Consider the following 115343-nt stretch of genomic DNA (forward strand, 5'->3'; position numbering starts at 1 on the left):
TAGCCCCCGAACGAATGCCCGTTTTCACAGCGATTTTGACGGGCGCGTTGCTGAGGATGATCTTCCTGGGCATGGCGAAAATTGTCGTGGCAGCATTTGCATTCGCCATCCATGAGAAGTGTATAGAGATTGCTGGCGAGTTGCGTCTGGCGATCTTTACCATCAGGGTAGGACCAAACCCGATCCATGATGACTCCGTATCCATACTGCGTATTGAATCGTAACTCCCGTATCACCACTCCTTCCGCAAGTCGCGCGAGGTGTGGGCATTGCTTCGCCAGATGGGTATCCCAGGACAGTGCGATCATCGCAAACGCATAAACGCGCGTGCGAAAATGGCTGCGAATCTTCATTTCCGTTTCGAGGTACGCAGAAACGATCTCGGCTTCTGCTTGCAGAACGTCTTGGCTGCAGCCACGCTTCAAATCTTGCGGTGCGAGATAAATGAGCATCATAAAGAGCGTCGTGGTAATGTCTGAAGTGGAGGATTGGTCATACAGCTCCGGGGAAAGCTCCGTGTCAAGCGACAATGCTGTCTCCAGCCAGGCCGGCCTTGGCACGAAATATTGATAGGGGCCGTCGTTGCGCAGTGGCCTCGGCTGCTGGTCTCGCTGTTGCAATGTCTTTACCCAGGCTTCTAAAAATGTTGTGACAAATTCGCTGCTCATCGATAGTTCGCCAAGATTCCTTCGGTGGGGAAACCACCCTTAAAAGAAGTGCCAACCATCGCAGTATCCAGAACCTCATTCCACCTGTCCAGGGTGAGCGAACCACAGAAGTTATGGATGCCATGCAGATTCGCGCAGCGCTTCATGCGGTCCTTATAATCATCCTGGTGCCGAAACAGTTTCGCGCATCCGCACGAATTCGTGCAGAAGTCGGAGGCGGGGTTTTTGCCATCCCGGCCGTAGCAATTCACGATGGCGCGATAACGGTCGTGGAATAGGGGGCGAACGTGATAGCTGACAAGTGATTCTGCTTGCCCGCGCAAGCGTTCTTCCCACAACGGGTTCTGCAGTTTGCCATTCAATGCGCCGCGCGCCAAAGTCGCGACGACCAGAAACCCCAAGTTCTCGTGATTGCTGCGCCAATTTGGCGTGAAATACGAATCAGCGGAAACTACGATCTCTGCGACGCACTCAGAAACTAGTCCGCGCCATAGTTCTTTGAGCTGAGGTCTACGCTGCAGTTGGAGCAACGAGGACAGGCCAAATGCAATGACGCGAGTGTGCTCGTCGAGTCCAAAGGGCAGTTGTTTTGACACTGCCTGATAGCATTCATAAAATGCAGGTGGATCGAAGAAGTCCATCACGGGCAGCTCCGAGTAACGAATAACGTCCCAAATCCGGGTCATTTCTGTGCTGCGCGCGCAACTGCCAGGCTGTCTGGGCACTTGCCGAGCTTTGTTTTTCTTCGGTGCCATCTTTCCCCCTTGCTCCGCTTGTTTTCCAAACGACAAGCGACTCGCAGGATTTGTAGGGGCGCCAAGCTCAGGATTGGCCCAGTAGGTGCGCGAACGATATTTCCTCGTCGTGACCGGCCACGACGGCTGCTGGTCTAAGCCAGACCACGTAACTTGTGCGTCATGGGCCGGGAGCTTGCGCGGGAAGGTCACTAAAAACGACCTCCCTGGTCGGAACTCTCCTACTAACCGCGCTCTCTTCTTGGCCGGTTTTTTGGCACGCGACTTCTTGTGTTAACCGCCGGGCCATCCCCTTGCGCGAAGGGATTTTTGATAACTAGCTAGAGAAGCCAGGAAAGATCGAATCGGGATTCGAAGTCGAGCTATGTTTCAGATGGCCAGCGCTCACCTGCGCTGTGCAAAAAAGATGAGAATTCTTGTCTAACCAGCGGTTCTCCTAGTGCGTCTGGTCAAGTTCGCCCAGAAGCTCGGCGGCAAGGTTCTATCCCAGCTCGCAACGATCGTTCACCCATCCACGATCATGCGCTGGATCGCTGCGGAGAAGAAGAACAAGCCCAAGCCGAAGAAGCGGGGCCGGCCACGAACACCGGAGCAAATTCGGCAGCTGATTCTGAAGATGGCCAAGGAGAACGAGTGGGGCTACACCCGAATCATGGGTGAGTTGAAGAAGCTCGGAATCAAACCACCCAGCCGAAACACTGTCCGGGCAATCCTGAAGGGGCACGGCTACGACCCCGGTCCCAAACGTGGTGAAGGCACCTGGGATGACTTCCTCAAGCAGCACGCGGCGTCACTCTGGCAGTGCGACTTCTTTTCCAAGCGGATCCTGACGCTTCGTGGCATCCGGGAGGTGTTCGTCCTGGCGTTTCTGCACGTTGAAACCAGGCGAGTAGTGCTTTCGCCCGCGACCTTCCACCCGAACGAAGCGTGGGTGGTCGATCAGATGGAGCGATTCGTGAAGGAAGCTCGGGGCAAGAAGCTGCGTGTTGCGACATTACAACGTGAGCGGGACTCGAAGTTCACCGCATCCGTCGATCAAGCCCTCCGCTCGAAACGAGTGAAAGTGAAGAAGAACGAGTTCTGCGCCCCGAACACGAATGCGTTCGTCGAGCGGTTTGTGCAGTCGATCCAGCAGGAGTGCTTAGGTAGGTTTGTCGTGTTCGGCAGCGAGCACATGGACCAGATCTGTTCTGAGTATCTGGAGCATTACCACACTGAACGGCCGCATCAGGGCGAGGGGATTGATAACCAGTTGTTGAATCGGCAGAAGAAACGTGGGCGGCCGAAAAAGGATGCGTCGTTCGATCAGAGCCTGCCGCTGAACGAGATTCTGTGTTCGGAGCGGCTGGGTGGATTGCTGAAGAGCTACAGTACGAAGGCCGCGTAGAATTAAGGGAGGGGTCGATCGCTTGAATCAATTTCTGTCGATCAAATAGCGAACTCCGTTATGTGGATTAATTGGCCGTCGCCGCCCGAAACAATTCCACCGGAACTTTAAACCGGCGCTTCTATCCTGCTGCCAAACAGAATCGAGTCGTGACGAGACCATGTCGATTTCGCTGGCTTTCTTAGGGATTTTGGCGGTTGCATGGTTTTTTGCTTGAGTTCATAATCCCCAAAACCCTTATTCAGGAGCAAAGAATTGTCCATCCGCCGAATTTCGCTCCCGCCGCGGCGGCCCTTGAAGATATTCGCCCTGGATCCGATGCTTGGGCGGGTTGCGGGCAACAGCATAAGCATTGATGTCGCTACAGAACCCCTTCGGCCTGGCCCTGTCGGCTCGCGGATTTCCGTTGTTGATTACGATGGCGAGCGGAGAACGTATTATGAGCCGATCAATCTTAATTCGGCAGATATTCTGATGCAGGGAGGGCTTGACCCTAGCGAGGCCGATCCTCGATTTCATCAGCAAATGGTCTACGCGGTAGCTATGAAGGTCATCGAGAACTTCGAGCGTGCCTTAGGCCGTAAGATTACCTTCCGCCCATACCGCAAGCGTCCACAGTTAATGTTGCTGCCGCATGCGTTCAGGGGTGCAAATGCCTATTACGACCGTCAACATCAAAGAATTCTGTTTGGGTACTTTCAAGCGGACCAGTCAGATCCTGGCCCCAATCTTCCAGGGCAGAACGTGTTTACGTGCTTGTCTCACGATATTATCGCACATGAAATGACACACGCGATCGTAGATTCCCTGCGTGAGCATTTCATCGAACCAAGCAACCGAGATGTCTGGGCATTTCATGAGGGTTTTTCCGATATCGTCGCTATCTTCCAGCATTTTTCCTTTGCCGACATCTTGCTAGACCAAATTCAAAGCCGCGGCCCCGATCTGAGATCTCCGACACCACTTGTCAGTCTTGCGCAGCAGTTTGGATACGCAACAGGCAAGGGTGATGCGCTACGTTCGGCAATTGACTTACCAGACCCACGTTTATACCAGCAGGTTACCGAGCCTCACGACCGAGGATCAATACTAGTAGCCGCTGTCTTCGATGCCTTCTTCAACACTTATCAACGACGCATTCGAGATGTTATTCGTATTGGTACCGGTGGCACCGGGCGACTGCCCGAAGGCGATTTGCATCCTGATCTCGTCAAAGTTGTGTCTGACGAGGCTTCCAAAACTGCTCAGGGCATGCTCTCGATGTGCATTCGGGCATTCGAGTACTTGCCTCCGGTGGACATAACCTACGGTGATTATCTCCGGGCACTAGTCACCGCAGATTATGAGTTGTCGCCCCAAGATCCCCGGGGGCTGCGTGGTGCCTTGATAGAGGCCTTTCGGGTTCGTGGCATCTTTCCGCGTGGAGTCTCATCGTTGGCTGAAGAGTCGCTACTGTGGCCGCGAGTCGAGAGGGAATTACCACCATTTCCTACGGATTTGCTTGGCAAGCTCTTTGTGCGAGACGTCACTGTCGCTCAGAAGTTCAGGGATTTCGATGGCATTGGCCAAATCGACGCAATCAACAAAGCGAAGAAGGTAGATCAGAGAATATTTGTCAGACAGTTACGTGAATATGCTAAGGCCAATGCTGCTGCCCTTGCGCTCGATCCGGATCGTGAACTTCGCGTCCTCGGTTTTCATTTTGTCTTTCGTGTGGCCTCGGACGGGCAGCTGCTGATCGAATTGGTTGTTCAATTCGACCAGTTCGATGACTCAGAACAAGAAGAATTAGGAGGGCTACTATTTCGGGGAGGCACTACGGTAATTGCATCGGCTGAAGGGACGGTGCGCTACGTAATCGCAAAGCCGCTCCGCTCGGCGCACGGAGCGGGTGCGGCTCAAAGAGATGCCGAAACGCGTTTCCAACAGCAGCGTGAATTTGCCATACACTGTTCGCTAGAGGATCCACACTTCGCCTGGTGCAAGGACATGTATGCCAAAAACCATATGGCGGAAGCTGCCAAGGCGGGTTTTGCAGCCATCCATCGGAGCATTCGCTAAATGAACTCATCAGTGAACGTCCGCATGTATAATGTCGGATTCGGAGATTGTTTCCTCTTGACTTTCCCGGCTGCGGATCGGCCTCGCAACCTGGCGTGCTCCGCGACGAAGATATTCTGACGCTGCGTTTCGACGCCCAATCCGGCACACGCACAGCAGCCCTCCGCGCGAGCCTCGATCATCCTGCCGCCACGGGATTCCAAACCTGGCTCTACTTCAGCACCATGTTCATCTATTTCGGCACGGTGCTGCCGATCAGTTTGGCGTCGTTCCTGTTTGCCCAACTGCGGGTCTTACCGCGCCTTGAGAAAATTTTTGGCGAATTTGGAATGCGCAAACCGGCGCTGTTTGCATGGTCGGTCAATTCCCTGGAACCGTATTCAAACCAACTGCTGATCGCCGCGCTCCTCCTGCTAGTTGCGATCATTTGGCTGTTCGGAACGCGGACCGGACGCCGCCTTCGCTGGTCAATCGCCGCACGTCTGTTTCGCTCGCTCCGCGAAGTGCACGCAGCCGACGTGCTGCAGAAGTTACGAGTGGCTGCGACGGCCGGGCGGCCGATTCCGGGCGCTCTGTCGACGCTCGCCCGTTACCACTTTGATCCGACAATTCGCCATGAACTGCTCGTGGTCCGCAATGACCTGGAGCAGGGATTGCCGGTGTGGCAGAGCATGTCCGCGGCCGGATTGCTCTCGTCGCCAGAGGCGAGCTTGCTCGTGGTGGCCGAACGGCAGGGGTCGCTAACCTGGGCGCTCGAACAGCTGGTCGAGGTCAAACGGCAGCGCGTCGCCGCGCGCTTGGAACGGGCTGGAGAGTTTCTGCTTCCCGCGTTTGTGTTGCTGATGGCGGTACTCGTGATTATTCAAGTCAGCCTGTTCTTTGTTCCCCTGATTACTCTGCTGGAAGGACTGCTGTGAGTCGCTTGCATCGATTTCCATCCCGACTCCGCGGCGTTAGCTCGCTCGAAGTGGTCGTAGCTTTCACGCTGCTCAGTTCTGCGCTCATCGCGGCTGTTCCCTTGATCGTCGCGCACAACCGGCTTTTGATCGCGCAGCGGCACCACCGGGTGTCGCTCGCGGAAATCTCCAATCAGTTGGAGCGCTTGAGCCTCCTATCTGCTGCGGAGTTGCCTGCCGCCGTCGAGAAATTGACGCCGTCCGATTTTGCGGTGGAGCGGTTGCCGGGGGCCTCGCTTCGCGGCGAACTTCGTGAGACCACCTTCGGTCAACGTGTCTCTCTCGAAATGTCCTGGGACGAGATCAATCGCGAGGCAGCGCCCGTGCGTTTGACGACCTGGCTCTTTCCTGCGGAGGACACCCCATGAAGCGCCGTAGCGGGATTAGTTTGGTGGAGCTGGTGGTTGTCATGTCGGGGTGCGCCGTGTTGCTCAGTCTAAGTGCAGCCTTGTTGCAGCGCGTGATGCAAGCGCAGGTACGATCGCGAGCGGATGCCGATTTGCAGCGCACACTGTTGCGTCTCGATCAGAGCGTACGCAACGACGTCCACACTGCTTCAGCGGCGGAAACCGATCCAGCAAAACTCATGGCTGGCGCGGTGTTGCGCCTCGAGTTGCCAGACTCGACGGCCATTGAGTATCGCCGGCAGGAAGCTGGGCTGCAGCGAGTGCAGCTCAGCGGACAAGAGATCAAATCCCGCGAGACATTTTCGTTTCCGCGCGAGATCGAACCCGCAGTTACCCGTCCGCATCAGCGGCTGATTGTGCTCTCGATCGAAGCCGATGATGAACTCTTCGTGGATATTCCGCCCGTTTATGTACGGATCGAAGCTGCTCTGCCGTACGAGCGTCCACGCGCAGTCCGAAATAGCCAGGAGCAGCACGATGATTAAATCGCCACGCAATCAATCCCTGCCCAGAAAACGCCGAGGCGCAATTCTCATTGTGGCCTTGCTGTGCCTGCTAGTAGTCATGTCGCTGCTGGGGACGATGCTGCTCGCCGCGCTGCAAAGCACTCGGCAGTTGCATGCCGAGCGCGACCTGCGAGCCATGATCGATCCGAGCACCGGCCGCTGGATTGTGCAAACTCGGCAACACGAAACGCACTTCAGTGCGTTGGACCCGAACCGCAACGTGATCGACCGCGGCAGCCAACGGACGAGCAGCTCGATCTCGACCGACGCCAACGGCAACCAGATCGAATCGGTGACGACCAGCTGGACCAGCTACGGCGTGCCCCACTCGAACACGGTAACCCGCCGCATCACTAGCGGCCCCAACGGCACGGTGATCAACGACACGGTGATCCTGAAGGGAACGAACTCCTCGACCGGTGGCTCCTCAACCAACAACCAAGTCACCCCCCTGCCCGCCGGCTTCGAAGAATAACACCAACCGCCAACCGGCGCGTCCAACATCACTTCATCCTCATCCACGCAAACCCCGGACAACCTCCGGGGTTTTATGCGTTGCTAGGCAAGAGATTCACTTCGCCGTTTCTAACCCGGAACATCGCGAGAATTGTTTTTTGAAAATTGTTGGCGGGTTGTTGGCTTCGATTACGGGCTAAGGATGTCTCAACAACGGTTGCTGAGAAAAACGCCTACTGTAAGGAACCTATTCGTGAAGATCTCGATCCCCTCCGCCCTGAAGTCCGCCGCACTTGTCATTGTCGGTGGCTTGTTTGCCACGCAGGCATCGGCCCAATCCATTCAATTCAATGTCGATGCCGAGACGGCGGCTCGAATCGCTCAACTCATTGGTGGCGGCTGTTTACCACCGGGTGATTTTGCGCCAAACAACGGTGGGCCAATAATTGTGGGGCCCGACTTTGACGATGTGGCGCCCGCTCCAGTTCCGACCACTCCCATCCCGGAGCGGCTTTGCGGCGTTTGGATCGAAAATCACGACTCCGGCAAGCTCTATCACAAGATCGGAGCCGATGGCGCGCACAAGTTTGGCTATACCGACGGGGGTGGCAAAGTGAAAACGCTCGAGCAACGGGCTAGTTGGCTCAATGGCAAGTTGCTGCTTCAAGACGGAACTTACAGCGTGGTGATCGCTCGCGATGGCTCGGCCACACTCACCAACAGCGAGGGAGGGGGAATTCGAGTCTGGAATCGTGCTAATTCCGCTCCTGTTCCCGCGCCCGTTCCTTCACTCCCGGCACCCGCTTCATTGGAAATTCCCTCGGTTGCCAATAGCACCTATCACGAAGAAACGAGCGAAGACGGCAAACCCATTCTCTACCGCTATGTCTTCGGTGCCAAAGGTAACTACGACATGTACAAGTATGGCATGTCGGCCAATGGCGAATGGGACATGGACAAACCGCTGGCCCACTTGGGCGAAAAAGTTAAAGCAGGCAATCGCCGATACCGCCAGACCAACGACAACAAGACACTTTCACTTGCTCAGCAGCAAACTTGGGGCGAAGGCCCGATGACCGTGCAAGCTGCTGGCAACAAGTTAATTCTGAATCACGATGGCAAGGTCCGCGTGTGGAAGAAGCAATCCTAGCTTCAAGCAGCCGGGGAAGCGTAATTCACATTTCAAGCCGCCGAGGATTCTCGGCGGCTTCACGTTTTTTCGCAAAAAGAAATCGGTACGACAACTGATGTCGATGAGACCGAAGCGGCTGATTGTCTTCTCGCGAGCTACGGTCGGCTCCCCGCGATGTACACCAAGACTCCGTACCAATGGCAGAGACTTCCGCCGATTACGGCGACGTGCCAGATGCCGTGACTGTGGTATTCACGATTATCCCAGCGATGAAAAATGGTTCCCGCGCTATAACAAATTCCACCGGCGAAAACCGTTCCCGCAGCGGCCAAGGGAAGAGAAGGAAGGAGGGCTACCATCGGTATCAGAGCTAACCAGCCAAGCAGCAAGTACGACCAGATGGTGGCTGAATCGATACGGTGGGCGAGCACCAACTTCGACACAGCGCCCACAATCGCCAGCGACCACATGACTGCCAAGAATCCCCACCAGAAAGGCGTACGCAGGTATGCCAACGACCACGGGGTGTAGCTCGCCACAATTAGCAGGTAGATCAAGCCCTGATCGAGAATTCTAAAGAGCCGCCGACGTTGGGGCTGAGCAATGGCGTGCGAAAGAGTGGAGACGGCGTAAACAGCCACCAGGGCTGCCGAAAAGATGGCGCACCCTGCAATTCGCCAGGTTCGTGTGTCTCAACGGCGCGAGCCATGAGCACGCCGGAGCCCACAATGCTCAGAATGCATCCGGCGGCGTGAGTGACAGTATTCACACGTTCTCCGGCGGGTAGTGTTTGGAGCATTCCAGTTAACATCGGACAAAGTGCTACCCATCTTTATAAGTGGATCACCTGACCATACCCGCCAATCGTCGCCGTGTGAACCGTGGCAGGCCATCTACGCGGCTAACCAGTTGCTCAATCGTCTGAAGAAACGTGGGCGGCTGAAAAAGACCTCGTTCCATGAGGCGTTCGCCGCTCACCGGTTTATGCTTGGCGGACTTGTTATTGACTCGCGGCTTCGAGTGCTAGGGCGTCTGCCAGCATGCACCTCGCTTGGAATTAACCTCGACGAAAAAGAGACGAGCACCTCGCGAACAGCGTTGCCGACACTGAGGTCGAATATCTCTGTCCGGTATTGCTCGAAGGACCTCGCGCGTCACTCATGCCGAGTCACAGGCCCGAGGCTTTTTTCATAAGCCGTTAACGACTCGATTGCTACTTTTATCCAAGAGCCATCAACGAAAATAGATGGCGGCAGCGAGCATGTCGCCGAAATCTTTGAGGCACGAACCAGGTACGCGGGGGTGACGCTTGAACGCATTATCTCGGTAGGAATTCCCCAAAAGTGAATCATCGCGTCATTCATAACTACCCCAAAATTAAAGGAACCGGCGAGCATACGTGATCTCCAGGCTACTTGATTCGAGTGGCGAGGTGGGATTTGTCGCAAGCGATTAAAAACGATTGCAGGTTCAAGTCGCCGCTCCCGTATTGGGATTGTGCTGCCATCTCATTGCTGCGACCAAGGGATTCCCGCTGCACCTTGGCCGGATCTGTCTTGCTTGGTTGCCTCGGCTGTTGGTCGGTCTAACACGGCCGGATAACGCATTCGGCAGCAGCAAAAAGGATCCTCGCATAGGCACTTTACAAATTGGTCGGATCTTAAGCTTCGTCGTGATGAGCTTGTCGTGGGGTGCATCGGCTGCCTCAGCGACACTGCCGGATGACCTCGGCAGCGAACCGTCTGGCGCCCTAATTATCATCGGCGGCAACTCGACGCCGGCCGAGGTGTATACCGCTTTCTTTGAATTGGCAGGGGGCTCACAAGCCCATCTGATTCACATTCCGACGGCTACGCAACGCTTCGAAGCAATCGCCGACAAAGACGATTATTATTCAGCCTGGACTCAATGTCCTCAGCAGTCGTTTTCGTTCTTGCATACACGAAGCCGCGAAGAGGCGGCAACCGAAGAATTTTCGCGGCCATTGCAGCGGGCGACCGGTGTGTGGATTGGCGGAGGCGATCAGAACCATTTGGCCGACATCTACGGCGGTACGCCAGTAACCACCGAGCTCCGCGGCGTTATCCGGCGCGGAGGCGTTGTCGCCGGTACCTCATCAGGTGCGTCCATTCTCTCGCGCGTCATGGTCAGCGACGAAAATGAACATTCCCTCCGGGTCGCACTTGGCTTCTCGCTTTGCGAAAACTCGATTGTTGATTGCCACTTTACCGAACGCGAACGCATGCCGCGAATGTTGCGAATGCTCGAGCGCTATCCACAGCACCAAGGTATCGGCGTCGACGAGCAGACTGCGCTCGTGCTGCGCGGCGATCACGCCACTGTACTGGGAAAGGGGACTGCAACTTTCTTTTGCAGTCACCAGACAATCTCGCTCAGCAGGCAGCGCGTGCTACGAGCAGGTGAATCATTGACGTTGAGCGAATTGTGGACGAGTCCCGGTGAGTTTGTCCGCAGCGCCGAGTTGCAAAAATAACTCGCTGCGATTCGCAGGTCTGGCGGTTGATGGCCACATGAAGGTCCACCCGATGCCCCACGTTCGCATGTGCGGGCATTTTGTCGTTGGTACGCAATTTTGTTTCCTGCTTGTGCCTGATCTGAAAACCGAAATTGGTCCGTGTGGCAGCACAAATTCACGTGATCTGTCTCGGCGGATGCAGCGGTGACTTGGAAGCAGGCATGTCTCGCTGAAACCATTGCGTTAGTCTGTGGTGGTAACTGCCGATCAATTCACCCTGCGACTGATGACATTCACCAAACAACTTCACACGGCGCTGCAGTAGCTCCGCTCCTGCGGGTGTGAGTTTTAACTCCTCGATCAATGCCTGCAGGTGAAGCAGTCGATCTTCGGTCAGTTCCTCTATCATCAGATATTCAGCCGCAGTCTGATACTGCAGAGTGATTTCGTTCCCTGCGCGTGACGCTTTACGACTACGATCCATTTGAGTGTCCACCTGAGTTTGTGTTCGCAATTTCCTCACGCAACAACGCCAATAACTTTTGGATCTGCGCTAACAGCTCTTGAGAATGAGCCGAAATGCCAGTCTGGCGCGACTTCTGCCAGACTGCTGCGAGGTTGTTCGCAGCGCCTTCCATGGCGACTGCGAAATCGAGGGCACGCTGAGTATCTAAGGGCTCGATCTTTGCCTGCTTGGGTTCGTTTGGATAAACACCGAATACGCTCCGATAGTTTTCGCGCGCATCACTCGACATCGTTTGCCCTTTCGGATTTCGCTCAAAATAGCCAACCAAGAAACGCAAAGCACGCTACTTAGCCGGACAAGGCCTGGTCACACGGTGTTTGAAAGGTTGTGGCCTACCACACTGACCTGCTGTTCCGGGAAGGTTAGTCAGTTAATCGCAGTGCATAAGCTCGATAAAACAGTAAAAAGGCTAGGCTTCCCAGCAATGCAAACAAGATGGAGCACGGTTCGACCTGAGACCAGCTAGCGGCTGCGAAGGCGACACCAAAGGCACCTCCAACCAACGCGCCAAGGACGCCGATGGCGATGGCCACTGGGAATCCTCCGGCGGTAGGCCCCGGCATCACCGCGCGGGCGAACGAGCCATTTAACATTCCAATTAGCAGCCAGAGAAATATGCTCATTCTTGACCTTTGTCGTGCATTCACATTGTGAACTGAAGTTGAACAAAACGCTGACGAGGAATCGAATTCAGCTCATTCCAAAAAGTCACCTTTGTCGAATGCAGGCAAAGTAATGACGAAACAGCTTCCCATGCCCTCGCCTGAATCCACGGTCACTTCGCCACCGCTCTGCTCGACGAGGTGTTTGACAATCGCGAGCCCCACGCCCAGTTTTGGGCTATGTTTGGCGGAAGCGCGGTACATCGGTTCGAGCAACTGTGTCCACTGAGAGTCGGGCATGCCAAGACCGTTGTCGCTAATCCGCAGTTGATGGCCGCCGGGTATAGATTTGAATTCCACGTTGACCCGGCTTTCACCTTTTTCAGGATCGCCGTACCGCAGAGCATTCGCGATCAGATTTTGCAGAATGTGCCGCAACCTCACCGGGAACCAATTCACGTTTTCGCAGCTCAGCGTCAATGAGAGGCTGGCTTGAGGGCGATTCTCCAGCCGCTGCTGCCAGCGAAACACGCTTTCAATTAACTTTCGTAGCATGATCGGTGCGGTTCGATCGAGAGCTAAAGGAGATTGAACTTCTTCCCGGATATCTTCGATCAAAGTCCTCAATCTCTCACGGCTATTGTCTGCTGCCCCAGCGGTAGTCTCGCCGCTACAAATTTCCGCTCCTTCCAAACAGATTTGTTGCAACTGTTTGCGAAGCCGATCGACCTCTAACTCCAAGTCAGTCATGTATACCGAGAGAAGGTTAAGCCGATTTTGACTGGTTAGCTGGGTCATTGGACAGTTTCTCGTTTCGTGTTTGCTGAGATTGCGGCATTCGAATAGGCCAGTGCAGCCGGCGATTAAAGCACGACAGTTACTCCCAAGTCAGGTAAAAAGTGTTGTCGCGTGAACCGTACCCGACAATGCTTGCCTTGCGTCTGAGGCCTTCGGCGAGTTGCAGAGTGATTGGCGGCTTGCCGGCCCGGAACCGGCGGAGTTGATCGCGTTTAGCCGACGTTAATTTGTCCTCCACAAATTTCAGCACCACAGAATCGCTGCCACCAAAATCCCACGTCGCTTCCGACTCGAAATCGTCCATCCGCGCCAATCCGAAATTTTGCCTGGCATGCGAGAGAGTTTGAAACACATCGGTACCCATTTGAGAAACCAAAGCCGGTTGCGTGGGAGTGTTTGTTCGGAAAATTCGAGATCAGGATTCACCACCTAGTTCCATCAGCGGTTCCGACAAGTTCGACTCCGCAGAAGAGCCAATGGAAACAAGGTAGATCGCGAGATTCACGGAGCGCCCGGCGCGCGGATGGTTACCATTCACGAGAACTGAACAGGCCAGGAGTTCAACGATGCGTACTCTGCGGCCGGCTACTAAGTCAGGACTTCGTTGAGTCAGCAACATGCCTCGGATCGGTGGCGTCTTCGTGTGGAGACTGCGACGCGATATTTTCCGAATTAGCTGAGTCTGCACTTCACCGTATGCTTCCGCAGGTGGCAACGTTACACATTTTTGCTCTCCAGGATGCATCCCAAGTACACACTGGCTGAGGCCTGGCAGCAGATGCACGCTGCCAACGATGAACTCCAAAACTTTTGGCTTCGTCGATCGGGGATCGTTTTCCCGAGCATCGTGCATGTGCGTGTATCGAACACGGACTCTGTCACCAATTTGCGCGCTCATGCTTTCCACTCCCTTAGACCTGCAACTACTTCGATTCAACGCCTCCGAAGGGCATGATGGCCCGCGATGCACCGCCGACGACGGACGGGTAAAAACTAAGAGCCCTCGATCAGAAATAATTTCCGAGGGCAGTTAAGAAAGGCCATTCGGCCTGTTCGCACCTGCATTGTATACAGATGCGGTGAAAGGTGTGTTTTAAATCCGCGAGTTGGTGCGAAATGATCTTACTTTGTTAAAGTAGTAGCCGTTAAATCGAGTTGAAAATTTATTTCGCCACATTTTGTGGCTCCAAGGTTTGCACGATGCAGCCGAGCGAGCAGTTGCCCTCGGAACAGAGATCGCCTAGTCGATGTGTCCACACATACGTGGCATTCTCGTTAGCAGAGGCCTTGGTTGCGATTGTCGCGGAGTGTCTAGCAGTTTCAACCGCGGATGCGACGACAACGTGTGGATTGGACTATGGCTCGGATTTCGATTGCCTGGCCACTACAGACCGGGCATCTTCAGACTGCTATCGAAATGCTGCGTAGCACCAAGAGCTGTGATCTGCGAAAATCTCGCCTAGCTCATCGCATTCGAGTTCGAGGACTTTGGCGTCAGCGGGAAGCTCAACGCAAACCGTGTCTAACGGCTTACGCTCGCTCGTGAAGAGCACGCGATTATCGGCCTTCACGATAAATTTTACCTGGGCGTTGCAGGCACCGTAGGCGATTGCCGTGAAATATTTGGCTTTCGCCGGAATCGCATAGGTCAGTTTGGACGGAGCGTGAGCAAATAGAAAATCGGTGCAGTCCGATCCGCCAATTGTTGGGATGTGCCCCCGGAAACCTTTCGGAAAGCTCGAGACGCCTAGCAAATTGTTATGCGCGTTCGCAGAGAGTGGTCTTAGGCCAGTAAGCCGAGTCGGTTTAAGCGCAAGCACGCTTGCGGGGATGGGCTTGACCAGCGGCGCATCGCGGCCGATGGAGGCTTTCCCTTCGACGCTGCGAACCTGGCATTTGGAAAATAAGGCCTGGTCAAGAAAAGTGGCCAGTCCCGGTTGCGAGGTTGTCCCGATGAGTGACTCCCGGCGTTCAATGTTCGCCACGGGTCCCTTGTATTCAATGATTTTTTCACCATTCAACAAGAAGTTGATCTGTGCCTGATCGAGTTGGATACGAACGTTGACTTCGTATCGGTAGCTATGATTGGAGTGCAGCAAGTTTCGCCTAACCTGCGGACCGCTAGAAATACCCTCGAACACGCAGGACTCATTGTTGTCAAAACAATCGACGCGCAGCTGAACCCAGCGGTCAGCAACGGGGAGGATTAGATAAATGTCTTTATTTGCTTCCGCGAGCTTGAACTCGACGATCAAGTCGTAACTGCAATTGGCAAGCAGTACTGGCAGACGGAGCTTCGGTAGTTCGGTTTTGTCGGCGATTACGATCGTATTTTGCGGGCCCTTTTTCCAAAAACCGCGTGCTACGTCCTTATCAAAGTCCACGAGCGGAATCAGGTCGACCCATTCGTTCAGCGGCAACGCCTTTTTGGTTGGATCATCAATGCTTAGTCTTGGCAGCGGTGCGGGACCGAGACTTTTCAACTTTTCTTCTACCGCCGCGCGAGGAATGCCGACGAATGCCTCGTCTGCAAGGGCTTCTTCGAACAGCAGTCGGGCGAGTTGCTTGCCCGAGGCAGCATCGGTCACGAGCCAACGATCAGCAAGCGTGACTTTTTCGCCGGCCGTTTTGACTTCGATACTCTGCGCGGCGAGCTTCTTCTTCTCGGGATCACTACCGAGGGCGAGGTAGGTCAAACTCTCGCGTACCCTTCCGCAAGTCAGGAGGTAGTTGCCGTAGGCTTGGTTGGCAATGGGATCGAGCGGTTTAGTAGCCAAGGTTTGTTGCGCTTGGTGAGCGCTCTCGGCGATCGTCAATCGCTCACGAGCAGTGACGAGTGCATCGGCAAAGTCCTTGCGACTCTTTCCAGCAGCCGTTTTGAGAATAAGTCCGTCCAGGTGATCAAACACGAGCTTGGCGAGATTTGTCTGGTTGGAATTAGCTGCTTGTTCAGCGAGTGGGAGTAACAACTGGATGGAGTTGACGCTTTCGGCCGCTGACCAGGAGAGCTTATTATCGGCCGCCAATAGCAGCGGCAGCGCGTCATCGTCGTTGGCCACTATCAATTCTTTGAGCAGGCTGCGGACGAGTTCTGCCAATACCTCACGTTCTCCGGGCGTGGGCTTGGCAGCGTTTGCTTCAGCTACGGCAGCCAGGATTTTTGCTTTCGCCTTTCTCGCCGGTGCGGCCCCCAGCATACCGCTCGAATGTTTCTGCAAAGATTCGAGCGCCGGCAGAGCAGTTTTGTAATCATTGCCTGCTGCGGCTAGGCGGACTGTTTCCTGCCACGTAGCCAGTAGCGAAGGAGTGTGATCTTTGATCGCCGCGCTCGTTTTGGCTTCTGCTGCCAAGAGCGATGCCAATTTCGGCCCATTTACTGGCAATGTGTCAGGATTCGCCGTGAGATGCTCGTAGAACTTTTGAAACTTGGGATGCATTCTCAGAGCATCCCTCGCAGAATTCACCTCAGCGGTCAGCTTCGGATCTTGCGCAATAGACTGAGCAGACCACCATGCGACAAGGCAGAGGACGAGCAGGAGGGTGGACTTTAGCGAGGTACACATTTCGGCCGCCAGGAACAGTCAGATTTAAGTGGCAACCCGGGATTATCCGCTGGCACTTACGGGGTGTCAAACAATCCGAGTTTCGAATACACCGCCCGTCCGACAACAGTGTAAAGCGGGTACTTTCGCATCGTCAGCCGAAACGACGCTGACGGTGCCCACGGTCCGATTTGATCTGTTAATTGCTGCAACGCGGGTTCTTTGGAGTCAGGTGCAGCTCCGCGGGGCCAAGCTGTACCGAATGCATTTCTTCGCTGGCAAGCTGCAGTACCCCGGAAAACGGCAATTGAGTCTGTTCGATCCGCCACAGGTGCGCGACGACAAGTTGCGACAACTTAAAGCGGAGGTGAATCAACGCCATGGGCGGTTCGCGCTGCGTAGCGCCGCCACGTTGCCACTTACCGAGATATACGCGGACGTATCTAACGGTTACGGAATTTGCGATGTGCAAGGCAAGACGTGCTTTTAATGGACGGCTTAGCTATTCCCTGGTCGCTGTTGCCGGCAGAGCTGATTGAACAGCATCGGCTATCGCACCGCATGCACGAGCGAGGCGGTGAACGCGAAATACGCTTCCTGCGCCGCAGCAAGTTGCCGCTGTTGCCGGTGTGGTGTGACGGTCAGTACCGAGTTGTCCCCTGGGGCTGCCGCAGCGGGCTTCTGCCGAAGTCTGGCCTGACTTGGCTTACGACAGTCGAGTCCGGAGAGTGGGTGAACTACTGCGCTGACGCGGTCACAGTCCCTGCCGTGCTGGGCCTGCAAAATGGAATCTGGTACCGCATTCGAGAAGGCGTCCAGGGGCTCATCGTCGAACGTCGGGAGCTCACGGCGGCTACGTGATTGTCGAGCCAGCGAGCCATTATTTCCGCGTGATGACCAGAGCCGACAAGATGCCAGTGTTAATTCAAGAGCGGATTTAGTGCCCAGACGCGCCGGCATTCGGCTACGGAATGCCGGGTGAGATGACGATCTCAGTGGTTTATTGGAGCGCTTCGTTCAGAAGCTTGGCCAACCGAACTCCTGCTTTCTGGATCTGGCTCTCGATTACCGGCTTCGCCGCAGTGACGTAGGCTTCATTAATCACGAATGGTGTCGGCGAGTGGTCCGGAATGTCTTTGTAAGCGACATCGTGAGCCAGATTGTGTCCCTCGTTGGCCCAAGCGGCGGGATCTGTGATCTGTTCCCAATCCGTCTTCTGCTGAGCGGTGATCCGAGTTTGAATTTCGGCAGCGTATTCTTCAGGATCCAACTCCTGCATGTTTTCGTCGAGGATCGCGCCGTCCCACACCGAGTGCAAGTTCGTAATTCCCTGGCGATCCAAAAAGCGGACATGAACCTCGTTGCCGCCGACATCGTTGTTTCGCTCGGCGCAATGCAGGGGTTGGTGAATGTCGCCCACGAAGTGGACCAGGAGCTTTAGTGCCATCACCTTCTTGGCCTGCGGCGCATTTGAGCTCTTGAGTATGGCCAACTGCTCTGAAATCTGTGCGACGACGCAGTCCTTGTTGATGCAATCACGACTGGCCTTGTAGTCGGCGGCATCGTCAGGGATGTCGACATAGTGCCACGAACGAGTGTGCTTGCCGGCCGTCGTGTGCTTGTAGCTATCAGCGAACATGCAAATGCTGCGATCGTAGATATGCTTCTGATCGATGAGTTGCTGAAGCTTCTGGCGCGCTGTGTCCGTCAAATATTTGTCGGCAACTTTAGCGACTGCGATATGACCGTTGTCGTCAAAGGCCCACGCCGATTGAGCGGCGAACGGCGTGGCGTACAAGAGCGAGGTGAAAACAAACTGGAACATCAGACGCGACATGTTTTTCTCCCGAGGGCAAGTTCTAGAGAGCGAAAGGCGAACGCAGTTGAAGGGCTACAGCGGTGGGCAACATATCGAAAGCCGTCCTGCCATTCAATTATTTGTAATCCTTGGGGCGCAACTTCATCAAATCTTCCCGACGCACGCGAAACCGGTGACATGGATGGTCACACGAAATTCCTGGCTCAAACGTCGATCGTGCTTTAATAGTTGGGAACATCTCAACAATTCTTTCCCTGATTCCCAAAACAGCGCTTGATGTTCTTCCGAAGTCATGGCTCATGTGTGTCTGTCCGCAGGACGGATTACCAAACACGGAGCACGAACCATGAGCAGCGAACGAAAGAGCGGGGCGGTCAATCAGAAGGCGTTCGAGAAGGTCATTCGCGACAACCTTTCGCCGGAGGGCGTAGCCGCAGTGGTGATGGCGCTGCAACCAGCGGGCTCGATCCCGACTACGACGCCCGAGGGTGAGCAGGCGATCGAGCAAGTCCTTTGGTTCCGAGACACGCTGCTCGACATAATCGGCGTGGAGACCTTCAACCGAACCATGGATGAACTCGGGTTCTAAGCCGAAACGCCCACGTGGGCGTCGCTCGGCGGTGGTTCGCCGGGCCTGATGATGGCAGCCGATCCATCCCGAACCAAGGAACGAACGATGTCCAAGAAAACCAGCTCGAAGACCGCTACCAAGAAGAGCACGAAGAAGGCCGCGCCGAAGAAGACCGCGCCGCCTGTGGCAACGCCCAAGCCCGGCGAATGCCCCAAGGGTGGCTCGCACGAATGGACTGAGGAAGGCACCGAGACTTACTGCTCGAAGTGCAAGGAACCAAAGGTGGCGAAGTCCAAGCGAGCCGCCAAGGAAAGGTCCGCGAAGCCGGCGAAGAAGGTAAAGCTATCCGCCCTCGACGCCGCGGCCCAGGTTCTCGAATCCAGCGAGCAGCCCATGAACGCGAAGGCGATGATCGAAGCGATGACAACGAAGGGACTCTGGTCGAGTCCCGGCGGCAAGACGCCCCACGCCACGCTCTACAGCGCGATCATCCGCGAGATCTCGGTGAAGGGGAAGGAATCGCGGTTCAAGAAGACGGATCGGGGGGATTTTGCGTTCAACGGGTAGGCCTGTCGACGAAACCCCTCTGAAACACGGAAATGAATAGGGTTTCGTCGACGCGGTAGGTTTGCCTCTGACGCCGCAGGTTTGCCGCGTGCGGGTGTTTTCTCGTGGGTCGGCCAACTTCTCGCACCACCAATACTTTGCAAACGCGGGCCACTGGTGCAAAGTCCCGTGCGATCCTGGTGTTTGCTCCGATTCTTGGGCAGATTTCGGGAACTACACTGGGGCGGAAGGAAATCAGGGATTTTCTGGACTGGGTCCACTCTCGCGCCGTCGCCGAAGATGGTTCAAATCCTGGCCGGATTGTCAACAAGGCGCGGGTGCACTTGCGAGCCATCATGGCGTGGGGGCATGGGACCAGGACCTGCTCGACTCGCTGACGCGTTTCCCCAAGCCGAAGGAACAGCGAGACGTTGCGGGCCGACACTATCTCACTAAGGCCGAATTAATCGCACTCTACTTTACGACTTATCAGATGAAGCGGCCGCGCGGGTGGTCGGAGCCGCATCCAGTCGGACGGTATTGGCGGTGCGCCCTCGTGTTTTTCTACAACTACGGTCTCGACACCGGAACCATTTGGAAATCCACTTCTTCCCATGAGCCGATTCTCTGGCGCCACGTCTGTTGGGAGAAGCAGTCTCCTGACCGAGACGTCAAACAGCAATCGCCGTGGGGTTGGCTGTTCTACAAGCGTGTGAAGACGGGGAAGACCTTTCATCGCCCGATGAATCGCGCGGTTCATTCCAACATTAGAACTCTCTTGCCACTGCAGGTCCGTCCGGAAGATCCGGTTTTCCTTGGCGGAGGAGCGCGGCCGAACGCCCGCTTCGAGGAGCTTTGTCAACTAGCTGGAATCAAGGCGAAGCTCGATATCGAGTCGGGTACCGAAGAGCCTTGGTTGGCGGCATTACTTAACGTCACTATGCCCATCGAGCACCATTGGCGTTCAAGGCCATCATGACCATTCCGCAGCCTTCCGCCTTTCACTCCCGGATGAAGGGCCAAGAAGGTCAGTGTCCTTGCTGTCGAAGCCCGTTCTCCGAGTCAAAGTGACGGATGACGATGTGACTGAAGCACGTGATACAGTGCGACTGGATTGGGTGGCCTTTCTCGTGAACGCAGTCAGCAACATCAACCGGTATGACGCACGCCCCCTGACCGTCGGCCAGCAGGGCTTTGTCCTTGCTGCCGACTATCATTCGCCGAGTCAGAGTGACGGAGGACGATGTGACCGAACCGGTTGGCGCTTCCATCAAGCATTCCGACCTTAGACGTTAGTGATTGCGATTTCCGCGCCTGGTTTGTTGATATCCGGGAGCTTGTCCTTAACCGTAGCGGCGCCCGAGAGGCTGGCGAAGAAGAAATCGAGAGCCCCAGCACCGCCGTTCAGTGTGTCCGACACGCCATCGGGATTGAGTGCGCCGTCGAGATCCATGGCCAGTTGCGATGTCCGGGCCGCATACGTTCCGGCTCCCGTCCAGTGAGCCAACAGGTTGGCCAGGTCGGCGGCGATCGAGTCGAAGTCGGTCGAGCTGTCGATGAGCAGATCCTGCCCCGCGCCGCCAGTGAGATTGTCGACGCCAGCGCCACCAATCAAGATCGCGTGGCCAGCGTTAGCGCCGCCTGGTGGCGTGCCGCCAACCTTCAGCGTGTCGTTGCCATTGCCACCGACGAGAACGGCAGGACCGCTGCCGGCGATCAGCGTGTCGTTCCCTTCGCCGCCGAAGAGAATCGCAGTGCCGGAGCCGCTGGTCAGCGTGTCGTTGCCACCCTTGCCGTCGATTTGCAGTTTGCCGGCGTAGGCCGAGGCGTTGATCACGTTGGCGCCGGCTCCGCCTGTTAGGTCCGCGGCTTCAAAACCGTTGAACGAGATCGCGCCACGGCCAGCTCGCGTTAGAGTCGTGTTGTTCAGGGTCATCGTGGTGGCGTTGTCCGTCACTGCCAAGGTGTCGGTCCCCGCGCCAGCCGTGAGGGTCGCAGTTCCGGCCCAGTTATCGATCGTGAATTTGCTGTCGACCGCTCCCGCGACGGAAGTCAGAATCGCATTTTCAATCGCATTGAGCTGCACCGTCGGCTTGGCAGGGCGCTGCAACTGTGTCGGGGTGAGCGTGTAGTTGTCGCTGCCGACATCTTCGATCGTGTCGGTGCCAGCGCCGCCGTTCACTGCCAGGGCCCGCGTCCAGCCGCTCACCGTGAACTTGTTGTTCGCGGCACCGCCTGTCAGGGTCGCGCTGGCAATGCCGGTCATCGTTACCGTGGAGGTCACCGAGCCCGACGTGCGTGTGAGGAGCGAGTCCGTCAGCACAAAGTTGCCGTCGCCGGTGTACGCCACTGCATCGCTGCCACCCGCACCATCGATCAGCACGTTGACTGCCAGGTTGTTGAATACGAAGTAGTCGAACCCCGAAGTGCCCGTGAGCTCGATCCGTTCGATCTGCGTGTAGGCATCGGCGGACGTACCGACTCGCACGGTAGTGCTCGAAATATTCGCGCCGCCCGGCTGTTCGACGATTCTGTCGAAGCCTGCTCCGCCGGAGATGGTATCGTTCCCCGCGCCGCCGATGAAAATATCGTCGCCGGCGTTACCCGCCATGACGTCGGTACCATCGCCACCGATGATCGTGTCTGGGCCGCTGCCGCCAGAGATCGTATCGTTGCCGGCATCACCATAGATGGTCGTCGGAGTATTGATCGGCTTTGCCGTGGTCGATTCCACGACGATCGAGTCGTTACCCGACCGCCCCGCGATCACCATGCGGCTGATCGACGCCAGCGAGAAGGTGCCGATTGCGCCAATACCCGGATTCATGTAGACGGTGATCATGCCCGGCGACGTAACACGGACCACGATCGCATCGTTGACGTTATCGCGTCCCGTGATCACGAGCACATCGGGATTGGTCGGGCCGGGATTGTCGGCATCGTCGATCAGCACCGCCGTCCCTTGGGCGAAATTCTGGATCGTGAGTTGATAATCTTCCACTTCACCGTCGTCGGCGAGACCGGTTGGCAGCGTAGAACCCGTGGTGCTGATGCGGAAGCGAGCGTAGGTCGTACCCGTGACTGCATCATCGGGGATGGCTACTGTGAGCGTGTTCAGCCCTGGCGTGACCATCAAACCATTGGCGATCTTCTCGGCAACGTCGAACACGCCGTTGCGATTGAAGTCGATCCAGGCATCGACAATGCCCGCCGCCGTCGCATTGAGGGTGATATTGGTCTTCACTCGCGGCTGCAGAGTGGTCGAGCTAAACGTCACGCCGTCTTCGTCATCAGTGCCGTTGGCGTCATCACCGGTCGCGGTGGCATTCGGCTGGCTCGCGGTTTCGAAATCGCGAGTTCCGAGCAGCGGTCCGCTACCGTTGTCACCTTCATAGTGCTGCGCCACGCCATAAGTGGCGGGAGCATCGCCGAAGTCGTAGTCTGCAACGTTCGTGAGGTTAATCGTGACCGATCCGGTATCGGTATTGAAGCCATCGCTGACTTGCACCGTCAACGTGAACGTCGGATTGGTAGTGAACACGAGTCCGCTCGCATCCGCAACCGTGATCTGGCCGGCATTGTTGATCGCAAAAGCACCGCCGGTGTTACCTGCCGTGATCGACCAGGTGAAGGTGGTGTTCGCATCGGGATCGGTCGCGGTCACGGTACCAATGAGCGTCGCAACCGCGGTGTATTCCGGAATCGTGAACGGGCCTGCCGGATCAACGACTGGGGGCTCGCCAATCGCCGATAGAGTCACGTCGGTGGTGGAGTAGTTGATCCGCAACTTTTCGGCGTTCAGCGTGAGTTCATCGTTGTTGTCCAGATCAACGAAGGTGCCATTGCGACTCGTCGACGTGACGATCGTAAAGGTGTCGCCGACGGTCGGTACGTAGGCTCCCGTAATCGTCAGGTCCGACTCCGTCAGATCGACCGAGTTGGCGATCACATCCACTGCGCTGTAGTCGTTAGCTGCGGTGAGCGTCAGTTCGAGCTCTCCACGCAAGATGACCGCGCCGTCGGCGGTGAGGGTTGCATCTCCGACGCCGACACTTAGCTTGCCATCGAGCCCAATGTTGACACCCGCTGTCAATGCGACAGTCGTGCCGCTAATCAACGTGCCGGAATCTTGCCCGACGTCGCCAGTTGTCGCCGTTAACGATACCGACGCCAACGCTCCGCCACTGGCTGTCTGGATCGACTTACTCACCGTGAGGTAACCGGCAGTCGTCACCGATACGGTCGTGGCAGCGACATCGGAGGTGATGCCGCTCAGCGTGCCGACTTCGCCAATGACGAGCGTCGCGCCAGAGTCATTCTTGAACTTGATGTCCCCGGCAGCATCGTTATCCATCGCAACGGTCAAGACATTGTTGGAGCTCGTGTCGAGCGTGATGTTCGCTTGCGCTTGCACGCTCAGCGCGTCAGCTTCGATTTTGCCTGGAATGGTTGGTGAGAAGTAGAGTTGTGACACGTCGCCATTGGCCGATGTCAGGGCAACCGAGTCCAGTCGCCCGCCGCCAGTCTGTTGAATGAAATAGCTGACAACAAGGTTGCCAGTATTCGTAAGTTCGACAGTCGTGTCCGCGCTATCCGAAGTGATGCCGCTGACACTGCCAACATTGCGCAGCGAGGCCGAAGAGACCTGGAGCGATGACGAACTGTTATTGAATTCAATCGCGCCTTCCGCATCGGTGTGAGCTTGGAATAGGCTCACGCTATTTGCCTGGTCCAGCTGAATATCGGATTCAGCAATCACCGTGAGCGCTGTGGCCTGGATCGTGCCAGTCGCGGCCTGCGACACACTGCCATCGGTCGAGGCCAGGCCAACGTGAAACAGCGAGCCGTTCGTTGACGCGATCGACTGATTCACTACGAGATCATCGGCTGTGTTGATGCCGACGAGCGTCGTGGTCGAAGTCGAGGTGATTCCAGAGATCCCGTTGACCGTGCCAATCGTCAATGTGCCGCCCGAGTCGTTCTTCAGATACACACCAAAGTTGGTCTGCGTCGTAGCGGCGAACGTCGAGACGTTGTTCGTCGCGCTATCGAGTTCGATTCTTCCCGTTGCGGAAACACCGAGAGCGGCGGCCGCGATCGTGCCGCTCGCGGTTTGCGTCAAATCGTTAGGCGTGGTGAGGAGCACGGTGTTGAGTCGCCCGCCGGCAGTCGTTTGAATCGCCTGCTCGATGCTCAGTGCACCCCCAGTTTCGAGCGTGAGATTCGCAGTTCCCGCGGTTGCGGTGATGCCGATGATTCCGCCTACCGTTCCCACCTTGAGCGAGTTCGTCGAGTCATTCAGGAACGAGATGCTCGCGCCACCGCTGGTCATGGCCACGGTGCCGACGCTGTTTACGCCCGTCGTCAAATTGATGCTGCCGGCGGCATCCACTGCCAGGCCCGGCGCGGTAATGCCGCCGGTCGCAGTTTGCGTCACCGTGCCGTTCGCGGTGAGCTCGACCGCGGCAGTCAGCCCACTGGCAGTAATCCCTGCGGCGCCAATGCCCCGAGTTCCCACGTCGACCGTACCGATCGTCAGCGCGGTGCTGCTGACCACCTCGAAGTCGCCCGTCGAAGTTCGGCCAGCGAGCGTGCCAATGACGTTACTTGTGCTATTGAGAGCGACCGAACCGCCCGCGGCGGACAGGTTCGCAGCGCGAACGGCTCCGCCCGAACTGGTCGAGATCGTGCCTCCAGCCTGCAGGGCAACGCTCCCACCCGCGAGCTTTATGAAACCGTTCTCAAAGTTCGTCGTTGCGCCGGTGAACGAGATGTCGCCGGTCGTGATGAACCGCAGCGTGTTTACCGTGGTTTCGTCGATTGCAGCCAGTTCATTCGACGTGAAATCCAGCCCACCAAAATTGAACGTGTTATCGAAGGCGATATTGCTCGTCGCCGCGATTTCGACAGCCGGCGCTGAAACCGATTGAGTAAGCGCGCCGTTGAGCGCCAGCGAATTGGTTTCGAAACGCAGCGTTCCCGTCGTGCTGTTGCCGGAAATGGTGTTGGCGACATTCACAGCTGCGGCGCGCAGCGCGATCAGCTGAGACGCATCGTCACCGAGCGTCGTCGCGCCCGAAACGGTGATCGTGCCGCTGGCGGCGACGGTCAGATTGGTCGCGGCGATCGCGTTGAGTTCAGTGTTTGTCAGCCCAGGGGCTCCCAGCGTCAGATTCACTCCAGCGCCGAGAGTCTGCAGCAGAACGCTTTCACCAGTGAGGGCCTTCGAGGCATCGAGATCGAAGACATCGGCATACAGTGACAGCAGTTTCTCCGTTCCGCCGGCGGTCACTGCTTCGTTGACGGTGATGGTCCCTCCCGCTGCCGACGATAGGGTGACGTTGCCATTGGTGGTCGTGACACCCGCAACATTTGCTGCCGCAGGTCTACCTGTGGCCAACGTCGAAACCGTCAAATCATTGACCGACTTGAAACTGAAATCGCCGACGACGTCGGTCGGCGAAGAGACGAGAAATCCGTACGCATTCACTTTGCCGGCGATCTCTGAAACCTGGTTGTCAGCATTCAGCGAAACGCCCGCTCCCGCTTCCGCATAAACCGAGTCGGCAGTGATCACAGCTGTAGAGGTTTGCGAAACGGTGAATAGATTCGTTTGCAGATAGCCGGCCATCAACGACACCGTTTGGCCGGGGGCATTGATGGGTGCTCGCAGAACGACATCGCCCGAGTAGGGGTGAAGATACACCGGGCCGGTGGAGGTGATCGGCTGATCGATGTCGATCGGCGCGCCTAGTTGTTGGCTGCTAAGCCTTAATCCATTGACGCTGAGAGGTCCGCCCGTTACATCGACATTAGCCCCACCAGCGTAAATGTCTTCGTTGGCAAAGGCGGCGCTGCCCACGATGGTGACCGAGTTGAAGATATTAGCGTCGACTGCACCCGGGAGGACAGTCACTCTGTCGAAGTCGGCCAAGTTGAACGTGGCCGTCGAAATGCCGCTAGAAAAGGGGTTGCCATTGATTTGGTGAGTCGTGCTGGTCAGCGTCAACGTGCCGCTCGACGCGGACACCGTCAGCTCGCTGCCGGAAAGGTCGGTAGTGATGAGCAACTCCGTGCCCGTGTCGGCCGCCGTGATCGCCATCATCGATCGTTCTTCGAGCGATTCCAATCGCAACTGCGTGCGGAGCGAATGGCGCGTCGGTTTCGCTAGCAGCTGACGTCGTTCTTTTTTCTGCTTTCGGCTCGGGCCTTGGAGGTTGGTTGTCGCCGACTGAAGCCAAGAACTTAAGAAATTAAACATGGGCGACACCATCTGCTGCAGCTCTATGGGTAAGTTGATACCAGAAGCACAGGATTTGGCAGCATCCCGGATTCGTTGAATCAACATCGGCGTTGATTGGTATGTAGCGTGTGTGAAATTAAGCGCCTCGAAGAAGTCGCCTTGGCGATCGAGCAGAAGCGACTGGCTAGTCTGCAGCGACTCGGCAGTCAGCGTTTGAGAAGCAGTACTGTTTGGGCAACGTTGGTTTGACGATTTGGCTCATCGCTTCTGACAGTCGGAGGAAATTCCCCACCCGTTACCGGGCCCTCGACTTCAAGTGCCTGCGTTTTCAACCGACAACTACCCGCTTCGGTCCGACACGCCGAAGTCGCGAACGGTCCCATGCCCGGTGCAAAACTCCGTGAAATAAGTTAGGTTCGTGTCGGGTGCATCAGTTTGTGTGTACCTGGCTCGAGCGAAGAGCGGAGTACACCTTAATTCCGACGGAAATCGCGGCATATCACTGTGAAGATCGACTTATCGGTGGGAGCCCTGAGACTGCTGACTAATCCTCGCATTCTTCCTAAAAAAAGGGGGGCGTATCGTGCAGCTGAAACAGCTTGTAGCTCGACTTGAATGGGCAAATCTGAGCCAGCCGAAGAAGCTCGAAATAGCTAGAAAGATTGTCGCTGAACTGAATACGAACTTGGGCAAGGTCATAGAACTTGCATCGACGGTTTCGCTTCACACCTTGGAACACGACATTAGACTTGACAGTCAAAGTTGCGCTGAAGGTAATCGAGCGCCGAAGCTGGCTTTTAGGGTTCCGGGTGGAATCAGTGTATCGCTGCGAAGTCCAGCTGCTGAAGAAACACTGGATGTTTGCGACGACGAAGAACCTGATTTTGTGTCCTTTGGAGATGCGTCTTATTCAGTTCAGGAACTGATGCTTCCGTATGTCACAAAGTTGGCGAATTTGCTTGTGGACTGCAGCTAATCAAGCGACCGCGTTCGGTTCCTTCAAGGATGTCCTTCTATGCCGAATCAATACGTGAACGCGCATCGCGTCGAAGCTCGGCAGTCCTAGTTTTTCCCGGCCTTCTTCGTTCGCCGACGGACTTCAATGCTGGCGATCAGTGTTGAAGCCGAGATGCCCAGAGCGTCGCAAATTCTGAAGAAGACGTCGATGGTCGGCGACTTCTTGTCATTTTCTAACTGGCTCACGTAGGTGCGGTCGATTTCGGCGTCAAACGCAAGTTGTTCTTGCGTGACCCCCGCGGCCTTTCGAGCTTTTCTCAGTTCATCCCCCAGCATGCTGCGAGCCTAGTAGCACTCGCTGGGAATGTCTGTGTACTATAGTCTACAATTGAAAACTGGAGGTCAGCTTGAACTCGAACATGGTGCATTCCACGGCGTCCACGGTCTGCAAAGAGTGCGGAAAACCAATTGGCAACGAAGCTTCACTATGCCAGTCTTGTGCCACTCCCGGCCTCGCTCGGCAGTGGTTCGCAACCCTTTGCCGAAACTTTGCAACAGTAAGCGCGCTTCTTTTTGCCCTCGTGCTTGTCACAACGGCGGATCGAAACTGGATCGCGAACTTGCCCGTGGTCGTCGGTTTCTGCACAGTCAGCCTACTGATGAGAGGGCTGGCGGGGTTAGTTTGCGGAGATTCGGCGCAACCGTCGCGATGGACGCACGTTATTGTCGGATTGGCAGTAGTCGGACTAGTCGATTGGCTAGTGCGAAGTCAGCTACTGTGGGGTGCAATTGGTGTCGCGATGGTCGGTACTGCTGGGATTGCGATTCTATTTTCGATTTACGCTTGGTGGGTTCAACCCGCCACTTCGGCTACAAAATCCGCGGAGCCAGAAACAGTATCAACTGCGACGACCGCCGCTCCGCAACCCACCGCAACTGGTGGAAACGGCGGAAGGAATTGGATCGGAATCATCATTGCTGGCATTGTGATTGCGGCCTTGAAAGGGGAGTTTCAAAAGCCAGCGAATCGACCTGGCAATGCGAGACCGCAGCAAGTCAATGTGCAACTCACCGGAAATACCGAACGGTTCTGGAACGAGCAAATCGTAAAGCTCGCAATTCTGGAGCAGTCATTTCCAGAGCCTTCAGTCGAGCAGACGTTTGGTGAGTACATCCTTAGCGCTGAGAAGTATCTGACGAATGGCGTGAACGAGATTCGGGCAACTGATGGAGGCGGTGTCGCGGTCGATGCCGTCAGTCTTTTCAATCGGCAACGTAACGACGTCATCCAATTGCGCGATGCGATTATAGCAGCGCGATCAAAAGCAACGGATGCTGATCTCAATCGACCAGCGCACGAAGTCATAGCGGTCTCAGACGCCGCTTTGGCTGCCAATGCGTTACCCGCTAATGATCCAGCGGTATCGGCGTTCCTAGCTCTGCTTGGGCGGTTGGACAAACACGATGTTGAGCGAGCAGCGTTGCAAGGCAAGTTATCGGAGAGATTTCCAAATCGCCAGTTCAAGCTTCCTGAATGAGCTTCGAAAGCATCCTTTGCCTCGAACTCGCCAACCTTAATTCCGAGGCGTTTCGCGTCATATCTACTTGGGACGCCTTACTATTTCGAGAGCATCATTTAGGAGCAAACTTTGAAATCAAGTGATTCACCGCACTCTCAGCTTTCAAAGCTGCAGGGGCACGGCCTGAGACTTCGACAGAGCCTCGATCAATCTCAGGCAGTCGTCAGCGACCTCAACTCGCAAATTCGATCGTTGTCGGAAGCAGGTCTCGTCCACGAAGTCTTTCTCGTCGGAGATGCCTTTTACGCCGAACCGTATGAAGGCATCGACGACGCCGATATAGGCAAAGCGTTTGTTTCCACGCTTTCAACACCTAGCGGCTTCGGTGCCGCAGTCTGGGATACCGAGGAGTATTTCCAGGCATGCAGACAGTTCGATCCTGTCGAGTCTGTTTCGCGCGAGCGGAATGTTCTATTTGCAGAGTTGAGTCCTCGCGCACAGGCTCAATTTCTCATCGAAGTTCAGGCATTGATGGATCGCTTTCTCATCGCCATCGGCGCAAAACCTGTACGGCCGAAGTCGCAGGCTTCGTAGCAGAAATGATCACTCTGATCCGGCAATTCGCCAACGCCGAACTTCGGCGAGCAACGAGCATTTCTGAATGCCGCTGCTGATCACCTATCGGGGCAAACCGGTCAAGCGTCGCTTTCGACTCGGCTCCCATCTCAAACTCATCTTCTTTGCCCCTGCTCGCGGGCAATCTGGCGATCAGTTGATCGTTACTCAACAGGAATGGGACCGAGATGGTCGCATTCAGTTCGTTACACGACAGCAGATGCCCGACCTACGTCGGCTTGCTGACTACGGCACTTAACTTCGACGCTCAAGTCGCGTGCCTCCCTGTACGTGCGATGTTTATCACTCCGTGTGGGAGCGAGGCAGTTGCTTTCAGGTGTTATGCGGCCTCGTCATCGCCGCCGCGCTGGCCTGTGCGGCGCAAGCCTTCGCCGCTTGGGATGTGCCACTTACGCGCGTCGGACTTCAGCCACTATTTCTGTCCGTTCTTTCACAAGAAAAGGAAAACGCTTCATGCTCAACTCGAATCCGCTTGGTCATGCCAAAGTCAACACACGCAAATTGGTTTCGCAGTATTTCGCTCAACGACTTCCCGCGGATCGGTGGGAAGCAATGAGAGGTTGCATCGGAATCACGTTCCGCCCCGGGGGCTTCAAAGATGATTTTGCTCAGAAGAGTATCCTTCCCGCCGGAACCGCGACTATGTTTCAGCTGCATTACGAGGTACAGGCAAATCACGCGGGCGAGCCTCGATTGCGCATTCCTATCGTTGCGATCAGAGGATGTGATTTGCCAACCGGAGGGGTCTGTTATGACGAGCAATCCGCTCGCTTGCGGGTTGATTTGTCGTACCGACCACACGTGGGCGCACGAGGGTGCGTGATCGACCCTGAACGCAATCCGAGCTTGCTCGATACTGCCCTTCGGATCGACAAGGCTTGTCAACGAGCGGTTGCAATGAGAAGGCGACTGCAGCGTAACTTCCTTTATCCACGCGTACTGCTGAGTTTCACCAAGGAACTGTTGCCGACGTACCGTGACACACCAGCTTTGCGACAACTCGCCGCGCGTCGTCTGCAAGTTCCGGTGCGGAGGCTAGGATCAAACGGCGAACTGCTGCTTGACCGATTACTTCGTGAAACTTGGGACCAGGCGGTGTTACCACCAACTCATCCCAGAAATTGGACTGAAACGTATTTGGTACCGGCAGACCTTTGTCCGAACAGTTACGGATTCTTTCGCATCTACGAGGACTTCACCGATTTGCTTGGTGTTCCGACATGGAATCCCGCCCGGGATTCTATGGTTGATCGCTTTCACAACCCGGCAAAGGAGATCTTCGGAATACTCGGGCTAGGCGACCAACCAGACTTCAACGAGAAAATCCCGGACGACCTAATCGTACGGATGCTCTCCGAAATGCGATCACGGACAGAGGGATTCCGAGTGAATTTCTCTGACGAAGACTTGCTGGACGGTATCACGAGCCCTGAGCAATCACTGATTGCCTGGAGCCGTGTTCTTCCGAAACTTCGTGACGGTTTGACAGTCTTTGCAAATCAGTGTTCTACAGATCACGATCTGAAGGCCGCGGTCCTTCAGCCGTCGGAGCCGCTCTGGTTGCGGTTCGCATGTCGTGTGCAGGTTTCCCAATGCCTGGACACGACTTCGGTTTCTCCGATCTTTCCTGATAGAGACGCCGAACGGATCCCAGAGCAGCCGGGCTGCACGAGCACAGAAGGAAATTTGCTCGCCTGCTAGTGCGTCGAAGCTGAATGGCCGCGGTTCGCCGCGGCCATTCGATTTCTAACCTTGTTAGACCCAATCAACGAGGAATTCATTATCCGTGACGAGGACAATCTCGAGAACGTGCCAGACGATCGGGCACGTGTCATCGCTTCGCAGCTTCGCCTTTTGGAAATCTTGGCGCAACACTCGGCCGAGAAGCTGCGGCTGGGCAACGAAAGTAACGAAGGCCCACAAAAATCAACGCAATCGGTAATCCTGCCAAACGACCAAGGTAGAACCAGACGCTGCTAGAAATCCTGGACTTGCTCCGATTTTGCGCAACCCCTTTTCTAGCAAGGACCTGTGTCCAAATTGACCACTTTACTTCCTTGACACGCTTTTCAGATTGACTACAAGTGACTCTGCCCAGGGATTTTCGGCACCGCACTATGCGATGAGCGGTCATGCGCTCAGTCAAAATGCGCAGAAAGAAAATCCCCAATGTCTATCCAAAGTCGGAAGGGCTACTACTCGGTACGCGAAGTCGCAGAGTTGAGCGGATTGTCCGAGTGCACGATCCGTCGCTACGCTCGCGCAGGAAAAATTCCATCGTATCAACCTGCAGGCCCCGGCGGAAAGCTTCGCTTTCCGCTGGACTGCATCGAGCGCTCCGCGACTAGCGTTAATCACACGCCAGCGGCCCCTAGCCGCCTCTCTGGTCGCAAGCCGAAATGGCTTACCGACCACAACTAACTTTGCAGCGCAGGCGTCCTAGAGATGATCTGCACTTAGGAGGTTATGCGCATGGCTCGACCTTTCAAGAAACCACCCATTGCTTGTGAATTTTACTTTTGGCACCTGCGGAAACGCGAGGGCGTTTACTATGCCGACGTACGCTACAACGAAGTCGATCTTGGCAAACACAGCCTTAGCACTCGTGACCATGGCGAAGCCCTGGAGAATCTGAAGAAACTTGACCGGACTAAGGCGATTGAACGCGGAAAGCATGTTCCTAGCAAGTCCACCGCAACCGCCGATCTAATGATCGAAGAAGGTTGGAAATTGTACATGGCCGACCGGCAAAAGCCACAAATGTTTGGAGGAGTTAGTGAGGGATCAGCCAAACGCTACCGGACTGTGCAGCAGAAGCACATTGAGTTCTGTAGCAAACACGGCATTCATTTCTGGAACGATGTTGATGCCGCGAACACCGAAGCCTACGGCTTGTGGCTTGGCAAGAAAGATTATGCTGAGCGAACGATTTACCTCGAAGTGAACGAAGTGAAAACGGTGGTTAACTGGCTGATCGATACAAAGCGATTAGCGCCCGAGCACCGCATCGTACTTCCGCTGGTGAAGCCAGACGGTTGCGACGCTTATTGCTACACCTTCGAGCAAGTGACTGACATGATTCTATATTGCCAATCCACCGATCTTGGCTGGCTTGCCGATGTGCTAATCGGTTTGGCGTGTACCGGCCTGCGGATCAACGAACTTGCGTCACTCCGGTGGAGCGACGTTGATCTGAAGGCGGGGGTTCTACGACTTACCGATGAGCGCTGGAGTCATCGCCGGATCAAACTTGGGTCGGCACGCCATACAAAGGGGAAGCGGACACGTTGCCTGCCAATCCACCCTGAATTGACCAGGGTATTAGCTCGTCTTTCGAAGACAGTTGACGGTCTAATTTTTCATGGCCCGCTTGGATTGAAACTCCAAGACTCCACCGTGCTTCGGAATCTTGTGGACAACGTCATCGAGAAACTGAAATCGAAGTATCCGACGCCGGCGGGCGAGATAGGCTTCGAGCACGGCCGAGTTCACTCGATGCGCCATTACTTTTGCAGTGAAAGCTTTCGCAACGGTGCCACCGAGGCTCAGTTGCTGGAATGGCTCGGTCATCGAGATTCCAAGATGGTGGCCCACTATCGCCACTTGCGCCCCGATGACTCAAAACGACTGATGAGTTCGATGCGACTGCTTGACCTGAGTTCGGGACAGGACAAGACGGCTTAACTACACGTTCCCGAAAAACCAGGAGGTGCCGGCCAACTTCGGCCCAGAGGACGAGTGACGAAGACCTATGGAAGAGTGAAATCCGTTGAATTAGTCCCACTATTAGTCTCACTCGCTGGGACTAACGAAAAACGCCTGTCGCAAGTTGCTGCTCTGCAACAGCTTGCGACAGGCGCTGGGTAAATCAACGGAGAGGACAGGATTCCGCCGACCCAAAATTACAAGTCATGAGCCGGTAACGGCTTATGACTTTAACTCCTGGGCCGGCAAGGACTTGTTCATTCTCGCTTGTGCTCGTTTCTCGTCAGGGATTCTCACCTGTTGTCAACTCTCTTGTCCCACTGGGACAAGCGTAGAAGGTTGTTTCCGACGCCTCGAAATAAAGGCGTCCAGAGATGCTGCGGAAATCTGAGAATGGTCTTACCCCTCGCAACGGCGAGTCATTGATCGTCGCAATTGTCTGCCGGATTTCCGGCTGTGCAAAGCAAAAGGAGTTGAGCCTCGAAGATCAAGAAGATAACGGAAAGCAATTGATCGGAGAGCTTTACTCGGGCCCGGCGGAATATCGCGTGATCGCCACCAAAGGCAAAGGTGAGAACCTGGAGCGGCCGGAACTCGAACAGATTGCGGCCGCGTACAAATCGCGAAAGTACGATGTTTTCATCTTTGACGACCTGAGTCGCCTTATTCGCGGTGGAGAGGCGGCTCGCCTGCTCGGCGTCGGCGTCGATAACGGCACACGATCGATTTGCATCAACGATGGCATCGATACTGTAGAGGAAACTTGGGAGCAGGATGCGTTGAACGCTTGCGGGGAAAACGTGGCACACAATCAGCGAACGTCGATGCGGATCAAGCAGAAAACGATGAATCGCTTCAAGAAGTTTGGGGCGACGGCCAACCGCGCAATCATGGGTTATCTTGTGCCGGATGGTGCAAAGACGTACGCAGATTGGCAGAAGGATCCCCAACGAGAGGCAGTGATTCGCGAAGGATCGCGTCTCCTGCGTCAAACTCTAAACGGCGAGACGGTGGCAGCTTACTTTCGCGACAAAGGCGTACCGGTGGGTCCCTTTTCTCGGAACGAAAATTGGAACGGAACCATGGTGCTCCGTTACTTTCGCAATACATTGCTAAAGGGCTACCCGCAGCGCGGAAGAACGGCGACTGTAAAGCACCATGCCACTGGCAAACGCCACTCGCGAACGAACCCCAAGGGGCCAAGCTACTTTCATGCCCCCCATCTGGCGCACCTTGACCCCATCGAGTTCGATGAGCTCGTTACTCTGCTTGCCGAAAACAACAAGCATTTTAGGCGGAAAACCGAAAAGGGAGGTGATCCACGACTTGCGGTTCCGCGAAAGCGAACACGTTCATTCGGGCAGCATGCCCGTTGCTGGTATTGTGGGCGCCATTACGTATGGGGCGGCAATGGCATCACTGACAATCTGATGTGTTCAGGTGCCCGAGAACGGAAGTGTTGGAATTCGATCGGTTTCCCTGGAATTCTGACAGCCGAAAAGCTAGTCCAAGTCATCACCGAGAAATTGTTCGCCCTTGATGGGATTGACGACCAGTTTCGAGAACTTGTGCAACAGGCCAATTCCGGAGGGACTGACGGTCTAACTGCACGCTGGAAGAATTTGGAACGCGATGCGGCGACTCTTGCACGCAAGAAGGAAAGAGTTACGGAAGCAGTTCTTGAATATGGAAAGTCGTCCACAATTGGGGAGATGCTTGCGGAAATCGAGAAACTTGAAAAACTGCAAGCCGCTGAACGGCACTTTTTAGAATCCGCAAGGGAACGAACAATCGATGTTCCACCGTCTAGTGGCGAATTGCGTCGTTTGCTCACCGAAGAACTTCGGCGGCTCACAGTGAATTCGCTGGAGTTCGGCGAGTTTATTCGACAACTTATACCGTCGATGCATATATATCTCGTGCGAGTTTGCGATGGCGGACATCTCTTGCCTCGGGCCAAGTGTCGCCTGGATCTCGTTGGAAACTTCCCTGACGCAGATCTAATGCCAGAATTGAAAACGTTGCTGACTACTGATATCACGCTTGACTTGTTCGAACCGCCTCAGCGAGTTCGCATTCGAAGTGATGCGGTTGGGCTGGCGGCGGAGGGAGTCGAACAACGGGAAATTGCTGCTCGAATCGCCGAGAAGCCCACTCAAACGGCTGTCTGGAAGTCTCTCGAGTTACAGCGTCGAATGGACTTGCTGCAACTGAAAACCCCTTACGAACTCGTTTTTGCGCCTCCCGCCAATTACTCAAAGCTGCGGCGCCATCTGCATCCACAGTATGTGTTCGAGCCACTGAACCGTTACGTACCTCCAGAAATCTAGGAAGGAACGAGAACGCTGTGGCATCAACGACCCTGGCATACCGCCGGGGTCTTTTTATTTCTTGTTACCGGAGAGTGTTGTGCCAATTCAAAGCCGCCCGCACAAGAAACCGGAGAATCTAATCGAAACTCCCATCCCCTCGAATACCGTGCTGCACCGCTTACTCACACTGGTCGCAGTCGCAGTTGCTGCGCGACTTCGTGACGACAGTTGGAAGAATAAGAAGTCCGCGACAACAAATGATCAAAGTGGCGATTTGTTACGTCGTGAGACTTCGAACTGACTACACGCACTTATCGAATCTTTAGGCTGAATAAGCGTTCTCGTAATCGGCACGGGGATTCAAAGGCGCGGATCATGTAACAGTGATCAGCATTCACGATGTCTTACGACTATTCCCTATTCAAGTCAATTTCAACGGAAGGAGGTTAGGCAAATCAATACGCTGATTGGCTGCTTTGCAGTCACAGTTGCTGTTTTAGCAGTAGCTCTCGTGTGGCAGACGCGAATGCTTCGCGCAACTCGCCGGCTGCTGCGCAGAATTCTTACCACAAGGAGAACGAATTCCAATGAAACTACGACACATCTTGATCGTGAGCATCCCGATCGCGAGCGTGCTCGTCCAGACGGTCGGGTGTAGCAGTGACTCCCGACTCGGAGACCTGGCACAACAGGTCACGCACGAACAGGCAGCGCAGAACCAACGGATGGCGGAGTCTACGCAGAAAATCGCGCAGGGTAGTCAGCAATTGGTTGAGGCTGACGCCAAGGCCCGCCGTGACCTTATTCAAATGCAAAATGCGCTGAGACAAGACCAAGCCGAGCTTGCGAAGCAGCGCGACGCTCTCGAAATTGCGAGAGTCGAAGTCGCCGAGGACCGGCTTACCGATTCGCAGGTGGCTAATTGCATCATAGCCATCGGAGTACTAATAGCCGCCGTCGCGCCACTTGTACTGGCAGGGATCTCACTGGTGGGGCTGTGGCGAGAACCGACCCGAGAAGAAGAAGGGCACGTGCTCATTGAAGAATTGGCCCGGGAACTTATCCCCGACCAGGTTCCTCCACTTCCTCGCTTGGCGCAAAACAACATCGGCGAATTGCGTATCCAGGGACGGGATGCCGACGGCCACCGCGCTTGAAGCAACACACAGTCTGTTGATGTTGTCTTCAGCGCATTCAGTCGACTGAAAACTAATTTCAATATTTCGACTGAAAACTAATTTCAATATTTCGACTGAAAACTAATTTCAATATTTTCGAAAGGATCTGATCATTTCCCATATCGTTTTGATAAAGACTGAGGTCCGTGATACTGCAGCGATCATCGCAGCCTGCAAGCGTCTCGGTCTATCCCCGCCAGTCAATGGCCAACACAAGTTGTTCACCTCCATGGCGTCTGGTCTCGGCATCAAGCTGCCCGGCTGGAATTACCCGGTTGTCTGCGATCTCAGTACCGGCCAAGTGCAGTTTGATAACTTTAACGGCCGTTGGGGGGCGCAGCAGGAACTCGACCGCTTCCTCCAAGCGTACGCTTGCGAACGAGCTCTTATCGAAGCCCGAAAGAAAGGCTATTCCGTCACGGAGCAATTGCTCCAGAACGGTTCGATCAAACTGACAATTCACGTTTCCGGAGGTGCGGCATGACAAAAATCATCGAAGTGACCGTCCTACCCAGTGGTGAAACCAAGCTGGAAACCCAGGGTTTTGCGGGAACTGAATGTCGCGATGCCAGCCGCTGCTTTGAGCAGGCTCTGGGCGTATCTGGCCAGCAAAAGTTCACCGCCGAATACCATCAACAGTTGCGATCCACGCAACAATTGCGAGAAGGCCAACATTGAGCCCTGACGCTTCGCCATCGCAGCGCCAGTGTAAGAAATGTTCGCAAAAAGTACGGGCTAAATCAACAAACCGGGTTGTAGCTATCGATTCATATGCGCGCTTGCTTCGGAATCGCAGGCGGCAAGCAGCTGCCTTTCCAATCTTTACTCGCCAACGTAAGGGCCGGTGCGCGACCACCACGTCGCGCACCGGCTCTCGAATCTAAGGAAGATTTCTATGTCGCTTACAGAGCGCATGACCGAATTGGTGCGGGCCTGCTTCACAGGCTTGTGGATTGAATCGCATGAGCATGAGGAGGCGCTGGCCGAAATCGGTCAGCTTTGTCGGGAAGAGCAATGGCGTCTCGCAACTTGGGATATCGAAGATGGACTTCAGTTGCCGGGCCAAGCCGCAACCGCGGAGAATGGAAGCAGTGATCCGTTAGCGGCGATCCGGGCGCTGGCATCCTTTCCCGCTTCCGACTCCCCCACGCTATTGGTGCTCGTGAATTTTCACCGCTTTTTGCAAAGTGTCGAGATCGTGCAGGCTCTGTCGAAACAGATCGCCCACGGCAAGCAGAATCGGAGCTTCATCGTCATTTTGTCACCACTGGTTCAGGTGCCCGCTGAGCTGGAAAAGCAATTTGTGGTGCTGGAGCACGATTTACCGGGTCGTGAACAATTGACGGAGATCGCCAGGGGAATTGCCACAGAGCCCGGCGAACTCCCAGCGGCCGGTGACTTTGAACGCTTGATCGACGCCGCAAGCGGACTGACCCGCTATGAGGCAGAGGGGGCGTATAGCTTGTCGCTGGTGCGGCATGGCCGACTAAGGGCAGAGGTGCTCTGGGAACAGAAAGCACAGATGCTCAGGAAGAGCGGCCTCATTTCACTCCATCGCGGCAACGAGACCTTCGCAGAAATTGGTGGCCTCGACGCACTCAAAGCGTTTTGCCTGCGCGCGATGCGCAAGCAAGGCGAAGCAACTGCTTTGTTGCGACCGCGCGGAGTGTTGCTCTTGTCACCACCTGGCTGCGGCAAGAGCGCCTTTGCAAAGAGCCTCGGAAATGAAACTGGCCGGCCGACATTGACCCTCGAAATCGGCAATCTGTTGGGAAGCCTGGTTGGAGAAAGCGAACGGAACATGCGTCAAGCGCTGCGAATCGTCGACGCGATGGCACCGTGCGTGCTGTTCGCAGATGAATTGGAGAAAGGACTGGCGGGAGTCAGTGGCAACGCAGGAGATTCCGGAGTCGCGTCGCGAATATTTGGTCAATTGCTCACTTGGTTGAACGACCGTTCAAGCGACGTCTTCTTCGTTGGGACCTGCAATGACATTTCGCGATTGCCACCGGAATTTGCGCGGGCTGAACGTTTTGATGCCGTGACGTTCATTGACCTACCGGATCAATCGCAACGGCGGAGGATTTGGGAAATGTACCTCGCTAAATTCCATTTGAATCCTGCCCAGCAAATCCCCAACGACGACGAGTGGACCGGCGCTGAAATCCGCGCCTGTTGCCGGCTCGCTGCCCTTCTGGACCTGCCACTGAATGCCGCCGCCCAGCATGTGGTGCCGATCGCACGCACTGCCGGCGAAGCAATTGAAAAACTGAGGAACTGGGCCAGTGGTCGCTGCTTGAGTGCGAATCGAACAGGCATTTTCCAACGGGGAACTCCGCCGCGGCGCAAAGTAGACCGTGAGGCTTCGCAGAATTGAAACCGAGGCGTTAAGCGAATGTATCGGTCGCGTTCCGGCTGATGCAGTATGTTCGCTAGGATTATCAGAGCGTTCACACTCACAGGCCCTTCATCAACTCGGCAATTGAAATCCCTAGGGCGTTGGCAATGCGCTCGATATTCCTCAGGGCGACATTTCGCTCGCCGCGTTCAATTCCGCCCATATAGGTTCGGTCGAGCTGGCACTCATGGGCGAAGTCCTCTTGTGACCAGCCCTTAGCAGTGCGCAGGGACCGCACCCGCTGGCCGAAGTTCTCCAAGATGTCGGCCGTCTTTGCCATCTCCGGATCATGGTTACAGAGATGCCTATCGGTCGACGGACTATGAGTATCTTTTCAGTCCCGAGCTGGCTACACTGCCGAAACACAGCGCCATGTAGTCCTACGCGGAAAGCTTGCTCCCACGTCACGAGAATTCCCCAATCACGAAATGGAGATACTTCAATGACCCAACGAACCTGCCAGGTCTGCGGCCGTTCGGTTCCACTTGGCGACGGAAATTGTCCTTTCTGCGGAGGCGAAAGGTCGGGACCGTTCACAGCCTCGCGAGCGCGTTTTAGCACACCGCCGGCCATCTGGTGGCTGCTTAACGGCACTGTCATTTTTTTGTTGCTGCTAAATGTGATTGTTCTGGCGCTCCCCGCACAATCCGGGGGACGGCCGGCGCCTCGCGTTCAGCCAAATTCCGCACCGATCCCCAAGACCTTTGCCGATGTACACGGGCGCGTGCAAATAATCGCGACTTCGGATTTGTTCTTCCCCTGCATCAGTTTGGGCGTAATGTACGTCTTCACAAATCGCGCCACATCAGCCTTGCAGAAGGCAGGCATCCAGGTCGGTCTCTTGGGGGCCAATCTCAGCACCGTGCCCTAGCGCAGGACCCCCGATATACCGCCTTCTGTCGGGCGAGCAACGCGTCCGCCTCGCCGCCCACAATAAACGCTGCGACTAAGCCAATCGTCACACTTCGGAGCGGATCGAACCGAACTGAGTGGCGCGCCAGAGATCTGGTAGCTGAAGTTTTCTTGCTGCCGACGAGGGCTTCTCTGGCCCAAGCTGATCAGGCACCCGCTGCTCGCCACGTTTCATGCTGCCTGCCGCCGTATGGCTAACTTCTGGCGCGCTTCTGCTTGCCATCGCGTTTACTTACCTCTTCGCTTCTTTTTGGAGACATCAATGACCGCCTTGTTAGACCTACCGGCTGCGCAAAATCAAAGCGCGCCCGCCGATCGACTGCGAACCACCATGGCCGCAGTGCGCGTGATGTTTACTTGGCTCGGTAGCCGGAAGACGTTAACGCAGGAACAAAAATCCCAGGCGGCCGACACGTTCGGCGCCGAGCGGGCCTATCTGTCTGCTGGCAAGAAACTGTTGGATACATCGCATCCCGCTTTCAAAGCAGTGACCGCTGTGCGGCATCGCGTGACTGCCTACTGGAAGGGGGTTTCCCTCCCGTATCCAGAAAGCGGTATTCGCTTGATCCGCCAGGATGACATCGGCGCGTTCACGGTACAGGTGACCTCCCTAAAAGCGGAACTCGACGAAGCTGTTATCCAGCTCGACGAACGGTACGAAGAATTGCGAACGGCCGCCCGTCGCCGGCTCGGCTCTCTGTATAGCGCTGGGGATTATCCGGCGACACTCCGCGGGTGGTTTGATGTGACCTATGATTTTCCCAGCGTTGAACCGCCGGATTATTTGCGCCAGTTGTCGCCGCAGCTTTACCAGCAAGAAGCGGCCCGGGTGGCCGCCCGGTTTGACGAGGCAGTTGAACTCGCTGAACAGGCCTTCACCGAAGAGCTTGCAAAGCTCGTTTCTCACCTGACCGAGCGTTTGGGTGGTGCCGAGGATGGCAAACCCAAAGTCTTCCGCGATTCTGTCGTCGAGAATCTTCGCGAGTTCTTTGAGCGGTTTCGGCACCTCAACATTCGCTCGAATGAGCAGCTCGATGATTTAGTAGGGCAAGCGCAACGCGTGGTGCGCGGCGTCGAGCCGCAACAATTGCGCGACAACCAAGCGCTTCGGCAGCAAGTTGCTTCGCAGCTGTCGGGAGTGCAATCGGTGCTTGATGGCCTGCTCGTCGACCGCCCACGCCGTAACATCCTCCGCCGCAGCAAGTGAGGCACCTCCATTATGGAACTGCTGATTGAACTTGGAGGGCGGGCCCGTTGTATTTACGGCGAGACCATCAATCTGGCACAACTGGGCACATTGACTATCTGCCGCGGTTCGCATGTCGAACCCGATGAACGTGGTCAATGGGTTTGCGATCTCTCACCGGTTTCGGGACCGACGCTCGGTCCCTTTGCTTCTCGTAGCGAAGCGCTCATCGCCGAAGTGGCTTGGCTATCCCAGCACTGGTTGCTGCCGACGGCCTGACCGTCGGCGTTTTCTTCGCTCATTTCAAAATCGTCGGTCTGCGGTGCGCGCATGCGCACACCGCAGGCCTATCTCGTTGTTCTTATTTTCAAGGAGTTTGTCTGTGACCCAAACTGAACTGAATGAAGCCGTAGCTGACGCCACGGGAGAATCGTTACGCACCATCCGTCGCCGCGGCTTCAGCGCGCTTACGCCGCTCCAAGCATTCAATCCAGACCAAGATGACGATGCGCTTCCAAGCGTTGTCGATTGGGATGCGTTGGAACGCGACCAAAGGCGCAGCGCTGCTTAAGCGCTAACGCTTGATACAACGAATTGTTTCGGGTGGTAGTCAGTTTGGCTACCACCCTTTTTGTCTTCACCTTTTCTCTAGGGAGACTTTGCGTTGATTCAGATTACCCGCTTACTAGCCAAGCACATTCTCTCGGTTGTGAAGAGGACTTTCCCTCGGCAAGCCGCGCAGACTGTGCTGACATTTCGCTCCGGCGATGCTGGTCTGTATGTCAAAGTACAGGGAACCAACCAGGCCCTTCAATTCTGCGACCCTCGGCCGCAAGACTCTGAGCTCTTGTATGTTCCGCTCAGCGTTCTCGACGATGTAAAGGGCTCAAAAGCAGAACCGGTGTTTTTGAATTGCCGTCGAGCGGGCGTGCTCGGCGCGAGTTGGCAAGAAAAAGGCGTCTTTCAGGACCTGGAATACGATGCCCCGGAACCGGCCGCGGATGCACAGCCTTTTCCTACCCTACCAGCGCAGTTTATCGAAAATTCGGCCGATTTGCTTACCGCATTGCGTGACGCCTACGAAACGACGGACGTCGAAAGCAAGCGATATGCGCTCGCCAGTATCCAACTTCGTGGCAGCGATGGAATTATCGCCGCTACCGACGGTCGCCAGCTGTTGAAACAAGCAGGATTCACGTTTGGCTTCGCCGAAGAGTTGCTGCTGGAGCACACGAAGTTCTTTGCGAGCAAAGAACTGCCTTACGATAAGCCAGTACGCGTCGGCAAGCCCGATGACAAGGTCGTATTTCAGGTCGGCCCCTGGACCTACTGGCTGGGCATGTTAGTGGAAGGCCGTTTCCCCGACATTGACCGCTCGATACCGTCCACCTACTCAAGCAAGGCGACGCTCAAGCTCGCATCCGCCGATGCCAAGTTTCTGGTTGACAACCTGCACCGACTGCCAAATGGTGAAACGCACCGCGAACTGACCGTCGACTTGAATGGAAAGGTTATTCTGCGAGCAGCTTCTCCCAGCACGCCGCGGCCGGCGGAAATGTTCTTGCGAAATTCCAGCAAGCAGGGCGAAGACGTCCGCATTTGCACAGATCGCAAGTTCCTGGCGCGAGCCGCGGCGATGGGTTTTTCGGATATACATTTTCCGGATACAGCTTCACCTGCGATCGCCAGCGACGCGAGCCGCACGTTCGTGTGGATGTTGCTTGATCCCAAAGAGGCTCTAAAGTCGAGCGAGGACTGCATCCGAATTGAGTCGCCATTCAGCACTCGCAATGACGCACCCTCTGCTGTGCGGCGCAAAGAATCGCCTCAAACGACCGTCGCGGATAAACTCTCGCCGGCAAAGCCTACACTCGGAGCAAAGTTGCCACCGTCGACGACGGAGCGTGGTGTCCGTTCGAGTCCAGAGGCAGAGATGCACCAAACGTCCTCCGCCGCGGACTGCGCAATCTCAATTCGCAGCCAACTGCGATCCACGCTCGCAGCCGTGAACGAACTGATCCGCACGATCAAAACCGAAAAACGAAGCCGCAGGACATTGAAGTGCGCCATGGAATCAATCAAGCAGTTGCAAGACGTGGCGTAAGAAAGTTGTCCATCCGTGCGAGCGAGTCTCACATCGAGTCCCCCGCTGGCCGCTCCGCGCTGGCGTTGGTCCACGAATCATGGCGCGAGTCATTTACTGTTCTCACCTGAATGGACGCAGATTTTGTGCACCGCAATCAATTGACCGGCAAACTTTATAGTCAGCTTGACGCCTGCCTCGCTGTGCAAAACGATTCGGGCGGGGGCGAAAGCCTCCGCCCGCATTCTTTTTTTCTTAGCTATTCCAATTATGTCACACCTATCAAATAGTCCGCGAATTGGCCCGACTGGATTGAAATCGTGACTCATATCAGCGTAAGCCCTTCGATTGCCCCTGCAGCAACCAATTGCCCGGCGTCATGCCACATGACGACATTTCGTCGCACAAAAATCTACTTCGACTCGTTCCCGAACCTCGCTTCAATTCACGCCATAATGCTGGCTAGGTGCGGCTCGGCGACGGAGTAGTACACGAACCGACCTTCCTTTTCCGCCTTCAACAGCCCACAGCGTTGCATCAATCGCAAGTGTTCGGAGGCCATTGGGCTGGCAATCTCACACGCCTCAGCCTACTCGCCAACCGTGTGGTGTCCCAACAACATCATCTGCACCATCCGCAAGCACTCCGCCGCTTGGCCAAGCGATTCCAAGCTGATCAGCTTTTTCTTCGTTTTGCTATTCATGTCTCTGACCTTTCCAGTCAAATATCGTAGAGTTACGACATGACAACCGCGCTCCATTAACTTTGGTACAACGAAGATTCGCCTCCGTCCACCACGATCCCGCTGTGCATCTACTTCCTCGTCATGTTCTTCGTCGACTTCTGGATGGGCAACGCGATCGGTGCCGACTATTCAAAGAAATTCACGATTGTGTTCAATGCTTCGATAAGGAAGTGCCCACATGTCGGAGAAAATGAAATGCTTCGCGATGCACGGTATTGGCAAGGTCGGCATGCTGGAAAAGCCCATCCCGCGTGCTGGACCGAACGATGCCATCATCCGCACGACAGTTGCGCTGATTTGCACTTCCGACGTCCACACTGTGGCAGGTGCAATTGGCGACCGCCACGGCTTGACGCTCGGACATGAAGCGGTGGGCGTGATTCACGAGTTGGGCGAACTCGCGGCCGCCAGCGGTCTGTTTAAAATCGGCCAGCGCGTCGCGGTCAACGCCATCACACCGTGCTATGCCTGCGACAATTGTCAGCGCGGCTATTCGAGCCAATGCGGCGAAATGCTCGGCGGTTGGAAATTCGCCAACCTCAAAGATGGTAGCTTCGCCGAGTTTTTCCACGTCAACAACGCGATGACCAACCTCGCACCGATTCCCGCCGGCCTCTCCGATGAGCAGGCAGCGTACTGCTGCGACATGCTCTCGACCGGATTCGTCGGGGCGGAGCATGCAAACATTCCGATCGGCGGCAGCGTCGCGATCTTTTCGCAAGGACCGGTTGGATTGATGGCGACTGTCGGCGCTCGTCTCCGCGGCGCGGGACTGATCATCGGTGTTGAGTCCATGCCTAACCGCGTCGCGTTGGCAAGGAAATATGGTTGTGACGTCGTTGTAGACTTCACTCAGGATGACCCCGTCGAAGCAATTCTGAAACTCACAGGCGGCAAGGGCGTCGATTCATCGATTGAGGCGTTAGGTGCTGCACAAACTTTCTCGGCATGCGTGCGTGTCACGCGCCCTGGAGGAACGATCTCCAACATTGGCTACCACGGCGACGGGGACAATGTGCCGATCCCGCGCGTAGACTGGGGAGTGGGCATGAGCGACAAGACTATCCGAACGGGATTGTGTCCGGGTGGCGCGGAACGGATGGGCCGCCTCCTACGGCTCATCGAGAATGGTCGCGTCGACCCTCTTCCGCTGACAACGCATCGATTCCCATTCCACGACATTGAGAAGGCGTTCCGAATGATGCAAACCAAAGAGGACGGAATGATCAAGCCATTGATCTCGTTTCCGTAGTGCCTCGCGATAAAGAAGCGTCAACTATGAAATTGCTTATTGTTAGGCTGGTAGCAAGACTGAAGATGCGGCCGCGGTCACTCGTAACCGGCAGAAAACTCCCAGTTCATTCTCGTTGAGCGAGGCCGAGGTATCGTTCGCCAGCTGCGGACTATCCTATGTCATCGGCGGCGTGAGTGCCGAGCGGGAGAAACTGATCTCCATCAGGCGAAAGCGGATGAGTGTCCACTTTCAGCTTGATGTACGCACCCGGTCATCGACTCTCTGGTCGATCAAAACTGCGATCGCAGTCCCGAGCGTCCTGTCCGGCACTTCGGTTACCTGGCGGCTCATCAGATTTATTGCATATGTTCAGCAACAAACCAGACTTGAAGTTCATTAGTGCGAATGACATCGGAGACGATAATGTCATTGGTTCCAAAATCGCCCTTATCGGCAGAGTTTCGGGCCATCGTCCGAGCTTCCAAGAGGATGATCTCATGGGCCTGAAGCAAACGTAAAATCTGCGACTCAGTACCTTCGCGGTCTTTCGGAGCGCGTGGCACGAGCGTGACTTCAGCGATATCGTGAGCCATCGCGAGTGATACGCCCCCTAATGTTTGAACGCGCTCGGCGAGCAGATCAACAAGTCCGGCTTGCTCCGTAAAGTGCTTGTCAAACAGCAAATGAAGGCTGTAGAAGTTCGGCCCAGACGCCTGCCAGTGATGTTTCTTGTACAGATCTCTGAGTGTGCATGTGTCGGCGAGAAGTTGGTTCAGATTGTCGATGCTACCGGCAGCTACCGAAGCATCCAACGCCAGCGGATTTCGTCTTGAGACATTGAACGATTGAGTCTCGCCTCGCTTGGATGGCGTCACTGGCTCCTTGAGATTCGAGTCGACCGGCCGTGTGATAGTTGAGTTGGGCATTTGAATGGTCCTAAGATTGATTTCCACGAATGTGGCTCGGTGAAAATGTTACTCCGAGCCGCCAAAACCTACATTGATGCGGTTGGAGCGAATGTCGTTCTTTGCGTTAAGCGATTACATCTGTCCGCGGGCCAGCTAGAAGCTGGCCCAAAGTTCATTAACGCGTAGGCGACTAGGCTTTCCCCGCCGCCGGAACGTGTTTGCCCGAATCGATGGCAGTCGCTACGGTTTTGTCGTCTTTGTGTGTTGTCACGCGGACGGGGGTTCCAACCTTGAGGTCAGAAGCCTTGCACACAGAACCATCGCAGGTGACTTTGGCGTCCTTGGCGACTGTGTGCTGGTGCTCTTTGCCTTCGCTGCAAGTTGTCGTGAGCTTGTCGCCCGCAACCTTGACAACTTTGCCTTCATGGGCCTTGGTGGAAGTGTCTTTCATAATGTTCTCTTTTCAATGCTAAATGTGAAAACCAAACTCACGCAGACGCTACACGCGACTGCCACTAACTTGTTGCCCACAGGGAGCAGCCAACTTTGGCCGCCTCAGAGTGATCAATCCCTCGGCGTCGATGTCTACACCGAAACGGTGAGATTGTTGACCACGTCAGTCACGCCAGGAGCGCTACATGCAGCCGAACCGGCCTCTTCGCGTTCATTCCAAGAATGAACGGAGCCCGCGAGAGTAACTTTGCTGCCATCGGCGGACACTTCAATTTGACCAGCATCGATCTCGGCATCCCGTTTGAGTGCCTTCTCGATCGCATCCTTTACTGCAGTCGGCTCGACAATGGGTTTCAATGTGATGTTGTTGGATACACCCTTTACCCCCGACAGGTACTTCACAGCTTCCACAGCGGCTAACCGCTCAAAGCCCCAGGTGACGGTGCCTGTGAGGGTCACCCAACCGCTTTCGATAGTAGCCTGGACCTGGCTCGGCACCCAAATATGCCACTTCAGTCCGCTCACCACCGCTTGGGCGAGTTCAGCGTCGGTACGCTTGTGAATTCCGGAGAGGTTGATCTCCATCTCTTCAACAATGGCTTTGACCCCTTCAACGCGCTGAACTGCCCGTTCGGCAGCGGCTTTTTCCGCATAGTGCGGAACACTACCGTTAAGCGTCACGATCCCATCCTTGGCAACGACGCTAATGTCCGTCGCAGTCACGGCAGGTTCCCAACGCAACGCCTCCATCACGTTTGCCTTCAGTTGTGCATCGGTCTTCATTTCAAACCTTCCATCGCAAGGGCGAAAAAAATACCGACATGATCGAACACCACCAGGCGTTAGATCATGTCGGCTTACTCGTTAACGAGCCTCCCAGCATGCCTGGGATGCTCTTTATCTAGTCTTCCAACTACTCTGTTGTGCTCGCGAGAAGCGGTGGCTTACACGCGACGGAGCATTTGTAGCGTAGTCATCCGAGCGAACTGCAATTCATGCGTCGGCGGTAACTGGTTCAGCATGAATTGTCGCGTTCGCGTGTGCCATTTCGAGTATGTCTTTGGCAAGAGCGACTTCGTCCGGCGTCCCATGAGCAACCAGAAGGAGTTTGCCGGTCTTCACTTCGGACTCGTATTGCACAACGCTGTCGTTAGGAATTCCGATGCTGTAGAGCGCCGCGCCAAGGGCGCTGAGTCCACCCAGGACCACCGCTTCTTCCAGGGCACCAACAATCCACATCACGAGTGGTCCCCCGACCAAAAGTGGCCCGATGCCTGGAACCCAGAAAAATCCCGAGCCGAGTAGCAATCCCCAAAAACCACCCCAGAATGCGCCCAGTTTGCCCCAATAAAGCATCCGGTCGCCAGTGTTGTAATAGCCGACGACATGCTCATTCGTGTGGTAGTCCTTGCCCACAACAGAAAGGTGCTTCATTTCAAAGTTGCCTTTCTCAAGCTTGCGGATCGCACTCTCCACTTGATCGTGTGTGTCAAAAGTCGCAACTACGGAATTCGTGTTGCGCTGCCTGGTGTTGCGACTCTGCGATGAGTTTCTCCGCAAAGGCATCTTACCTTCGCGTTCAGTTCGCGTTTCGGCATCGTACTTTTCCTCTGTCCAATCAGTCGTCATAAGTCACGGTCCTCCCGATCATTTTGCGTTTCTAAACAGCCTTGGAAGCGAAGAACTCACGGGCCTGCGCCAGCAAATGGTCGTCAGTCACGTGATGGGCATCGATTACGACAGAGCCCACTACATGCGCGGCGATATCGCGATGATTGCCTTTCAGTTCGGCAAGCAGCTCTGACATCGCACTGCTCTCGCCGGTGCCACTTCCGAAAATCAAGATCTGCTCAGCTCCCCGTAGTGTCGCGGCAACCGCTTCGTAAAAACTCTTGAGTTCAGGGCGGCGCTTTCCATCGCCCGCCTCCGAATTGTGCCTTAAGCGGCGACCGAACCCGTGCGGGTCGTAAGGCACTAACTGTTGCGGAATTGCCCCGTGTAATTCCGTGCGATAGACCTTTGCCTCTCGGTGTTCGATTACCACAAGCAAGTGAGTGCCGGGCGCGTTCGGCGGGAGAGCCTTTGCCTCGTCCGACAGTTCCAGGAAGCGGCGAATCACCAGCAGGTCTTCAACGGTGGCCACGTCTTTATGCCTGGGAGCATGAACGACTATCGAATGTCCGTTGCGCGTAAGATGGAGGGAACCGTTGTGCCCCTCGGACACTTCCGCCACGGCTTCTAGAAGTGACTTTACATCGCGCCATTCTAAGTTATGAGCCGCTGGGTGACGGAAAATCGCTTCGTAGGTGTGTCGATGGTGCTTTACCAGATCATCTAGAGCCTTAGTGTGATCTTGAGTCGTCATACGATTGTCCTTTAAAGTGCTTTCGGTACTTGCAGTATCGAGAGGGTCTGGCCGCTAGTCAGCCGGGTCGATGCTACGCCCGAGACTCATTCCGACCGGTCGCAGTCCGCCGTGATAATGTTCCGGGGTCCCGCGTCGTCTGCGTTTGCAGCGGCTAAACTCTACTTAGTTTTCGATCTTGGCTGGCTTAGTGATGTACGCCAATTTGACATTGACGTGGTACTCGATGATTTTTCCATCGCTGATCGTGGCTGTGCTGTGCAGGATATCCAGCCCTGTAACGTGACGGTGACTTGCGCAAGCGCGTTCGACCGCCTCGCGAGCGGCGTCGCTCCAGCTTTCCTTCGACACCCCTACCATTTCGACTATCTCAATGGTGGCGGGCGATTTGGCGTGATCGATAGTTTTGGACATATTTCATGTTCCTGAAAAAGATGGGACAGACTGACAATGAGCGGAGCCGCTCACTTAACCGACGTCGGCCACTGAAGAAATGAAAGGGACAGTCGTCATGACGACAGGTATTGCGACCTGCCGTCATGACCTGTTCGAGTTGTTGCTAATACGCGATCGCGAGGTTGTTCTCGACTTCGGTTACTCCGGGAGCACTCCAAGCGGCCGCACCGGCTTCGTTTCGCTCATTCCAGGAATGTACTGAGCCGGCGAGCGTCACTTTGCTGCCGTCTGCCGATACCTTAATGTTCTTGGCATCGATTTCGGCATCACGCTTCAGCGCCTTTTCAATCGCATCCTTGACCGTCGTTGGTACGACAGTCGAAGTGAGGGTGATGTTGTTAGTGATTCCCTTAACACCACTTTGAAAACGCACGGAATCTTCAGCGGAGACACGCTGAAATCCCCAAGTAACGGTACCCGTGAGTGTCACCCAGCCGTTTTCAACGGTCGCCTGGACGTGGTCTGGCACCCAAACGTGCCACGCGAGGCTGTCCACGACGGATTGGGCTATCTCCGAATCCTTGCGTTTGTGGACACCGCTGGGGTTCACTTCCATCGCTTCAGCAATGGCTTTGACCCCTTCGACACGCTGAGTCGCCCGCTCGGCGGCACATTTTTCCGCATAGTGCGGAACGCTACCGTTGAGCGTCACGATCCCATCCTTGGCAACGACGCTAATGTCTGTCGCAGTCACGGTTGGTTCCCAGCGCAATGCCTCTAACACGTCTGCCTTCAGTTGTGTATCAGTCTTCATTTCAAACCTTTCATCGCATGGCGAAAAAAAAGCCGACATGATCCAACACCACTAGGTGTTCAATCATGTCGGCTTACTCGTTAATGAGCCTCCCCGCATGGCCGGGCTGCTCTTTATCTAGTCTTCCAACTACTCTTGCATCGCTAACTTCAATTCAGAGAACGTCTTCAAGCAAACGGCATACCTCATCGCAAGTCTTGAGGCCGCTTAAACAGCCGACAATCACATCGTGTGGGATAAGTCGAACCAAATGCACTTCTTCGGAAATGTCATCATGATTCACCTCCCGCTCAACGGAAGCGCCGCGGTTCACCGCGTACCGGTTGATCGATCGCGTCGCGGTCACTGCGAGCGCAATCGATACAATGTGCTGCATAGGGAATGGCCTGCAAACGCGCCTCGTCAATAAGTTTTCCACACTGCTCGCAAACGCCGTAGTTACCCGCCTCGATCCTCTGAATCGCAGCTTGAACTTGCTCCCAAAGCAACTCCTCATTTTGCGCAATCGCAATTTCGGCATCCAATCCTTCGACGTCTTGGTCGGCGGGATGCGTGGGCAGGCTTGTGTTTTCTCCTGGCTTTACCACATCTTCGCGCAGCGATTCTGCTGCTAGTGCCGCTTCACGCTTCAGCCGCTTTCCTAGTTCGAGCAATTTCGATTTGATGTCGGCCTGCTCCGTCTTCGTCATCAAGTGAGTCCTTTAAAACATGGTTCAGCTGTGGTTTCTTCAGCCGCTGTACTCGACACCGATCTCGGCGCGATAGCGTCATTTCGGACCGTTCAGGTTACCCTCGCCAATGAGTCTGGCAGTCTTCGACGCAAGCAATCGCTGCGCCCTTACCATCTCCAGCAACAGCAAGGTTTCCACGAGAAACAGTTCGATGGGCTTGATCAGCAACAGGTCAATGCCTGCCTGGATAGATTGACTTCGTCGTTCTGCATCGGTTCGCCACGTGACGCCGATGATGAAGCATTCCTCTTTAGGAAAGTCGAGTCGCAGTTGTCGGGTGACTTGGCACCCATCCATATGCGGCATTTCAAGATTCAGCAGCACAAGCTGAGGGTGAAGCTTTGCAGCCATACGAAGTGCGGTTTGGCCGTCATAAGCGATGCGAGGATTGTGTCCGCCGCAACGTAGCCACCTGCCGAGTTCGTCAGCCTGTTCTTGATCGTTGTCGACAACCAGGACGTGAAGAGTTCGTAGCCGAAGTGGCAACGTGCGTCGTGTTCGACTTAATTCCCATCGAGTCGAAGGCTGCCGGCACTGAACGTGATTTGCTACCGGGGCGGGAGTCGATAGTGCCGCATCCGCTGATAACCAAGCTTTGATTTGCTGGGTGTCCAATCTGTCTTCCTTAACGATGAGCGTTCCTGGTATGTGCATTTGTTTAAGCACCGGCGTCGGGCACGGGGCGAAGTCCGTCGTCATCGGCTTGCCCAATCTGAAGGTCGTCGGCATTGCCTGGTGACTGACTCGCGGGTGTGTTCGGCGTGAGCAAGAACACCTGGACCATCGCTCCGGTTGTGAATGCGTGAACGACGGTTCCAGTTGCTGTTTCGACTTCTGTGGCCGCTTCACGCACTTGTCGACCAGTGATCCGCTTGATCTCTTGTCGCATTTCCTCAACGGAACTCGCAAAAAGTTGTCGGTGAAAGTCTTGCACTTGGGCCGCTCCTTGCGGCGACTGGGAAAGTGCTTTCTCCGCCGGAGTAAGGGCCTCAAGTAACGTAATGACCAAAGTGTCCTCGCTAAGCACCACCGTTACGGATTGCGGGGCGTGCCCGGTTTGCCGCCGCTGAAAATCGCTAGCGATGAGCGCGACTTGTTTCGCCATTTCTGTTGCGGATTGTTTCATACGTTCGCTCCGGTGTTGAACACCGTTCAAACAGCGTTTAATTCGCAGGCGGACGCTGCTTGCTCGAACGCTTCATTTACCCTGGCCTTTAGCAGCGCTAGCCCACATGGCTTCGTGAGACACGCGAATGCCCCCGCAGCTTTAGCTTCGGACGCGGGAACGTCGTGGCCGGATAAGAGGATGACTTGAAGGACTTCCTGGGTCCGCTTTAGTTGACGCATCAGTTGAATGCCGTCAATTTCCGGTAGGCTGAGGTCGAGCAGCGCGACTTGGAACTGTTGGAAACTCGCTGCTTCCAGTGCCTGCCGCGGATGGATAACGCCAACCACGTGCCATCCGTCGAGGATGAACCAGCGAGCCAAAGAATCAACTTGATCAGGGTTGTCGTCAACGATCAAAATGGAACGGTTCATATTTTGCATCCTGAAATCTTCATGATCGAGCGAACTCAGTCCAAGAAAAAAACCGACCCGACAAGACACTCGATAGTGACTTGCCGGGTCGGTTTACTTGTTAACAAGCCCCCTGGCATGTGCCAAGGTGCTCTTTATCTAGTCATCCGAATTACGTTTGCGTTGCCGAGCGGAGTTTGAACAGGACGCGCCACCCGACACCGTGTAGAATACGCCTTCGCTTCGCAGAGACAAGGGGGCGGCCACGCCATGACCACGTTTTAATGCCCGAAGGAGACGGTTTGAAGACCCTGGGAGAGATTGAAGCCGCTGTCTGTGAAGGCATCTCGCGTTTCGAGCAAGAGTACATGGGGCGTGGCCCGAAGCACATCTCTGCGCACTTGCTGGGCGATCTGCTAGTGATTCGCCTGCAAGGGGTTTTGACCTCCGCCGAACAACACCTCGTGACCACCTTGCCGCCTGAAAAGGGGCGAGATTTGCTCAAACAAGTTCGCACACAACTCATCGAGATCGCCAGGCCAAAGCTGGATACGATGATTCAAGGCATAGTCGGAGTCAGATCTCTGAGCTTGCACCACGATATAAGTACGATTACGGGCGAAGAAGTGGTGATCTTCACGCTGAGTGAGGTGCCGCAATGTCGCGAAGCAAAGAAAAAGTGAGTCGGGATAGTCAGGTGTAACGCGAAATGCACCAAGTCTAAATTGCGAACATGATCCAGTGCCTCGACAGTCATTGTCGTTCGGCAATGGAAATTCCTGACGGAGTGACGCGCATGCGTTCGACGAGCCACTCCCAAGTGTTGCCGAAAAAATTGCCCTCGACCATTCCACATCACAAACCACAGATCGAGGTCTCTCGGGCGCTTGTGGAAGCGGCCGCGCTGGACGTGGCGACTGTGTATCTCCGTGCAGCGACCCGACCGGCAGGACTCACAACAGAGGAAGCAGCCACGCGATTGGCGGACCATGGCCCCAACGTCTTGGCCAAGGACCGACGAGCTAGTCCTGGCAAGTTGCTCTATAACGCGGTGATCAATCCCTTGGTGATTTTGCTGCTGGTATTGGCAGGGGTCTCGTTTGCAACTGGAGATGTGCGTGCAGGGGTCGTCATGTCGATGATGATTGCCCTGGGCGCTGGATTGAAACTCGTACAGGAAGCCCGCGCCGATAGCGCGGCAGCGAAGCTCAAGGCCATGATCTCGGTGACGGCGACCGTCGTACGCGATGGCCAACCGCGTGAACTCGCAATTGCGCAGATCGTACCCGGCGATGTGGTGAAGCTTGCCGCCGGAGATATGATTCCCGGTGACGTGCGACTAACCGAGGCAAAAGATTTATTCGTGACTCAGGGGACGCTAACAGGCGAGAGCTTCCCAGTGGAGAAGTTTGCTGTCGAGAAGCACGCGGCGGCGGCGCCTCTGGAACTAACCAGCATCGCGTTCCTAGGAACCAGTGTCGAGAGTGGATCGGCAACCGCAGTGGTCGTCGGTACTGGGATGAAAACCTACCTGGGCGGCATGGCTCAACTATTGACCGAGCAGACGCCGCAGACTGCGTTTGACCATGGAATTACTCGCTTCACTTGGTTGATGCTGAGTTTCATCTTGGTCATGGTGCCGCTTGTTTTTGTTATCAACGGGCTGACCAAAGGGACGTGGGGTAGCGCGTTTTTCTTCGCAGTGGCGGTGGCCGTCGGCCTAACGCCCGAGATGCTTCCGATGATTGTGGCGGTCTGCTTGTCGAAGGGCGCGCTAACAATGAGCCGCAAGAAGGTGATCATGAAGCGGCTCAACGCCATCCAGAATCTTGGGGCGATGGACGTGCTGTGTACGGACAAGACCGGCACCCTGACCATGGATCATGTCATTTTAGAAAAGCACTGCGACGTAACGCTGAAGGAAGACGATGGCGTGCTGGCGCTGGCTTACATGAACAGTCATTTTCAGACCGGATTGAAGAACATCCTCGACCGCTCGATTCTTGCCCACACGGAGACGCACGCGCACGCCGCCATCCCCGAGTATGAGAAGGTGGACGAGATTCCGTTCGACTTCCAACGCCGCATCATGACCGTGGTGGTTCGCACGCCCAAAGATATGGATCTTGTTATTAGTAAAGGAGCACCCGAGGAGATTTTCGCACGCTGTAACGAGTTCGAACTCGACGGGAAGCGGCTCTCGATGGACCACCTCTTCATCGAAGAACTCAAGGAGGAATACGAGCAGCTTAGTGCCGATGGCTTTCGGGTGCTCGCCATTGCCAGCAAATACGTGACGCCGCGAGGAGTTGTTGTGGGACACCCTACGCCTTACTCGAAGGCGGACGAGTGCGATCTCACGCTGAATGGCTATGTGGCGTTCTTCGATCCGCCCAAGGAAACAGCAAAGTCGGCCATCAAAGCCTTAGAGGGCCACGGCATCAGCGTGAAAGTCGTGACTGGCGACAATGAGCGGGTAGCCTGTAAGGTCTGCAAGGACGTGGGGTTAGCGACCGAATTTGTTTTGCTTGGCAGTGAGGTCGAGAAGCTGACTGACGATCAACTCGCCGCTGCCGTGGATAAGACCACACTTTTCGCACGTGTCTCGCCTGCCCACAAGCAGCGCATCATCGCAGCGCTGCAATCCCGGCAGCACATCGTCGGCTTCATGGGTGATGGCATTAACGACGCGCCTGCCTTAAGGACAGCCGATATTGGCATCAGCGTCGATACAGCTGTAGACATTGCCAAGGAATCGGCAGACATGATCCTGCTGGAGAAGTCGCTAATGGTCCTTGAAGAGGGCGTGGTTGAAGGGCGCAAGGTCTTCGTCAACATCGTCAAGTATGTTCGCATGGGGGCCAGCAGCAACTTCGGGAATATGTTCAGTGTGCTGGGTGCCAGCGTCTTTGTCCCATTCCTGCCGCTTGCGCCGATTCAGATTCTGGCGAATAACATGCTTTACGATATTAGTCAAACCGCCATCCCCACGGACAACGTGGATCCCGAGCAGATCGAAAAGCCGCGTCCCTGGGACATTCGGCAGTTAACTCGCTTTATTATCTTCATTGGCCCATGTTCCTCAATTTTCGACTATACCACCTTCTTCATGATGCTGTATCTGTTTGATTGCTGGGACGTTTCGACGCCTGAGGCCGCCGCGTACAGCGCGAGCCTCTTTCAAACGGGCTGGTTTGTGGAAAGCCTGCTGACGCAAACCGTCATCATCCATGTCATCCGCACCAATCGAATCCCGTTCCTACAAAGCATCGCATCGTGGCAGCTCCTTTTGGTGTCCGCGATTATCATCACCGTCGGCGTCGCTTTGCCGAATACGCCCATTGGCAAGTATCTGGGATTTACCAGTCTGCCCGCCTTGTACTGGCCTCTATTGGGAATCACTCTGCTGTGCTACTTGTTCGTGACACAAATCGTAAAGATGTGGCTGCTGCGGCGAAAGTGGATCTGATATAGCGATGTCCGAGAGCATTCGTCGTGTCGGATTTATGAATGGATCGGGGGTTAGCCACGCTGTTGCGGCGGTAGCGGGTTGCTGGTCTTTAACTATTGCTGCGTTTCGCAGCCACAAACAGAACGCGATGCTCGGTGTTCGCTATCCACGGCGTGCGGTGATTCGCCCCACTCCGCAGTCCGGCCGTTCGCTCCGAGTTCGTCGCCGATCTTTTGAGCACGTCTCGGCACGGCGAACAACACTGGCCCGCGAAATGCGAATCATGAACGAATCGTTCTGGGTGATGCAACTGCACTTTCGGTGGCGGCGGCCGAGCTAGTCATTGTGCCACCAAGTCGGTACTTCGCCTGCATTTACCACGGATGGTTAACTCAGCGGCAATCTGTAGAATGGTGGTTCACTCGGAAGATTAAATGAAGGGCAGTTCGGCAAATGCCGGTGGCCCGTCAGTGTATAAGCCGATGTAGTCGATTGCCCAACGGGTGCGACCACATCGGCTTTTTTCGTTTGATCAAGTGGGGTCACGAACGGCCGCAGATGGGTCGACGGCGGCGGCGAACAGGAGTCGTAGCGGCCCGTGGATTCACGCTGATCAACAGGAGAAAAATAAATGTTTGATGCTTCACCGCGTTCGGCGCTGGTTGTCATTGCCGACGAAGGGAGGCGGCACGCACTCAACCAACCGCTCCAAAAAGTAGGCTTCAAAATCCGAAACGCAACCAATGGAGCTGAAGGACTTCGCTTTGCGATGGAAATGCCGGACATCATCATCCTTGATCTCCAACTTCCCGACATGAGCGGCTTCGAGGTCTGCTGCCGCCTGAAAGCACACGCTTCGACCGCAGATATTCCGGTTGTGCACCTGTCGGATTCCCCCGTCGTCGTCGATGAGTTCAAGGCACATCTGGAACGAGGTGACGAAGCCTATTTGACCCATCCGGTAGACGCCGTTGAACTGCTGGCGACGGTCGAGGCGTTGATTCAGGCCAGGCAATCCGAGCGACGGTTCGGGAGCTTTCTGGAAGCAGCCCCAGATGCGGTTGTCATTATTGATCAAAACGGCAAGATCGTGCGGGTAAATGGACAGGCCGAAAGAATGTTCGGTCAAGGACGGGATGATTTGTTGGGGCAGGTAGTTGAAACCCTTTTGCCGGAAAGCTATCGCGACAAGCACCGAGAGCAGCGTGTCGGATATCTAGCGAATCCTGCCACTCGGCCAATGGGATCAGGTTTGAGGCTCCGAGGACTACGTAAAGATGGCACCGAGTTCCCTGTCGAAATCAGCCTCAGCCCCATTTTTGAGCGTGAGGGCATTCTGGTCGCCAGCATTATCCGGGATGTTTCCGAACGCAGCCGAATTGAAGCTCTGTTACAGGAATCAGAATTGCGATATCGCCGGCTGTTCGAGACGGCTAAGGATGGCATTCTGATCCTCGACACAGAGAGTGGGAGAATTACTGACGCCAATCAGTTCATGAGCGAAATGTTAGGGCATTCCCATGAGCATTTCTTGGGCAAGGAACTGTGGGAGATCGGAGTGTTTAGCGACAGAGCGGCCCTTGAAGCCGCTGTGCGAACACTTCAAGACAAGGGATACATTCGCTTCGAACACTTGCCATTAGAAACCGACCGTGGATCGCTAGTTGAAGTTGAGATCGTCGCCAATGCCTATCGAGAAGGCACGCACAAGGTTATCCAATGCAACATTCGAGATATCACAGAACGCAGCAAGTTGGAAAACTCGCTGGTCGACTTACACCGTCGCAAGGACGAGTTCTTGGCAATGCTCAGTCATGAACTGCGCAATCCGCTGGCCCCGATTATCAACGCTGTGCAACTGCTGAGTCTTCAGAAGCAGGAAGACAAACTCCAGCATCAGGCGCGCCAAATCATTGAGCGCCAAGTGGGACAATTGACTCGGCTCATTGATGATCTGCTCGAAGTCTCTCGAATCACCAGCGGAAGAATTCATCTTCAACGCGAACGAGTCGGGTTGAATGGTGTGGTGGAACGTGGTGTCGAGACGACCCGCCCACTGCTAGATCAGCACCATCATGAACTCACGGTTTCCCTTTCATCGCAGCCAATTTGGGTCAACGCCGACCCGGCCCGACTCGAACAAATCGTTGTCAATTTGCTGACAAATGCGGCGAAATACACTGCTGACGGTGGAGCAATTGTGATTACGGTTCACCGAGAGGGAGATAAAGCGGTGCTGCGAGTGCGGGATTCCGGCGTCGGCATCGCCCCAGAACTGCTCCCCCATATTTTCGAACTTTTTACTCAGGCCGAGCGATCCCTAGATCGTTCACAAGGCGGGCTGGGCATCGGCCTCTGCCTGGTGCAGCGACTGGTGGAAATGCACGATGGCAAAGTGGAGGCTAGTAGCACATTGGGACAAGGAAGCGAATTTGTTGTGCATCTGCCGATCATCACGACTCCTGCAGTTCCACCGACGTCAATAAATCACATCGCAGCCGAATCGGACGGAATAGCATTGCGAGTGCTGGTGGTGGACGACAATATGGACTCGGCCCAATCACTGGGCATGCTGCTGGAAGTTACGGGTCATGACGTGCAATTGGCTTACGACGGTCCAACCGGATTACAGGCCAGCATTGATTACCAACCAAACGTCGTGCTGTTGGATATCGGGTTGCCAGGCCTTGATGGGTTTGAAGTTGCCAAACGCATCCGTGAACTACCCGCACTCAAGAACATTGTCTTGGTCGCCATGACTGGCTATGGAAATGTGGCAGACGTGCGGCGCTCGGATGATGCCGGGTTCAATCACCATTTGGTCAAACCCGCGAACTTCTTGAAGATCAAAGAGATTCTGGCGACTGTCTCAGAGAAAGTGATCTGATGACACTGACCGAGTCAACATTACGGGTACTAATTGTTGACGACAACCGAGATGGCGCAGATGCGTTGGGCTTGGTGGTGGAAACCTTCGGCAACCAAGTTCATGTGACCTACGGCGGGAGCCAGGCGCTCGACGTTGCAACTGCATTTCGGCCCGATCTGATGCTCATTGATCTCGCCATGCCCGACATGGATGGTTGCGTTCTTGCTAATCGCTTTCGGCAGGCTTCTGAATTTGCTCGCACCAGGATCGTTGCGATCACAGGTCATGCGGACGAAGGACATCGAACATTGGCGATGAAGGCAGGCTTCGATGCTGTGCTTGCCAAGCCAGTTGCTCTCAAAGATATTGAAGGAGTCTTGGACGGAGTAAAGGGTGTCTTTACAGGCCAGTCGCGAAAGCCCCGAAGCGAAAGTGGAAACCTCGGAACACGCTCCCGATTGCCCATCGGCGAAGCCCGACGAATCCGAAGCGAACGCCCGTCGAAAGCTCTAACGCAGACAGAAAGTCAAGCAGCAATCTGTGAAGGGATCATCAACTTTCAAGAGGAATACATGGGATTGCGGTCGGAGCAGATTCACTCCCACTTCATCAAAGACCTCTTGGTTGTACGCATTCACGGGACGTTGACATTAGCCGAGCGACAACTGGGCAAAGCATTGTCTCCAGAGAAAGGCCGTGATCTTATCAAACAGACACGGAAGCAACTTGTGGAATTGGCTCGCCCGATGTTGGAATCGCTGGTCCACGAGGTCACGGGCGTAAAAGTGCGGAGTATGCACCATGACATCAGTACCGTGACTGGCGAAGAGGTGATCCTCTTTACGTTGGTTGACCCGCCACGTTTTGGATAGAAGAAACTGCTGCGAAGAGATTTCGTTCAATTCTGGAGGGGATTTGTATTCAGCCGTGTGTCGGCTGAGAAGGCAATTAGCAATTCCGGACTTACGACGTTCTCAACGCTCGAATGGGAGTAACGGTTATCGCTAGCGGGCATCGTTCGGGCTTTAGGATTTCCGACACGGTTGTAATGGTTCGCCAGTTGGAGCCTATCCGCCGAATTTGCAGTTCGCAATTAATCTGTCGCATCGGACCTGGATCGACAAAGTCGGCAATTGTTGGCCGATGCATGATACGCATGTTCACAATTCGCTTCCGTCTTGGATTGCGTTGGAAATCAGCGCGTGAAGAGACAAAATGCTGTGTAAGCCAACTGGGCGGCAGATCACCCGCGAACGCGCGATCGCACTGTCGCCTAATCTCGATTGCTATCGACCTAAATTACCAATTCTGAAACAATCTGGAAGTCGAACTGAATCCAGGCCTGTTAGACCGTTGGCATGATTGCTTCGTCAGATGCAAACTCGCGGAATCAAATCACTGGTGATCTCCGCCATCGCATTTTTCTTGGCTCTGGCCGCCGGTTGTCATGGCCGGCCTGTCGTCATGACTGGTTCCGGGAATGTGGGCGTTGACCTGGCGCCGACGCCGCGCAAATTGCCTGTCATCCCGATGGCGACATCGCAGCGCGCCTTGGCAAACAACGAGTGCCTGGTCGCGGTCATCGATGTCGATGGCATTTTGACCAATGCTGAAGCCACCGGCGTGGGATCGTGGGGCGAAAATCCGGTCGCTCTCTTTCGCGAGCGCCTCGACGCCGTGGCGAAAGACGGCCGCATTCAGGCAATCGTCGTGCGGATCAACACTCCCGGCGGCAGCGTGACGGCCAGCGACATCATGCGGCGGGATCTCAATCGATTTAAAGAAAAGACCAAGCTGCCGGTCGTCGCCTGCCTGATGGATGTCGGCGCGGGAGGCGGATATTACTTGGCGACGGCTGCGGATCAGATCGTGGCTCATCCCACTTCGGTCACGGGCGCCATCGGCTGTTCGCTGAACTTATACAACCTGCAAGACTTGCTGGCCCAGTTCAACATCGCGAGCGTTCCCATCCTCGCGGGCAAGAACGTTGACTTGGGCTCACCCCTAAAGCCGCTGGATGATGAACGCCGTCACATGCTGCAAGCGATGGCGGACGAATTTCATCAGCGATTTCGCAATCTGGTGGTGCAATCGCGGCCGGAAGTCGAGAATCTCGACACCACCTTCGATGGCCGGGTGTTCACCGCGAAGCAGGCGTTGGAACTGAAGCTGGTCGACGATCTTGGTTATCTCGACGATGCGGTCGCCATCGCGCGTGAAATGGCGAATGTGCCGCGGGCCGATGTGGTGTTCTTCCACCGCCCGGGCGATCCCGCCCTTTCTCCGTATGCGATCACTCCGAACAAGCCGCTGCAAAACACGCTCGTGCCGGTTAGCATTCCGGGCATGGACCGGAGCCGACTGCCGGCGTTTCTCTACATGTGGCAAATTGACCCAGCGGCCGAAACCATCGGCGGAAAATAAGATCATGCAGATCCGACTGTCGGCCGTTCTTGTTCTGCTCTGCCTGGCGAGTTCCCACCTCACCGCGCAGGAAACATTGCCCGCCCGTTTGTTGCGCGAGGGTGTGCTCATCAGTCCGCGCGAAGTGGCTAAACTTCCGCAACCCACACTGACCGATGAAATGACGCCAGCGCAGCAGCGAAAGGCGATCGAAACGTTGCTGGAGGGCAAATACGCCTGGGAAGTCTTCACGCGGAACTCCGTCGTGGCTCCCTTCCTGATCAAGATTGCCGACAACGATGCTCCCGGCGGCAAGAACATCGGCCGCCGCGTGGATGTGTCGTTTGTGGCGTATGGCAGTTTGCAAAAAATCCAGAGCGACGAATTCCTCAATTCCCGCTTTCAAGGATCCGATCTGCAGGATGCTGAAACGGGCAGCCGCGCGCTCGTGCTGAAGGATGAGGAACTCACCGCGCGAAAACTACCGGCTCCGCAGCGCGACACCGATCCGCGCTGGGTGGCTGTCGATATGACTCTCTTCGAAAAGGTCCGCATCAGTTCGACAACTCGCAATGAAAAGGTCTCGAACGAAAAGTCAGTCTTCGTGGCTTCGCTGCTCGATCCTAAGTTCGATGCGGATGTGGCCTATCCCAACTCCTGGCGTGCGATCAGCCGCGACGACAAGGGGCAGAAGCAACTCAGCCGACCGCAGGCTTATGCAGGACTGGGATCTTATGTGAAGGTGACCAAACTGGCGGAACCGGCAGGCAGCCTGTTTGTGGAGTATCACGTTGCGTTTGCTGAACCGGAGGGGTGGTTTCAAGGGGCGAATCTGTTGCGCTCGAAATTACCGATCGCCGCGCAAGACAGCGTGCGCCGCTTTCGCCGCAGTCTCGGTGAAAAGTAAATCGCCGCTGCAGGCAGGCTGCTCACAAACCGCGCATCGCAGTCGCCGGCGCTACATTTGCGGCTTGATAAGCAGGCACGATCGCGCCGACAACGGCCATCAGCAGCGCCATGAATGCTCCTGTGAGCCAGGCAGAGAGTGAGAGATCACCCTGCACCAGGTTCGATGTCATTTGCCAGTGAGCCAATCCCCAAATCACGCTCGTCCCCACCGCAATTCCCAACACGCTGGCTATGCTGGCGAGCATGATTGCTTCGGTCACAATGAGCATCATGACGCGTCGCCGCGGCCAACCCATCGCGCGGAGCGCGCCCAGTTCGCCGCGCCGCTCCAGCACGCTGATCACCATCGTGTTCAACACGCCGCTGGCGCCGATCACGAGCGCAATCGCCGAAACAATCTGCGACATCAAATGGGCGACCCGCATTTGACTCAGGCCCGCGACAAATTCCGCGCACGGCACCGCGGCCACTTCGGCATCGAGCGCTTCAATCTTCTGCCGCAGTTCCTGTATCGCCCGCGGATTACCATGCTGCCGAGCTTGCACCACAAAGCCCGTCACTTGCCCGGGCCGATCCATTTGCCGCTGCAGTTCATCCAGCAGCATGAACACCGCGCCGTTTTCAAACACACTGAAGCTCTCGAAGATACCGACGACCTCGAACGGCTGCGCATAGATCTCGATCGTGTCTCCCACCGATTTCTGCAAGTTCTCCGCGAGAATCCGCCCCAGCATGACCTGCCGTCGATCACCGACTTGCAAGCGGCGGCCCTTGGTTAAAGTCACACGATCGAGCACCGGACAATCAGGCTCCCAGCCATTCACAATCACCATGAACAGGCCGGCGTCTTCAAAGGCCACCATGTCCATCAAGCCCGCAATCACTTCTTTGGTTTGCTCCAGCCCGCGGATTTGCTCGCCGAGCGCGAGAGGAATCCCCTTCGACAACTGCACCGCGCCATTCCGCCGCTGCACCACCAGATCTGCTCCCCGCCGGTCATAGAGCGACAGAAAAGAAGACTCAAGCGACTCGGCCACACCCACCAGCGCGACGATCGCAGCGACGGCGATCGCAATGCCCGCGATCGTGAGCGTCGAGCGCGAACGGCGGCGTTGCAGATTGCGATAAGCGACGACAAGCAGGTTCATAAGCGTCTCGCGGGCGTTAGCGCGGGGACAAGCGGCCGTCGCGGATGGTCAAAATTCGTTCGGCTCGCGCGGCAACCTCGGCCCCGTGCGTGATCACAACCAGCGTCAAGCCTTGCTCCGCATGCAACCGCGCGAAGAGATCGAGCACGGCCGCTCCCGATTCCGAATCGAGGTTGCCCGTTGGCTCATCGGCCAGCAGCAGTTGCGGACCATTGGCCAGCGCGCGGGCAATCGCCACGCGCTGCCGTTCGCCCACCGAAAGTTTCGCCGGCAGATGCTTCGCGCGGTGTGCCAGTCCCACGGAAGCGAGCAACGCTTCCGCCCGGCCGCGCCATTCCCGTCGCGGAAAAGGCCCTTCGAACATCGGAATTTGCACGTTCTCGACGGCTGTCAGCGTAGGGAGCAAGTGAAACGACTGAAAGACAAATCCCAGCGTGCGAGCGCGAAAGCGATCCAGGTTCGCGATCTTCCGCAACGGAGTTCCTGCAAACAGGATTTCGCCGGTCGACGGATGATCAAGCGCGCCGAGCAAATTTAGCAGCGTCGATTTTCCGCTACCGCTGGGTCCCATGATGGCGATGTACTCGCCTCGTTGAATGTCGAAGGAAACACCCTGCAGCGCGCGCACCTGGCCGTCGTCGTACGTGCGCGTGACATCGACGAGCTGATAGAGCGGGCCTTCCTGTGCCGGATCACTCATAGCGAAGTGCCTCCGTGGCTGGAATCGACGCCGCATGCCAGGCAGGATAAAAACCGCCGAGCAGAATCGCAACCGCGGCCGGCACTGCGCCGCAGAGCAATGCTTGCCAGGTGATCAATGGCCCAGTGATTTCGCGAATTGCCGGAAAGCGCGAGATGATCACCGCAGTAAACACTGCCAAAACCGCGCCACTCACAATCGCCAGCAGTCCCAGCGCGAACGACTCCAACAGAATCATCCGCAGCACTCTGGTTCGCGGCCAACCGAGGGCCCGCAGCACGCCGATTTCGCGCGTCCGCTCCTGAACCGAAACCAGCAGCGTGTTCAAAATCCCCAAACTCGCCAGCACCATCGCGATCGAAGTAGTTCCCCAAGCCATCGCGGTTGCCAGCCGATTACGTGTGCCGCTGCCGACGAATTCGCGCACCGGCAGCGCTTGCAGTCCCAGCGATTGATCGGCGTCATCACGCAAAGCTTCGATCTGCTGACACAGCGCGCGAATCACATCGGCATTTGCGTGTGACTTATCAACTTGCACTTCGAACTGAGTCACCTGCCCTAGGCGATCCATCAGTTCCTGCAAATCGGCTAGCGGCGCAATGAGCAAATTGGTCTCGACCGGATTCTCGCTGAGAAAAATTCCGGCTATGCGAAATTTTCGCCCCTCGATTTCAATCGACTCGTTCAACTTCTCGGCGAGCGATTCAGCGAGTCCCACGCCAATCAGCACGCAGCCGCGGTCCTCGGCCGCCAGTGTTTGCCCCGCTTGAATCTGCAAAGACTGCAGAGTGAAGCCGCGCGGATCTTGCCCCAGTAGCAGATGCGGGTGATCGGCAATACCTTTGGTCTTCAGCGATACCGTTTCCTGTAACGTGCCATCGACGGCGGCGACGCCAGGGAGCTTGCTCAAAATGTGTGCCTGATCGGCTCGTAAACTGCTGTTTGCCCGCTCTACAACGCCGGAACGCGTTACCACGATATCGACTCCGCGTCCCTCCAACGACGCCGTCGAAGCGTCGGCAAAACCCCAGGCGGCACCGAACAGCAGAATGGTCGCCGCGACCGCGATGGCGAGGGTCAAAATGGTCAGCGCTGCGTGCACTTGTCGCCCGGCCAGATTTCGAATCACAAGTTGCACGAACAGCATCGCAGGCGATCACTCCGGGAATCATATAACTGCCGCGATTGTCCCCGAAGGTTCCGGGTTAGCCTATGCCAATGAGCGCCGAACCTAACGGTCAGATTACCGGTTCGTTAGAAACTACGGCTGCGGTTTGAAGCAAAGCGATCTGTAGAGGCGTGTGCTGGCGTGAACTCGAATTGTTCCGCCTTCCGCGATGCGATAAGCTGCGGCCGCGAATGAAATTCGGAATCGGAAGGAAGGAGTCCTCCATGTCTCGCAATCGCTGGACGGTCGGCGTTGTTCTCGCTCTGCTCGGCTGTGGTCTCGTGCTGCACGCCGTGAGCGCTCAGCAGTTTGCTCAACCTGCCCGGCAGGTGCGCGTCGGCGATGTTGATCTCGTGAACAGTCGCGTCTACATGCTGGTCGGCAAAACCGGCCTCGGCCACGAGCATGGCGTGGTCGGACAATTGCAGAGTGGGCACATCCTGCTCGGCCAGCCGCAGAACGCCGGCGAACTCGTGTTCGATATGAAATCGTTCGCCGCCGATGACGACGCCGCGCGGAAGTATGTAGGCCTGAAGGGAAGCACAGACAACAACACCCGCCAGCAAGTGAATGACAACATGCTCGGTGCCGCGGTGCTGAATGTCGCTCGCTTTGCGACGGCGATTTACACCATCGACTCGGCGCTGCCGCTGCAGGCGCAACCCGGCGACAAGGTTGCCTACTATCAGTTCAAAGGAACGTTGACTTTGGCGGGCGTTGCTCGGCCGGTACAGTTGAAGTGCGAAGTCATTCCGGTTGGCGATGCCGTGCGCGTCCGCACCGGCTTTCTGCTCAAACAGACCGACTACGGCATCAAGCCCTTTTCCAAAGCCTTTGGTGCTGTGGGTGTGGCGGACGAAATGAAAGTTTACGGCGAACTCGTGATTGCCAACAAATAAGGTTGCTGGAGCAAAATGATTTCCATCGAGACGGTCAACAAACAGTCCATTCAGTGGCATTACGATTTGTCCACGGTCTTCTACCGCGTGTTGTGGGGGCCGCACATTCATCATGGCCTGTGGTCCGGCGATGAGTCGTCCGAGTCGGCTCAGTTGAAACTGACGCAGACGTTGGCGCGACTGGCGCAGATTCCCGCTGCGGGTTGCGATGTGGTCGATGTCGGTTGCGGCATGGGTGGCTCTTCGATTCACCTGGCGAAACACTTTGGCTGTCGCGTGACCGGCGTCACGCTCAGCCCCGTGCAGCGGTGGTGGGCGACGGCTGGCGCGCTGTGGCATGGCATGCGTTCGCGGACGAAGTTCATCGCCGCTGACGCAGAGAAGTTGACGTTTGCCGCCGAATCATTCGACTTGCTCTGGAGTGTGGAATGCACTGAGCACTTATTCGATAAGGCTGCTTTCTTTGCGAAGGCCGCGACCTGGTTGCGGCCCGGTGGCAAAGTGGCGATCTGTGCGTGGCTGTCGAAGGAAGATCCTTGCGACGCGCAGGATCAACACTTGCTGGAAGATGTTTGTCGCGGCATGCTCTGCCCATCGCTCGGCAGCCGCCGCGACTATGCCGATTGGTTCGCCGCTGCGGGATTGCGCTTGAGTCATTACGAAGATTGGTCCGATCGCGTTGCCCGCACTTGGAAGATTTGTCAGGAACGCGTGCAACGCTGGCGGTTGCAGCATGTGGCCCGGATTGTCGATCGGAGCTCGGTCGACTTTCTCGAGAAGTTTCAGACCATGATCGATGCCTATGCCCGCGGCTCGCTGCGGTATGGTTGCTTGATCGCTGAAAAAGTTGCGAGCTGAAACGGATGAGCGCTCTGCCACAGGCCACGGCGATCACTGCACGCTGGGGAGGAATTCTCTTCGGCCTGGGAACGCATGCTCTGTTCGGCCTCACCGTCTGGCGGTTGTTTCTCTTTCTGCAATCGCCGGCCGACGGCCTCTGGGCCGGCAACCAGGCGACTAACTTGCTCCTATCGCTACTGTTTGTCGTTCCCCACAGCCTGCTGCTGCACCCATCGATCCGCGACCGCCTGACTTGGATTGCCGGTCCGTTCTATGGCTGCTTCTACACGCTGGTGACCATCGCTTGCTTGTGGTGCTGCTTCTTGGGCTGGCGAAAAGATCCGCTCGTCCTCTGGCAAGTGCCAGGAGTCGCGGCATACATGATTCAAGCTTGCTTCTTAGGATCGTGGGTCGCCCTCTTCTACAGCATTCGATTGACCGGCTTTGGTTGGCAGACCGGCTGGACTCCGTGGCTGGCCTGGTTCCGAGGGGAGCCACCGCCGCGCCGCGGTTTCAATCCGACAGGCGCGTATCGCTACTTCCGCCATCCCGTTTATCTCAGCTTCCTCGGCCTACTCTGGTTCTCGCCCGTAATGACGCTCGACCGGGCCATCCTGGTCGGTACATGGACGGTGTATATCTTCGCGGGAAGCCTGCTCAAAGATCAGCGGCTGCACTTCTACCTGGGTGACCGCTACCGTGATTATCAGCAGCAAGTCCCCGGCTATCCCTTGCTTGGCTTTGGCCCGTGGGGAAGACTGGCGAAAGATGAAGAGAAACCAAGCACAGCTGACGCGGCCGTGCACACGAAGCCTGCAGCAGAAGTTCACCGTCGCGCTGCATGATACAGCCGGGCGACGCTACTAGTCGATCACCATGGCTTCGACACTCATGCCAGGGCCGAAACCGAGGGCCACGATGGGTCGCGGGGCCGGTTGCTTGCGAAGGCGATCGAGGACAAAGAAGATCGTCGCTGAGGACATGTTGCCATGCTCGGCGAGGACCTCGCGGCAGGTGGATAGTTTCTCTTCGGCCAGCCCGAGCGATTTGCGACAGGCGTCGAGGATGCGCGGGCCACCGGGATGAATGGCCCAACTGCCGACGCTGTCCAGCGTCAGTCCTTCCTGGGCGAGGAAGTTTGTCAGCCAGTCGCCAGCGTGGCGTTCGATGATCGCGGGGACTTCTTGCGATAGGGTCATCTCGAAACCGTAATCGCCGATGTTCCAGGTCATGGCTTCTGCCGTGTTGTCGATCAGCACCGAACCTTGCCGCACGATGCGGAGTTGCTCGTCAGGCGAACCGACTTGGCAGATCGCGGCCCCCGCGCCATCGGCAAACAGGGCGTTGGCGACGACCTTTTCGACATCCCAGCCGTAGAAATGATGCAGGCTGCAAAGTTCGACTGCACACACCAGCACAACCGCCGTGTTGTCGGCATTCAGAATCGACGAGGCCACATCCAAGGCATTGAAGCCGCCGTGACATCCCATGAAGCCGATGAGGGTTCGCTTGGTTGTCGGCCGTAGTTTCATCTGTTGCACCAGGCCGATGTCGATGCCCGGGGCACTAAAACCGCTGCAGGACGCCACGACCACATGCGTGACGTCGCGGGCAGCACAATCGGCTTCGCTGAGGGCGTGCCGCGCGGCGTGCAGGGCCAGGGGAAGTGCTTCACGCTGATAGATCTGCATGCGGGCCGCAGTGCCCGGGCCGCGATCGAGCGGATGTTGTCGCGGCTGAAAAAAGATTTCCCGCTCAGCGAGCGAGCCGGCCGCAGCGTGCAGCAAGACGCTCCCGCGAGTTTGCACTCCCGAATGGCGATAGATGAGTGACATCAAATCGCGCTGCTCGGCAGAATCGCACGAGAAGTCGCTGGTAAGTTCTGCCGCATCGCGCTGAGAAATCTGATATCGCGGCGTAGCCAGGCCGAGGCCTGTAATCCCCAGAGTCATATCGAAACCTGATCAGCCGACGGGCAACCGTTCATCAGCCAAGCTAACAAGACCGCGGCCCGAGGCATGGCATTCAAAGCTCGAATGCTCCAACGGGTCAGTCTTGGCATCCGCAAAAGCGTGGTGACCAGGCGAGCCGTTTTGGTTTTGGTGCGCAGAAACTTTCGGTGTCGCTCTTGCCACTCTAGCTCTGCTTGGCCGTTTGACCAAGTACCGGCAGTCGCTAGCAAAGATGACAAATTCGCAGCCGATTGGAGCGCCCAGTAGATTCCCTCGCCGGTGAAAGGCTCGACATAGCCGGCCGAATCGCCGACCACAAACACGCCATCGGCCGCCACACAGTGCATTCGGTGCGACAACCGCGGCGTGCCGCTCCAGTTGGCAGCGCACCAGGTCACGCGCGAACGCTCGGCCCAAGTCAACTGTCCTGACTCGGTCAGAATGTTGGCAACAACAGCATTGAGTGCCGATTCCTGAGCAAGCAGCGCCGGAGCAACCGCAGCCGCCACATGCAGTTGGCCCGCAGTGGACCGCGCGAGTCCGACGTAGCCTTGTCGACCAACGGCCATCTGCACGATTCCCGGTGCAAGGCCTGCTTCGTTCAGCCAGGCTTCGTCCTCGTGGATGATGGCTCCGATGCCAATGTGCGACACATCGGCAACCTTGTCGGGCAGGTTGTGCAGTCGACTCAAACTGCTGTGCGAAAGTCCGTCGGCAGCGACCACCAGCTTAGACGCGATTTCGAAGGATCCATGTTGAGGTTCACGACACTCGATCGTGCGCGAGGCAGCCTGGCGTTCACCGATCACCGCACTTGTTTGACAGAGGAAAGCGGCGCCAGCAGTGACGGCTGCGTTGACGAGATATTCGTCGAACGTTGCTCGCGAGACAATGCTCACTGGGGCCATGGGAATGCAAGTTGACTGGCCACCAGCGATGAGTCGCAAGCGATCGGCGGTTCCGTGTTTCAACTGTTCAGACCAAGGCTCGAGGCCCTGTTGCTGCAATAACCGAGTTGCCTTCCAACTGACGCAGCCGCCACAAACTTTTTCGCGCGGAAAAGAACTCTTCTCCAGGAGCAAGACGCGTTTCCCTGCAAGCGCCAGTTGCCGCGCGGAGAACGTACCGGCTGGGCCCGCGCCGATCACAACCACGTCCCAGCTTGACCCGGCAGCAGCGGCGGGAGTGATGGTAGAAGCGTTCTTCAAGCGCGCCTCCAATCTAACAGCCAACGCTGAGGCCAGCGTGACTCGACTTTCGCCTGGCGCAAGTCTGCCTGCTCGGCGAGGGCCTGAACTTCGGCAATCGTGAAGGCACCTGCCACAGAAACCGGGCCGTCGTAATGCACGACGCTCGACCGCGAGAGAAGCCGGCAAGCTGCTTGCGCTAGAACATATCCGATGCGACTCCGTTTCAAATCGTTGATCAGAACTTGCTGTCTGGCTTCACTCCCCATGCGAGTCAACAAAGCGAGGGCCTGAGTTTCATCGAGATGATGGAGAAACAGCGAGCACATAACCACATCGCAATTTCTCGGCCAATCACCATGCAGCACGTCGGCCTGAATGAATTCAACTGGCAAGTCGAGTCGCCTCACTTGTTCGCGGGCATGAGCTACCGCCACTTCGCTGATGTCGAGTCCGGTCCATTCAATCTTCCGGCCCAGTCGTTGCATCTGCCGCGCCAGCGACAACAACACGTCGCCGCCGCCACAAGCGAGATCAAGAACCCGCAGCGGCCGACTCCCCGTGTGCATTGCTGCCGTTTGTCGAATCGGCCCGGCCAGAATCTGGCCGCTACGGCTGAACCAATTCAAGCGTGCCAGCGAAGCGAGTGCAGCGCGGTGATCAGCGGCCGGCAGATCAACCTGATCCATCTGTTCTGGCAGTCGATGACGCTCCTGCAAATTGAAAACACGCCACAAAGCATTATTCGCCGCCGGATAGAAGGACTGGAAGGGAAGAGTGAATTGATCTTATCGTGCCGGTCTCATTCCACCAACCGACCGACGATCAGGTTTTGTCTTTGGAGCAGGGAATTTGGCGATCGTTGAATACTTCCTCAATGCGCAGGCGGCTCGCTGGGTGACGCCACTCACGCGACCACTTCGGGACTAACCGTGGGACGAGAGCGGGCGTCGGGATTCAAGAATGCCCCAGTGACCAGCACCGGGGCCTCGATTTTCGACATCCGACCAACTTAGCGGCTTGTCTTCGCAATCGCGGCGAAGGTCGCATTCGTGATTGGCGTCACCGTGACCGATCCATCCGTTGCGGTTGAAACCGTCGACAAGGTAATGACTGAAGTTGCAGTGACTGCCGGCGCAGTCTTATTCAACTTGAGCTTCCCCGTACCATCGGCGCCGATGGTGATTTTGCCAATCGACGTGGCGGGGCTTGTTCCGTCAAGCGAAATCGACACATCAATCACTGCACCTGGAGTTCCCCCCTTGAGTTGCACGCTCAACTCACTGACCACCAACCCACGTTCGGTTTCGCTCTCGAAGCAGGCCGAACCAGTGAGTTTGCTAGACGGATCGACCAGACTTGCGGCGAGTTTTGTTTCGGTGTGATCACCGCTCGAATCGTGCCCTGAACCCGAGCCATTGGTGGGAACGGCAAAGATGCCGCTGGCGAGCGTGGTGACAGCGCCGGCTGCATCCGTGGCATTTAGTGAGATGCTCGAACCCGCCAGAATGTCTGGCGACTTGGCAGTCAACTTCAGCTTTCCCGAGCCGTCGGCTTTGACGGTAATCGAGCCCAGCACACTCACAGTGCCTTTGGCATCGGTCGCCGTTACTTGGATCACCGATCCAGCTGTCGCGCCCTTCACTTCGACACTTAGTTCACGAACCGCAACTCCCTTTTCCAATTCTGATTCGAATTTTGCGGTGCCGGTCACCTTACTCGCGCCCGTCGCGTCAGCCAAGTTCGCGACCAAATGCGTTTCACTGGAACTACTCGCAGATTTCGCCGTTACCGCTGTCGATTTGGCCGCAACAGTGCTCACGATCGCCGGTGAATGGTCGGCGACGTGCGTCGTCGCAGCGCCGTGGATTCCGGAGAGCAGGCTTCGAGATTCCAGTGACTCCAGCGTGAGCCGTGATTGTTCGATCCAGGCCTTACGTTTTCCAAACGTCATTGCAATTCTCCTTCGACGGCAGCGCCGTCAAATGTCTCGGTCGCAGAGAGGTTCCGTAGAAAAGAAGTGATCCGCGTGCAAGGTCGCGACCGCACCCGTGCACTTGTTTCACTACGCTGAATGGTAGGGAGGCGAGTTATGTGTCGTATGCGAGGGAAAACCCTGATCGCAGGATGAATTTTGCAACAGGACATATACTTTCGGCTGGGATTCAGCCCCAGCCTGACGGTCACAGTTACAATCGAGGTAGCCGCTCACTATTACCCGTGGAGAAATCGCATGCGCCGCGCAATAAAGTTCAGTCATTCGCTCACAGCGTGTCTGCTCGTTGGACTGCTGGCCTGCAGTTTCCTGCCGCAACGAGCGGCCTTTGCAGATAAGGATGAAGATGAAAAAGTCCACGAGTTGATGGAAAAGACGCATGAAGGAAAAAAGTCGCCTTGGAAGAAAGCAGTGCAAGCGTCCCAGGCAAATCCCATCGATTGGGTCACTATCAATCAGGCGCTACCTCGCCTAGCAGACATGAGCAAGGCACTCGCAACAGCCAAAGATAAAGACGTGCGCGACGCGGCAGATGGCTATGTCACTGCGGTCAAGGATCTCGCTATTCAAGCGAACAAGCGCGATGCTGTTCGCGCTCGTGTAGCACTTACGGCCCTCTCCAACTCATGCATTGATTGCCATTACAAAGGCGGCCCAGGAGGCAAATTGGACTAGTCGATCTTGCGGGCTCAAGTAAACTTTGGCGTCTTCTCCCAGAGAATCCGCAAGCCGTTGAAAACCACGATTACTGTGCTCCCTTCATGCCCCAATACGCCTAACCACAGGGGTAGATCGAAAAACGTTGAAATCACCAGCACCGCGATCATCGAAAACGCGAAGATCATGTTCTGGCGAACGCGTCTGCGGGCCAGATGACTAATCCAAACGGCGAGCGGCAGCGCTCGCAAGTCATCTCGCATCAGCACCACATCGGCCACTTCTAACGCGACGTCCGTGCCAGCACCTCCCATCGCAATTCCCACGCTCGCTGCGGCCAACGCAGGGGCGTCGTTGACCCCGTCACCCACCATGGCCACCATTCCGCCATTTTCGGCGAGCCGGCGGAGTTCAACGACTTTTTGATCGGGCATCAAGCCCGCGCGAACGTCATCTGCATGCAACGTGGCTGCAATCGAGCGGGCAACTCGCTCATGATCGCCGGTCAGAACCACGATCTTGCGAATTCCCAGGCGCTTCAGCGCGTCCATAGTCATCATAGCTTCCGGACGAATCTGATCAGCCACGCCGATGATGCCGCAGAGCGATTCCTGATCGGTCACAATCAGCAAGGCGGTCTGCCCAGCTTCGCGGATGCGTTGTGCCTGTTCGGCGAGCGCCCCAGGAACCTGAATGCCATGAGTCTCGAACAGTCCCTCGCGGCCGGCGCCAACCCAGATTCCATCAATCCGGGCATGAACGCCGAGGCCCGTGTGGCTGTGAAAATCTCCCAGCGGCGATTCCGACAAACCCACTCCGCGTTTGCGGGCTTCATCGACGACCGGTACTCCTAACGGATGCTCGCTACGTTGTTCAACGGTCGCAACCAGGCTGAGCAACCGAGCCACATCGACACCCGCCGGAGTCCAAATTTCCGTGACACCCGGTTTGCCAATCGTCACGGTCCCGGTCTTATCGAAGGCAATCACATCGACTTGTCCCAGCGACTCCAGGTGAATGCCCCCTTTAAAGAGCACTCCATGCCGGCCGGCCCGCGCAATCGCCGAGAGCAGAACCGCGGGTGCGCTGACCACCACCGCGCAGGGGGAAGCTGCTACGAGTATCACCATCGCATGATAGAACGCATCGTACCAACTGGCCGTGTGTACGATTTTGGCACCTACGAACACGAGCGTCGCAACGAGCAGGACGCCCATCACATACGGCTGTTGCCATGATTCGACAAAGCGTTGCGTCGGCGTCTTTTGCGCCTGCGATTCCTGCACCATCTTGACGATCCGCTCCAGCGTGGTGTCGGCAACCGCCTTCGTCATTCGCACCAGCACACTTCCCTGGCCGTTGATCGTGCCGGAAAACACCGTCGCGCCGAGCGGCTTGTGGATTGGTTCGCTCTCGCCGGTCAAAGTCGCTTCGTCTGCCCAAGTCTCTCCATCAGTTACCACGCCATCGACCGCAAAGCGTTCACCGGGTCGGACCCGAATGACATCGCCAATTTGCAGAAATTCCACGGGGACTCTTTTATCGTCGGCAACGCCTAGCTGCACTAACATGGCTTCGCGTGGTAGAAGTTGAATGAGTGACTCAATGGAACGAGTCGTCCGATACATGGCAAACGCTTCGAGGGTGCCGCTAAGTGAGAACAGAAAGAGCAGCACCACCCCTTCCAGCCAATCGTCAATCGTGGCTGCACCAATCGCGGCGAGAATCATCAGCAGATCGACATTGAGTTCGCGTTTCCGCAACGCAGCCAGTGCATTGGCGGTCGGCCCTAGTCCGCCCGCCAAGTAGGCGCCGACACAGGCCGCGATTGACCATGTCGGCGCGCTCGAAAACTCCAGCGAGTGGAAAACAGCGCCGACAATTCCCAATGCCGCACAAATGGCGGTTGCGATGGCTCCGAATATCGGCGGCGAAGCTTTCGCGGCAGTTGGTGGGATGGAAGAAGTGGAACTGGTGGCAGGCGAATTTGGCAACGTAATTCTCTCGATAATCCTGAGGTATAGGTATCGCAATTCAATCCTGTCCGCCGCTGCCTGCAAGCAAGCCAGCTTCCATGGCGAGTTGCGTGAGTTCGGCCCGATTATGCAGGCCCAATTTCGTCATCAGTCGCGCGCGATACGATTCGACTGTCTTCACACTCAAGTCGAGCCGATCGGCAATCGCCTGGTTAGTGTGTCCCTGCGCGACCATAGTGAGCACTTCGCGCTCACGTTCGCTGAGCGTGTCAATCAAGCTTGTCGGTCCGTTCGGCGGAGCTGGCGCGATCGCAGGCCGATCTGATGCTGCCGCGAGCAGAACTTGTGTGTAAATCTTCCCTCGCGCTACGCAGCGAATAGCGTCGAGTAATTCGGTATCGGCCGACTGCTTGACAACGTAGCCAAACGCACCGGCGGCCATCGCCACCCGGAAGTAGGCAGCATCGTCGTGCATCGTTAGCACCACGACACGGGTCTGCGGACATTCGCGTGACAGTGATTCGATGACGTGCACTCCCGTGCCGCCGGGCATGGTCAGATCGAGAGTCATCACGTCAGGCTTGAGTTCGCGGGCCTTGCGCAGTGCTTCGTCGTGGCTGCCAGCTTCGCCTACAATCTGCATATCCGGTTGTGAGTTGATCAGCAACTTCAGCCCACTGCGGAGTACGGCGTGGTCGTCCGCGACGATAATTCGAGTCCTAGCCATCGCTTGCCACCAATTCTTGCAAAGGAAAGGTCACTCGGATCTGAGTTCCCCGGCCAGGCTGAGAAGTGATCTGAGCTTCCCCTCCTAACAATCCAGCCCGCTCGTGAATGCTCAACAGACCGAAAGGGCTATTCACTTGATCCAGCCGCAGCGCTGCAGCGACCTCAAAGCCCACACCATCATCGGAAACTGCAATCGTCAGCTTTCGTGGACTGCAAGTCAGTTTAATTTGCACGTGCTTTGCCTTACCGTGCCTGACTGCATTGGTAGCTGCTTCCTGCACGATGCGATATACGGCCGTTTGCAGGTCGTCGGGCAGCCTGGCTCCCTGCTCGCAATCGCGTTCGAACGTGGCTTCGATTTGGTGCGAGGCTGCGAGATCTTCAACCAGGCGCTCCAGGGCTGGAACCAACCCTAGATCATCCAACACGGCCGGACGCAATCCCCGGGCTAACCTACGGATTTCGTCGTGCATATCACTCCCAATCTGGCGCAATTCCCTCGCTTGTTGTTGCAAAGCGGCTATCTGTGTCAGGCTTTCCATTGTCTTTAGACCGATCATCAGGCCGGTCAACGATTGCCCCACGCTGTCGTGTAAATCCCTGGCATTGCGCCCGCGTTCGCTCTCGTGGGCGGACAGAGTGAGCGCCAACAGTCGCTGGCGGGTTGCCGCAAGTTTCTGGAGCGGCTTCACAATCAGGTACCAGAGCAACGGCGCGAGCACGCCGGTCAGCAAACAAGCGTCAATGAGTGCCTCGACGATTTTTGTCCCATCGTGTGGCAGGAGATGCGGCAGAACCAGCATCACCAGGACTTCGATCGTGAACAGCAACACCAGGATGATGACAAACAGCCGCAGAGGTCGGATGGTGTCCAGTTCGAGATTTTGTCGGGTTGGCATGGATTGCGATCGGCAAATTTTCGGCAAGTAATCAATTGCGAGTGTAGCCACCCAGGGCAAACGCATATCTCAACGGTATGCCAGGCGCGCCAAAGTGACTGCCGGGGAAACCCCGGCAAGAATTATTTCACATGGGAAAAATCCCGGCATTCTTAAAAAGTGAGTCCCCATATTCTTCGAGTCTAACCGTTCGTAAGTCGAGCGAATCAACTCAATTCCTCTCTCTTCAACCGTGTCACAAGGATCTCACCATGAATGCCCCCACTTCTCTGTTGATGAATGGCAGTCAAAAGGAAACCGAGTTGCGAAGTCCAAAGCCCGCAGCAACCACCAGCGGCGGCGGTTTCTGACGGTAGAGAATCTGGAGGGACGCTCGTTGCTCGCCATGCTGGTGGCCGATGTGGTCCGCGGGACATCGAACAGAACGGCGTGGCCGGCTGGACGGTGTATCTCGACCTGGATAACAGCGGAACACTGAATAATGATGCTGCAGGCACGGCCGAACCTTCGGCAGTCACCAACCGGGACGGCTTTTATTCGATCAACCGGCTCGTGCCGAATACCTACCGCGTCGGCGGAGTGATGCAGAGCGGTTGGACCGCGACAGCGCCCGTTTTGCAGGACGTCATCGTCACCGCGGGTCGGTCAACCCGAAGCGATTTCTTCAATTTCAGTGGCGGTGACATCGTCGGAACCGTTTGGAATGACCTCAATCAAGACAACATCCGCGCCACTGATCCCACTTCAGGCACCTTCACGGAACCGGGGCTGGCAGGCTGGACGGTGTTCCTGGATCTCAACAACGATCGACTCCCCGGCGTCGATGAGCCAGCCACGATCGCGGCAGCCGATGGCAGCTACTCGTTCGTAGGGCTACCACCGGGCGATTATGAATTGACGGAAGTTCTCCCCACGGGTTGGGATGTCCCGTCGCGCTTCGACATTCGTCAGTCGGCAGGTGTTGCCGCCCGGCAGCAGGTAGTGCAGGACTTTGCCAACTTCAGCCTGACCAACGGTTCCATTCAAGGCGTAATTTGGAACGACGCCAATGCTAATGGGGTGCGCGAAACCGATCCAGCGACAGGTGAATTTGCGGAGCCAGGACTCGCCGATTGGACTGTCTTTCTCGACACCAACAACAATCGCGCACTCGATGCTGGCGAGCTATCGACCCTGACCGACGCCAACGGCAACTATGCCTTCATCAGTCTGGACGCCGGTGATTATGAAGTCACGGAAGTCCTGCCAGATGGCTGGGACGTTTCCCCTACGTTCGATTCCCGCCAGACGGTCGCGGTCGCTGGCGGCGAAGTTTCAACGCCGGTGATTTCGCGAATTTCACCGTGCAGAACGGTTCAATTCGCGGCACCGTGTGGAACGACCTCAATCGCAACGGATTGCGGGATGTGAACACGCTCACCGGAGCCTACCTCGATGCGGGACTTGCCAACTGGACGATCTATCTCGATCTCAACCGCAACCGGTTAGCAGATCCGGCCGAGCCGACGACTCTGACCGACGCCAGCGGTGATTATGCGTTCGCCGACTTGCAAGTGGGTGAGTACGACGTGATCGAGGTGCTTCCCACGGGGTGGGAAGCATCGACAACCTTCAGCGACAATCAATCGGTTATCGTTTACTCAGGTGCTGACTCTATCGCCCCTGATTTTGCCAATTACAACGTCGCCGTTTCAACGCCAGGCTCGGTCAGCGGCGTCGTGTGGAACGACCTCAATGCGAACGGCGTACGCGATGCCGGCGATTCGGGCCTGGCTGGCTGGAAAGTGTTTGTCGATGTCAACTCCGCCCGGCTCCTGAGCGCCGACGAACCGCAGGCCACGTCCGTAGCCGATGGCAGTTACACCTTGACGGGAGTGCTGCCGGGCACTGTCACGATTTTGGTGCAGCCCACCTCGGGCTGGCGGGCCACGGCACCCCTGACGAACTCCCGAACGATCGCGCTCCGCAGCGGCGATACCGCGAGCGGCCTCGACTTTGGCGAAGCAGAAATCAAAGACTCTAGCATTCGTGGAACTGTGTTCGCCGACACCAATCGCAATCAAACTCGAGATGCTGGTGAGAAAGGACTGGGTGGCATCACCGTCTACCTTGATTTGAACAACAATGCTGTGTTTGATGCAGATGAACCGCAGGTCCAGACTTCAGCGGATCTGTATTACACTCCTGGAGTCGACGAGGCGGGTACCTACAGCTTCACGCACCTGGCCAGCGGCACCTACACCGTGCGGCAAGTAGTCTCCGCAACGCTAAGTGCTACACCCGATGCACAGCGCTCCCATGCCGCAACCATCAACGCCGCCGTGGGTCAAACGGGAGTCGACTTTGCCGACGTCTATCGGGACAACGAGATCCATGGCGTCAAATTCGATGATGCTAACGGCAACCATACGCGCGATGCGGGTGAATCAGGCGTCGGCGGAGCAACCATCTTCATCGACCTGAATCGGGACAACATCCAAAACGCTGACGAGCCCAGCACCGTAACACTGGCCAATGGATCCTATTCCTTTACGAACTTGTCGCCGGGCGCTTACGTCGTACGAGAGGTTGCGTCAGCGGGCTACTCGCAGACATCACCAACCACCGTCGGTGGGATTCTCTGGCCCAGTGGCGTCAGCAATCCGGCTGTCGGTAACGTGAACCCCTTGAGCATCACGACATCACTGGCCACCGGTGGTAGTTATCGCCAGTCGGTTAGCTTGACACTACCCAACACGGGCGCGCTGACGAACCTGGTCGATGTGTTCCTGCTGTTTGACGATACCGGCAGCTTCGTGAATAACTGTCCGATCATACGGGCTGCCTTTCCTGACATCATCTCGCAGTTACAAACATCGCTGCCCGGGATTGATCTCGGGTTCGGTGTCGGACGACAGGAGGAATATGCCAATTTTGCCTGGGAATATGCAACGGGTCGCCCCTTCATCCTCAATCAACCAATTGTGGCCGCTAGTTCGAGCGGTTACCTCGCGGCGATTCAAGCGGCCCTCAATCGCACCACGCCAGGTTATGGCGGCGATCAACCCGAAACAGACATCGAAGCTCTGTATCAACTGGTGACCGGCCGCGGTTTCGATGGCAACAACAATGGCTCGGTGCTCGATAGCGGCCCGGCTGGACTCGCGGCCACGCAACTCAATCCGGGGAGCAGCGGCGATGTTCCTTCGTTCGCCTCGTTCGTGGCCGACCCTGCCAACAACGTCATGTCCGCCGCGGGCAGCATCGGTGGTGCTGGTTTCCGCGCTGGCGCCCTGCCGATCATTCTGCTGGCAACCGATACGGGCTTTGCTTATCAACCACAGGGTGAAACCACCGTCACGGGATTGGGCGGCGTCTCCGTTCCTGTTTCGTCATTGACTGAAACCTCCCGCCCCGAGACGCCCTTCAACTACGGCGCTGGATTGCAGCAGACGATCACCGGCTTGAACGCCCTGGGTGCGCTGGTGATTGGACTGGGAACGAATACGGAAGCCACATTGGACCCACGGCAAGGATTGGAAGCGATTTCCAAGCTGACTGGTGCCACAAATCAATCGACCGGGACGATCGCGAATGGCACAGCCGACCCGATCGCACCCGGAGATCCCTTGTACTTCCAGATTGCCTCCGGCTTCGGCGCCAGCGTGGCGAATGGTGTGACCAACGCCATTCAGAACGCCGTGACCAACGTTGCCGTTGATATTGAAGTGCAAGCGTCCGATCCGCGCGTCCGCATCATCAATCACACTGGCACGCTCCATAGCATTGGAGCCGGCAGCACTGCGACGTTCGATATCGAATTCGTTGGCGACGGCATCCCGCATCGCTTTGATCTGCAATTCGTGCGGGCTGGGACCAACGTCGTACTGGGTTCGATTCCGGTCGTCATCGGCACGCCCATTCCTGGCAACGGCTATGAGTTCGACGACCTGGATCCTGGCGAAATCGAAGTCGAAGACAACTTCGGCGGTGTTACTTCGAGTGTTGAATTGGCGAACGCAGCACCTTCGTTCATCAGCAGCGGGAATGTATCCGTTGCTGAAGACGCGAGTGCTCAATCCATTGCAGCCTGGGCAAGCGCGATTAGTGCCGGTCCTGCCAGCGAAGCGAGTCAGTTGGTGAATTTCCTGGTCAGCAATAACCAGAGTTCGCTCTTCAGCGTTCAACCCACTATCTCAGCCGACGGCACGCTATCCTTCACACCAGCAGCGAACGCGTTTGGCACCGCAATCGTGACCGTGGCGCTGCATGATAACGGCGGCACTGCCAATGGAGGTGTCGACACAAGTGCCGCCCAATCGTTCACCATTACCGTCACGAGTGTCGAGGATGCCCCCGTCGCAGTGCCGGACTCGTACACGACGGCAGAGAATGTTTCGCTGTCGATTTCCGCAAACGGTGTGCTGAATAACGATAACGATAACGATACCGATAGTGGCGCACTGACTGCAACTCTAGTGAACAATCCCAGCCATGGTACGTTGACGCTCAATGCCAACGGATCGTTCATCTATCCACCGAGTGCGACTTACAACGGCACGGATAGCTTCAGCTACAAAGCCAACGATGGCGTTCTGGATTCGAATGTGGTCACTGTGAGCCTGGCCATCACTTCCGTGAACGATGTGCCGGTTGCGGTTGCCAACGCATATTCGACTGCCGAAGATACTCCATTGCTGATCACAGCCAACGGTGTTTTGGCAAATGACACCGACGCCGACGCCGACCCGTTATCGGCTAGACTCGTGACTAGCCCCAGCCACGGCACGTTGATCTTGAATCCGGACGGTATGTTTTCGTATTCACCCAGTGCCAATTACAACGGCCCGGACAGTTTCGCGTATCGGGCAAACGATGGCTTGCTGGACTCAGGGATCACCACCGTCAGCCTCACCATCGCCGCAGTCAACGACGCCCCCCTGGCATTGGGCGAATCGTTCGCGACACCCGAAGGCGCTATTTTGTCCGTGATGCCCGGTGGTGTGCTGGGCAATGACGTTGACGTTGACGTAGATGGTGATTCGCTGCGTGCGACTCTGGTGAGTGGTCCTAGCCACGGCTCGTTGTCGCTGAATGCTGACGGCTCGTTCGTCTATGTCCCGATCGCCTACAATAACGGGCCCGATGCCTTCACCTACCGCGCGAACGATGGCTTGACCAATTCGAACGTCGTCACCGTGGCCATCACGGTGACGCCAGTCAACGATCCGCCAGTCGGAACGATAGACGCCTATCAGACCAACCAGGGGGTTGCGCTCACGGTAACTGCCGCCAACGGTGTGTTAGCCAATGACCGCGATGTTGACGGCGATTTGCTGTCAGCGGCGGTAGTGACGAACCCGGTCAACGGAACCCTGTCTTTCAATTCGAATGGATCATTCAACTATACCCCACAGGCGGCATATGCCGGGTTCGATTCATTCACCTACCTGGCCAGCGATGGGCTGCTGAACAGCAGTTTGGTGACGGTCACGATCGAAGTGAAAGCAGTTCCCACGCCAAGCGGAACCAAGTTCATCGTGGTCGATGCAACGGCCGACCAGACATTCAACTACGATGCCGCAGGCAATCTGGTTGTTCGTCACTCGCTGAACAAGGAAGCCCAGGAGTCGCGGGGAGTTGCCGCGAACAAAGACGGCTCGGTGTATTGGATCGTCGATAAAGGACGGCAAGGTGTATGTACACGACCAGAGTGGACGACTGCTCGGCCAATGGAAGGTTGACGGCATCGACAAGCCCGAAGGAATCGCCACGAACGGCACGGATATGTGGATCGTTGACCGCGAAACGGATCGGGTCTTCTTCTTCGCCGGTGGCGCCGTGCGGCGTACTGGCAGTGTGAAGGCAACGTCGAGCTTCGCTCTGGCTGCGAGCAATCACGATCCGTACGATGTGACGACCGATGGCGCACATCTCTGGGTGGTGAACGATACCAGTTCGGTTGACAAGGTATTCCGCTACTCGCTCGGTGGCGTTTTGCAGGGGAGTTGGCAGATCGACGCTGCCAATCGCACGCCAACCGGCCTAACCATCGACCCAAATGACGTCAATCACATTTGGATCGTCGATGCCGGTACCGATCGTGTTTATGAATACTCGGGCGCATCGAACCGTTTGACTCGCCAACAGTCCGCAGCGAGAAGTTTCGCTCTCATTTCGGCGGACGGGAATCCACAAGGAATCGCTGATCCGCGGCAGGCGATTCAGTTGAGCAAGGTGGATGACGAAACCCTGACGGCGGTGGCCAAGACCCACCATACCGCAGCGGACGACGCGTGGACCGCCGCCTTGCAAGCCGTCATGGCGGAACTAGATCGGAGCCTGCGGAGCGTCGGCAGTGGTATCATGCAAACCGCGGCGAAACCGCAATTCCGATACCGCGGGAAGTAACCAAACGCCGCGGCATCAAAGTGGCATCGTGGGGAGATGTACGAATCGTGAGGTCTTTACATCGCGAATTGCACCGCACCGATCGCATCGGTTGGCTTCGAGCAGCGGTACTCGGGGCCAACGATGGAATCGTTTCCACTGCCAGCCTCGTCGTCGGCGTAGCTTCTTCGCAGGCCGCTTCCAGTGAGATTCTCGTAGCCGGAATGGCGGGATTAGTCGCAGGCGCTATGTCCATGGCTGCAGGCGAATATGTCTCTGTCAGTTCGCAGTCCGATACGGAGCAGGCAGACTTGGCGCGGGAGCGTAAGGAGCTCGCTTCCGATCACATCGGTGAGAAACGCGAATTGACGGCGATCTATGTCCAGCGAGGACTCGACGAAGCGTTGGCCGAACAAGTCGCCTCGCAATTAATGGCTCACGACGCCCTGGCCACTCATGCCCGCGATGAATTGGGAATTTCTGAGTTGACGACGGCTCGGCCTTTGCAGGCGGCACTTGCTTCCGCAGCCACGTTTGCCGTCGGCGCCGCGATGCCGTTGCTCATTGCGATCACCGTCCCATCACAGGCGTTGATTCCTGTCGTGATGGGGACTTCGGTTGTATTCCTGGCATTGCTGGGAGGAGTTAGCGCCTATGTAGGCGGTGCTCCTGTGCTCAAAGCTTCTCTGCGAGTGACATTCTGGGGCGTATTAGCAATGGCGCTCACGGCGGGAGTCGGTGCGCTTTTCGGGACACGAGTCTAGTGTGAAACGTAGCAGGTGCCATTCGCTGGCATGCTCGACACCGATAAGGAACCTTCGACCGCCGCTGAAGTGACCACAGCCCCGCGACAACAACCAGCGACGAACGTCTCCGCGACCACTACCGATCCTTCCGCTGTCAAACGTTCAGCCGCGAGCGTTGGTCCGTAATCGCCATACTGCTCCGCATTTCGAGAAAGCACCTGCGGCAGCAACAATGCTCGATCAACGCCGATCCTGCATTTGAACGTCGGGGGATGCTTCATCAGTTAGGCAATGAAACGAGCGCTGTGCTGATGGCAGCCTGTATCAGGGTTGTATTCGTCGCGCCCGAGATATTGGAGTAGCTTGTTCCGCCGTTGGTGCTGACTTGCCATTGCACCGTGGGTGGAGGGTTGCCCGAGGCGCCGGCGGTGAAGGTCACGTTCGTTCCCGCAACGACGGTTTGACTCACAGGATTGGTGGTCACTGACGGCGCCACTTGCACCGTTAGTGTGGCGGCGGTGGTCGCGACAGTCCCAACGCTGTTGGTATACACCGCGCGATACAGATTGCCATTCTGACTGGATGATGTCGTGAACTGATAAGTATTGCTTATCGCCCCAGAAATGTTGGTGAAAGTCAAGCCGCCATTAGCGCTGACTTGCCATTGCACTGTAGGCGTTGGGTTGCCTGCGGCGGCAGCGGTAAAGGTTACGTTGTTGCCCAAGCGAATCGCTTGACTGACTGGCTGAGTGGAAATCGTGGGAGCCGATTGAACGGTCAACGTGGCCGCTGATGTCGTCGCTGAGCCCACGCTGTTCGTAAAGACGGCTCGATAGCGAGCGCCATTTTGCGTCGCGGCCGCAGTGAGAGTCAACGTTGTTCCGGTTGCGCCGGATATGTTCGAATAGGAGGTTCCGCCATTCGTGCTGACTTGCCATTGCACCGTCGGCGTTGGGTTTCCATTCGCGGCTGCGGTGAAAGTGACATTGTTTCCAGCAATCACCGTTTGTGAAGATGGAGTGCTCGTGATCGACGGAGCGACGAGCGCGGAAATTACCCTTAGTGTCCCAGCACCATTGGCGGCGGCGTTGAACCCAATCACGTCGCCCGCGAACGCGTATCGGATCGCGTAGGAGCCGACCGTGAGGGCGGTCGATGCGGTGCTCCGGTTGGATTTGAACAAAGCGATTAATCCTTGCTGTGCCGAACCGCTGGTGAAAGCGTCGGTCGAAGCATGTAGGTTCATTGTTCCCTTTGGCGCCTTCGCGCAGCAGAGCAATCCGGGCGTTTATCGCACCGTTTCCAAACCACTGATCTATAACATGGGGCTGCGGGTCCGGGACGGCGACTTGGGAGATCCGGTGTTACCAATGCCTTATTCCGACGAAGGTTCGGTTCTTAGCCTCGGCGCGCTCGTCGCCGGTGACACGTACGTGAATTGGGATTCGTACGTCGTGAATGGTTTATGGGCTGGGATCGATGGAATCGATTTCGATCTAAGCCGCGATTACGTCGATAACAACAACAAACCGGCGGTCGGCACCCGGGTGACGCTCGGAAGTCAGATGCTGAAGTTCGGCGGCTCGGTGATGTCTGGACAATCGTCGCCGACTGCACGTCGAACCTGCCACCCGGTGGTTGACAGCTGAAAATGCAACTAACACTTTATGACGGTTCTCTGAAGAAGATGTCTCCAAAACCTTTGTCTCGAAATCTACGCACAACCACTTGCAGCGTGAGCGTTTGTGCAGGAGCAAGGTGTCGGCTCTTATCTGTACCAGCAGAGCATCTGACTCTTTATCAGAGGGTTCTCGGATCGAGTCCGAGCGGAGCCACTAGAGGAAAGCCCTGTTTTACGGGGCTTTTCTCGTTTCGTGGCTATGCTCTTCGCCGTCTAAAATTTCCACGAATTCCACGATTTGGCACCCTTTTGGACGAATTTGGCACCCGATAAGGCATCCCGCAAAGTTGCCGGGGACCGTGAACATCCGCGCATTCATAGAAATCGTCGGAAGTAAGCCGGTGAAGGCAGGCCAATTCTCGCAATTTCACCGCCTATGCCGTCAAGAGTTTACCGCTTCGGCGTGTCCCTCTTGACCGCGGCGTCTCATTGTGGCCAAACCGCTGCCTTCACGGCGTATACTTCCTCCCACTCTTCTCTATGGAGCACTCGCTTCCCGTTCTCAAGCAGCAGGAAATCCCGTTCGACTCGCCGGAGTTTCGGTACCTGTTCCAGCCATTGGGCGAAAAGCCGTTCGTGGCGACCACAGCGGCAATCGCCGAGTACACGGCCGAGACAATCGAGCGCTGTCTAACTCTGCTGCCGGGCCGCGCTGCCCTTCATAGCGGCCTCGATTATCTCCAGGTCTTCGAGCAAGCAGGCTCTGAACCTCTCTGATTTATCGAAGACGATGCCGGAGGGGCGATAACTGCTCTCCTGCCATTCGACTACTGACCGTCAGGGGAGTCGTTCTCTTAGAGCAAGGACAGCGAAGAGTTTCGGCGTTGGGATTGCGGCGGGGAACTTCTGGCAAAGTCTTTCAGCTTCCTTGGTAAGCTCTTCTGTGGACTCCCAGAGGCCGTCGATGGTGAGTTGGTGACTCATTCGCTCTGGAGCAGGAAGCATCCGATGGCGTCACTCGCAGCTATTGCCGCGTGAGCTGCATTGACGTAGCTCTCGGCTTCTTTTGCCCGATGGTACGCTTCGCCGGCTACGGCATCATGTTAAACGACGACGGCACTTGGAAGAGAGATACGAGGAACAAAACACGTTGAAGCTCTGTTTGAAATGCCATTCAGACGGACACGCGAAGGGAGCCAGGTGGTTCTTCCGGACGTTCGGGCTTTCATTCGACGGGAGAGATTGATTGGCTGGCTAGACCGTTGCTTGCTACGCTCGAAACCGTTTGCTCATCACCTTCACCCTCCCCGGCGTCACCCTTTCCCAGAACAAGCTCGTCGGAAAGCACTGGACGATAAAGCACGAGCAAAAAACATTCTGGCATCAGCTCGTCATGGCGACGTGTGGCAGGCCTGAAGAGGACGTCGTGCCGACAATCCAAGGCGGCAAGGCGCGAGTTCACGTCGTCAGAGTGTCCAAGAGGTTTATCGATCCTTTGAACGTTCCTGCGGGCTGCCAAATCGCCGTACAAAAGATCGGACAGGTATTCCAGCATGCCCACCCCCAATAAGTTGAAACAAACTAGGGACATTCTAGAATCCACGCTGGTTCACGTCGAAATGCGAGATTGCCCTTGTTCACATTATTCCTGCTTTTCTGGATGCTCGATTCCGACCTCCTCCCGAAGAACGAGGGCGTTGAGAAGGTTGAAACCGTCGTCCCGGGTGAAAAGCTCATTATCCGCATCCTCGATTACCACATCGTGAACAAGGAACTTTTGGGAAAGAACCTGGAACTCTCCGGGGAGAAGCTCGACGCCGAATTCGCCCAGGTCCTGAAGGATTCGTCAGCCGTCCACGCATCGAAACTGAAATTGCTGGCTGGCGCCAAGGAAGTCTTTATCGAAGGGCTGACGGACAAGACGAACCCGATCTTCAAAGCGGAGATCAAGGCGTTGAAGAAGTATCACGCCGATCTGAAGGAAGTCTCGCCCGACGACGGGCAGGATGCGAAAGAACTGATCGACGAGCACAAACTGAAACTCCTCCGATTAAATGCACCTGGTGAACTCCTGCTCGACGGCGTGAAGCTGAAGGTCATTCTTGCCGAGGGACCGGAGTACGAGTTAGCCCGGCCGAAGGATGGACAGATCGACGACGAGACGCACCTCAAACGGGAGGAAGCGATCGTCAAACGAATCGTCAAGCGAGGCAAAACCTCGTTGCTCATTCTCGGCGGAGGACACGACCTCACCGAGATTATCAAGAAGCACGAGGGATGGGGATTCGTCAGGGTGAAACCGAAGGGGTATCCCGACTGACCTAGCGAAGCTGGATCGAGATCGGATTAGTTCCCGTTACCTTCTTCAACGCCCCGCCAACACTGCTTCCATCATCGTAGTAAATCTGCAGAAAATAATCACCAGCAGGCGACGAGAAGGATGACTTTGTGAACCGAAGGCTTGTCTGCATACCCGGCGAGATGTTAAACGTGATTCCGGCGTCGTCGACTTTTCCAACAAATTGTAAACCTTCTCGATCACGGGTCATCACGAGGTAAATGTTTCCCCGCATATCTTCGGAACCCAAACTTCGAAAATGGCGAGCGACCACTTAACATTCCGTTTTGGGCATTAAATTCGGAGGAGCTGATAGCCCTTACGTTTGGTACCATCAGCGGCACAGCTGTCGGCAACATCCTGGATCAAATTACCGAGCTGAAACGGCAGTCCCAACCGAGCGGAACTCCCAGCGGCTACCCGGAATCAAGCATTACCGCCGATACACCGCTGCCTTTTTGCATTCATACGCTGTGGTACGATCTCCACTGTCACCATTACGCGACTCATACCGCGAGCCTAAACCAGAACCAGTCCGTCGCGACCCGGGCGTACGAGATTAATGGCGTAGGACAGTCGCTCAAAGGCAATTCATTAACCATTGAACGTCCACGGTTTAAACCGATTTCGCAAAGTCAGATCTATAAGAGTGCCGCTGCTGACCATCCCAAGAGTCACGTTGATTTGCTGGAAGCAAAACTGAAGGATCCCCGACTAGAGTTCTTGTTCCGTCCCGGCGAATGGCAGGTCAATGATAAAGGGGCTACGGAGCACGACCTCGATTCTCTTCTTAAATCCTGGCTCGGCACGGGCCGTCCGATTACCGTTTTCGATCTTTCAGGAATCCCTTCGACGATCCTCGACGATCTGGTCGGCGCGCTGCTGCGAATACTTTACGATGCCGCTTTTTGGGGACGGGCAAAGCCCGAGGGTGCTCGGACGCGTCCATTAATGGTGGTGTTGGAAGAAGCGCACGTGTATCTGAACGCCCAATCCAAGAGCCGCGCGTCCGCAGCTGCAAGGCGAATTGCAAAGGAAGGGCGAAAGTATGGCGTTGGGCTGATGCTCGTGAGCCAACGACCGTCTGAAATCGACAGCACCGTACTTGCACAATGCGGGACTATCTTCGCGCTTCGCTTGACCAACGAAACAGACCGAGGTCAGATCCGCTCGTGCTCGTCGGACAATCTTGAGGGGCTTTTCTCGATGCTTCCGATTCTACGCACAGGTGAAGCATTAATCGTGGGCGAAGCGGTAAGCCTGCCTGTCCGTGCGCTAATCGATTTGCCGCCGATTGGGCGGCGACCGGATAGCGAGGATCCGGAAGTCGTTGTACGTCGTGGTCCAGACGGTAAACGCGTTCGCCCTGGCGGTTGGACCGAGCCTACGACTTCGGAAGATTATGCTCCGTTAGTTCATGCGTGGCGTTTGCAAAATCCATACGCAATTTCTGAATCTCCGCCCGAAGGCGATGATTCGAGCCAGGAGTGATTTGTGGAACGTATTCCGGTGACGTCGACGAGCTTTACTTCGATTGGTTATGAACCAGATTCACGAATACTCGAAGTAGAGTTCACCAGAGGAGCAGTCTTCCGTTATTACGACGTACCCGTCGAGGAATACAACGCTTTAATGGCGCATGATTCCATAGGCCGCGGCTTTAATGCCATTATCAAGAACCGATACGAATTTACACAAGAGTGAGGACGCGATACGCTACATTTTGAAGCGGTATCACCCAAGTACGAATCGGGCTGTCCCTTGATGCTCTCCCCACGGTCGTTTAGTCCGTGAGTACGAAGACGCCGGTATCGGACTTCGACCCTGCGTAGCAAGTGGTCACCCAGGCGGTGGAATTGGCCGTCCGATAGTCCTTGAATCTCTTCAATCGCGCCCATTAGAACTGGCTCCAGACGCCTGCTCCCTCTAATCGCTTTCGAAGTATTTGGTGCGATTCACAGGATCTCGGTTCTCAAAGACCTCTCGCGTGATGGCGCAGACTCGCTTGAGCGGACCAATCCGGGCTTCGATCTGATGTAGCGCATCTTCACTTGCGACAACCAACCACCCTTCGCCAACTTCCAGTTTGCGGTAGAACGGCATCGCGTGATCCAAACAGCCGTCGTTCCACCACATTGTCTCGACCATCAATTCACCATCCCGCTCCCAAGCCAGATAACCCTTATCTGAAGGTTGCCACCCTAAGGACCTTGCGAGGCCAGGATCGAACGCCACCCATCCCTCGCCAGGCGTGTCGTATCCATAGCCCAAGTGAACAACTGCGGGAAAACCATCCGTCTCCGACGAGGAATCGTGGTATGTTTTTACCAACTGGCGAACTAGACAAGGAAAGAAACGTGACTTATCCGCACTCGGCCTTGGAGTTTTCACCGATTTTGGAAAGAGGCTACTCGCTCGTTTCTCACTCGGCATTGCATTGCCCGCGGGTTTCAGAGACGTTAACTCGGCAACGACCGTTCGACCGCCGATCGTAGTGCAGAGTTCCCCGATCCCGAGGCTCTGACCTTCGGATACCCAGGTGGTATTGAACTCGTTGTACTTTGGACAAATCGTCGATCGGATTACTGAGGGACGAGTTAGGGGGCGCCGAAACACCAAATCTGCATCGTATCTACGAAGGATCTCTTCAAATACGTTCAGCCCCTCAGCCGGAAGCCGACCACCATCAGATAACTCAGCAAGCACATGAAAGATGGCCCGTCGGCCTTGAGTCCAACGAGGACGCCTGTATGGAAATGCAAGTTTCGCATTATCCATTTGCCGTCGTAGTATCTTTTCTGCCTCTGAGTTCCAAGTTGACTCTGCAGAAATCTTGCGCATGAACTCAATGATGCGCATCAAAACTCCTTCGAACTGTAGACCAGCAGCCTTTGCGATCGTTTCAACTTCAAGTCTCCAAGGCGACACTAAATCGTATGGGTCCAGAGAATCAGGGAAAATGCCGAAGGAGCTTGGTTTCGTGCCACCGTCCAGTTCAACAGTGCCAGGCACAATTGCTCTACCTTGATAACCGGAGTGCAGGCTAACGGCTTGATGCGACTCGATTGGCGCAAGTCCCAGCCGCCGCGAGATACGGATAGCAGTCCAGCGAATTGATTGATCTGCTGAATTTCGTAGAATGCCGATCTGTGAAGTAAACGCTTGAACTCGTGAAACATCTATCGCACTCACTGCATCAAGTGCGATCAGAGTATCTGCAACTTGTATACTTCCGCTAGTAAGTATCTGCTGCAATGGCCCGCGAATCTCAATGTTGTCCGATATTAGCAAGTCAGCGCACGCACGGATTGCCCCCTCGGCCAACAGCTGCGCGGGATGCCCCAAGAATTCGCAGATTAGATCCGTAATCGCCCGATGAACAGTGTCGTTGCCTGGTTCATAAATTCCGACATAGGTCCGGCGCAATTCGGGAGAGTGGAAAAAAATAGCGTGCAGATAGCTTTCTATGATTATCCAAATTTCCAGCGTCGGCACACTATCGCACACAATTGGCGCTATTTCGTCGAGACTCATCGCAACATGAAGCGGATACCAGCCGTCGCTGGTCAGAAAGTCAACAAGTGACTTAAACGCCATTTCGCGAGCCTTCTCAGCATCCACACTTACCAGCGACCTAAATGCTGCTTGAGTAGTGCCTCCATCATAGAACCTGATCCACCCTTTCTTGTGTGAACTCTCAACCGCCCTGATTCCCAGTTCCCAAGCACGTTCCTTATCACCGAGCTCGCAAATCCGCTCCGCTAGTGCCCCGAGGCCCATAGCCTCGCCTCGGCGAAGTTGAAGCTGGTCGGCAAGAGAATACACATCATCTGCATTCAGACTTTTCGCAAGTTCGCGTATTTGCGGCGTCCAATCAAAATATGAATCGCCCGCCTCAGCATCAATCAGCGAAAAAAAATCATCAGTCGAGCGAATGCGCTCGGAGATTTCATAGCGAGATAATTGACTGCCATCCTTTAAATTCAAGATGCTCCGTGGTTCTTCAGCGGACTCAGTGATGGCGTCAAGGTGGTCAATTGGTAGTCCTAGCCCCTGAAGCCCCATCGCAATTCCTCTAAGCCACCCACTTCTTGATTCTGGAAATCCATAAATCTTGACGCTCCTTGCGAGGATGTCGGCTGCGCGCTGCGCCGACTCGTTCCCACCATTCTTGCCGCATCGCCCAACAATCGCTGTAGCGAGTGAATCCTCGGAATCCGTGCTGATTGGAATGAGAACACTTGCACTGTAATTCAAGCAAAGTTCGCACGGCGGGTTTTCTGAGTGAAGCGCGCGTTCCGCGATGATTGCGGCCCCGCTTTCATAGTCAATTGCACCTGATTCTGAAAGAATGCGACATAGTTCCACCGCTCGCCGGGGACTCCAATCGAATGTCGCGTTCAACAGGGCCGCCGCGGCAGTCTTCGCTGCGCGCCCCTCCGTGCTTTCTACAAGGCTAATGACCGCCGAAGCGAGGAGGTTAGTGCGATCTTCGGCACCTTCGGGTTGACTTGAATTTACCTCCCGCATCCATTCAATCCAAGAGTCAAGCTGGTAGTCTTTCCGATACTCGACACCAGCCGACCCTTCGAGAATCTGAGTAAGCAACTTCTGCGCGCGTGCGGATTCGCCAATCAGTATCCAGCACTCTGCTTGACCTGCGCGCCACGATACGCGACCACTTACGTCCGTGTCGTCGCTACTCAACGATTCTGTCCGCGCAAACACGTTATTGCACCACGTCTTGTCGGCGCCAGAACGGAACAGTTGCTTAGTTATTTCGCGGATATCACTAGCCGGCCAGAAGTTGGAGCGCTCGCCTTCGAACCACTCACGTTCGAGCGTGACTCCCAGTTCGCGTACCGCTGCAACTCCGTGGTCCTGAGCAGCGCGGACGAGCAGTTCGTAAAAGTCCGATCGGAGATGCGTTAGTAATCTCCAATGGCTGCGCCCTTCTTCTGTATTCCAATCACGACAAAAGAGAAGCAACAATGGCTTCGCTTCCATCGTGAACGTTGTACCGTCAAGTTCGATTCCTCGCCACGCCATTGCCCATAGACGCCCAATCTCTGATAGGCCTCGCTCGAAGTAGACGGCTCCTCGCTGATGTCCTTCGACTCCATCGGGAATCAGGTCCGTCGCGGTCCGCTTATCTCCAAAGGTATACAGCAACCGACTATATCGGATTCTTTGTAAGTATGGCCCAATTCGATCTCCCATTCCCGGATCGGAAGTAAGTGTCGGCGGCGCGATCTTTGAAAACACCTCCTTCGCACGCACTTTATCACCAATTATTCGAAACAGCCCTTCTGATAAGTGTGTTCGTTCATCATCGCCTAGGTCGCTCGAATCAACCGAGGTTAGTGCGCGCTCAACATACCGCCGTGCTCTTGAAGTCTCCCCGATCTCGCGACACTCTTTCCAAGCGCGAACGTAAAGCGAAAACTGTTTGTGTCCCTTTAGGCTTGTTTCCTTCAGCTCCTCAATTAGCAGGTCTAGGTCGTCCCACTTATGCGATGCAATTAGACCATAGCCCGCCTGAGTCAACATGTTGTCCTGGAAACGCAGGATCTTTTCCGACGGATCTGCATTGCGATCCCAAGTGTTCCCGTGCTGCCTTGCGCCACGTATCAGCTTTACAATGTCGACAATAGACCGAAACGATACTGCGACATTTGCCCATGCCTTCAGAACTTCGATCTGGTTACTGACTAACTCACGGTCGGTCTGAGCACCCTTGAGCAGTCCAATCGGCTCGGCGAGTTCAAAAATAATGCGTGCCTCTTGATTAAGCCCAATCGCTAATAATTCACAACTAAACTCAAGAGCGCTGCTGTCGCTGATTCGCAACAGCCTGCCGTGACGGATTCGAGCGCAAGCCTTTTCGACATCACCATTTCCGAGGAGTAATTCATGCAAAGAGACTGTGGACAATGACTGGCCACGGGACGAAAACTCCGCCCCGACGAAAAGCAACCGCGTCAGCGCAACAAAGTCGCGAAGCGCACCAGCAGATGCGATCGCTAATCGGATGTCTCCTTGAATTGCGTCAATATCTCGGAACGCGAGTAGTTGGCCCCTCAAACGATCGACGTTGACAGCTGCAACCGATTTCGCATGCTCGCCCGCGCGATGTCGGTGATACGCCTCTTCCCAGCTCCAATGACTTGAGGGCAACTCCGCTGCGCAAAGGTCAGCAATTTCAGAATGAATTCGATTGTCGCGAGACTCATCGAATCCATCAGGCGGTGACTCTGCCGTACGACGCAGCAGGAACTGGCGAAAGCTATTGTGAAAGACATACCAACGATCACGACTCTCTCTGCGGAATAAGTGGAAAAGACTGCGGCGCAAGCGATCAACGACTGCCGCACCGGCCCAAGATTCGACCCAGCGCAGGTCGATTGCCGGTCTTAGTCGAGCGATTTTGCCGAGAAGTATCGCCAAATCACTGTCTTCTCGTTCGTCAATTACATGACGCCAATGACTGTGGTAACTCTCCTCGATCTGTCCTCCAAACGGTTCTATGCGGGAAAGTATTTCCTCTATTGGGTCACTGGCCTCATCTCTCAGCTTCACGAAATTTAATTGACAACCACAGCACCAACGCTAACACTACGTCACTCGTTACCCCAACGTGATTGTTTGAGCAGCAACATCTTTGCAACGCCGCTTGAGCCTAAATCTACCAAGGTGCGCCCTATGAATCAGGACTGGCTGTGGTCATGGCTAAAAACTCGTGGATCACAATCACGGAAAGGCTCCCGAGGTTTATTTCGTAGACTGCTAAGATCTGAACAACTCGAGAAGCGTTACCTCCTGACGGGTGGCTCAGGTTGCGGAATCGGCGGCGATCCGGGTAGCCCCAAAATAAATATTGAGAAAATCAATGAGCTCTACGAAGACGAAACTAAGCCCGTGTTTCGGGTCACTCGCGGTGCTGGCGGCCCCGATACACTGACGGTGAACATTACCTATTCCGGAACTGCAGTTGCCGGGACAGACTTTACAGGAGCCGCCACCGTTTACTTCGCGAGTGGAGAGACATCCGTTGAACTACCGCTGTCAGGAATTGTTGACGAGTTGCCAGAAATTTCAGAGAAGGTTGTCGCGAAGGTTGAGGCAACAACAGACCTGAACTGCGCAGGGAATCCGGTTTATGTGCCAGGTAACAGACGCTCGAGCACCGCGGGAAATATCAATCGACGATGTCAGCGTGTCTGAACCAGAGGCTGGGGTATACATTGTTCGCTTCAAAGTAACTGCCTCTGGAGCTTCGAGTGACGCTCCCGCCGTGAGTGTAGACTATACGACTTCAGACATCACAGCAGTAGCTGGCGCAGACTACAATTACGAATCCGGAACGCTAGATTTCTCCAGTTTGGACTCCGAGATAGAGATTTGTATTGAGGTTCGCGCGGACAATGTATACCTTGAGGGCGATGAGTTTTTTGAAGTATTGTTGAGCGGGGTAACAACAGGCGCAGAGATCAGTGGTGGCGTAGGTACTGGAAAAATCCTCGATCGAACCAACCCAGATGGGGAACTTAGCCTAAAGCTTGGTCGTACGACTTACGTGTGTGCCTGCAATTGCTGCGGCGAGGTTCCGGTCGATACCGCTCAGGGACGACAATTTGTTCCAACTCGTCCATTTCAGCCCGCGTATCGCGCCGATGGCGCAACAGGCTCGAACGGCGTCATTAATGTCGCGGCGCAGTTTGATCCCAATCGGGAACTGAATAGCGCTGAAGTAAGCGTGAAAATCGATGGCACTTGGTTTGGGCCCGTCTCGTATTACGGCGAAGACAGTGAAATCGACGATTGGCTGGTCTTTACGCAGCAGGTTGATTTGTCTTCATTTGCTGCCTCGGGAGGGTATCCGCTAGAAATTAAGGTCAAGGCCAACTACGCGGATGGAACTACGACTCGGAGCAAATCCGGATATACCTATATCCTGGACAAAGAATCAGAGAGCGGCTTTGGAGAGCGATGGCACCTGACAGATGTGAGTCGTCTGGTGGTGACTGACTCCGGTGCGCACCAAGGCGCGGCCCTGCTGCATGGTGATGGCCTCGCCTATTGGTATCCGGAGTCGGGCTCAGACTATCTGACACCTGAAGGTACATTTGGCGAACTAACAGCCGAAGGCACTGGCTATGCATTAACGCAACCGAACGGCGCCGTCGATCACTTTGATCTGAATGGCCTTTTAGTCAAGCGAACAGACGAAAATCTCAACTCCACTATATTCGAATACATAGATGCAGATGGAGACAGCAAGGCTGATGAAATTTCGCAAATCACCGACCCGTTTCACCGCACCACGAAGTACGAATACGATAATGTGACTGGTGAACTGGAGACGGTGACTGACTATGCAGGAAGAGAAACGAAATACACATACACCAATGGGCTTATTTCAAAGATTGAGCACCCAGATCCCGATGGCGGATCGCCAAGTTATCCTACCGAGACATTTTCTTACGACGCAGTAAGCGGTCGCTTGACGGAATACAAAGATGCCCTGTCGCGGGTGACGGAGTACGAGTACGACGTTGGTGGTAGGATCGAAACAATAACACTTCCTGATTCAACGACGCGAGAAATTGTATCGGTCGCAACCAAGGGCCTAAAGACAGGAGCAACCGGGAAGCTACAAAATGCCCTGCACGAGGAGCAACTCTTTGGTGTCATGACGGACGGACGCGGCAACTCGACGGATGTGTACACCGATGACTTCGGCAACGAGATAAAACGAGTTGACTCCGAAGGCAATACGGTGATTACCGAGCGCGATGTCAACGGCCTTCCGATTGTAATCACTCAAAAAGGCGGTGGCGGAGATTCGGATCGCGTTACGAGGCTCTTTTACAATAGCGACGGCTATCTCGTCGGCAAGGTCCTGCCAGACCTTTCAAGGCAGGCCTGGGAATATGATTCCCACAACAAGACTCTCTCGCGATTTACTGATGAGCTAGGCCGCACAACTGACTACGAGTACGACGCGCTCGGAAACGTCACGAATGAAACTCGCTACCTCGCCGGCCAGAGCCTGGAGCCAAATTCACCAGCCACGCCTAATGAGCCTCAACGGAGCCTCTACAACGTACTAGACGTCGATTCAAACTTCAGAATTGACGCCTTTGACATGATCATCATGATCAATTGGTTTAATCTTAATGACTGGAAGGACTCTGTCGTAAGTGGCCCAGCCATGGATGAGTTTAATCGCGACATCAATGGTGATGGGCACATCAATACCTGGGATTACATTACACTCATCAACTATAATCACGCGCCGGATCCAGCCGTAGTCACGTCGTTCGTCTACACTTCGCCAGATGACGCCGGAGACCTGGCGAATTTGCCCAACGGCCTGCTTTTGACCATGACCGACGCTCTGGGCCGTGTCACGCAGTATACGTACGAGACCAATAAGTCGGACCCCGCTTTCGGCCGACTGCTGTCTGTAACAGAAGCGTATGGACTTGATGAGGAAGCAACAACTAGTTACGAGTATGACATAGCAGGCAATGTCACGGCGGTCGTCAATCCGCTCGGCGTGCCCACGAAGTTCGATTACGACAATCTCGATCGCAAGATCAAAATGACCGAGGCTCATCCTACAAATCCAGCCCTCGAAGGTGCAGTCACGGAGTATGAATACGATGCCGTAGGGAACATGACCAAGATGACGGACCCGTCGTTGTATGTCACGCTATATGAATATGATGCGCGAGACAGGCTAGAAAAGGTGACACAGCCAATCCCCGTCGGCGCTAATCCGCTCGATGCGCCGGTGAGTCTATATACCTACGACGGAAACGGAAATGTGGCATCGTTTTCGGACCCTCTCGAGTATGTGACGCTCTATGAATACGATGAAGCTGATCGGCTCGTATTGACGAAGTATCCTAATCAAACGCAAGAGGAACTAGTATACAACCGTTTTGGCGAGGTGGTCGAGCGGACTGCCATCGGTTACGGGATTGGCAGCGGCTCTTCTACAACTCAATATGACTATGATCTTCGTGGAAGGCTGGTCTCCACCACGCTTCCGGCCACTGATAAGGTGTCTGGTTCAAAGCTTGACGATCTGTCGGTATATGACGCGGCAGGTCAGTTGATCAGCTATACTGATCGCCAGGGCACCAAAACCAACTATAAATACGACAGTTTTGGCCGCGTCGCGTCAATAACAAGCCCCGAGCCCATCAGCGGCGCAGGACGGCCGATACTGCGGATCGCCTACGATCTAGTCGGAAACGTCGTCGCAGAGATTGACGCACTTGGCAACTTCACTGAACGACGGTACGACGGTCTCAACCGTACAGTCCAAGTCATCGAGATGGACCCTGATGGCTCCGGAAATCAGACTCCCGGTGTGACGAACTTTACCTATGATGATGCGGGCCAGCTAATCCTGGTTCAGAGTCCTCGCAATCAATATACAGAATATATTTACGACCGCATCGGACGCAACACACAGGTGACCGAAGCCTATGGAACGGCGCTTTCCGCCGTATCGCAGTTCATCTATGACGAAGCGGGCGATCTAGTTCAAACCAAGGATCCACTCGGTCGAGTTGTGTCGATGGGGTACGACCGGCTGCATCGTCAGCTCGATCGCGTCGGCGACACTGACGAAGAAGCCTACGCGTATGACAAGGCTGGCAATTTGCTGACCTTTACCGATGGACTGTCGCGTGTGACGAAATACGAATACGACTCAATGGGGCGAGTCACGAGCATTCTCTATCCAGCACCAGGCGGTGGGGCGACGCAACCAGAGATCACCTACGCCTACCAGGACCTCGGGACTTCGTCGACGATCACCTCCGAAGACAACGACAATGATGGACTTGTTCAAACCTTCAATGCATGGGGCTGGTTGATCGAAGAAGACCGTGAGGGCTCGGTTACGTCGTATGAGTACGACCTGAACGGCAACTTGCTACACGCAACCGATCCCATGGGCCGCGTTACGTCGTACGATTACGACAAGCTTGATCGGCAGATCAAAGTCATCGCTCCGGATCCGGATGGTAGCGGCGGAGTCGATGCCTCAGAAACGGCTTATGAATACGATCTAGCGGGCAATCTCCTCAAGGTCATCGATCCTCTCGGAAACGAAACAACATATACCTTCGATAGTCGCTATCGGCAGATGTCCTCAAAGGACGCGCTAGGTGGCGAGACTTCCTTTACTTACGACGCAGTAGGCAATCTGCTCACGCTGACCGATCCCGTTGGAAATCAAACTGCGTGGGAATACGACATTCGAGACCGAGTCACCGAAGAAACAAACGAGTTAGGCAAGAGCAGGGAGTTTGAGTACGACAAAGTAGGCAATCTGCTCGGCAAAAAGGATCGTTTGGGACGGCTTACTACTTACGCTTATGACGATATGAATCGCGTCGTAAGCGAACGATGGTGGGGTACTGCGCCTGCAATAATCAATAGCAGTCTGTACAGCGAACGGCTTTACTATGATGAGTACCAGGGTGGGATTGGCTACTCCACGATGGGGACGATCACCGCGGGCAGTTTTACGCTTACTTTTGACGGGCAGACCACCGCGCCGATCGCCTGGGATGCGTCAGATTTGGACATTCTGAGCGCACTCGAAGATCTCAGTAACCTAGCTCCCGGCGATATCGTGACGGTCTATTCCAGCGCCGGCGCCAGCTATCGCGATATGTCATTTACATTCGGTGGGAGCCTCTCGGGAATTAATGTCCCGCAAATCACGGTCGATGCGACGGGGATTTACGACGGCTACGGAGGTGCGAGTTCGTACCCGGGCAGTTCAATGGACGGCTATTCCTGGGGCGAGACGCAGGAAATTCCTGATCACAATGCTGGCGGCTGGACGGGCGGGACATTCACTCTGACCTTTGATGGCCAAACCACCGTGCCAATCGCCTGGAACGCCAGTAGCAACGATGTCGAAGCGGCCCTCGAGGCCTTATCGAACATTGACGATGTTAGTGTCACCGGTGGCATGAGCAGTTACATGATCACCTTCGCTGGGGCACTGGCAAGTATTGACGTCGATCCGATCACCGTGGACGGCTCTGCGCTCGTTGTCCCAGGATTTGACCCATTCCCGAGCATCACGAATACGCATATCAGCGACAATAGTCACTGGGATGAATATCAGGGCGGAATCGGCTTCTTAACAACCGACCCAATTATATCAGGAACTTTTACGCTGACGTTCGATGGCCAGACAACGGCTCCGATTGCCTGGGATGCATCGGATATGGATATCCAAGAGGCGCTAGAGGACCTCAGCAACATTGAACCAGGTGATGTCACAGTCTCCGGTATGCGCGGCTCAAGCATTGTGGATCTTAGCTTCCAGTTCGGCGGTAACTTGTCGGGAATCGATCTTCCAATGATCGAAGCCGACCCGTCTGGAATATACGACGGCTACGGTCCCGCCACTGCGTTGACTGGCGGAGCTATGGAGGGTTACGCGTACGGAGAAGTCCAAGAAGTAACCGACTATTTGGTTGGCAGTTGGTCCGGCGGTACCTTCACTCTTTCCTTCGAGGGCCAAACTACGGCGCCAATAGCCTGGAATGCAAGCAACTACGATGTTGAAAGTGCTCTAGAAGCCCTCTCGAACATTGTCGACGTTAGCGTGACCACAGGTACAAACGGTTACCAGATCACATTTAATGGTGCCCTTGCTTTGAGGGATGTCGGTGCCGTGACCGGCGATGCTTCGAATCTGCTGAGCGCCAATGCCGTCAATACTTTGGCGTTCGAATACGATGATGCCGGCCAGCTTGTGTACGCCGGGGACCAGTTTGGAGAGTACGAATACGATTACGACGGCATGGGGCGGTTGAAGGAAGAGACGCAGAACTTGGCTGGCCTGCCGGAAGTGATTTTTGGCAGCGCCTACAACGTGAAGAGTGGGCGGACCTCGCTTTCGGCGACTGTGGGTGGCACGGATGACTTTTTGCGAACGTACACGCGAGACGAGTGGAACCGAGTGACGGAACTGCTCGATGCCGGCCAGGTCGGCGGCAACGGCGTGGTGAGGAAGGAAGTTGATTTCGCTTACAACGCGGCACACCAACATGAGTCTATCGAGCGCAAAGAGGGGGCGAGCCCGACCACAATCGCGACCACATCGTTTACTTACGACGGCATGGGCAGGCTAAACGATCTGTGGCATAAGCACAGTTCGACGACGCTCGCGCGGTATCAGTACGACTACGACTTGGCGAGTCGCATCCAGCAGATCTCGTCGTACGTTGATGGCGTATCGCACTACGATTACGACGATACGAACCAGCTGGTCGGCGCCGACCACGATGGCAGCGGTCCACCAGATGAGGACTATGAATACGACGCCAACGGTAATCGGAATAGCTCGGGGTTCGACGTTGACTCGAACAACCAGATTGTGACCGATGGGACGTACAGTTATACCTACGATGGCGAGGGGAATCGGGCATCCAAGACACTGATCTCAACCGGCGAAAAGGAAGAGTACGCTTGGGACCACCGTAATCGCCTCGTGTCGATCACGTTCAAGGACGGCTCGGGCAACATCGTGAAGACGGTCGGCCAGACCTATGACGTCTGGAATCAATGGATCAAACGCTCTGTCGATGCCGATGGCGCGGGAGCGGATGGCGACGTCGACACCTATTTCGCCTACGAGTCTGGCCAAATCACCTTCCAGTGGGAAGATTCCGACGGCGCGGGCGGCAGTGCCCCTACGATGTCGCATCGCTACACCTGGGCCGAAGGGGTTGATCAGTTTCTCGCCGACGAGCAGATTTCGACGCCCGGCACGGCGGGCAACGTCCTCTGGGGCCTCGGCGACCACCTGGGCAGCTTGCGAGACATCGCAGACCTCGTCGTCTCCACCGTTTCCGTCACCAACCACCGCGACTACGATACATTCGGCTCTTTGACAAGCGAAACGAACTCGGCTGTCGACCTGCTCTATGGCTATACGAGCAAACCGTGGGACGATGCTTCTGGATTGCAGAACAACCTGAACCGGTGGCTGGATGTTTGGCTGAAGCAGTGGATGAGTGAAGACCCGATTGGGTTTGCTGCTGGTGATGAAAACCTTTATCGTTATGTGGGCAATGCTGTCACAACTACAATAGATCCTATTGGGCTGGCTGGCACGCCATCAATACATAATCTAGATGTTGGCGGCACCGGCAGTGGAGGGCGCGGTGGCGGCCGACCAACGGGAGGCCTTGGTGGAAGCGGGGGTACCGGTGGTTTGAGTGGTGGACGGCCTACAGGTGGTATCGGAGGCGGTGGCACTGGGACGGGGGGCATCGGAGCTGGCCGGCCAACTGGTGGAATTGGGGCCGGCCGAGGCCCAGCAAGTGGTGCCACTGTAAAACCCGCGGGCGCGCAGTCGCCAGGCGCTGCTAAACCTCCCGCTGCTAAACCTCCCACTGTAAAGCAACCTGCAACAAAGCCTCAGCCTTCCAAACCGAGCACTTCAAAACCATCAGTTACTCAATACAAAAAACGAAAGCCGGGCCTGACTGAAAAGGAAGCCTCAAAAGATTGCCCCAGCTGGGCAAAAGGACAGCCGCCCAAAGTAGGTGAAGATGGGAAGACATTTGCGAAGCGATTGTGCGAGGGGAAGTATGGGCCAGGGAACTATGCAAAGGGGGCTGGGAGTGAATTTAGTAAGATCCAAAAATACGGAGATCGCGCATTTGAATAGAAATATAAGTCACAACAGTGTTTACATCCTTTTTCATGTTCGAGAACAAGCAGGCAATGAGGACTCGAAGCTATGTGGGGTATTCTCGACTGAAATGAAGGCAATGGATGCCTCTCAGCAGCTTCAAGTTGTGCCAGGTTTTAGGGATTTTCCGAACGGATTCATCATTGATGAGTATTTAGTTGACAAAGTTTTTTGGACTGAAGGATTCGGATTTGAAGACTAACGTTAGTCGGGCTCCTTTCAGTTGCGGTCCACTTAATGTGCCAATACCTATAAACTTGGTTCGTTTGGGAGTAATAATGTGACGGGAAAATCGGACACTCTTGGCGTAAGTGTTTGTGACATAAAGGCATGGAGTGGTTTTCGAATCGATATTGCCTGTCATGCCACGCCCATAATTTGAGGGGGTGGTGGCTAGTGATGCGAAACTAGGGTAAACGGCTGTGGATGTGGTGATTCCCTTCCGACATTCTCCGCATGAGGACGAAGAGCTGCGGTATGTGCTGCGGAGCATGGAGCGTCACTTTATAGCTGCGGGTGCACCGGGTACTCCCGGCAACAAACCGGCGGCCGAGGCGGGGAAGGTTTGGATTTTGGGTGACCGGCCGGCGTGGCTGACCGCGGATCGCCGGGTAGCGGAGCACGTGCCCCATGAAGCCCTGAGCAAGCCGTTCCGGTTTCGGACGCCGGTGCGGAACTATTTTTTGCTAACGTTTTTGGGGGCGGTAATTCCCGAGTTGTCGGCTGAGTATGTGCAGGCGACGGATGACTCGGTGCTGCTCGCACCAGTGAACGCGGAGTTTCTCCGGCGACCTCGTGCCTTTGAGGATTTGGCCAAGGCGACGACTCGCGGGCGGGGGCTTTGGAGGGATTCGCTGTGGCGGACGTACGATACGCTGCTGCGGTTGGGGTATCCAGGAGTCAATTATGAGTCGCACATCCTGCACGTGTTGCAGCGTAAGTGGGTCTGGAGCGCCTACCGTGATTTCGCCGATTTCGCGAGCGAGGACCCGCACTTTGGGCTCGTGGGGCCAACTGCGATTTTCAATTACCGGATGAAGCACGAGCCGTTCGAGCCCACCTGGCTGCTGAAGGAAGGGAAGTTCATTGGGTTTTATCAACACGGAGTGACCGGGGCGGATCCTGGTTGCGAAGTTCCAGGCTTATCGCGAGACATCCCCGTTCCTCCGGCAACGCAGTTGCTTACCGAACAAATTCGAGCGTTGTGCGCGGGAAAGACGTTTCTGAACTTCGATGATGCCTCGTTCACTATCGCCATGCACGCATTTCTGGATGAGGAGTTTTCCGAACCGAGCCGTTTTGAGAAAGAAGAAGCGTCTGTAGCTGGTTGGGGAGATCTCGATTCTCTGGCGATTGATACGTCGGACCTCGCCGATGAATGGAGCTCGTGGGCCGCATCCTGGCCAGAAATCATCATGCGCACGCGTGATCAACTTCCGCAGATCCTCAATCACTTGCAACTAGTAGGTGAAGGCGTGGAGCTTGGTACCGTGCGAGGAGAGTTCGCCGACTCGCTTTTGCAAAACTGGAAAGGGAAACGGCTGCAGTGCATCGCACCCTGGTTAGAAGGGGAGCAGAATTATTCAGACGCCGGCTACCTGCCTCAATCAATTCACGATCAGAACTGTCTAGCGGCTTTCGATCGGCTGTCGAAACATGGTAATCGCTGCCAGGTTCGCCGACTTGATTCTTCGACAGCTGTTGCTTTGTTCGTAGATGCGTCTTTGGACTTCGTTTACGTTGATGCGAGTTACTCCGGCGCCAACCTGAAAGAAGACCTCCGTATCTGGGCACCCAAGATTCGCCCCGGCGGACTTCTATGCGGGAACAATTATCTCGACGGCGTACTCCCCTCGGGCCGCTTTGAAGTAAAGAGCACGGTGGACGCCTGGGCAGAGGCAAGCGGCTTGGAAATCAAGACCTCGGGCGAGCCTGACTGGCGTTCCTGGTTCATCCGGCTACCACTCGTCGAGTCTCGTGGTAGCTGAATTCGAAGGCTATGTTTACATAGACCGAGGCTTTTTAGCCTGAGAACTTCACAGGGCCGACCGGTTCCGCTGTAAAACGTGGTGCTTGATAGCTCGCGAGCCCGCTGCCCCATCGGACTGGTGCCTTCTCGGCTGGACCATAAGGCTTTGAATGAAACAGTACGACTAGTGCGTTTCCACGATCCATCTAGCGCCAGCTAGGTAAGGTCGGTAATTTAGAGACCATCTTCAGGAGGTGGTCTGATGGAACCAATTGCGGTGGAAATTCGCGCGGAGATTCTTGCCGCGTGTGATGCGGGTAACTACTTTGCCCTTGAATCGCTTGACTAACATGTGGCGCTGCTTCAAACGAGGTTTGCCGTGCAGATGTAGAGAGGGCGAGGCGAGCACGCCCCCGGCCAGACAGTCGCTATGCACCATGGAAGGCGCTGCGATGTCAGCGACGAAAGTCATTCAAGTGGAAGGATGCCCTATCTGTGGCCAAGTCTATGAGAATTCGTTCAAAGAGCGATTTGACATCGCGGCCGATGAAGATCGTTGTCGCGATTTGCTGCTTGACCTGAAAGAAGAGCTTCGCGCAGTAGAGACTAAGCTTGAGGAACGCCAGCGGAAAGTCAGCGAACTGAGCAGCGAGCTATCAGAGATTGCTGCTACTCTCAACCAGAAGCAGGGAGAGGTTCAGCTTTACGATATTGTTAAGTCGGAAGGGCGGAAAGAAATGCGCCGCGTACTAGACAAGGACGTTGCCGAGAGAAACTCAATAATCGGTGACATTGATCGGCGTATCGTGCGAGCAACGCAAGACCTCAAGGACATTGAAGACAAGGAACGAAGTAAGCAGATCAACGCAGAATTCCGGGCATTCATGCGGACATCCCTTTCAAAGCTCGCTCTTTTGAATGTTTCAGAGAGTAGTTACAAAACCGTTTACTTTTCAATCAAGGAGTCAGGCAGCAAGCTGCCCAGAGCGTTGCTCGCGTATTACTACGCCATCCTAAACACGATTGCCAAGCGATCGACCTCATGCTTTTGCCCGATCGTCATCGACTCTCCGAAGCAACAAGATCAGGACGATGCCAATTGGGAAAAGATCATCGAGTTCACGAGAGACTTCTTGCCGACCGATTCACAGCTTGTGCTGGGCCTTGTGGACGACATGGGTATCAACTTCGGCGGTAATGTCATCGAATTGAAGGAAAAGTTTTCGGTAATGAACAAGGAAAGCTACGAAGAGGTAGCGAGCATTGTTCGTCCGTTGATTGACGCCAGTTTAGTGGATTAGGCCGCTAAAAAGCCCTGTCAGCAACGGCGATGATGATCCGCAAGCTTCCTAGAATCGCCGTATCTCAAGTGAGTAAACGAAGTCGCGAAAACTCGCGCTAATAGCACAATTTCAGCTGTTGGCCGCCCGCTGTACGGTCGGCTTCGCTTCAAACCCGTACCGCGATTTCAAACGTCGAAGAGTAGGTGTCTAAATGCTGCGTCAAGTCAGGGTGCTTTGTTCGCGCAGGTTGTGGCCGCGCGCCTTGGAGTGTGTTGAGACAAGGCAAGTTTCATCGTCAATCTTCCAACGGGAATTGGGTGACTTTAGGTAGAGTTCGATTGCGAATGCTGCATTGACGCGAAGCGGCGACGGCGCTACACGCCGGGCATGTTTTTGACCAGCAGTTCCGCAGTAGCAAGGAACTGATCGGCCAAATGGAAAACGTGCTGGTCTGGCACTTCTGCTGGCTGGTCGTTTGTCATTTTACGGCCGGAAAGCCTTTCAAGTATTCTGTCGCGATCTCGTCAACCGTCTTCTCACCTGCCTCCCCAAAACCGATCTGATTCTGAAGCACGCTCATGCAGCATAGAAAAACTTGGCAGGCCGCTGAAAGCGCCCCGCCGATTTCTTCCGGTGTCGAAAGCCACTGCGCGCCCACCTGCCCGCCTACGCTCCGGGAATAGCGAATCCCGTCCGACGAATGCGCCGACCGTGAAAGGTAGTGATACATGGTTTCGTAGTACGTTTCGAGATTGTTTCCAAGGGCGTGCGCGAGGGCCGCCAACTTCAGCCCGGAATACGTCCTTGGCTGATTTCTAAGGATATAGGACCACTCCGCGCCAAGCTCTCTTTCAGCGGCTGCGATATTCGCAGGGTCTGGCTTAATCTCTTGCGCAGCTGCGCGTGGTCCTCGTGATGTTCCCATCTAGCGAAGCGGTTCTCATCATTGAAAACGTTGATCGCAAGATACATCGCGGCCCGCTTCCGACTGGCTAGATTCGCGTCGATAGACTTCGTGGAAACTTTCCAGGCATCCGTTTTTCCCAGCACTGGTTCAAACCCCAAGTTCACACTTGGCGCGAGTATCCACTGAAGCGCCACGGCAGTTTCGTAGATGCTGCGTGCCACAATTAGCGCGTTACCTGCTTCACAGGCTTCGCACAGCAAAATCACACTTCGCATCTGCCGGCAGGCTTGAACATTCAATGTCATTGCTACGCTGCCTGCCATCGGGTCGAGTTTCGACGCAAAAACGAATGGCTCTTTCGGCAAGTGCATCCAAGCATCCCACATGCGATGCGCAAAATCGAAATCGCGGCCGACAGTCGCCTTTACGGTAGCCAAGTGTTCTTCAAAATCTGGAATTTCGCGCATAGTGTCCCTCAACTAAAACGACACGGGGTTACCCCATAGGTTCACCGACGTCGCTAGAAACTAACTGCGTTTCAGAAGCTCATCGGCTATGGCGAAGCCAGCCGAAGTCAGATTGCGAACTTGGCCCGAACGCGAAACCAGGTTGCGGTCTTCAAGCTCTTCAAGCGCTGCCTTGTACCGCTGTGCGGCGCGAGCATCGTCCGGGGCGTACAGTTTTTCCCGATGGCCGGGCGAGATGCTGAGCACTTCGTTTAGTACGTTATCAACAACGGAGATGACACCGGCGTGAACTCCCGGCACATTGGCTGCTTTGGTCAAGAGTTCTTCCGCCTCTTGCGAAAGAGGGGCCGGCGGCGCGGGCGCGTTCCAAGTCAGAACTACGGACTGCTGCCCGCCTGTCTTCCCTTCGGCAACCAACTTGAACCATTGGTCTCGCAGCTGCCGTAGTTCCTTCGCTCGATACTTGCGCCCTTTCGGGTGATTGTCATTGTATGAATTGACATCCGCGTGGCAGTCGAAGCAAACGGGCAACCCGTTGTCGGCAGTGTTCTCGCCGCCGTCCGCTTCCTGGTCGATATGGTGAATTTCCATTTTCTGCCCCTTGTGCTGGCGGCAGAGACAGCAGAAGCGGGCACACTTAACCAGCAATTCATCGACGACTCTGGCAGGGAATGGCATGACTTTGTTCTCCGGCCAGTGATTATAGCGAATGGTGGGCGGCGTCTTATTCTGCCGTTGGAGGCCGCGCGGGCAGATAGAGATTTAGGGTGCGAAGCCGCTCAATCTTCGGTGACAACTGATTGCGGATTCACTGCTAGATGGAATTGGCGTGAGTGCGTGGTCAAGCGAACCCCCTGCTTGAGCAATTCGTTGCGATGCCTAAATGAGCGGGCAGGAATTTCGCGGCGGAAACTGGCGCCGCGATTACAGAATCTTCAGACTCTTCAAAAACTCCCTATGAAAAAGAAAAAACATTCGTTGCGCGCCTCTCCGGCCCGTCTGGCGGAGGTTGCGTCAAACGCAAATTCCCATTCAATTGATGGGACTGACCTGCAGAAATCCCAACGGGAGCAAGCAGTCACGGCGCTCTTCGACTTAATTTGCAGATTGATTGCCGAAGCGATCCATCGAGACACTTCAGCGAATACCCCAACACAAAACCATGGTCAGAGCACGCATGGGCAAAAAACAAACAAAGCCACCTGAGGAGCGGGCTGATCGGCCGCTTCCGCAGAACAAGCAGATTTTGGAGAGGCTTCTGGACACCGTCCAGCAATATTTGAAGGAACAGGACGCTTACATTGCCCGCCAACGGATTCGGCTGCATCAAATGCGGGATTGCCTGACGTCACCGGAATCGGCGCTCCGCAACCAAAGGAACATTCCCGAACTCCGTGACGTCGCGATTAGACAGGCGTCCAACGGCCTCGCGGATATCACCATTATTGAGCCTTACTTCCTCAACGGCCGAATCCGTGAACTTCAAGCGAACTTGGCGCGAACGTATGTCGAATGGGCAGATCGCCGTCTGGATGGGACGATCGCCTCAAATAGTCGATTCGAGCAGTTGCTAGCATTGACGGAAGAGTTTTTGGCGGAATATCGGGCGTTCCGTGATCGGCTCGTTGCGAAGCTCCAGAATAAGCGCGCGGACAACAATTCGGACATGCACAAGAAAATCGCTCGGATAATACCTGACGATCAAGTATTCATGGCATTCTATCGCGAGCTTGAGCAACGTCAGGGCGAGTCGTCGCAAAGGCGGATCGCACTTGACTTTACGGGTGGCAATGAGACCAGAGCGGACTCGATGCTGCGACAGTACCGACGGTTTAAAGTGAAACTAGCTGAGCAAGTCCGCGCGGACATTCAAAAGACCTCCTGACAATCGCTTTGCTGAAATGCGTCCCCAGCGGCGAACCGCTGGAGGAAGCATGTCAGACGAATTCGTCACGCCCGAAGAATTTGCCACGGTCACTAATCAAGGAATCGCGACCGTCTATCGCCGATTGCGAGCGGGTCAACTGCCTGCTCACCAATCTGGTGGACGGTGCAAGCGTTGGCTGATTGATCTCGTTGCGTTTCGCGCTCGATTCACTGGCGAAAGCAGTTCCTCGACCAACGATGGCGCCGCGCTCCCGCCGTCTGGCGGAAGTGTCAACTCGGGCACCGCTTCGCAATCCGCGGCGACTTCTTCGTCGCCGCCGCGTCCAGCATTGAACGGCCCACGGCCGCGCTGGACTACTCAAATCCGAAAGTAAGGAATCAGTTGCTTGAGCAAGAAACGAAAAACAAAGGAAAAGTTGCGCCTGCCGTTCTTTGTCTGGACGGTGCGCGATCGGGATGGTGTTTGGCAGGCTGACGGTCGTGGAAATACGGTTAACCCGGGGCGGCATTCGCTCGGTACTAAGGACTACGAGGAAGGGCTAGAGAAACTTCAACTACTCGACAAAGTGCAAGCCGTTGCACTCGGACTGGCAGACCCGTCGATACTCTCCCCCGGAACAACCAAGTCGATCGCGCTGGACGCAGGGAAAGACATGTACCTAAAGCACGTTGCTCGCCCCTTCGTAGCTGGCGGCGGTGTTGACAAAACGCAGCAACGTTATGAAGCAGTTCTGAACAAGTTTGTCCCCTGGGTCAAACTTGAGGGACTGGAATATTGGGAACACATCAAGCGTCGCCACCTCACGTCATATGCCGACTGGCTGCTGGAAGGGGAATACGAATACGCAACTGTGTTTCTTGAATTGACGACGATCAAGCAGGTTTTCAATTATTTCATAAGGGAAGAGCTGTTGCCCGTTGAGTGCAAGATTCACATGCCGCTTCGGAAGCCATCGGGGACTAACACCTTCTGCTACACCAAAGAACAACTGACTGCGATGGCCGACCGCTGCTCTTCCCGGTCAGGTCTAGCTTGGCTCCGCGCCATCATTTGCGGACTATCGTTCACCGGTATGCGGATCTCGGAGCTAACCGGGCTAAGGCCGTCGGACGTTGACTTGGACAAGAATATGATCACGCTGACCGACGAACGGTTCAATCGCACTGCGGCGCCCGGCACTGCCCGGCGTATGAAGAACAGCCGGAATCGGTCGTTCCCTATTCACTCTCAGTTACTCCCGATTATCGCCCCGTTGGTTAAGCGCGGCGCCAGCCGGGTATTCACTGGACCGGATGGCCAGAAAATCAGCGGTGATGCAGTTCGACTTGCATTCGTGAGCGAAGTAATTGATCCGCTGAGCGAGAAGTATCCGAGCGGCGAGGATGAAATCGGGTTCAAAGATGGCCGATTGCACAGCTTTCGTCACTATTTTTGTTCGCTGGTCGCGAACGCCGGTGTGAGCGAATTGGCTGTCATGCGGTGGCTGGGCCACGGCAGCAGTCTGATGGTCAAACACTATTACCATCTGAACGACCCAGAGTCGCAACGCCAGATGGAAAAGGTCGATTTCAAATTCGGGAGTGAGGCAGAGTAGCCCCGCTCCATTTTTAACCCGGAGGTTTGGCAGGCCGAAGCGAAAGAGAGAGATGAACCAGCAAGAACTCTCCGATTTTGTCACAGTCTCGTCACAGTTTACTGTGACGAAAAAACCGGCTGTTCCGAAACCATTGCAAAGCAATGAGTTAGAAACAGCCGGTTCCGTGAAACGGAGAGGACAGGATTCTATCCTGCCATTTTTCGCAACCTCGGCTCACAGCAAGGTTTGGCACTTAACCTCAGCGACAGTCGCAATTTAGCGTCTGCCGCTCACTCCCGTTCATTCCCAGTTATTCCCACTCATGCAGGACAGCAACCGGGACAAAACCGGGACAAATTTCCGATCGCAACTTACGCAATACTATTTTCACTCGCGATGCTCGCCAGTGCTTTGGCAGGCGGACCGCCTGCTGGTGATTCCGATGAGGCGGAAGCGGATCGGCGGCCACGTCGCCGCAAGCAAAAGGATCGTGCGTCTCGCGGACTTCCAGATCGTGCTGCGGCAATGGCCCTTGCTGAGGCATATATGGAAATTCAAGGCCGGCTATTCCCTAAGTTGGTGCAGTTGGGTGTGATTCCTCGCAAATCTAAAGCTGAAGTCGAGCGTTTAGCAACGGCCTTTGAGCAGCGGTTTTTAAAAGCGGATGTTCAGCCCGAAGCTCTCTTGCTCCACAGCCGACATTGGGAGCAATTGGCAGCTTGCTACTTGCGGTATTCGTGCGACAAATCGAATCCGAGGTCACTGGTTCAACAGCTGAAGTTGACTCTCGAACGTGCCGCTGCGAATAAGCACTTCATCCCTTGGCAATTCGTCTTCGCCGATGCTGCCGTAACCGGAACAACCGCAGACAGGCACGGGTACGAACTGGCAAATTTGCAGATGGCTTCCACCGCAGCAGATTCACCAGTTGTGCTATACATCGACGAGATTGGCCGTGCTAGTCGTGATATGGTCGAGGCCCTGCGCCTTGGCCGAATGATCGACGCGATGGGCAAACGCCTAGTTGGGGTCAGCGATGGATTCGACAGCGATCACCAAATGTGGAAGTTCGTTTTGTCAATCTTTGCTGCTCTGCAAGAGTGGTTCATCGACCAGCTGAAACCCAAAGTAAAGCGGGGCATGCGTGATGCTCACCGGCAGGGAACAAATTTGCGGCCAGCTGCCGTTGGCTACAAGTTAGTCCCTGCAGTCGACGCCACTGGAAGCCCCATATTCGGCAAGGACGGCGTGCGATCGAAGATGCTTGCCGTCGACGAGAAAACTATGCCGTACATCCAGTTGGCATTCAATCTCTACGTCACCCAGAACTGGAGCCTGGGGCGTATTGCTCGACACTTGAATGACCTCGCGGTCATCGGATGCACTTGGGACAGCAGCCGCGTGCGGCAACTTCTGGGGCGCTACAAATACGCGGGAATTGATGTCGAAGACATGACCTACCGCGCCGAACAACTTGACGAAAAAGGACGTAAGAAATATGTGATCAAGAGAAACCCACGGGAGAAATGGAAGGTCCGGCGCGCCCGCAACCTGCAAATCATCCCATGGTCGGTATGGAAGGCCGCACAGCGGCGGCTGGAGCTCGCGAAGAACGCATACTCCAAGTCATCCAGTCGTACGACGCGACGGGATGAAGTTAATGCGACCACACTCGTCCGGCCACTATGTGGTGGTTGTAAGAAACCCCTGTGGCTCGGCCGGGCCGGCAAACACGCGAGCTTTACCTGCACTGATGCACGGGATGGCAAAAACGGTTGCACGTTTCGGGGCTACAAGACGGTGAGGCACGTCGAGAACGCCGTTGTGAACTACGTGCTCAACAAAGTGCTCACTCCAACGCGGGTGAATGAGCTCGTCGAACGTGCAAACCAATATCTGATCGAGCAATCGGAGGCACCTCGAGTCGATACAACGGCTTGGGAGACCGAAATTGCAAAATTGTCGGCAGGGTGCAAGCGACTTGCCAAGGTACTGGCCAATGAAGACGACGATCAGAAAATGGGCGCAGTTGTTGCTAAGCTACGGCAGGATGAACGCCGCCTCGCGGAACTTCGGGCTATGGCGCGGGACGCTAAACGATCTAGCGACATACCTGCCCGGCTGTGCACAACGCAGGTGCTGGAACTCATCAAGGATGTCTCCACACTCCTCCAAAGTGAAGTGCAAATTGCAGCACCGCTTCTGCGCCAGCTGACGGGGCCCATAACCCTTCTGCAGGAGAAGCAAGAGGGCAAGTCTAAGCCTGCCTGGTTTGCCTGCTTCACCTACAATCTGCTGCCTGTGCTGCTGCAAATCTCGCGGAATGGCAATTGTCCAACTACGAGCACTCTGGAGTACCTGACTACTCATGGTTGGACAAACGCAGAATCCGCGAAATTCCCGCTCGACGTAGAGCGAAAGGCAGACGTTATCGCTGCCAAAGTCGCGGAGCTGGTGGCCGAAGGCCACAGCACTGATACGATCGCAGCGGTGCTCGGCGTCAGCTCGCAGGTCGTCCAGGAAGCCCGCACGGGCCGGAAACGTGCTCGAGGCCCCCGTGGCAAAACGGCTGGTGAGACTGCGAAAGCGCCGCGCACAACCTTTCACGATCTCGTTGCGCCGCTCAAAGCACTTCTCGTTAAAGAGCCGGGCACGTCGATTTCGGAGGCGGCGCGGCGCCTCGGGTATTGCGAGGCAACCGTGCGTTGCGCGTATGACGCCGCCTTTCCCGAAGTGATCGAGAAGGCCCGCGTGGACGGCGCTCCACCGCAACGAAGCAATCGCTCGCGGCTCAGCAAGCAGGAGATCGAGCGCGTCAAGGAGTTATTGAGAAAAGGCGTGCCGATCTACGAGATCGAAGCGGAAATTGGTTGCAGCCGGCAAACCGTCTATCGGATCAAGTCGAAGATGTAAATCTCGGGCACGAGCCGGGCACCGTTGGCCAACCAAGGGTGCCTGGCCGATTCCCCGGTCATTCCGGCGAGGCAGCGTCGCCGACGTTTTCAACGACTTCGTCTTTCCCGGGCCTGCGAATGCGACCTTCGACCACGGCGATCCGTTGCTGCTTGGTGTAAACGCATAGATTAACCGCGGTGCGCTTGCCATCGGAAGTCGAACGGTTGTAGCCGTTCAAGTGACCCAATAGTTGCCCCAAGCTCAGGTGAAGCTTGAGTGCCTCTTCAAAGCTGAGGATCACGTTTATTGCCTTTGGCGTCGCCTCTGGCAGCGCCGGGCTGAAGTGGTCAACGTACGAAGTGCCAAAAGTAGTCTTTCGCTTTACGTTTGATGCCATTTGTCGTCCTCCTAAGGGATGCTTTGGTGCCTTGACTCAGTAACGCCAATCCTCATGTGCTAGCGGAGCACGATTCAGTTCGTCGCGGTGAACTCGCCAATGAGGCAATTGTTCATCCATAATCGCGCGAAACCGGTCGTTGTGGTGGCGTTCCAGGAGATGAACCATTTCGTGGACAAGAATGAACTCGAGGCACGCCTGCGGCTTCTTCACGAGCTCGAGGTTCACCCATATTCGCCGCGCCTCGATATTGCATGTCCCCCAGCGCGTTTTCATTTTCTTGATGCGGACCTCGTCAATCGTCACGCCGAGCCGGGGCTGCCACTTGGCAACGAGGTCTGGCAGCTGCTCCCGCAAACGCTGGCGGTACCAACGCTGTAAAACCGCATCTCTTGTCGACTGGTCGGAACCTGCGCGTGTCCGCAGCACCAAGGTCGTGTTGTTCAGGACCTCGACCGACGAAGGACCCTCATGTTCGACCACGTCGAGAAGGTAGCGGCTGCCCTGGAAAAAATGGCTTTCGCCGGTCACGACTTCACGTTGCGACTGCCGATCCTGATGCTGAAAGCTCTGCTGCTGGCGCCGAATCCAACCCAAACGCGACACGACGGCAAGCCGAATTGCATCGTCATCGAGATGCAGCGGCGCCGCCACCCGCACGCGGCCCGCAGGCGGATATACACCGACGTGCAGGTTCTTAATGTCCTTGCGGAGAACCTCAACCGGAATGTCGCGCACTTCGATGACTTGTCGTTCAGTAGTCACGCTGGCTCTCAGCAATCTTGTAGATAGCATCCACGACTCCGTCGTCGTCGCCGAGGACGGCCTTAATCGCGTTTCGCACTTCGATCCGTTTAGCCCTCATGCCACGCCAGTCGTCCTTCTTCACACTGCGAATAGCCGTGTCGACTTGAATGGCCAACTGCTCGTTGCGGCCGAGGTTGTCAAAAAGTGCTTGCCTCGCGGCGGAATTAATAGTCCCTGGATAAGTTGACCGGACGGGGCGTTTCACCTGCTTAGTGAGATCAACTACTTTTGCCAGGTAAACCTTGTAGTCCAACGCCTCTTTCTTGCGTTGCAGAATGAGGGCGTCGAGTAACTCGGACATCTTCTCGTAGTACTTCGGATTTACGGCCATCTCATCGATGATGAGCCGGCGGACATTGTTCTCAATCGTTTCGGCCATTGCTTCGGGGTTCTTTCGTATCCCCTCCGGCAAGGCGTCGAGCGCTGCCTCACCGCGTTCGACGATCAATTCCACGAGCGACATGTCGTCGAACGCCGAAACCTTTTCGCTCTCCTCGGCACGTATATACGTGTCGAGCAAGTGTCGCATGGCCGGCTCGTACATTTTCATGTCGATGTAGTCGCCGCTTGCGAGCTTCACTTCTTCGCGGACTTTTTCGTAATGCCCGACTTCGTCCTTAATTTCTCGAGCCTGCGCTTCTGAGTAGCCTGCCTCAGCCATTTCGTTGGCCAGGTTGGCATACGCCCGCACAAGGGCCGCGACCAGCTTGTAGAGTGCGACACGTTTCGGCTCGTTGTCCTTCAGTTGTTCAGCGTCACCACTGGCCATGGCGCAGAAGAATCGGACATAGGCTGCCGTATCGCGAGGCGGCTCCACCGGCTCACACAATGCCCTGATCGACTCCAGCAGTTCCGCCAAACGCTCCTTGCCCTTTTCGAGTCTATCCTTCAAGAGTCCAGCAACGTCATCTGCGTCGTAGTTTTCAAATGCTTCGCCGGTGTAGTCCTTGATCGACTTCTCAAGCGACTTGAACAGATCCTTATAGTCGACAACGTAGCCGTATTCCTTGTCTTCGCCATCGAGGCGGTTGACCCGACAGATGGCTTGA

103 protein-coding genes and 1 other RNA gene (2 of these 104 running past the window's edge) are annotated in these 115343 nt (G+C 55.7%); 61 read left to right on the plus strand and 43 right to left on the minus strand.

The window, feature by feature from the left end:
- On the minus strand, nt 1-668 hold the 5' portion of the coding sequence (locus M9Q49_RS17900) for a hypothetical protein (RefSeq protein ID WP_254510192.1). Its footprint begins 481 nt before the window's first position; 668 of the gene's 1149 nt are visible here — the first part of the coding sequence; the start codon lies at nt 666-668; the stop codon falls past the left edge of the window.
- On the minus strand, nt 665-1354 hold the full coding sequence (locus M9Q49_RS17905; protein ID WP_254510193.1) for a hypothetical protein: 690 nt from the start codon (nt 1352-1354) through the stop codon (nt 665-667). The genes M9Q49_RS17900 and M9Q49_RS17905 overlap by 4 nt, the downstream gene beginning before the upstream one ends.
- Before the next feature lie 508 nt (nt 1355-1862).
- Between M9Q49_RS17905 and M9Q49_RS17910 the strand changes: the two genes are divergently transcribed.
- The 7 genes from M9Q49_RS17910 (at nt 1863) to M9Q49_RS17940 (ending at nt 8346) form a co-directional block, all read left to right on the plus strand.
- Nucleotides 1863-2810 (plus strand): integrase core domain-containing protein, encoded by a 948-nt coding sequence (locus M9Q49_RS17910; protein WP_254510194.1) that lies wholly within the window; start codon nt 1863-1865, stop codon nt 2808-2810.
- Nucleotides 2811-3065: 255 nt separating this feature from the next.
- Nucleotides 3066-4871, plus strand: a complete 1806-nt coding sequence (locus tag M9Q49_RS17915) for a hypothetical protein (RefSeq protein ID WP_254510196.1) — start codon at nt 3066-3068, stop codon at nt 4869-4871.
- A 47-nt stretch (nt 4872-4918) separates the two neighbouring features.
- Nucleotides 4919-5788, plus strand: a complete 870-nt coding sequence (locus M9Q49_RS17920) for a type II secretion system F family protein (protein WP_254510197.1) — start codon at nt 4919-4921, stop codon at nt 5786-5788.
- Between the two features lie 101 nt (nt 5789-5889).
- Nucleotides 5890-6195 (plus strand): hypothetical protein, encoded by a 306-nt coding sequence (locus M9Q49_RS17925; protein ID WP_254510198.1) that lies wholly within the window; start codon nt 5890-5892, stop codon nt 6193-6195.
- Nucleotides 6192-6719 carry a hypothetical protein gene (locus M9Q49_RS17930; protein ID WP_254510199.1) on the plus strand — a complete coding sequence of 176 codons (528 nt, stop codon included), beginning with the start codon at nt 6192-6194 and terminating at the stop codon, nt 6717-6719. The genes M9Q49_RS17925 and M9Q49_RS17930 overlap by 4 nt, the downstream gene beginning before the upstream one ends.
- Entirely contained in the window at nt 6712-7215 is a 504-nt protein-coding gene (locus M9Q49_RS17935; protein WP_254510200.1) for a hypothetical protein, read from the plus strand. The genes M9Q49_RS17930 and M9Q49_RS17935 overlap by 8 nt, the downstream gene beginning before the upstream one ends.
- Nucleotides 7216-7449: 234 nt before the next feature.
- Nucleotides 7450-8346, plus strand: coding sequence for a hypothetical protein (locus tag M9Q49_RS17940; protein ID WP_254510201.1), 897 nt, complete (start codon nt 7450-7452; stop codon nt 8344-8346).
- A gap of 137 nt (nt 8347-8483) precedes the next feature.
- Here the strand turns inward: M9Q49_RS17940 and trhA are convergent, their stop codons facing one another.
- Nucleotides 8484-9002 carry a PAQR family membrane homeostasis protein TrhA gene (trhA, locus tag M9Q49_RS17945; protein WP_315861204.1) on the minus strand — a complete coding sequence of 173 codons (519 nt, stop codon included), beginning with the start codon at nt 9000-9002 and terminating at the stop codon, nt 8484-8486.
- Nucleotides 9003-9790: 788 nt separating this feature from the next.
- Between trhA and M9Q49_RS17950 the strand changes: the two genes are divergently transcribed.
- Entirely contained in the window at nt 9791-10822 is a 1032-nt protein-coding gene (locus tag M9Q49_RS17950; RefSeq protein ID WP_254510203.1) for a cyanophycinase, read from the plus strand.
- A gap of 157 nt (nt 10823-10979) precedes the next feature.
- Here M9Q49_RS17950 and M9Q49_RS17955 read toward each other — a convergent pair whose 3' ends face one another.
- The 7 genes from M9Q49_RS17955 to M9Q49_RS17980 form a co-directional block, all read right to left on the minus strand.
- Nucleotides 10980-11288, minus strand: a complete 309-nt coding sequence (locus M9Q49_RS17955; RefSeq protein WP_254510204.1) for a hypothetical protein — start codon at nt 11286-11288, stop codon at nt 10980-10982.
- Entirely contained in the window at nt 11278-11559 is a 282-nt protein-coding gene (locus M9Q49_RS17960) for a hypothetical protein (RefSeq protein WP_254510205.1), read from the minus strand. The genes M9Q49_RS17955 and M9Q49_RS17960 overlap by 11 nt, the downstream gene beginning before the upstream one ends.
- A gap of 133 nt (nt 11560-11692) precedes the next feature.
- Complete coding sequence (locus M9Q49_RS17965) at nt 11693-11863, minus strand: hypothetical protein (protein WP_254510206.1); 171 nt, start codon at nt 11861-11863, stop codon at nt 11693-11695.
- Between the two features lie 162 nt (nt 11864-12025).
- Nucleotides 12026-12730, minus strand: coding sequence for a sensor histidine kinase (locus M9Q49_RS17970; RefSeq protein ID WP_254510207.1), 705 nt, complete (start codon nt 12728-12730; stop codon nt 12026-12028).
- A gap of 79 nt (nt 12731-12809) precedes the next feature.
- Nucleotides 12810-13034 (minus strand): hypothetical protein, encoded by a 225-nt coding sequence (locus tag M9Q49_RS17975; protein WP_254510208.1) that lies wholly within the window; start codon nt 13032-13034, stop codon nt 12810-12812.
- 111 nt (nt 13035-13145) lie between these two features.
- Nucleotides 13146-13628: an FKBP-type peptidyl-prolyl cis-trans isomerase gene (locus tag M9Q49_RS36115; RefSeq protein ID WP_390844298.1), complete on the minus strand. Its 483-nt coding sequence runs from the start codon at nt 13626-13628 to the stop codon at nt 13146-13148.
- A 511-nt stretch (nt 13629-14139) separates the two neighbouring features.
- The gene (locus M9Q49_RS17980; RefSeq protein ID WP_254510209.1) at nt 14140-16293 is read right to left on the minus strand and encodes an NPCBM/NEW2 domain-containing protein; all 2154 of its coding nucleotides are present in this window, start codon (nt 16291-16293) and stop codon (nt 14140-14142) included.
- A 241-nt stretch (nt 16294-16534) separates the two neighbouring features.
- Between M9Q49_RS17980 and M9Q49_RS17985 the strand changes: the two genes are divergently transcribed.
- Nucleotides 16535-16762 (plus strand): hypothetical protein, encoded by a 228-nt coding sequence (locus M9Q49_RS17985; protein ID WP_254510210.1) that lies wholly within the window; start codon nt 16535-16537, stop codon nt 16760-16762.
- A complete protein-coding gene (locus M9Q49_RS17990; RefSeq protein ID WP_254510211.1) occupies nt 16762-17133 on the plus strand; it encodes a hypothetical protein in 372 nt (123 codons plus the stop codon). The genes M9Q49_RS17985 and M9Q49_RS17990 overlap by 1 nt, the downstream gene beginning before the upstream one ends.
- Before the next feature lie 139 nt (nt 17134-17272).
- On the opposite strand, the gene M9Q49_RS17995 is transcribed toward M9Q49_RS17990, so the two are convergent.
- On the minus strand, nt 17273-18109 hold the full coding sequence (locus M9Q49_RS17995) for a S1/P1 nuclease (protein ID WP_254510212.1): 837 nt from the start codon (nt 18107-18109) through the stop codon (nt 17273-17275).
- A 328-nt stretch (nt 18110-18437) separates the two neighbouring features.
- Between M9Q49_RS17995 and M9Q49_RS18000 the strand changes: the two genes are divergently transcribed.
- The 4 genes from M9Q49_RS18000 to M9Q49_RS18015 all read left to right on the plus strand — a co-directional run bounded on the left by M9Q49_RS18000 (nt 18438) and on the right by M9Q49_RS18015 (nt 20187).
- Entirely contained in the window at nt 18438-18680 is a 243-nt protein-coding gene (locus tag M9Q49_RS18000; RefSeq protein WP_254510213.1) for a hypothetical protein, read from the plus strand.
- Nucleotides 18680-18744, plus strand: an RNA gene (locus tag M9Q49_RS18005) — hammerhead ribozyme type II. The genes M9Q49_RS18000 and M9Q49_RS18005 overlap by 1 nt, the downstream gene beginning before the upstream one ends.
- Nucleotides 18745-18767: 23 nt before the next feature.
- On the plus strand, nt 18768-19229 hold the full coding sequence (locus M9Q49_RS18010) for a winged helix-turn-helix domain-containing protein (protein ID WP_254510214.1): 462 nt from the start codon (nt 18768-18770) through the stop codon (nt 19227-19229).
- Nucleotides 19230-19764: 535 nt separating this feature from the next.
- Nucleotides 19765-20187 carry a hypothetical protein gene (locus M9Q49_RS18015; RefSeq protein WP_254510215.1) on the plus strand — a complete coding sequence of 141 codons (423 nt, stop codon included), beginning with the start codon at nt 19765-19767 and terminating at the stop codon, nt 20185-20187.
- A 306-nt stretch (nt 20188-20493) separates the two neighbouring features.
- Here the strand turns inward: M9Q49_RS18015 and M9Q49_RS18020 are convergent, their stop codons facing one another.
- Nucleotides 20494-26469, minus strand: a complete 5976-nt coding sequence (locus M9Q49_RS18020) for a beta strand repeat-containing protein (RefSeq protein WP_254510216.1) — start codon at nt 26467-26469, stop codon at nt 20494-20496.
- Nucleotides 26470-27034: 565 nt separating this feature from the next.
- Between M9Q49_RS18020 and M9Q49_RS18025 the strand changes: the two genes are divergently transcribed.
- The gene (locus M9Q49_RS18025) at nt 27035-27427 is read left to right on the plus strand and encodes a hypothetical protein (RefSeq protein ID WP_254510217.1); all 393 of its coding nucleotides are present in this window, start codon (nt 27035-27037) and stop codon (nt 27425-27427) included.
- 86 nt (nt 27428-27513) lie between these two features.
- On the opposite strand, the gene M9Q49_RS18030 is transcribed toward M9Q49_RS18025, so the two are convergent.
- Nucleotides 27514-27744, minus strand: a complete 231-nt coding sequence (locus M9Q49_RS18030) for a helix-turn-helix domain-containing protein (protein WP_254510218.1) — start codon at nt 27742-27744, stop codon at nt 27514-27516.
- 464 nt (nt 27745-28208) lie between these two features.
- Here M9Q49_RS18030 and M9Q49_RS18035 point away from each other — a divergent pair, with 464 nt between their 5' ends.
- The 11 genes from M9Q49_RS18035 (at nt 28209) to M9Q49_RS18080 (ending at nt 39136) form a co-directional block, all read left to right on the plus strand.
- A complete protein-coding gene (locus M9Q49_RS18035; RefSeq protein WP_254510219.1) occupies nt 28209-28946 on the plus strand; it encodes a hypothetical protein in 738 nt (245 codons plus the stop codon).
- 111 nt (nt 28947-29057) lie between these two features.
- Nucleotides 29058-29522 carry a hypothetical protein gene (locus tag M9Q49_RS18040; RefSeq protein WP_254510220.1) on the plus strand — a complete coding sequence of 155 codons (465 nt, stop codon included), beginning with the start codon at nt 29058-29060 and terminating at the stop codon, nt 29520-29522.
- Between the two features lie 67 nt (nt 29523-29589).
- Entirely contained in the window at nt 29590-29802 is a 213-nt protein-coding gene (locus M9Q49_RS18045) for a hypothetical protein (RefSeq protein WP_254510221.1), read from the plus strand.
- Nucleotides 29803-30017: 215 nt separating this feature from the next.
- Nucleotides 30018-31265, plus strand: a complete 1248-nt coding sequence (locus tag M9Q49_RS18050; RefSeq protein WP_254510222.1) for a hypothetical protein — start codon at nt 30018-30020, stop codon at nt 31263-31265.
- A 468-nt stretch (nt 31266-31733) separates the two neighbouring features.
- The gene (locus M9Q49_RS36120; protein ID WP_390844304.1) at nt 31734-31985 is read left to right on the plus strand and encodes a helix-turn-helix domain-containing protein; all 252 of its coding nucleotides are present in this window, start codon (nt 31734-31736) and stop codon (nt 31983-31985) included.
- Between the two features lie 51 nt (nt 31986-32036).
- The gene (locus M9Q49_RS18055; RefSeq protein ID WP_254510223.1) at nt 32037-33248 is read left to right on the plus strand and encodes a tyrosine-type recombinase/integrase; all 1212 of its coding nucleotides are present in this window, start codon (nt 32037-32039) and stop codon (nt 33246-33248) included.
- A 395-nt stretch (nt 33249-33643) separates the two neighbouring features.
- Complete coding sequence (locus M9Q49_RS18060; protein WP_254510224.1) at nt 33644-35599, plus strand: recombinase family protein; 1956 nt, start codon at nt 33644-33646, stop codon at nt 35597-35599.
- A 569-nt stretch (nt 35600-36168) separates the two neighbouring features.
- The gene (locus M9Q49_RS18065) at nt 36169-36738 is read left to right on the plus strand and encodes a hypothetical protein (RefSeq protein WP_254510225.1); all 570 of its coding nucleotides are present in this window, start codon (nt 36169-36171) and stop codon (nt 36736-36738) included.
- Nucleotides 36739-36976: 238 nt separating this feature from the next.
- Nucleotides 36977-37243, plus strand: coding sequence for a hypothetical protein (locus M9Q49_RS18070; protein ID WP_315861181.1), 267 nt, complete (start codon nt 36977-36979; stop codon nt 37241-37243).
- Nucleotides 37240-37437: a DUF2997 domain-containing protein gene (locus tag M9Q49_RS18075; protein WP_254510226.1), complete on the plus strand. Its 198-nt coding sequence runs from the start codon at nt 37240-37242 to the stop codon at nt 37435-37437. The genes M9Q49_RS18070 and M9Q49_RS18075 overlap by 4 nt, the downstream gene beginning before the upstream one ends.
- Before the next feature lie 217 nt (nt 37438-37654).
- Nucleotides 37655-39136, plus strand: coding sequence for an AAA family ATPase (locus M9Q49_RS18080; RefSeq protein ID WP_254511863.1), 1482 nt, complete (start codon nt 37655-37657; stop codon nt 39134-39136).
- Between the two features lie 79 nt (nt 39137-39215).
- Here the strand turns inward: M9Q49_RS18080 and M9Q49_RS18085 are convergent, their stop codons facing one another.
- Entirely contained in the window at nt 39216-39437 is a 222-nt protein-coding gene (locus M9Q49_RS18085; RefSeq protein ID WP_254510227.1) for a helix-turn-helix domain-containing protein, read from the minus strand.
- Between the two features lie 894 nt (nt 39438-40331).
- Between M9Q49_RS18085 and M9Q49_RS18090 the strand changes: the two genes are divergently transcribed.
- The 5 genes from M9Q49_RS18090 to M9Q49_RS18115 all read left to right on the plus strand — a co-directional run bounded on the left by M9Q49_RS18090 (nt 40332) and on the right by M9Q49_RS18115 (nt 45335).
- On the plus strand, nt 40332-41276 hold the full coding sequence (locus M9Q49_RS18090) for a hypothetical protein (protein WP_254510228.1): 945 nt from the start codon (nt 40332-40334) through the stop codon (nt 41274-41276).
- A 12-nt stretch (nt 41277-41288) separates the two neighbouring features.
- A complete protein-coding gene (locus tag M9Q49_RS18095) occupies nt 41289-41534 on the plus strand; it encodes a hypothetical protein (RefSeq protein WP_254510229.1) in 246 nt (81 codons plus the stop codon).
- Between the two features lie 103 nt (nt 41535-41637).
- A complete protein-coding gene (locus M9Q49_RS18100; RefSeq protein WP_254510230.1) occupies nt 41638-41826 on the plus strand; it encodes a hypothetical protein in 189 nt (62 codons plus the stop codon).
- Between the two features lie 93 nt (nt 41827-41919).
- On the plus strand, nt 41920-43359 hold the full coding sequence (locus tag M9Q49_RS18105; RefSeq protein ID WP_254510231.1) for a hypothetical protein: 1440 nt from the start codon (nt 41920-41922) through the stop codon (nt 43357-43359).
- 902 nt (nt 43360-44261) lie between these two features.
- Nucleotides 44262-45335, plus strand: coding sequence for an NAD(P)-dependent alcohol dehydrogenase (locus M9Q49_RS18115; protein WP_254510232.1), 1074 nt, complete (start codon nt 44262-44264; stop codon nt 45333-45335).
- Between the two features lie 338 nt (nt 45336-45673).
- On the opposite strand, the gene M9Q49_RS18120 is transcribed toward M9Q49_RS18115, so the two are convergent.
- The 11 genes from M9Q49_RS18120 to M9Q49_RS18170 all read right to left on the minus strand — a co-directional run bounded on the left by M9Q49_RS18120 (nt 45674) and on the right by M9Q49_RS18170 (nt 52523).
- Nucleotides 45674-46243 (minus strand): Dps family protein, encoded by a 570-nt coding sequence (locus M9Q49_RS18120; RefSeq protein WP_254510233.1) that lies wholly within the window; start codon nt 46241-46243, stop codon nt 45674-45676.
- 172 nt (nt 46244-46415) lie between these two features.
- A complete protein-coding gene (locus M9Q49_RS18125) occupies nt 46416-46676 on the minus strand; it encodes a hypothetical protein (RefSeq protein ID WP_254510234.1) in 261 nt (86 codons plus the stop codon).
- Between the two features lie 134 nt (nt 46677-46810).
- Nucleotides 46811-47461 carry a BON domain-containing protein gene (locus tag M9Q49_RS18130; protein WP_254510235.1) on the minus strand — a complete coding sequence of 217 codons (651 nt, stop codon included), beginning with the start codon at nt 47459-47461 and terminating at the stop codon, nt 46811-46813.
- A 210-nt stretch (nt 47462-47671) separates the two neighbouring features.
- Nucleotides 47672-48307: a DUF1269 domain-containing protein gene (locus tag M9Q49_RS18135; protein ID WP_254510236.1), complete on the minus strand. Its 636-nt coding sequence runs from the start codon at nt 48305-48307 to the stop codon at nt 47672-47674.
- Between the two features lie 31 nt (nt 48308-48338).
- Complete coding sequence (locus tag M9Q49_RS18140) at nt 48339-49043, minus strand: hypothetical protein (protein WP_254510237.1); 705 nt, start codon at nt 49041-49043, stop codon at nt 48339-48341.
- 165 nt (nt 49044-49208) lie between these two features.
- Nucleotides 49209-49457 (minus strand): dodecin family protein, encoded by a 249-nt coding sequence (locus tag M9Q49_RS18145; RefSeq protein ID WP_254510238.1) that lies wholly within the window; start codon nt 49455-49457, stop codon nt 49209-49211.
- A gap of 145 nt (nt 49458-49602) precedes the next feature.
- A complete protein-coding gene (locus tag M9Q49_RS18150) occupies nt 49603-50292 on the minus strand; it encodes a BON domain-containing protein (RefSeq protein ID WP_254510239.1) in 690 nt (229 codons plus the stop codon).
- Nucleotides 50293-50543: 251 nt separating this feature from the next.
- Nucleotides 50544-50942 carry a TraR/DksA family transcriptional regulator gene (locus M9Q49_RS18155; RefSeq protein WP_254510240.1) on the minus strand — a complete coding sequence of 133 codons (399 nt, stop codon included), beginning with the start codon at nt 50940-50942 and terminating at the stop codon, nt 50544-50546.
- A 78-nt stretch (nt 50943-51020) separates the two neighbouring features.
- A complete protein-coding gene (locus M9Q49_RS18160) occupies nt 51021-51683 on the minus strand; it encodes a response regulator (RefSeq protein ID WP_254510241.1) in 663 nt (220 codons plus the stop codon).
- The gene (locus M9Q49_RS18165) at nt 51643-52110 is read right to left on the minus strand and encodes a DUF2294 domain-containing protein (RefSeq protein ID WP_254510242.1); all 468 of its coding nucleotides are present in this window, start codon (nt 52108-52110) and stop codon (nt 51643-51645) included. The genes M9Q49_RS18160 and M9Q49_RS18165 overlap by 41 nt, the downstream gene beginning before the upstream one ends.
- A 26-nt stretch (nt 52111-52136) precedes the next feature.
- Nucleotides 52137-52523: a response regulator gene (locus tag M9Q49_RS18170; RefSeq protein ID WP_254510243.1), complete on the minus strand. Its 387-nt coding sequence runs from the start codon at nt 52521-52523 to the stop codon at nt 52137-52139.
- 281 nt (nt 52524-52804) lie between these two features.
- Here M9Q49_RS18170 and M9Q49_RS18175 point away from each other — a divergent pair, with 281 nt between their 5' ends.
- The 6 genes from M9Q49_RS18175 to M9Q49_RS18200 all read left to right on the plus strand — a co-directional run bounded on the left by M9Q49_RS18175 (nt 52805) and on the right by M9Q49_RS18200 (nt 62132).
- Nucleotides 52805-53185: a DUF2294 domain-containing protein gene (locus M9Q49_RS18175; protein ID WP_254510244.1), complete on the plus strand. Its 381-nt coding sequence runs from the start codon at nt 52805-52807 to the stop codon at nt 53183-53185.
- Between the two features lie 113 nt (nt 53186-53298).
- Nucleotides 53299-55971: a magnesium-translocating P-type ATPase gene (gene mgtA, locus M9Q49_RS18180; protein WP_254510245.1), complete on the plus strand. Its 2673-nt coding sequence runs from the start codon at nt 53299-53301 to the stop codon at nt 55969-55971.
- 613 nt (nt 55972-56584) lie between these two features.
- Entirely contained in the window at nt 56585-58840 is a 2256-nt protein-coding gene (locus M9Q49_RS18185) for a PAS domain S-box protein (RefSeq protein ID WP_254510246.1), read from the plus strand.
- Entirely contained in the window at nt 58840-59694 is an 855-nt protein-coding gene (locus M9Q49_RS18190) for a Na-translocating system protein MpsC family protein (RefSeq protein WP_254510247.1), read from the plus strand. The genes M9Q49_RS18185 and M9Q49_RS18190 overlap by 1 nt, the downstream gene beginning before the upstream one ends.
- 502 nt (nt 59695-60196) lie before the next feature.
- Entirely contained in the window at nt 60197-61246 is a 1050-nt protein-coding gene (locus M9Q49_RS18195; protein WP_254510248.1) for a S49 family peptidase, read from the plus strand.
- Nucleotides 61247-61250: 4 nt separating this feature from the next.
- Complete coding sequence (locus tag M9Q49_RS18200; RefSeq protein WP_254510249.1) at nt 61251-62132, plus strand: hypothetical protein; 882 nt, start codon at nt 61251-61253, stop codon at nt 62130-62132.
- Between the two features lie 22 nt (nt 62133-62154).
- Here M9Q49_RS18200 and M9Q49_RS18205 read toward each other — a convergent pair whose 3' ends face one another.
- The 3 genes from M9Q49_RS18205 to M9Q49_RS18215 are packed head-to-tail and all read right to left on the minus strand — an operon-like array spanning nt 62155 to nt 65120.
- Complete coding sequence (locus tag M9Q49_RS18205; RefSeq protein WP_254510250.1) at nt 62155-63282, minus strand: ABC transporter permease; 1128 nt, start codon at nt 63280-63282, stop codon at nt 62155-62157.
- A gap of 16 nt (nt 63283-63298) precedes the next feature.
- The gene (locus M9Q49_RS18210) at nt 63299-63982 is read right to left on the minus strand and encodes an ABC transporter ATP-binding protein (RefSeq protein WP_254510251.1); all 684 of its coding nucleotides are present in this window, start codon (nt 63980-63982) and stop codon (nt 63299-63301) included.
- On the minus strand, nt 63975-65120 hold the full coding sequence (locus M9Q49_RS18215; protein WP_254510252.1) for an ABC transporter permease: 1146 nt from the start codon (nt 65118-65120) through the stop codon (nt 63975-63977). Before M9Q49_RS18215 ends, M9Q49_RS18210 begins: the two co-directional genes overlap by 8 nt.
- A gap of 254 nt (nt 65121-65374) precedes the next feature.
- Between M9Q49_RS18215 and M9Q49_RS18220 the strand changes: the two genes are divergently transcribed.
- Genes M9Q49_RS18220 through M9Q49_RS18230 form a run of 3 tightly spaced genes read left to right on the plus strand, consistent with a single transcriptional unit; the run spans nt 65375 to nt 67734 of the window.
- Entirely contained in the window at nt 65375-66049 is a 675-nt protein-coding gene (locus M9Q49_RS18220) for a YceI family protein (RefSeq protein WP_254510253.1), read from the plus strand.
- 15 nt (nt 66050-66064) lie between these two features.
- On the plus strand, nt 66065-66907 hold the full coding sequence (locus M9Q49_RS18225; RefSeq protein ID WP_254510254.1) for a class I SAM-dependent methyltransferase: 843 nt from the start codon (nt 66065-66067) through the stop codon (nt 66905-66907).
- A gap of 5 nt (nt 66908-66912) precedes the next feature.
- Nucleotides 66913-67734: a methyltransferase family protein gene (locus M9Q49_RS18230; RefSeq protein ID WP_254510255.1), complete on the plus strand. Its 822-nt coding sequence runs from the start codon at nt 66913-66915 to the stop codon at nt 67732-67734.
- An 18-nt stretch (nt 67735-67752) separates the two neighbouring features.
- Here the strand turns inward: M9Q49_RS18230 and M9Q49_RS18235 are convergent, their stop codons facing one another.
- From M9Q49_RS18235 to M9Q49_RS18250, 4 genes are all read right to left on the minus strand, one after another.
- Nucleotides 67753-68841 (minus strand): type III polyketide synthase, encoded by a 1089-nt coding sequence (locus tag M9Q49_RS18235; protein WP_254510256.1) that lies wholly within the window; start codon nt 68839-68841, stop codon nt 67753-67755.
- Nucleotides 68838-70049 (minus strand): NAD(P)/FAD-dependent oxidoreductase, encoded by a 1212-nt coding sequence (locus M9Q49_RS18240; protein ID WP_254510257.1) that lies wholly within the window; start codon nt 70047-70049, stop codon nt 68838-68840. Before M9Q49_RS18240 ends, M9Q49_RS18235 begins: the two co-directional genes overlap by 4 nt.
- Nucleotides 70046-70717, minus strand: a complete 672-nt coding sequence (locus M9Q49_RS18245) for a methyltransferase domain-containing protein (protein WP_254510258.1) — start codon at nt 70715-70717, stop codon at nt 70046-70048. Before M9Q49_RS18245 ends, M9Q49_RS18240 begins: the two co-directional genes overlap by 4 nt.
- A gap of 323 nt (nt 70718-71040) precedes the next feature.
- A complete protein-coding gene (locus tag M9Q49_RS18250) occupies nt 71041-71982 on the minus strand; it encodes a hypothetical protein (RefSeq protein WP_254510259.1) in 942 nt (313 codons plus the stop codon).
- Nucleotides 71983-72162: 180 nt separating this feature from the next.
- On the opposite strand from M9Q49_RS18250, the gene M9Q49_RS18255 reads away from it, so the two are divergent.
- On the plus strand, nt 72163-72699 hold the full coding sequence (locus M9Q49_RS18255; protein WP_254510260.1) for a hypothetical protein: 537 nt from the start codon (nt 72163-72165) through the stop codon (nt 72697-72699).
- Between the two features lie 14 nt (nt 72700-72713).
- Here M9Q49_RS18255 and M9Q49_RS18260 read toward each other — a convergent pair whose 3' ends face one another.
- Genes M9Q49_RS18260 through M9Q49_RS18270 form a run of 3 tightly spaced genes read right to left on the minus strand, consistent with a single transcriptional unit; the run spans nt 72714 to nt 76285 of the window.
- Complete coding sequence (locus tag M9Q49_RS18260; RefSeq protein WP_254510261.1) at nt 72714-74675, minus strand: heavy metal translocating P-type ATPase; 1962 nt, start codon at nt 74673-74675, stop codon at nt 72714-72716.
- Between the two features lie 40 nt (nt 74676-74715).
- On the minus strand, nt 74716-75384 hold the full coding sequence (locus M9Q49_RS18265) for a response regulator (RefSeq protein ID WP_254510262.1): 669 nt from the start codon (nt 75382-75384) through the stop codon (nt 74716-74718).
- Nucleotides 75377-76285, minus strand: coding sequence for a sensor histidine kinase (locus M9Q49_RS18270; protein WP_254510263.1), 909 nt, complete (start codon nt 76283-76285; stop codon nt 75377-75379). The genes M9Q49_RS18265 and M9Q49_RS18270 overlap by 8 nt, the downstream gene beginning before the upstream one ends.
- Nucleotides 76286-76714: 429 nt before the next feature.
- On the opposite strand from M9Q49_RS18270, the gene M9Q49_RS18275 reads away from it, so the two are divergent.
- The 4 genes from M9Q49_RS18275 (at nt 76715) to M9Q49_RS18290 (ending at nt 83418) form a co-directional block, all read left to right on the plus strand.
- Entirely contained in the window at nt 76715-77695 is a 981-nt protein-coding gene (locus M9Q49_RS18275; protein ID WP_254510264.1) for an SdrD B-like domain-containing protein, read from the plus strand.
- Nucleotides 77629-82008: a tandem-95 repeat protein gene (locus M9Q49_RS18280; protein WP_254510265.1), complete on the plus strand. Its 4380-nt coding sequence runs from the start codon at nt 77629-77631 to the stop codon at nt 82006-82008. Before M9Q49_RS18275 ends, M9Q49_RS18280 begins: the two co-directional genes overlap by 67 nt.
- On the plus strand, nt 81959-82675 hold the full coding sequence (locus tag M9Q49_RS18285) for a hypothetical protein (RefSeq protein ID WP_254510266.1): 717 nt from the start codon (nt 81959-81961) through the stop codon (nt 82673-82675). Before M9Q49_RS18280 ends, M9Q49_RS18285 begins: the two co-directional genes overlap by 50 nt.
- Nucleotides 82676-82743: 68 nt before the next feature.
- The gene (locus M9Q49_RS18290) at nt 82744-83418 is read left to right on the plus strand and encodes a VIT1/CCC1 transporter family protein (protein WP_254510267.1); all 675 of its coding nucleotides are present in this window, start codon (nt 82744-82746) and stop codon (nt 83416-83418) included.
- 262 nt (nt 83419-83680) lie between these two features.
- On the opposite strand, the gene M9Q49_RS18295 is transcribed toward M9Q49_RS18290, so the two are convergent.
- Entirely contained in the window at nt 83681-84583 is a 903-nt protein-coding gene (locus M9Q49_RS18295) for an immunoglobulin domain-containing protein (protein WP_254510268.1), read from the minus strand.
- Between M9Q49_RS18295 and M9Q49_RS18300 the strand changes: the two genes are divergently transcribed.
- The 6 genes from M9Q49_RS18300 (at nt 84561) to M9Q49_RS18325 (ending at nt 89063) form a co-directional block, all read left to right on the plus strand.
- Nucleotides 84561-85049 (plus strand): hypothetical protein, encoded by a 489-nt coding sequence (locus M9Q49_RS18300; RefSeq protein ID WP_254510269.1) that lies wholly within the window; start codon nt 84561-84563, stop codon nt 85047-85049. The two genes, M9Q49_RS18295 and M9Q49_RS18300, sit on opposite strands and share 23 nt — an antisense overlap.
- 512 nt (nt 85050-85561) lie before the next feature.
- Nucleotides 85562-85798, plus strand: coding sequence for a hypothetical protein (locus M9Q49_RS18305; RefSeq protein WP_254510270.1), 237 nt, complete (start codon nt 85562-85564; stop codon nt 85796-85798).
- A 508-nt stretch (nt 85799-86306) separates the two neighbouring features.
- On the plus strand, nt 86307-86591 hold the full coding sequence (locus M9Q49_RS18310) for a hypothetical protein (RefSeq protein ID WP_254510271.1): 285 nt from the start codon (nt 86307-86309) through the stop codon (nt 86589-86591).
- Nucleotides 86592-86681: 90 nt separating this feature from the next.
- On the plus strand, nt 86682-87341 hold the full coding sequence (locus tag M9Q49_RS18315) for a hypothetical protein (RefSeq protein ID WP_254510272.1): 660 nt from the start codon (nt 86682-86684) through the stop codon (nt 87339-87341).
- Nucleotides 87342-87542: 201 nt separating this feature from the next.
- Nucleotides 87543-88850 carry a helicase HerA domain-containing protein gene (locus M9Q49_RS18320; protein ID WP_315861205.1) on the plus strand — a complete coding sequence of 436 codons (1308 nt, stop codon included), beginning with the start codon at nt 87543-87545 and terminating at the stop codon, nt 88848-88850.
- Between the two features lie 3 nt (nt 88851-88853).
- The gene (locus M9Q49_RS18325) at nt 88854-89063 is read left to right on the plus strand and encodes a KTSC domain-containing protein (protein ID WP_254510273.1); all 210 of its coding nucleotides are present in this window, start codon (nt 88854-88856) and stop codon (nt 89061-89063) included.
- Between the two features lie 222 nt (nt 89064-89285).
- On the opposite strand, the gene M9Q49_RS18330 is transcribed toward M9Q49_RS18325, so the two are convergent.
- Nucleotides 89286-93938, minus strand: a complete 4653-nt coding sequence (locus tag M9Q49_RS18330; protein WP_254510274.1) for a hypothetical protein — start codon at nt 93936-93938, stop codon at nt 89286-89288.
- 123 nt (nt 93939-94061) lie between these two features.
- Here M9Q49_RS18330 and M9Q49_RS18335 point away from each other — a divergent pair, with 123 nt between their 5' ends.
- The 5 genes from M9Q49_RS18335 (at nt 94062) to M9Q49_RS18350 (ending at nt 105375) form a co-directional block, all read left to right on the plus strand.
- The gene (locus M9Q49_RS18335; RefSeq protein ID WP_254510275.1) at nt 94062-94583 is read left to right on the plus strand and encodes a hypothetical protein; all 522 of its coding nucleotides are present in this window, start codon (nt 94062-94064) and stop codon (nt 94581-94583) included.
- Entirely contained in the window at nt 94576-102081 is a 7506-nt protein-coding gene (locus M9Q49_RS18340; RefSeq protein WP_254510276.1) for an RHS repeat-associated core domain-containing protein, read from the plus strand. The genes M9Q49_RS18335 and M9Q49_RS18340 overlap by 8 nt, the downstream gene beginning before the upstream one ends.
- Nucleotides 102017-102307, plus strand: a complete 291-nt coding sequence (locus M9Q49_RS36295) for a DUF7336 domain-containing protein (RefSeq protein WP_449224119.1) — start codon at nt 102017-102019, stop codon at nt 102305-102307. Before M9Q49_RS18340 ends, M9Q49_RS36295 begins: the two co-directional genes overlap by 65 nt.
- Before the next feature lie 220 nt (nt 102308-102527).
- Nucleotides 102528-104093, plus strand: coding sequence for a class I SAM-dependent methyltransferase (locus tag M9Q49_RS35780; protein WP_254510277.1), 1566 nt, complete (start codon nt 102528-102530; stop codon nt 104091-104093).
- A 433-nt stretch (nt 104094-104526) separates the two neighbouring features.
- The gene (locus tag M9Q49_RS18350) at nt 104527-105375 is read left to right on the plus strand and encodes a hypothetical protein (RefSeq protein WP_254510278.1); all 849 of its coding nucleotides are present in this window, start codon (nt 104527-104529) and stop codon (nt 105373-105375) included.
- A gap of 460 nt (nt 105376-105835) precedes the next feature.
- Here the strand turns inward: M9Q49_RS18350 and M9Q49_RS18355 are convergent, their stop codons facing one another.
- The 3 genes from M9Q49_RS18355 to M9Q49_RS18365 are packed head-to-tail and all read right to left on the minus strand — an operon-like array spanning nt 105836 to nt 107409.
- Nucleotides 105836-106087 carry a hypothetical protein gene (locus M9Q49_RS18355; protein ID WP_254510279.1) on the minus strand — a complete coding sequence of 84 codons (252 nt, stop codon included), beginning with the start codon at nt 106085-106087 and terminating at the stop codon, nt 105836-105838.
- Nucleotides 106088-106143: 56 nt separating this feature from the next.
- On the minus strand, nt 106144-106731 hold the full coding sequence (locus tag M9Q49_RS18360; protein WP_254510280.1) for a hypothetical protein: 588 nt from the start codon (nt 106729-106731) through the stop codon (nt 106144-106146).
- A 60-nt stretch (nt 106732-106791) separates the two neighbouring features.
- On the minus strand, nt 106792-107409 hold the full coding sequence (locus M9Q49_RS18365) for an HNH endonuclease (protein WP_254510281.1): 618 nt from the start codon (nt 107407-107409) through the stop codon (nt 106792-106794).
- A 279-nt stretch (nt 107410-107688) separates the two neighbouring features.
- Here M9Q49_RS18365 and M9Q49_RS18370 point away from each other — a divergent pair, with 279 nt between their 5' ends.
- The 5 genes from M9Q49_RS18370 (at nt 107689) to M9Q49_RS18390 (ending at nt 113108) form a co-directional block, all read left to right on the plus strand.
- Complete coding sequence (locus M9Q49_RS18370; RefSeq protein ID WP_254510282.1) at nt 107689-107937, plus strand: hypothetical protein; 249 nt, start codon at nt 107689-107691, stop codon at nt 107935-107937.
- A complete protein-coding gene (locus tag M9Q49_RS18375) occupies nt 107909-108616 on the plus strand; it encodes a hypothetical protein (RefSeq protein ID WP_254510283.1) in 708 nt (235 codons plus the stop codon). The genes M9Q49_RS18370 and M9Q49_RS18375 overlap by 29 nt, the downstream gene beginning before the upstream one ends.
- A 49-nt stretch (nt 108617-108665) precedes the next feature.
- Nucleotides 108666-108992: a helix-turn-helix domain-containing protein gene (locus M9Q49_RS18380; RefSeq protein WP_254510284.1), complete on the plus strand. Its 327-nt coding sequence runs from the start codon at nt 108666-108668 to the stop codon at nt 108990-108992.
- Between the two features lie 12 nt (nt 108993-109004).
- Nucleotides 109005-110213 carry a tyrosine-type recombinase/integrase gene (locus tag M9Q49_RS18385; protein WP_254510285.1) on the plus strand — a complete coding sequence of 403 codons (1209 nt, stop codon included), beginning with the start codon at nt 109005-109007 and terminating at the stop codon, nt 110211-110213.
- 378 nt (nt 110214-110591) lie between these two features.
- On the plus strand, nt 110592-113108 hold the full coding sequence (locus M9Q49_RS18390; RefSeq protein ID WP_254510286.1) for a recombinase family protein: 2517 nt from the start codon (nt 110592-110594) through the stop codon (nt 113106-113108).
- Nucleotides 113109-113166: 58 nt separating this feature from the next.
- Here the strand turns inward: M9Q49_RS18390 and M9Q49_RS18395 are convergent, their stop codons facing one another.
- The 3 genes in view from M9Q49_RS18395 to M9Q49_RS18405 are tightly spaced (at most 36 nt apart) and all read right to left on the minus strand, a layout consistent with a single transcriptional unit that may run on beyond the window.
- Complete coding sequence (locus M9Q49_RS18395; RefSeq protein ID WP_254510287.1) at nt 113167-113487, minus strand: hypothetical protein; 321 nt, start codon at nt 113485-113487, stop codon at nt 113167-113169.
- A 36-nt stretch (nt 113488-113523) separates the two neighbouring features.
- Nucleotides 113524-114252, minus strand: coding sequence for a M48 family metallopeptidase (locus M9Q49_RS18400; RefSeq protein ID WP_254510288.1), 729 nt, complete (start codon nt 114250-114252; stop codon nt 113524-113526).
- Nucleotides 114242-115343, minus strand: partial view of a type I restriction endonuclease subunit R gene (locus M9Q49_RS18405; RefSeq protein ID WP_254510289.1) — the 3' portion only. It continues 1985 nt past the right edge of the window; the window shows 1102 of its 3087 coding nt (coding positions 1986-3087); its start codon lies off the right edge, out of view — the gene reads right to left on this strand; the stop codon is at nt 114242-114244. Before M9Q49_RS18405 ends, M9Q49_RS18400 begins: the two co-directional genes overlap by 11 nt.

Origin of the sequence: Anatilimnocola floriformis (assembly GCF_024256385.1) — a bacterium.
Classification (GTDB): Bacteria; Planctomycetota; Planctomycetia; order Pirellulales; family Pirellulaceae; genus Anatilimnocola; species Anatilimnocola floriformis.

What these genes read in the sequence shown, in the direction of transcription:
- M9Q49_RS17905 (WP_254510193.1), bottom strand. Translation starts at nt 1,354, where the DNA reads ATGACCCGGATTTGGGACGTTATTCGTTACTCGGAGCTGCCCGTGATG.
- M9Q49_RS17930 (WP_254510199.1), top strand. Translation starts at nt 6,192, where the DNA reads ATGAAGCGCCGTAGCGGGATTAGTTTGGTGGAGCTGGTGGTTGTCATG.
- M9Q49_RS17935 (WP_254510200.1), top strand. Translation starts at nt 6,712, where the DNA reads ATGATTAAATCGCCACGCAATCAATCCCTGCCCAGAAAACGCCGAGGC.
- M9Q49_RS17955 (WP_254510204.1), bottom strand. Translation starts at nt 11,288, where the DNA reads ATGGATCGTAGTCGTAAAGCGTCACGCGCAGGGAACGAAATCACTCTG.
- M9Q49_RS17960 (WP_254510205.1), bottom strand. Translation starts at nt 11,559, where the DNA reads ATGTCGAGTGATGCGCGCGAAAACTATCGGAGCGTATTCGGTGTTTAT.
- M9Q49_RS17970 (WP_254510207.1), bottom strand. Translation starts at nt 12,730, where the DNA reads ATGACCCAGCTAACCAGTCAAAATCGGCTTAACCTTCTCTCGGTATAC.
- M9Q49_RS17975 (WP_254510208.1), bottom strand. Translation starts at nt 13,034, where the DNA reads ATGGACGATTTCGAGTCGGAAGCGACGTGGGATTTTGGTGGCAGCGAT.
- M9Q49_RS36115 (WP_390844298.1), bottom strand. Translation starts at nt 13,628, where the DNA reads ATGAGCGCGCAAATTGGTGACAGAGTCCGTGTTCGATACACGCACATG.
- M9Q49_RS17980 (WP_254510209.1), bottom strand. Translation starts at nt 16,293, where the DNA reads ATGTGTACCTCGCTAAAGTCCACCCTCCTGCTCGTCCTCTGCCTTGTC.
- M9Q49_RS17985 (WP_254510210.1), top strand. Translation starts at nt 16,535, where the DNA reads ATGCATTTCTTCGCTGGCAAGCTGCAGTACCCCGGAAAACGGCAATTG.
- M9Q49_RS17990 (WP_254510211.1), top strand. Translation starts at nt 16,762, where the DNA reads ATGGACGGCTTAGCTATTCCCTGGTCGCTGTTGCCGGCAGAGCTGATT.
- M9Q49_RS17995 (WP_254510212.1), bottom strand. Translation starts at nt 18,109, where the DNA reads ATGTCGCGTCTGATGTTCCAGTTTGTTTTCACCTCGCTCTTGTACGCC.
- M9Q49_RS18000 (WP_254510213.1), top strand. Translation starts at nt 18,438, where the DNA reads ATGAGCAGCGAACGAAAGAGCGGGGCGGTCAATCAGAAGGCGTTCGAG.
- M9Q49_RS18010 (WP_254510214.1), top strand. Translation starts at nt 18,768, where the DNA reads ATGTCCAAGAAAACCAGCTCGAAGACCGCTACCAAGAAGAGCACGAAG.
- M9Q49_RS18020 (WP_254510216.1), bottom strand. Translation starts at nt 26,469, where the DNA reads ATGTTTAATTTCTTAAGTTCTTGGCTTCAGTCGGCGACAACCAACCTC.
- M9Q49_RS18030 (WP_254510218.1), bottom strand. Translation starts at nt 27,744, where the DNA reads ATGCTGGGGGATGAACTGAGAAAAGCTCGAAAGGCCGCGGGGGTCACG.
- M9Q49_RS18035 (WP_254510219.1), top strand. Translation starts at nt 28,209, where the DNA reads ATGGTCGGTACTGCTGGGATTGCGATTCTATTTTCGATTTACGCTTGG.
- M9Q49_RS18045 (WP_254510221.1), top strand. Translation starts at nt 29,590, where the DNA reads ATGCCGCTGCTGATCACCTATCGGGGCAAACCGGTCAAGCGTCGCTTT.
- M9Q49_RS18050 (WP_254510222.1), top strand. Translation starts at nt 30,018, where the DNA reads ATGCTCAACTCGAATCCGCTTGGTCATGCCAAAGTCAACACACGCAAA.
- M9Q49_RS36120 (WP_390844304.1), top strand. Translation starts at nt 31,734, where the DNA reads ATGTCTATCCAAAGTCGGAAGGGCTACTACTCGGTACGCGAAGTCGCA.
- M9Q49_RS18055 (WP_254510223.1), top strand. Translation starts at nt 32,037, where the DNA reads ATGGCTCGACCTTTCAAGAAACCACCCATTGCTTGTGAATTTTACTTT.
- M9Q49_RS18060 (WP_254510224.1), top strand. Translation starts at nt 33,644, where the DNA reads ATGCTGCGGAAATCTGAGAATGGTCTTACCCCTCGCAACGGCGAGTCA.
- M9Q49_RS18065 (WP_254510225.1), top strand. Translation starts at nt 36,169, where the DNA reads ATGAAACTACGACACATCTTGATCGTGAGCATCCCGATCGCGAGCGTG.
- M9Q49_RS18075 (WP_254510226.1), top strand. Translation starts at nt 37,240, where the DNA reads ATGACAAAAATCATCGAAGTGACCGTCCTACCCAGTGGTGAAACCAAG.
- M9Q49_RS18080 (WP_254511863.1), top strand. Translation starts at nt 37,655, where the DNA reads ATGTCGCTTACAGAGCGCATGACCGAATTGGTGCGGGCCTGCTTCACA.
- M9Q49_RS18085 (WP_254510227.1), bottom strand. Translation starts at nt 39,437, where the DNA reads ATGGCAAAGACGGCCGACATCTTGGAGAACTTCGGCCAGCGGGTGCGG.
- M9Q49_RS18090 (WP_254510228.1), top strand. Translation starts at nt 40,332, where the DNA reads ATGACCGCCTTGTTAGACCTACCGGCTGCGCAAAATCAAAGCGCGCCC.
- M9Q49_RS18095 (WP_254510229.1), top strand. Translation starts at nt 41,289, where the DNA reads ATGGAACTGCTGATTGAACTTGGAGGGCGGGCCCGTTGTATTTACGGC.
- M9Q49_RS18115 (WP_254510232.1), top strand. Translation starts at nt 44,262, where the DNA reads ATGTCGGAGAAAATGAAATGCTTCGCGATGCACGGTATTGGCAAGGTC.
- M9Q49_RS18120 (WP_254510233.1), bottom strand. Translation starts at nt 46,243, where the DNA reads ATGCCCAACTCAACTATCACACGGCCGGTCGACTCGAATCTCAAGGAG.
- M9Q49_RS18125 (WP_254510234.1), bottom strand. Translation starts at nt 46,676, where the DNA reads ATGAAAGACACTTCCACCAAGGCCCATGAAGGCAAAGTTGTCAAGGTT.
- M9Q49_RS18130 (WP_254510235.1), bottom strand. Translation starts at nt 47,461, where the DNA reads ATGAAGACCGATGCACAACTGAAGGCAAACGTGATGGAGGCGTTGCGT.
- M9Q49_RS18135 (WP_254510236.1), bottom strand. Translation starts at nt 48,307, where the DNA reads ATGACGACTGATTGGACAGAGGAAAAGTACGATGCCGAAACGCGAACT.
- M9Q49_RS18140 (WP_254510237.1), bottom strand. Translation starts at nt 49,043, where the DNA reads ATGACGACTCAAGATCACACTAAGGCTCTAGATGATCTGGTAAAGCAC.
- M9Q49_RS18145 (WP_254510238.1), bottom strand. Translation starts at nt 49,457, where the DNA reads ATGTCCAAAACTATCGATCACGCCAAATCGCCCGCCACCATTGAGATA.
- M9Q49_RS18150 (WP_254510239.1), bottom strand. Translation starts at nt 50,292, where the DNA reads ATGTCGGCTTTTTTTTCGCCATGCGATGAAAGGTTTGAAATGAAGACT.
- M9Q49_RS18155 (WP_254510240.1), bottom strand. Translation starts at nt 50,942, where the DNA reads ATGACGAAGACGGAGCAGGCCGACATCAAATCGAAATTGCTCGAACTA.
- M9Q49_RS18160 (WP_254510241.1), bottom strand. Translation starts at nt 51,683, where the DNA reads ATGACGACGGACTTCGCCCCGTGCCCGACGCCGGTGCTTAAACAAATG.
- M9Q49_RS18165 (WP_254510242.1), bottom strand. Translation starts at nt 52,110, where the DNA reads ATGAAACAATCCGCAACAGAAATGGCGAAACAAGTCGCGCTCATCGCT.
- M9Q49_RS18170 (WP_254510243.1), bottom strand. Translation starts at nt 52,523, where the DNA reads ATGAACCGTTCCATTTTGATCGTTGACGACAACCCTGATCAAGTTGAT.
- mgtA (WP_254510245.1), top strand. Translation starts at nt 53,299, where the DNA reads ATGCGTTCGACGAGCCACTCCCAAGTGTTGCCGAAAAAATTGCCCTCG.
- M9Q49_RS18185 (WP_254510246.1), top strand. Translation starts at nt 56,585, where the DNA reads ATGTTTGATGCTTCACCGCGTTCGGCGCTGGTTGTCATTGCCGACGAA.
- M9Q49_RS18190 (WP_254510247.1), top strand. Translation starts at nt 58,840, where the DNA reads ATGACACTGACCGAGTCAACATTACGGGTACTAATTGTTGACGACAAC.
- M9Q49_RS18195 (WP_254510248.1), top strand. Translation starts at nt 60,197, where the DNA reads ATGCAAACTCGCGGAATCAAATCACTGGTGATCTCCGCCATCGCATTT.
- M9Q49_RS18200 (WP_254510249.1), top strand. Translation starts at nt 61,251, where the DNA reads ATGCAGATCCGACTGTCGGCCGTTCTTGTTCTGCTCTGCCTGGCGAGT.
- M9Q49_RS18205 (WP_254510250.1), bottom strand. Translation starts at nt 63,282, where the DNA reads ATGAACCTGCTTGTCGTCGCTTATCGCAATCTGCAACGCCGCCGTTCG.
- M9Q49_RS18210 (WP_254510251.1), bottom strand. Translation starts at nt 63,982, where the DNA reads ATGAGTGATCCGGCACAGGAAGGCCCGCTCTATCAGCTCGTCGATGTC.
- M9Q49_RS18220 (WP_254510253.1), top strand. Translation starts at nt 65,375, where the DNA reads ATGTCTCGCAATCGCTGGACGGTCGGCGTTGTTCTCGCTCTGCTCGGC.
- M9Q49_RS18225 (WP_254510254.1), top strand. Translation starts at nt 66,065, where the DNA reads ATGATTTCCATCGAGACGGTCAACAAACAGTCCATTCAGTGGCATTAC.
- M9Q49_RS18230 (WP_254510255.1), top strand. Translation starts at nt 66,913, where the DNA reads ATGAGCGCTCTGCCACAGGCCACGGCGATCACTGCACGCTGGGGAGGA.
- M9Q49_RS18235 (WP_254510256.1), bottom strand. Translation starts at nt 68,841, where the DNA reads ATGACTCTGGGGATTACAGGCCTCGGCCTGGCTACGCCGCGATATCAG.
- M9Q49_RS18245 (WP_254510258.1), bottom strand. Translation starts at nt 70,717, where the DNA reads ATGGATCAGGTTGATCTGCCGGCCGCTGATCACCGCGCTGCACTCGCT.
- M9Q49_RS18250 (WP_254510259.1), bottom strand. Translation starts at nt 71,982, where the DNA reads ATGACGTTTGGAAAACGTAAGGCCTGGATCGAACAATCACGGCTCACG.
- M9Q49_RS18265 (WP_254510262.1), bottom strand. Translation starts at nt 75,384, where the DNA reads ATGGCTAGGACTCGAATTATCGTCGCGGACGACCACGCCGTACTCCGC.
- M9Q49_RS18270 (WP_254510263.1), bottom strand. Translation starts at nt 76,285, where the DNA reads ATGCCAACCCGACAAAATCTCGAACTGGACACCATCCGACCTCTGCGG.
- M9Q49_RS18305 (WP_254510270.1), top strand. Translation starts at nt 85,562, where the DNA reads ATGGAGCACTCGCTTCCCGTTCTCAAGCAGCAGGAAATCCCGTTCGAC.
- M9Q49_RS18315 (WP_254510272.1), top strand. Translation starts at nt 86,682, where the DNA reads ATGCTCGATTCCGACCTCCTCCCGAAGAACGAGGGCGTTGAGAAGGTT.
- M9Q49_RS18335 (WP_254510275.1), top strand. Translation starts at nt 94,062, where the DNA reads ATGAATCAGGACTGGCTGTGGTCATGGCTAAAAACTCGTGGATCACAA.
- M9Q49_RS36295 (WP_449224119.1), top strand. Translation starts at nt 102,017, where the DNA reads ATGCAAAGGGGGCTGGGAGTGAATTTAGTAAGATCCAAAAATACGGAG.
- M9Q49_RS18350 (WP_254510278.1), top strand. Translation starts at nt 104,527, where the DNA reads ATGTCAGCGACGAAAGTCATTCAAGTGGAAGGATGCCCTATCTGTGGC.
- M9Q49_RS18355 (WP_254510279.1), bottom strand. Translation starts at nt 106,087, where the DNA reads ATGTATCACTACCTTTCACGGTCGGCGCATTCGTCGGACGGGATTCGC.
- M9Q49_RS18360 (WP_254510280.1), bottom strand. Translation starts at nt 106,731, where the DNA reads ATGCGCGAAATTCCAGATTTTGAAGAACACTTGGCTACCGTAAAGGCG.
- M9Q49_RS18365 (WP_254510281.1), bottom strand. Translation starts at nt 107,409, where the DNA reads ATGCCATTCCCTGCCAGAGTCGTCGATGAATTGCTGGTTAAGTGTGCC.
- M9Q49_RS18370 (WP_254510282.1), top strand. Translation starts at nt 107,689, where the DNA reads ATGAAAAAGAAAAAACATTCGTTGCGCGCCTCTCCGGCCCGTCTGGCG.
- M9Q49_RS18375 (WP_254510283.1), top strand. Translation starts at nt 107,909, where the DNA reads ATGGGCAAAAAACAAACAAAGCCACCTGAGGAGCGGGCTGATCGGCCG.
- M9Q49_RS18380 (WP_254510284.1), top strand. Translation starts at nt 108,666, where the DNA reads ATGTCAGACGAATTCGTCACGCCCGAAGAATTTGCCACGGTCACTAAT.
- M9Q49_RS18390 (WP_254510286.1), top strand. Translation starts at nt 110,592, where the DNA reads ATGCTCGCCAGTGCTTTGGCAGGCGGACCGCCTGCTGGTGATTCCGAT.
- M9Q49_RS18395 (WP_254510287.1), bottom strand. Translation starts at nt 113,487, where the DNA reads ATGGCATCAAACGTAAAGCGAAAGACTACTTTTGGCACTTCGTACGTT.